The organism is Streptomyces sp. CC228A (genome assembly GCF_021390935.1).
GTDB lineage: Bacteria > Actinomycetota > Actinomycetes > Streptomycetales > Streptomycetaceae > Streptomyces.
On sequence record NZ_JAJPUI010000001.1, the window covers coordinates 398,519 to 513,861 of the forward strand.

A 115,343-nucleotide genomic window follows, 5' to 3' on the forward strand; every position below is an offset into this window, starting at 1 on the left:
CGGCGGACCTGGATCACGTAGAGGATCCCTGCCCACCAGTAGAGACTTGTACCCCATCCGGCGAAGGCCCACCCGAAAATTTCAGCGAGTGACGCGAGCCACGTCTCACCACTGCTGAGGAGGAGCAGCGGGAACGCATACATCAGGTTGAAGGTCGCTGCCTTGCCCAGGAAGTTCACCTGGGGTGGTGGATATCCGTGGCGCCGGAGGATTCCCACCATCACCAGGAGTACCAGGTCGCGGGCCAGCAGCAGGCCGGTGAGCCACAGCGGCAGGACGCCCCGCCAGGTGAGCCCGATGAGCGTGGAAAGGATGTAGAGCCGGTCGGCCGCCGGGTCGAGGAGACGGCCGAGGCTGCTGATCTGGTTCCAGCGGCGGGCGAGTTTGCCGTCGAGGTAGTCGCTGACGCCACTGAGCGCCAGGACCAGCAGCGCCCACCCGTCGCTGTTGGGCCCTCCGAACTCGGGGCGGAGGATGAGCCACAGGAAGAGCGGGACGCCGGCGAGCCGGGCCATGCTCAGGACGTTGGGGATGGTGAGGACCCGGTCCGTTTGGACACGGGTCTCCTGGACCTCCACCCGGGGGCCTCCTGTGGGGAAAGTATCGACGCTGCCCCCTGACCTTACCGTCATGTCCGAGGCGGGCATGCAAGGGGTCCGCCGCAGCCCCTGAGAGCGAGGATACGGCGCCTGAAATGCAGGAAGCCCCGCACCATAAGGTGCGGGGCTCCCCCACAAATTGTTCGGCGGCGTCCTACTCTCCCACAGGGTCCCCCCTGCAGTACCATCGGCGCTGAAAGGCTTAGCTTCCGGGTTCGGAATGTAACCGGGCGTTTCCCTAACGCTATGACCACCGAAACACTATGAAGATAACAACTCAACCGGCAAAGGGAGTTCGTTACTTCAGAACTAACACAGTGGACGCGAGCAACTGAGGACAAGCCCTCGGCCTATTAGTACCGGTCAACTCCACACCTCACGGTGCTTCCATATCCGGCCTATCAACCCAGTCGTCTACTGGGAGCCTTACCCCATCAAGTGGGTGGGAATACTCATCTCGAAGCAGGCTTCCCGCTTAGATGCTTTCAGCGGTTATCCCTCCCGAACGTAGCCAACCAGCCATGCCCTTGGCAGAACAACTGGCACACCAGAGGTTCGTCCGTCCCGGTCCTCTCGTACTAGGGACAGCCCTTCTCAATATTCCTACGCGCACAGCGGATAGGGACCGAACTGTCTCACGACGTTCTAAACCCAGCTCGCGTACCGCTTTAATGGGCGAACAGCCCAACCCTTGGGACCGACTCCAGCCCCAGGATGCGACGAGCCGACATCGAGGTGCCAAACCATCCCGTCGATATGGACTCTTGGGGAAGATCAGCCTGTTATCCCCGGGGTACCTTTTATCCGTTGAGCGACGGCGCTTCCACAAGCCACCGCCGGATCACTAGTCCCGACTTTCGTCCCTGCTCGACCCGTCGGTCTCACAGTCAAGCTCCCTTGTGCACTTACACTCAACACCTGATTGCCAACCAGGCTGAGGGAACCTTTGGGCGCCTCCGTTACCCTTTAGGAGGCAACCGCCCCAGTTAAACTACCCATCAGACACTGTCCCTGATCCGGATCACGGACCCAGGTTAGACATCCAGCACGACCAGAGTGGTATTTCAAGGACGACTCCACCTGAACTGGCGTCCAAGCTTCACAGTCTCCCACCTATCCTACACAAGCCGAACCGAACACCAATATCAAACTGTAGTAAAGGTCCCGGGGTCTTTCCGTCCTGCTGCGCGAAACGAGCATCTTTACTCGTAGTGCAATTTCACCGGGCCTATGGTTGAGACAGTCGAGAAGTCGTTACGCCATTCGTGCAGGTCGGAACTTACCCGACAAGGAATTTCGCTACCTTAGGATGGTTATAGTTACCACCGCCGTTTACTGGCGCTTAAGTTCTCAGCTTCGCCCCACCGAAATGGAGCTAACCGGTCCCCTTAACGTTCCAGCACCGGGCAGGCGTCAGTCCGTATACATCGCCTTACGGCTTCGCACGGACCTGTGTTTTTAGTAAACAGTCGCTTCTCGCTGGTCTCTGCGGCCACACCCAGCTCCGGCAGCACGTGCCATCACCAGACATGGCCCCCCTTCTCCCGAAGTTACGGGGGCATTTTGCCGAGTTCCTTAACCATAGTTCACCCGAACGCCTCGGTATTCTCTACCTGACCACCTGAGTCGGTTTAGGGTACGGGCCGCCATGAAACTCGCTAGAGGCTTTTCTCGACAGCATAGGATCATCCACTTCGCCACAATCGGCTCGGCATCAGGTCTCACCCTTACATGAGGGACGGATTTACCTACCCCTCGGGCTACACCCTTACCCCGGGACAACCACCGCCCGGGCTGGACTACCTTCCTGCGTCACCCCATCACTCACCTACTACCAGTCCGGTTCACCGGCTCCACCACTCCGACCTCGTCCGAAGACTCAGCCGGCGGCTTCACGGGCTTAGCATCGCTGGATTCAGCGTTGGCGCTTCAAAGCGGGTACCGGAATATCAACCGGTTGTCCATCGACTACGCCTGTCGGCCTCGCCTTAGGTCCCGACTTACCCTGGGCAGATCAGCTTGACCCAGGAACCCTTAGTCAATCGGCGCACACGTTTCCCACGTGTGTATCGCTACTCATGCCTGCATTCTCACTCGTGAACCGTCCACAACTACCTTCCGGTGCTGCTTCACCCGGCACACGACGCTCCCCTACCCATCACAGCGGGCGTTGGCCCTCATGCTGCAATGACACGACTTCGGCGGTACGCTTGAGCCCCGCTACATTGTCGGCGCGGAATCACTTGACCAGTGAGCTATTACGCACTCTTTCAAGGGTGGCTGCTTCTAAGCCAACCTCCTGGTTGTCTCTGCGACTCCACATCCTTTCCCACTTAGCGTACGCTTAGGGGCCTTAGTCGATGCTCTGGGCTGTTTCCCTCTCGACCATGGAGCTTATCCCCCACAGTCTCACTGCCGCGCTCTCACTTACCGGCATTCGGAGTTTGGCTAAGGTCAGTAACCCGGTAGGGCCCATCGCCTATCCAGTGCTCTACCTCCGGCAAGAAACACACGACGCTGCACCTAAATGCATTTCGGGGAGAACCAGCTATCACGGAGTTTGATTGGCCTTTCACCCCTAACCACAGGTCATCCCCCAGGTTTTCAACCCTGGTGGGTTCGGTCCTCCACGAAGTCTTACCTCCGCTTCAACCTGCCCATGGCTAGATCACTCCGCTTCGGGTCTTGAGCGTGCTACTCAACCGCCCTATTCGGACTCGCTTTCGCTACGGCTACCCCACACGGGTTAACCTCGCAACACACCGCAAACTCGCAGGCTCATTCTTCAAAAGGCACGCAGTCACGACGCAAGGACAAGTCCCTGCGCGACGCTCCCACGGCTTGTAGGCACACGGTTTCAGGTACTATTTCACTCCGCTCCCGCGGTACTTTTCACCATTCCCTCACGGTACTATCCGCTATCGGTCACCAGGGAATATTTAGGCTTAGCGGGTGGTCCCGCCAGATTCACACGGGATTTCTCGGGCCCCGTGCTACTTGGGTGTCTCTCAAGCAAGCCGCTGATGTTTCAGCTACGGGGGTCTTACCCTCTACGCCGGACCTTTCGCATGTCCTTCGCCTACATCAACGGTTTCTGACTCGCCCTGTTGCCGGCAGACAACAGAAGAGAGATCCCACAACCCCGCATGCGCAACCCCTGCCGGGTATCACACACATACGGTTTGGCCTCATCCAGTTTCGCTCGCCACTACTCCCGGAATCACGGTTGTTTTCTCTTCCTGCGGGTACTGAGATGTTTCACTTCCCCGCGTTCCCTCCACACTGCCTATGTGTTCAGCAGCGGGTGACAGCCCATGACGACTGCCGGGTTTCCCCATTCGGACACCCCCGGATCACAGCTCGGTTGACAGCTCCCCGGGGCCTATCGCGGCCTCCCACGTCCTTCATCGGTTCCTGGTGCCAAGGCATCCACCGTGCGCCCTTAAAAACTTGGCCACAGATGCTCGCGTCCACTGTGCAGTTCTCAAGCAACGACCAGCCACCCATCACCCCGCCACAAAGCAGCGAGTTCACTGGGGCCGGCGCATGAAGGGCAAGCAACGCTCGCACCCTCAGACACCCAACAGCGCGCCCGACCCGGCCACGTCCGAAGATCACACGTTCCACGCCCCTGACGAGGCAGTACTAGCGGTCTTCGACCCATGCACCAGGCCGAATAGTCAACGTTCCACCCATGAGCAACCAGCATCAGACACTCGCTGATGTACTGGCCCCTGACCGGGCAATGCCCGGTGAGAAGTGCTCCTTAGAAAGGAGGTGATCCAGCCGCACCTTCCGGTACGGCTACCTTGTTACGACTTCGTCCCAATCGCCAGTCCCACCTTCGACAGCTCCCTCCCACAAGGGGTTGGGCCACCGGCTTCGGGTGTTACCGACTTTCGTGACGTGACGGGCGGTGTGTACAAGGCCCGGGAACGTATTCACCGCAGCAATGCTGATCTGCGATTACTAGCGACTCCGACTTCATGGGGTCGAGTTGCAGACCCCAATCCGAACTGAGACCGGCTTTTTGAGATTCGCTCCACCTCACGGTATCGCAGCTCTTTGTACCGGCCATTGTAGCACGTGTGCAGCCCAAGACATAAGGGGCATGATGACTTGACGTCGTCCCCACCTTCCTCCGAGTTGACCCCGGCGGTCTCCCGTGAGTCCCCAGCACCACAAGGGCCTGCTGGCAACACGGGACAAGGGTTGCGCTCGTTGCGGGACTTAACCCAACATCTCACGACACGAGCTGACGACAGCCATGCACCACCTGTACACCGACCACAAGGGGCACCTATCTCTAGATGTTTCCGGTGTATGTCAAGCCTTGGTAAGGTTCTTCGCGTTGCGTCGAATTAAGCCACATGCTCCGCCGCTTGTGCGGGCCCCCGTCAATTCCTTTGAGTTTTAGCCTTGCGGCCGTACTCCCCAGGCGGGGAACTTAATGCGTTAGCTGCGGCACGGACGACGTGGAATGTCGCCCACACCTAGTTCCCAACGTTTACGGCGTGGACTACCAGGGTATCTAATCCTGTTCGCTCCCCACGCTTTCGCTCCTCAGCGTCAGTATCGGCCCAGAGATCCGCCTTCGCCACCGGTGTTCCTCCTGATATCTGCGCATTTCACCGCTACACCAGGAATTCCGATCTCCCCTACCGAACTCTAGCCTGCCCGTATCGACTGCAGACCCGGGGTTAAGCCCCGGGCTTTCACAACCGACGTGACAGGCCGCCTACGAGCTCTTTACGCCCAATAATTCCGGACAACGCTTGCGCCCTACGTATTACCGCGGCTGCTGGCACGTAGTTAGCCGGCGCTTCTTCTGCAGGTACCGTCACTTTCGCTTCTTCCCTGCTGAAAGAGGTTTACAACCCGAAGGCCGTCATCCCTCACGCGGCGTCGCTGCATCAGGCTTTCGCCCATTGTGCAATATTCCCCACTGCTGCCTCCCGTAGGAGTCTGGGCCGTGTCTCAGTCCCAGTGTGGCCGGTCGCCCTCTCAGGCCGGCTACCCGTCGTCGCCTTGGTGAGCCGTTACCTCACCAACAAGCTGATAGGCCGCGGGCTCATCCTGCACCGCCGGAGCTTTCCACCACCATCAGATGCCTGAAGTGGTCGTATCCGGTATTAGACCCCGTTTCCAGGGCTTGTCCCAGAGTGCAGGGCAGATTGCCCACGTGTTACTCACCCGTTCGCCACTAATCCCCACCGAAGTGGTTCATCGTTCGACTTGCATGTGTTAAGCACGCCGCCAGCGTTCGTCCTGAGCCAGGATCAAACTCTCCGTGAATGCTTCCCGGTGATCCGGGTCAACACTCGCGTTGAGCGGAACCAGGAGAGGAATAATCTCCCGGTTCACAGCGTCCTCGCTGTGTTTTTCAAAGGAACCTCGTCTCCAAGAGACGGGGTTATCAACATATCTGGCGTTGACTTTTGGCACGCTGTTGAGTTCTCAAGGAACGGACGCTTCCTTCGTACTCACCCTCTCGGGCTTTCCTCCGGGCGCTTCCCTTCGGTGTTTCCAGCTTAGCAGATCCGTTTTCCGTTTCCGCCACCCGCTGGAGGGGGTTGGTTTTCCGGAAGTTCTTCGCTTTCGCGCTTTCCCTTTCCGGCCCGACGACCTTACCAGGGTTTCGGACCCCCTCCGACCACCCCACCGAGGACACGTACACACAGTGGTGTAGACCAGTAGTGGTGTAGACCAGTTAGGATCTCGCCCTGTCAGGCGGTCGCTGCCGGCCCTCCGCTCAGAGTCGCGTCGGGCGCCAGGCAGGGCAACGACACTACCCCGCAGCGGTAGTTGAGGCAAATCGTTCCGGCGAACGCGAGGGCTGCCAATCGGTATCTCTCATGCGGAACCCGGACTTTTCATGACATACGCTCTGAACAGTACGCCGTCCGGGACAGGCAGTGACGGCGCCACACCATCTCCGCCCTCTGGGAGGCCCTCCATGACCACCGTGACGTCGCCGCTCGCCGGACGCGCCATCGGACTCGCCGCCGTTCCCGACCCGGTCTTCTCCGGGGCCATGGTCGGCCCGGGCACCGCCATCGACCCCGTGCGCGAGCGGTCCACCGCGGTGGCCCCCGTCGACGGTGTCGTCGTCTCCCTGCACCCGCACGCCTTCGTCGTCGTCGACAGCCAGGGCCACGGTGTGCTGGTGCACCTGGGCATCGACACCGTCCAGCTCAACGGCGAGGGCTTCGAGCTGCTCGTCGACAAGGGCGACACCGTCGCACGCGGCCAGGAGATCGTGCGCTGGGACCCGGCCGCCGTCGAGGCCGCGGGCAAGTCCCCGATCTGCCCGGTGGTGGCGCTGGAGGCGACGGCGGACGCGCTGTCCGAGCTGCGTGAGGACAGCGACCTCAAGACCGGCGACACGCTCTTCGCCTGGCAGTGACCTCGCACCCCGGCGCCGTCCGAGCGGCGGCGCCGACGGGGTGGTTCATATCGCGGCGGACGGGACAGGGCCGCCGCCCGACGGGAGACGGTGAACGGTGACGATGGAGACAACGCTGCGCGGCGTCGGTGTCAGCCACGGAGTGGCGATCGGCGAGGTACGGCACATGGGCACGGCGGTGCTGGAGCCCCCGGCCAAGCAGATCCCGGCCGAGGAGGCCGAGCGGGAGCAGGGGCGCGCCCGGCAGGCCGTGGAGGCCGTGGCGGCCGACCTGATAGCGCGGGGCAACCTCGCCGGCGGTGAGGCGCAGCACGTGCTGGAGGCCCAGGCCATGATGGCGCAGGACCCCGAGCTGATGGCCGACGTGGAGCGGCGGATCGCGGTGGGGTCGACGGCCGAGCGGGCGGTGTACGACGCGTTCGCGGCGTACCGGGCGCTGCTGGCGGGTGCCGGCGAGTACCTGGCCGGCCGGGTCGCGGACCTGGACGACGTGCGGAACCGGATCGTGGCGCGGCTGCTCGGCGTGCCGATGCCGGGAGTGCCGGACAGCGACGAGCCGTACGTGCTGATCGCGCGTGATCTCGCGCCGGCCGACACGGCGCTGCTCGACCCGTCCCTGGTGCTCGGGTTCGTGACGGAGGAGGGCGGGCCGACCAGTCACAGCGCGATCCTGGCGCGGGCGCTGGGGGTGCCGGCCGTGGTGGCGCTGCCGGGGGCGTGCGAGCTGGCCGAAGGCGTCGTGGTGGCGGTGGACGGCAGCACGGGCGAGGTGCTCGTCGAGCCGAGTGCCGAGAAGCGGGCGGCGATGGAGCAGGCCGCTGCGGAGCGCAGGGCAGCGCTGGCGGCGTCCACCGGTCCCGGCGCCACCTCGGACGGCCACAAGGTGCCGCTGCTGGCGAACGTCGGCGGTCCCGCGGACGTGCCGGCGGCCGTCGAGGCGGGGGCCGAGGGCGTCGGCCTCTTCCGTACCGAGTTCCTGTTCCTGGACGACAGCAAGAAGGCGCCGTCCGAGGAGAAGCAGGTCGAGGCGTACCGGAAGGTGCTGGAGGCGTTCCCGGAGGGCCGGGTCGTCGTGCGGGTGCTGGACGCGGGCGCGGACAAGCCGCTGGACTTCCTGACGCCTGCCGACGAGCCGAACCCTGCGCTGGGTGTGCGGGGTCTGCGGACGCTGCTGGACCACCCGGAGGTGCTGCGGACGCAGCTGAGGGCGCTGTCGAAGGCCGCCGAGGGCCTGCCGGTGTACCTGGAGGTCATGGCGCCGATGGTGGCGGACCGGGCGGACGCGCGGGCGTTCGCCGACGCGTGCCGCGAGGCGGGGCTGCGGGCGAAGTTCGGCGCCATGGTGGAGATCCCGTCCGCCGCGCTGCGGGCGCGCTCGATCCTGCAGGAGGTCGAGTTCCTGTCGCTGGGCACGAACGACCTGGCGCAGTACACGTTCGCCGCGGACCGGCAGGTGGGGGCGGTGTCGCGGCTGCAGGACCCATGGCAGCCGGCGCTGCTCGATCTCGTCGCGCTGGCGGCCGAGGCGGCCCGTGCCGAGGGCAAGAGCTGCGGGGTGTGCGGCGAGGCTGCGTCCGATCCGCTGCTGGCGTGCGTGCTGACGGGTCTGGGGGTGACCTCCCTGTCGATGGGTGCGGCGTCGATTCCGTACGTGCGGGCGGCGCTGGCGACGTACACGCTGGCGCAGTGCGAGCGTGCGGCCGCGGCGGCGCGTGCGGCCGAGTCGGCGGAGGAGGCGCGGCTCGCTGCGCAGGCGGTGCTGTCCGGTGAGTGAGCCGCTGCGGCCGTGACGTGTCCGGTCGCGGTGGGGGGCCTTCCCGTTGTGGGGCGGGAAGGCCCCCCTTTTTGCGCGTGCCGGGGTCAGCCGTGGGCGGGGCGGCCGTCGTCGGGGGCCAGGTCGAAGCCCGGCCGGTAGGTGACGCCCGGTTCGGGCGGGAGGGGTTCTCCGGTGTCGGCGTCGGTGCAGTAGGCGTCGAAGACCTCCGCTTCGGTGAGGGGGACGAGGCGGCCGCGGTCGAGGCGCCAGCCGTGAAGGCGGTCGGGGGATCCGGGGGCCGTGGTGCGCAGGACGAGTCCTCCGGGTGACCGGCGGGCCAGGCCGGCGGCGAGGACGGTGAGGAACTCGGTGGCGTCGGCGGAGTCGAGTGAGGTCGGGGGCGCGGCGCCGCGGGTCGTGTGGAGGGCGGCCAGGAGGTGGTCGTCGCCGGCGGGGAGGCTGCAGACCAGGTGGTGGCGGCCGGGACCGGCGCGGTCGAGCAGGCGGAGGACGGCGCGGGTGGCCTGGTCGTAGGCGGCGCGGCCGATGTCCTGGCCGCACTCGGCGCACGGCCCGGCACCGGCGAGGAGTGCCGTCGCGTAGGCGCGGGTGGCGTGGCGGGCGGCGGTGTCGACCAGCGCGGGGACGAGCTCGTCGAGGGACTGGCCGGTGTAGGTGACGCGGGCGCCGGTGGCGGCGATCTCGGCGGTGTACCGGCTGCGGCTGGCGGACGTGTCGGGGTCGAGGCCCGCCTCGGCGCAGTAGGCGGCGTAGTCCGCGGGGTCGAAGAGGGCGACGGTGGTGTGGCCGCCGCTGGTGGCGAGGGTCCGCAGGAGGCGCTCGGTCTCGCGGAGGTAGGTGGTGTGGTCGTCGAAGGTGAAGGAGCGGTAGCGGCGCATGGCCGCGAAGTCGTGGGCGTCGGCGAGGAGGCCGACGGTGCTGGGCACTTCGCGGCGCAGGGCGCGGCGGAGGGTGGTGCTTCCGGTCCTGGTCGTGTCTGCCATGGGTCCCCCTGGTGATCAGCAGGTGATCGATGCTCACTCAGCGTAACCAGGGGGACTGACAACGGGGCCGGGCGTCAGGCGCCGGTGGTGCGGCGGGTGCGGGCGAGCTCCTCGTAGAAGTGGAGGAGTGAGACGTCGTCGACGGAGCCGGGGTTGACGGCCTTGTCGAGGGCGGTGCCCTGGAGGAGGCGCTTGACGGGGACTTCGAGGCGCTTTCCGGTGAGGGTGTGGGGGATGGCGGGGACCTGGATGACGGTGTCGGGGACGTGGCGGGGGGAGAGCTCGCTGCGGATGGTCCGCCTGATGCGGTCGATCAGCTGCTCGTCGAGGGTGGCGCCCTCGGCGAGGTGGACGAACAGCGGCATCCAGTAGCCGCCGCCGGGTTCCTCCAGGCCGATCACGAGGGATTCCTTGATCTCGGGGAGGCGCTCGACGGCTTCGTAGATGTCGGCGCTGCCCATGCGGACGCCCTGGCGGTTGAGGGTGGAGTCGGAGCGGCCGTGGATGACGACGGAGCCGTGGTCGGTGAGGGTGATCCAGTCGCCGTGGCGCCAGACGCCGGGGTACGTCTCGAAGTAGCTGTCGCGGTAGCGGCTGCCGTCGGGGTCGTTCCAGAAGCCGATCGGCATGGACGGCATGGGGTTGGTGACGACGAGCTCGCCGACCTCGCCGACGAGGGGCTTGCCCTGGGGGTCCCATGCCTGGAGGTCGGTGCCGAGGCAGGCGGCCTGGAGTTCCCCGATGTGGACGGGGAGGGTGGGGACGGCTCCGGCGAAGCAGCTGCACACGTCGGTGCCGCCGCTGACGGAGGCGATCCACAGGTCGTGTCCGGCGTCGGCGAACTCGTCGTGGAGCCAGCGGAAGCCGTCGGGCGGCAGGGGGGAGCCGGTGGTGGCGACGCAGGCGACCCGGGACAGGTCGTGGTCGCGGGCGGGGTGGACGCCGGCTTTGCGGCAGGCCATGACGTAGGCGGCGGAGGTGCCGAAGAGGGTGGCTCCGGTGCGTTCCGCGATGCGCCACTGGGCGCCGGTGTCGGGGTGGCCGGGGCTTCCGTCGTACAGGACGACGGTGGTTCCGGTGAGGAGGCCGGAGACGAGGAAGTTCCACATCATCCAGCCGGTGGAGGTGTACCAGAAGAACCGGTCCTCGGGGCCGAGGTCGCAGTGCAGGCCGATCTGCTTGAAGTGCTCCAGCAGGATGCCGCCCTGGGACTGGACGATGGCCTTGGGCAGGCCGGTGGTGCCGGAGGAGTAGAGGATCCACAGCGGGTGGTCGAAGGGGACCTGCTCGTAGACCGGCGCGGTGTCGCCGGCGGTGAGGTCGGACCATTCCAGGGCGCCGTCGGGGGCCTGGGTGCCGAGGAGCGGGATGTGGACGACGGCGCGGAGGGTGGGCAGGTCGCGGCGGAGTTCGGCCACGGTGTCGCGGCGGTCGTGCTCCTTGCCGCCGTAGCGGTAGCCGTCGACGGTGAACAGGACGACGGGTTCGACCTGCTGGAAGCGGTCGAGGACGCTGCGGGCGCCGAAGTCGGGGGCGCAGGAGGTCCAGACCGCGCCGACGGCGGCGGTGGCGAGCAGGGCGGTGACGGCTTCGGGGATGTTGGGGAGGTAGCCGCTGACCCGGTCGCCGGGGCGTACGCCGAGGGCGCGCAGCTGCGCGGCGAGGGCGCCGACCTGGCGGCGCAGCTCCGTCCAGCTGACGGGGCGGATCTCCTGGGTCTCGTCGACGTGGAGCAGAGCGGGTGCGTCGGGGCGCTGGTCGGCGGCGCGCAGGGCGTGCTCGGCGTAGTTGAGGGAGGCGCCGGGGAACCACTGGGCGCCGGGCATGGCGCGGTCGCCGAGGACGCGTTCGTACGGGGTGCTGAAGCGGACGTCGAACCACTCGGCGACGGCGCGCCAGAAGGCGTCGAGGTGGTCGACGGACCAGCGGTGCAGTGCGGGGTACCCGCCGTCGGCGGGGGCGCCGTGCCGCTCGGCGGCCCAGGCCTGGAAGCGGGTGACCGCGGCGGAGGCGATGCGGTCCTGGTCCGGCTGCCACAGCGGGCCGGACGGGTCGGAGTGCGCGGTCGCTGACGTCGTCGTCATCGGAGGTTGCTCCCTGGCTGTACGCGGATGGCGTGCGTCCCGCGCACGGGCTGGGGTGTGCGCGTGACGCGGCTGACAGGACGATGCCATGTGATCGTTGTTCGCACCAGGGTTCTCCCCCCATGGCCGGGCGGCCGGGCATGGGGCGCCGCCACGGGTGAACGGCTGTTGAACGGCTCCCCCGGGCGGCTTCCGCAGTGGCAGGGTGAGCGGCATGGACGGTCGTGAGCTGGTGCGTTCGGTATGGGTGTTCGGCAGGGTGCGGGGGCTGCGGGCGATGCGCTCGGTGTGGCGGCAGCGGCGTGCCGACGCGGTGGGGCTGCCGCCGCGGGGGCGGGAGCGGGCGCGGGTGCCGGGGCGGGTGGTGGGTGCGGAGCCGGTGCCGGGGGTGGCCTGGTGCGGTTCGAGCGGGCGGAGCTGCGGGTGCGGGTGAGTGGCGGGGGACGGTGTTCTGGGGCTGGGACGGGGCGGGGCCGCTGCCGTCGTACGGGCTGGCGGGTGAGGTGCCCGAGCCGGACGGCCGGGCGGTGCTGGAGCCGGACACGGACGGCGGCTGGCGGGTGGTGGCGGAGCGGGTCACGGTGGGGATCTCGCGGAACGGGGCGGTGGAGGTGTGCACGCCGGGCGGCGTGGTGCTGCGCCGGGAGCTGCCGCCGCGCTGGTGGGAGCCGGAGGGCGGGGGTCCGGCGCGGTGGGTGCAGCGTTCGGAGGTGCCGGCGGACGCGCGGTTCTTCGGGCTCGGGGGGCGGGCTTCGGGGCCGCGGCTGCGGGACGGGACGTACGGGTTGTGGAACACCGACCCGCGGGGGCGGATCGGGCCGGAGACGGACCCGATGTACATCACCATGCCGGTGCAGTGGGTGGTGGCGGACGGCGGGACGCACCTGGCCTTCTACGACAGCACGTGGGACGGGCAGGTGGCGCTGCGGGAGGGCGCCGAGGGCGCGGGCTCGGGGCTGGACCGGCCGGGGGTGAGCGAGGTCCGGATGAGCGGGGGTCCGCTGCGGTGCTGGGTGGTGGTGGGGTCCCCGGCGCGGGTCCTGCACTGCTGGACGCAGTTGACGGGGGCTCCGGCGGTGCCGCCGTCGTGGGCGCTGGGGCCGCAGCACGCGCGGTGGGGGTTCGGCAGCGCCGAGGAGGTGCGCCGGGTGGTGGCGGGGTACGGGGAGCGGGATTTGCCGCTGTCGGTGCTGCACCTGGACATCGACCACTATGACGGGCACCGGGTGTTCACGGTGGACGGGCGGAACTTCCCGGATCTGCCGGGGCTGGCCGCGGAGCTGCGGGGGCGCGGGGTGCGGCTGGTGTCGATCGTGGACCCCGCAGTGAAGGCGGAGCCGGGCGGGGCGGTGTACGAGGCGGGCCGCCGGGTCGGGGAGGGCGGGGCGTACGTGCGGGACGCGCGGGGCCGGGTGGTGCGGGGGGTGGTGTGGCCGGGTGAGTGCGTGTATCCGGACTTCACCGATCCGGCGGTGCGGGAGTGGTGGGGAGGGCTGTACGAGGAGCGGTTGGGGCAGGGCTTCTCCGGTGTGTGGCACGACATGAACGAGCCGGTGTCGTTCGCGCCGTTCGGGGACATGACGCTGCCCCGGTCGGCGCGGCACTCCCTGGAGGGGCGGGGCGGGGACCACCGCGAGGCGCACAACGTGTACGGGCTGTCGATGGCGCGCGCGGGGTACGAGGGCCTGGTGCGGCTGCGGCCCGGCGAGCGGCCGTTCCTGTTCTCCCGGTCCGGGTGGGTGGGCATGCAGCGGTACGGCGGGACGTGGTCGGGTGACGTGGCGACGCAGTGGCCGGGGCTGCGGGCGTCCCTGGCTCTGGTGCTGGGGCTGGGGTTGTGCGGGGTGCCGTACTCGGGGCCTGACGTGGGGGGTTTCGACGGGCACCCGTCGGCGGAGCTGTATCTGCGGTGGTTCCAGCTGGGGGCGTGGCTGCCGTTGTTCCGTACGCATGCGGCGATCGACGCGGGGCGGCGGGAGCCGTGGGAGTTCGGTCCGAAGGTGCTGGAGTACGCGCGGGCGGCGCTGGAGGAGCGGGAGCGGTTGCGGCCGTACTTCGTGACGCTGTCGTGGCTGGCCCGGTCGACGGGTGCGCCGTATGTGCGGCCGCTGTGGTGGAGCGCTCCGGAGGAGCGGGAACTGCGGGACTGCGAGGACGCGTTCCTGCTGGGGGACGCTCTGCTGGTGGCGCCGGTGCTGACGCGGGGTACGGACCGGCGGGCGGTGCGGCTGCCGCGCGGCCGGTGGTACGAGACGGTGACGGGCCGGGTGCACGAGGGGCCGGGGCAGGTGCTGCTGGAGGCGCCGCTGTCGCGGATCCCGGTGCTGGCACGGGCGGGGTCGGTGGTGCCGGTGCGGAGTGAGGACGGCGGCGCGGTGGAGTTGGAGGTGTGGGCGCCGGCCCCGGGCCGGACGGGGGGCGGTGTGGTCGTCCGGGATCCCGGTGACGGGTGGGGGCCGGTGGAGGTGGAGCGGTATGTGACGCGGTGGGTGAAGGGTGAGGTCAGGGTGGAGCGGATGACGGAAGAGGGGGCGGTGGCGGTGGAGGAGGGGGTGCGGGTGCGGGGCGGCTGATCGACTGACCGCCGGGAGGGCGCGGCTGCCGGGCTGCGGTGGCGTGCGGCGGCTCGGGCGCCGGGTGGTGGGGGCCGGGGCGGGGTCCGGGTCCGGTGGTCGCCGTGCTGCCGGTCGTTGAGGCTGCCCCCGTGGCGGGGGGATTGGCGGACCCGGCGCGGCGGCGTGTGCGGGGGCCGGGCGCGGTGGCGTGTGCGGGGGCCGGGCGTGGTGGTGACATGGGCGGGACCCGGGCACGGTGGCGTGTGCGAAGCCGGGCGCGGTGGCGTGTGCGGGGGCCGGGCGCGGTGGCGTGTGCGCCGGGTCTCCTCCGCCGGCAGGAGCCGCCGGAGGGGTACGGCGGTGTCAGCTGCCGGTCGGCGACGGTGCGGGCGCGTAGACACCGGCGAACCACCTGCGGGCCGCTTCCGTGTGCAGCGGGAAGCACAGGGGCGCGGCGCTGCGCAGGAGGTGGTAGCCGGTCGTCTCCGCCGTGGGCCGGGGCTGCGGGAGGTCGGTGGCGGGCCGTTCGGGCAGGAGGCCGAAGAGGAGCAGGTGTCCGCCGGGCGAGCTCAGGGCGTCGGCGAGGCGCACGTCGCGGGCGTCGGCCTCGATGCCGGTCTCCTCGTACAGCTCGCGTGCCACGGCGTGCCGCCAGTCCTCGGCGTGGTCGACGAAACCGCCGGGGAGGGCGGTGCCGCCCCGCTGGGGCTCGATGGTGCGGGTGACGACGACGAGACCGGTGCCGTGCCGGTCCGAGACCGGGAGGAGGGCGACGGCGACGGGCAGCGGGTTGCGGTAGGCGACGGCGCCGCAGGCGGGGCAGGTGCGGGGCCAGTCCGCGGCGGGGTCGGGGTGGGCGGTGCCGCAGTCGACGCAATGGGTGGTCTTCACGGGGGTGACTGTAGTGGCGGGACCGCCGGGGGTAGGGGGTGTGCATGACACGACGTCAGGGTGCCGTCGCGACGGCGGTGCGTGAGGCGGTGGCCGCGCTGGCGGCGGTGCGCGGGGCGGTGGCCGCGCTGGCGGCGGGGGCGGCCCTCGCCGTGGCCTGCGGTGCGGGGGCGCCCGCTGCGCAGGCACGGCCGGAGCGGCGGCGCCGCCGCAGTTCGTGACCCTGCGGTCGGTGGACCCGACGGTCCTCCAGGACATGCGCTACACGACGGAGCACAACTTCGTGGGCCGGCCGGTGGAGGGCTACCGGCAGCCGGTGTGCCTGCTCACACGGCCCGCCGCGGAAGCGCTGGGCCGCGCGCAGGCGGGGCTGCTGCGGCGGGGCTACGCGCTGAAGGTGTACGACTGCTACCGGCCGCAGCGGGCCGTCGACCACTTCGTGCGGTGGGCGGAGGACCTCGCGGACGAGCGGACGAAGGCGGAGTTCTACCCGCGGGTGGAGAAGGCGCGGCTGTTCGCCGACGGGTACATCGCGGCGCGGTCCGGGCACAGCCGGGGCTCGACCGTCGACGTGACGCTGGTGCGGCTGCCGTACGTGCCCGCCCGGCCGTACGCACCGGGTCGACCGGCGGTGGACTGCGCGGCACCGCCAGGGCAGCGGGTCCCGGACGGATCGGTCGACATGGGTACCGCGTTCGACTGCTTCGACCCGCTGTCGCGCACCGACGACCCGCGGATCCAGGGGGAAGCGCGGGCCCACCGGGACCTGCTGCGGGCGGCCCTCTCCGCGCAGGGGTTCGTGAACCTGCCGGAGGAGTGGTGGCACTTCACGTACCGGCCGGAGCCGTTCCCCGACACGTACTTCGACTTCCCGGTGGCCCGCCGGTCGGTGCTGCGGTGACCGGGGCGGCGCGGGCCGGTGAACGGCGCCCCGGGGCGGCGCGGGTCAGGTGACCGGCTCCGCGGCGGGGGGCGCGGTGAAGGTCAGGGCGTGCTGGACGAGGGTGACCAGCACCTCCTTGACCGACGCGCGGTCCCGGGCGTCGCACAGGAGGAGCGGCACGTCCGCGTCGAGGTCCAGCGCCGCCCGCACCGTCTCGGGCGGGTAGCGGTCGGCGCCTTCGAAGCAGTTGACGCCGACGAGGAAGGGGAGGCGGCGGCGCTCGAAGTAGTCGATCGCGGCGAAGGAGTCCCCGAGGCGGCGGGTGTCCGCGAGGACGACCGCGCCCAGCGCCCCCTGCGCGAGCTCGTCCCACAGGAACCAGAACCGGTCCTGGCCGGGGGTTCCGAAGAGGTACAGCACGAGGTCGTCCCGGAGGGTGATCCGGCCGAAGTCCATGGCGACCGTGGTCGTCGACTTGGCCTCGACGCCGTCCAGGTCGTCGACGGGCCGGCTCGCCTCGGTCAGGTGCTCCTCGGTGCGCAGCGGCCGGATCTCGCTCACCGCCCCGACCAGGGTGGTCTTGCCCACCCCGAACCCTCCCGCGACCAGGATCTTCAGGGTCACCGGGTCGACCGGCGGCGGACCCATGCGGCTAGAGCGCCCGAAGGCCATTGATCACCTCACGCAGAATGCTCGCATCCGGCAGTTCCGCCGGAGGTACAGGACGGGTCACGTGGACGAGCTCCTCGTCGAGGAGGTCGCCGACCAGCACCCGGACGACCCCGACGGGCAGGTCCATGTCGGCGGCGAGCTCGGCGATGGAGCGGGGGCAGTCGACGCACCGCTCGACGATCTCCACGTGCTCCGGGGACAGTGCCCGGTCGCGGCCGGGGTCGTCCGCCGCGGGCTCGGGGACGACGACCGCGATCAGGTCGAGGCGGTGCCGGGTGCAGCTGCCGGTGCGGCCGCGGGTCATCGTGTACGGGCGGACCACCGGTCCGGCGTCGTCGTCGAACCAGTGGTGGACGTCACCGCGGTGGCGGCCCGGGCCGAGCTGCCCCGGCTGTCCTCCCGCTGCGTCGTTCACGGCACCCCGCCTCACCCGCCGGCGGGCAGTCCGCCGCGGGGGGCGGTGCCGAGGTGCGCACCGACGCGCTTGACCATGAGCGTCATCTCGTACGCCACGAGGCCGACGTCGGAGTCGGCGTCGGCGAGGACCGCGAGGCAGCTGCCGTCACCGGCGGCGGTCACGAACAGGAAGGCCTCCTCCAGTTCGACGACGGTCTGGCGGACCTGGCCGGCGTCGAAGTGGCGGCCGACGCCCTTGGCGAGGCTGTGGAAGCCGGAGGCGACGGCCGCCATGTGCTCGCTGTCCTCGCGGCTGAGGTCCTTGGAGGCCCCGGTCGGCAGGCCGTCGCTGGAGAGGACCAGGGCCTTGCGGACGGAGCCGACCCGCTCGACGAGTTCGTCGAGGAGCCAGTTCAGCTCGCCGGGTGAGTTGGGTACTGCGGCGTTCGGTGCGGTCATCGACCGTTCCCCTCCGGTGTCGTTCCTGGTGCGTCCTCGCGGCGGGCCCGCTGCCAGCCGCGCTGCATCGCGCTCATGCGGAGGCGTACTTCTTCCGCGTCGCGATCGGTGTCGTGCCCCGTGGCGGGGGTCGGGCGGGCCGGCGCGGCGGGGCGCGGGGCGTCGGCGCGCTCGGCGGGGTCGCGCAGCTGGGGGACCAGGCTCGCCTGGCGGACGCGGCGGGGCAGGCCGCGGAGCGTCAGGGTGGCCTCGCCCGGCTCCGGCTCACTCGTGGCGGGTGCGCCGGGGGCGGGGCCGACGGGCTCGGGACCGGTCCCGGTGGGTGGCGGCTCGGCGGGCGGGTGGGTGTCGCGGGGCGCCGTCCGGGCGCTGTCCCCCTCGGGGGAGGCGGGGCGGTCACCGCGGTCCCGGCGGCCGCGCCGTGTGGGGAGCGGCTTGAGGGCCGGGAGTGGCACGGCAGCCTGGCCCGGGCGCCGGAGCGGCTCCTGCGCCTGCGCCGGCTCGGCGGGCGGCCGGGCCGCGTCGTCCGCGTACGGCTCCGCCGCCGGACGCTGCTCGGCGTGCGCGTGCGGCCCGTGCGCCTGCGGCTGCGGACCGGCGCCCTGCGGGGCCGGGTCGGCATCCGGCAGCCCGGTCCGCGGGATCTGGGGCAGGTCCAGGCGGCGGCCGTGCCGGGCGATGAGCATGGGCTGCTTGCGGCGGCGGGGCAGCGGTACGGGGGCGGCCAGGCGGTCCGCGCCGGCTTCCGCTGCTCCGGGCGCCGCGCCGTCGCCGCTCCGGTGCCGCTCGGACTCCGCCGGGCGCAGGGCGGGGCGCGGCCGGAAGGGACCCGGGGCTCGCCGGCGGCCTGACCGTGGCCGCGGCCTCCGGGGAGGGTGCCGTCCCAGTCGTCTTCCAGCTCGCCGAGCAGGCCGAGGGGCGCACGCGGTTCCACCGGTTCGCCGAGTTCGACGGGGCCGTCCAGGACGGCGGCCTCCAGGGCCTTCCTGCGGTCGGGGCCGTTGCGGCCGGTGTCGTCCCGGCGGTCCTTGCCGGGGCGGTCCTGGGCGGCGCGGTCCAGGCGGAAGCCGGCGCCCTCGGTCGCCGGGGCCTCGGTGAGGAGGGCCGCCGGGATGAACACGACGGCGGTGGTCCCCCCGTACGGCGAGGGCTGCAGCGAGACGCGGACGTTCTGGCGGCGGGCGAGGCGGCTGACGACGAACAGGCCGAGCCGGTCGGTGTCGGACAGCTCGAACTCGGGTGTCTCGGCCAGCCGGAGGTTGGCGTCGAGCAGGTCCTCGGCCGGCATGCCGAGGCCGCGGTCGTGGATCTCCAGGGTGAAGCCGTTCGCCACCCGCTCGCCGACGACCTGCACGGCGGTGTGCGGGGGCGAGAAGACCGTGGCGTTCTCCAGCAGTTCCGCGACGAGGTGCGTGAGGTCGGCGACGGCGGGCCCGCTGACGCCGATGCGCGGCAGGCGGCGCACCTCGATGCGCTCGTAGTCCTCGACCTCGCCGACGGCTGCCCGTACGACGTCCATGAGCTGGACGGGCCTGCGCCACTGGCGTGAGGGCGCGGCGCCGGACAGGATCACCAGGCCCTCGGCGTGGCGGCGCATCCGGGTGGTGAGGTGGTCGAGGCGGAAGAGGTCGGCGAGCTCCTCCGTGTCCTCGGTGCGCCGTTCCATGGCGTCGAGGAGGGTGAGCTGGCGGTGCAGGAGGACCTGGTTGCGGCGGGCGAGGTTGACGAAGACCTCGGAGATGCCGCGGCGCATGTCGGCCTGCTTGACGGCGGCTTCGACGGCGGCGCGCTGGAGGGTGTTGAGGGCCTTGCCGACCTGGCCCATCTCGTCCCTGTCGAACTCCAGGCGCGGGACCTCGGTCTCGACGTCCACGTGTTCACCGGCCGCGAGGCGGCGCATGACGCTGGGCAGCCGCACCCCGGACAGGTCCTGGGCCTCCTTGCGGAGCCTGGTGAGGTCGCGGACCAGGCCGCGGCCGATGCGCACGGACACGACGATCGAGGCCAGGAGGGCGAGGGAGCCGAGGATGCCGGCGGCACCGGCCTGGAGCAGGATGCCGTGCGCGGCGGGTTCGACGCGTTCCCGGTAGCGGGCGCCGGCCTGGGTGTTCTCGGCGGCGAGCCCGCTGAGGACGGCGTTCGCGGCCTGCTCCCAGCGCACGGTGTCGACGACGCGCGCGGGGTCGCCGGTGGGGCCGGCGGTGATGACGGACTCCTCGGCCTCGCGCAGGGGCTGGGTCACGGGTTCGCGCCAGAAGAGCTGGAAGACCTCGCGCTCGGCGGTCGGCAGGATCTCCAGGTTCACCTCGTACAGCTGCTCGCGGCGTGCGACGAGGTCGGAGAGGAGGCGGACCTCCTCCGCGGTGAGGCGGTTGCTGATGAGGGAGGACACCATCAGGGCGTCCTCGCGGGCGACCATCTCGCGGGCGCGGGCGAGGCCGACCAGCGCGCGGGCCTGCTTGTCCATCTCGACGTCGTCGAGCGTGTGGAGGTGGACGAGGAAGGTGTAGCAGGGGTCGATGAGCCGGTTGTAGAACTCCAGCGCCTGGATGCGGCCGACGGCACGGGTGTCGACGGAGCGGCGCAGGGTGTCCAGGCCGTCCAGCGCCTCCATGAGGGAGGCGAGCCGCCCGGCGGCGGCCCCCTCCATGGTGTCGGCGACCCGGGGGTCGCGGGCGTCGGCGCGCAGCGCGTCCAGGGCGCGGTCCGTGGCGGCGCGGTGGCGGCGCAGGGTCTCGTGGGCGTCGGCGGTGCGGGGGTCGGCGAGGTAGACCAGGCTCTGCCGGCGCTCCTGCTGGATGACCCGGACAGTGCCCTCCAGGGGGTGTCCGACCTTTTCGAGGACGTGGCCGACGTCGAGGAGGCGGCCGGCCTCGCGGCTGGTCAGGTAGGTCGCGAAACCCCAGAGGGCGGTGAGGGAGACGAGGGGCACGAGCAGCAGCGCCACGATCTTCCTGCGGATCGACTTCCCGCGAAAGCGCATGGCCTCCCCCAGCTCGCACCCGCCTCCGCCGCTCGTTGGCACGCTCCGGGTGTACACATCAACGCATCAGCAAACTTGCGCGAGCCTACTACTGACGGTCAGGCAACCCGAAGGTGCCTGCGTGTCTTTGTGGGACGGGGAGCAGGGCGTTGTTCTGGGGTTGTCCCGGTATCCGGGGAGTTGGCGGGCAGGGCTGTGGCGGAGACCACCTGGCCGGATCCCGCGGGAGCGGGGACAGCTCGGAGCGCTGGGGCCGGTGTTCCGGGAATCTTCCTGTCCGGTCATACGTCTTCTTGTACGGGGGCAGTGGGATCTGTCGGCGTAAATCAGCTCAAGACGGGCAGCCACTTACTCCTGAGGAGAGTCCGGTGGGGAGTGAGGCGTGATGAACAGGGGGCGGCGTGAGCTGTGGGTCGAGGAGCCGGTGGGGCGGCGCAGGCTGCCCGACCCGGTCCGCTCGGCGGCGGTACGGGCGGTGCTGGTCATCTCCCTGACGCTGATTCAGGCCATGATGGCCTGTCTGCTGGCACTGGCCGGCTCGTGGCTGGCGTTCCCGGTCATGCTGGCCGCGGTGGGCAGCACGGTGGCGGCCACCTGGGCGGCGCTGGACGTGTGGGTGACGCGGCAGGTGTGGAAGCAGCGGTACGGCGTGGTCTCGGAGCCCAGCAGCACGGCGCGGCAGCTCCGCAGGGAGCGCCGCAGGGAGCGGCGTGCCGCGCGTGAGGCGGCGCGGATACGGCCGCGGTCTCCGCAAGGCGGGCATGCGGGGGCCGGTGAGCTGTCCCAGGTGTGAGTGGACTGGGCCCGGCCCGGGTGGGGCGCGTGCCCGCCGGGGCGGGTGCGCCCGCCCGGGCCGGCGCTCCCCGGCGCAACCGGCCGCGGAGCGCCGCGGCCGGTGCCCGGCGGAGGGCCCGCGTCAGGAGGCGGGCTGGGGCGGCGGGTCTGCCGGGGTGCGCCGGAACATGCGGGTCGCGGTGATCTCGCCGTGGATCTGCTCGCCTTCCGGGCGGGGCTGCGGCAGGCCCGGGCGCAGGTGCTCCTCGACGCTGATGTACTTCAGGCCCGCCCGCAGGTCGGCGTCGTTCCGCAGCCGGATGACCAGCGGGAACTCGGCGAGCGCGGTGGTGTCGAAGAGGCCCGTCGTGTAGAGGAGCTGGACGCCCAGCGCATCGGACACGGCGCGCTGGAGTTCCAGCAGGTACGTGGCGTTGGCGCGGCCGATCGGGTTGTCCAGGAACAGGGTGCCGGCGTGGCGGTGCTTGTCGCGGCCGCGGTCGTTGCTGCGGAGCGCGGCCATCGTGCAGTAGAGCGCGATGGCCGCCGTCAGCAGCTGGCCGCCGGAGAACACGTCGCCCATCTGGCCGACCGGCACCCGCTCGGCGCGCAGGACCGCGTCCGGCTTGAGGATCTCCACGGCGACCCCCTTGGGCTGGAGTGCGGCGTGGACGCCCCGCAGCAGCAGCGACATGCCGTCGCGGCGCAGGTCGGAGTTCTTCTTGACGGCGGCGCGGGTGGCCTCGTCGATGACCTCGCCGAGCCGTTCGACGAGCGTGGCCTGGTCGGGCTCCTCGAAGCGGATGCGCAGGAACTCCTGCCCGGACCACTCGCCGAGGCCCTCGGGCAGCCGGGAGAGCCGCTGGGCCGAGCGGAGGGTGGTGAGCGCGGACTCGACCAGGCCGCGCAGCCGGTCGATGATCGAGTCGCGGTTGCGTTCGAGCTGGGCCAGCTCGTCGGTGAGGACGCGCAGGCGCGGCGCGAACGCCTCCGCCCACTTCGCGGCGTGCTCCGGCAAGGCGGCGGCGGGCAGTTCGCGGATCTGCTGCCGCGCCGGGGTGCGGACCTGCTCGTAGCGGGTGGAGTTGGCGTGCCGTACGAGGACGTCGCAGGCGTCCCGTACGGCGGACTCCGCGGCGGACAGGTCGGCGGCGCAGCCGCGCAGGGAGCGGCGGGCCTCCGCGGCGGCCTTGCGGGCGTCGTCGAGGGAGTCGGGGTACGGGGCGGGCTGCTGCTCGTCGTCGTCGGCGTGCTCGCGCAGCAGGTCCCGCAGCAGCGCGGCCAGTTCGTCGAAGCCGCCCGCGGACTCCTCCGCGGTGCGGTGGGAGCGCAGCAGCCGGGTGTGGGCGTCCCGTGCGGCTTCCAGCGCGTCGGTGCGGGCGGCGAGTTCGCCGGTGGCGGTGCGCAGCAGCGTCTGGGCCTGCTCCGCGTCGGCGGGCACCAGGTCCTCCGGCAGCTCGGTGTGCGCGTCGCCGTCGACCGGGGCGAGGCGCTCGGCCTCGCCGCGCAGCCGGCCGAGTTTCTCGCTGGCCTCGGAGGTGCGCGACTCCAGCAGCTGCACCAGGGACTCGGCGCGGGCGGCGGCGGCCTGGCGGGACGGCCCGTCGGCGCCGTCGGGGCTCTCCAGGAGCTGGGCGGCCCGGGTGCGGACCTTGTTGGTGAGCCGGTCGAGCTCGGCGTGCGCGGCGCTCTCGTCGCTCTCCGCGCGGGCCTGCTCGGCGCGCAGGTCGGCGCCGACGCCGACCTTCTCGTACAGCTGGGACGCGGCGCGGTACGCCTCGCGCAGCGCGGGGGGAGGGGCGCGGGACGCCGCCGTCGAGGAGGGCGGTGCCGTCGGGCTTGTCCTCGGGGAGGTCCTCGTGGGCACCGGCGATCTCGGAGCGCTCGGCGCGCAGGGCGCGGGCGGTGCGGTGGGCGTCGTCGGCGGCGCGCTGGGCGGCGCGGCGGTCCTCGTCTGCGGCGCGGGCCCGCTCCAGGCAGGTCTGGGCGGTGGCCTCCGCTTCGGCGGTCTCGTCGGCCAGTTCCCGCAGGCGGACCTGCCAGGTGGCGCGGTCGCGCAGCCGGGAGGCGAGGCCGGCGAGGGCGTCGGCGGCGCGGCGGGCGCGCTGCGCGGCCTCCTGCCGCTCCTCCCGTACGCGGGCGGTCTCGGCGGCGGCCTCGTCGGCCTCGGCCCGTACGGTGCGGGCGTCGGCGAGGGCCGCCGCGGCGGCTTCCGCGGCCTCCCGTGCGGAGGCGGCCCCGGCGGCGAGTTCGCTGAGCATGCCGGGCGGGCAGTCGGCGCGCCACGACCCGATGCGGGCGGCCAGGGAGCGGTCGCCGGCGAGGCGGGCGGCGAGGGCGCGGATCTCCTCGTCGCGGGCGGCGGCGCGGGCGCGCAGGGCCTGCCGTTCCTCGTCGGCGGCGTGCTCGTCGTGCATGGCCGGGTTCGGCGGGATGAGGAACACGTCGCCGCTGTCGTCGGCGGACTGCGGGACGGGGGCGAGGAGGGCGGCGGCGGTGCCGACGGCGACGGCTGAGCGCGGCAGCAGGGCGGCGCCGGACAGCACCTCGCGGGCCCGCGTGTATGAGAGGGGGTCGGTGACGACGACGCCGTCGACGAGTTCGGGGCGCGCGGCGAGGACGGCGGCGTGGTCGGCCGGGTCGACGGACTGGGCGAGGTAGCGCCAGCCGGGGAGCGCGGGGATGCCGTGCTCGCCGAGGAACTCGACGGTGGCGAGCACGTCGGGGCCGGGCGGGAGGAGTCCGCCGTCGCCGAGTGCGCCGAGGATGCGGGCGTCGTCGGCCGCGGCGGTGCGCAGGTCGAAGAGCTTGCGTTCGGCGGCGGTGACGGTCTGGTCGAGGAGGTCGCGCAGTTCGTCGGCGTACTGGTCGAGCTCCTCGGCCGTGAGGGGGCCCTCGGCGGCACGCGGTGCGGGCTGCGGGGCGGGGGCTGCGGGTCCGCCGGGGTCGCCGGTGCTCTGGCGGGGGAACCGGGGGTGCGGGCGGCGGCCGGCAGGCTGAGCAGCTCGGCGAGCCGTTCCCCGGCGGCGATGGCCGCGGCGGCGCGCCGTTCGGCCTGGTAGGCGGCCTGGGCGGCGTCCGCGGCGTCGGCGGCGCGGGCAGCGGCGAGTTCGGCGCGGGACTCGTCCGCGGCGGCCTCCCGGGCGCGGTCCGCGGCGAGGCGGGCGGCCTCCCGGGCGGTGTCCCAGGCCGCGACGGCGGTCCTCTCCGCGTCGCTGGCGGCCAGGGCGGCGCGGGCCGGGTCGGCGTCGGGCGCGGTGTCGTCGAGCCAGCCGCCCGTACGGCCTCGGCGGTCTCCTGTTCGACCTCGGCGAGGCGCTGGCGCAGGTGGCCGGCCTCGCTGCGGGTGCGCTGCGCCTCGGTGGCGGCGGCGGTGGCGTCGCGGTGGGCGGCGTCGGCGGCCTCCTGGAGGGCGGCCGAGCGCTCCTCCTCCTCTTCTGCGTGGCGCTCGCCCTCCTCGGCGGCGGCCTGGAGGGCGCGGACCAGGTCGCCCGCGGCCTTGGCGCGGGCGGCCAGGGCCGGTGCGGCGTCCCGCTCGGCCTCGCGGATGGCGGCGGCCACGCGGGTGGAGCGGTCGGCTGCGGCGCGGTGGCGCAGGACGACCTCGGTGGCCTGCCAGGCGGCGTGCAGGGTGCGGGCGTCGATGAGCTCGCGGCGCAGGGCGGCGGCGTCCTTCTCGGCGGCGGCGAGGGCGAGGGAGGCGTGCCGGTAGGCGAGTTCGGCGGCGATGCGGGAGCTGTGGGCGCGGGCCTGCTCGGCTCCGGTGACGGCGTGGGCGGCGGTGCTGACCTGCTCGGCGAGTTCGGAGGCACGGCCGCGCTCCTGTGCGGCCCTGGCGGCGAGGCGGCGGGCGAGGGTGCGGGTGCGGCGTTCGGCTGCCGCGTGGACGTCGCGGGTGCGGGAGCGGCTCGCGGACGCCTCGACGATCCGGCCGAGGAGGTCGACGGAGCCGGCCGTGAAGTCGCGTTCGGCGGTGAGTTCGGCGCGGCGGCCGAGCTTGCTGCCGAAGCCGCTGACGAGGTCGGCGAGGCCGTCGGTGTCGCGGGTGTCGGTGACGGCGCGCAGCAGCAGGTCGGTGAAGTCGGAGTCCTTCTTGACCGCGAAGAGGCCCGCGGCCTCGCCTTCGTCGGCGTTCATCTCCCGCTGGTAGCGGAAGAGTTCGGGGTCGAGGCCGAGGTCGCCGAGGTGTTCGTTCCAGCGGTCGTGGACCTCCTCCCAGTACACCTCCAGGTGCGGGTACGCCTTGCCCGCCTCGGTGAGGGCGTCGCGGAAGCCCTTCATGGTGCGGCGGCGGCCCTGGGCGCCGGAGGCGCCTTCGGCGGTGGGGCGCACGGCGGTGGCCTCGGCGACGGGCAGGCTGTCGAGGCTGAGGCCGGGGCCCGGGCGGAAGGAGTACCAGGCTTCGGCGAACTTGCGGGGGTCGTTGGAGACTTGGCGGCCGCGCCACTCGCTGACCTTGCCGACGACGACGAGCTCGCCGGTGAGGGTGTGCTGCCACTCCAGGGCGACGTGGCCGCAGTCGTCGGCCAGGAGGAACTTGCGGAGCACGCCGGAGCTGGCGCCGCCGAGGGTGTTGCGGTGGCCGGGCAGCATCACGGAGAAGATCAGCTTCAGGAGGACGGACTTGCCGCCGCCGTTCTCCAGGAACAGCACTCCGGCGGGCGCGGGGCGGCGGGGCGGGCCGACCGGCTCGTCCTCGAAGAACTCCGCCTGGGCGGGGGCGGGGTGGGGCACGGGCGCGCCCACTCCGCGCAGGTCCAGCACGGTGTCGGCATAGCGGGCACCGGCGGGTCCGATGGAGTAGAGGCGGACCCGGGACAGCTCGTACATGGCGGCGGACTCTCGTGGTGGCGTGCGGTGGCGGTGGGGCGGACGGGGGCGGGTGCGGGTGCGGCGGGCTCAGCCGTGGAACGGGAGGCCGGCGTCGGCGACCAGGTCCAGGTCGTCGCCGTCGGGCGGCGGGACGAGCGTGGCGGAGCCGTCCGAGACGGGGACGACGCCCAGGTCGAGGAGTTCGGCCATGGCGGCGTTGCCCGCCATGTCGCGGACCTGGAGCTGGTAGCGGGCGGTGGTGCGGTACGTGCCGCCCGCCTCGTCGCCGGTGCGCTGCAGGAAGCCGGAGTCGGTGAGGAAGGCCATGGCCTTCCCGATGATGCCGGTGGTGGATCCGGCGAGGCGGCGGGCGTCCTTGGTGGCGCCGGTGGCGCTGCGCCGGGTGTAGACGCGCCAGGCGGCTTCGAGGCCGGGGGCGCCGGTGGCGGGGTCGGTGTTCTCACCGGACTGCTCGGCGCGTTCTTCGAGGCGCCGGCAGGCCTGCCGTACGAACGCGTCGACGCCGTGGACGGAGACGCGGCCGATGTACGTGTCGTCGGCGAGGTCCTCGGGGCGCGGGAAGGCCAGGGCGGCGACGGCGAGGTGGGCGAGGCCGTGCAGGAAGCGGTCGGCGGAGTCGGCGGAGGCGCGGCGGGCGTAGTCGCCCATGCGGACGGCGAAGACGGAGTCCTCGTCGGCGGTGACGGCCATGCCGGCGCGCGGGGAGACCTCCAGGACGACGAGCCCGAGGCCGGTGGCGACGGCGTCGGCGAGCCGGGCGAACGCGGGGTCGTCGCGGTAGCGGCGCAGCAGTTCGGCGTACTCGGCGTCGCGGGCGGGCAGCAGCCTGGGCTGGAGCCCGAAGGAGACCAGGCGGGCCGCGTCGGCGGCGTCGGCCGGGGTGACGGCGGCGTGGGCGGTGCCGGGCGCGGCGGGTTCGGGCGCGCGGGTGTCGGCGTCCGGATCGCTCCACGCGTCGGGTTCTGCGTGGTGGTCGCTCACGGCGGGGGCTCCTTGGTGCGGTGCGGTGCGGGTACGGGGTGGGGCTCAGGGGGCGGCGGTGACCGCAGCGGCGCGCGGGCGGTGGCGCCGGGCTCGTGCGGTCCGCCGCGCGGGTATGGCCCGTGCGGGCCGCCCGGGGCGGGGGCCGCGGCCGGTCACGCGGTGTCCGTCCGGGCGGCGGCCATCCCGGCGGCGTCGAGGAGGGCGGTGCCGACGATGAGGTCGGCGCCGCCGAACTCGGGGTCGTCGAGCGGCGTGCCGTCGTCGACGGCGAACAGCAGGCGCTGCTCGCCCTGCCGGTAGGCGGTGCCGACCGGGGGGCTCGCGGCGTGCACCGCGAGGAGGGCCACGAGGTACGGCAGGTCGGGGTCGCGGCGGCGGGCGTCGGCGAGGAGCCCGGAGAGGCGGCGCGGGGCGTCGTGCTCCAGGTCGAGGAGTTCCATGGCCATGGTGAGCTGCGCCTCGCTGAACCGGCTGTCGTCGGGTGTGGCGATCAGGTCCGGCTTGGGCATCTCGGCGCCGAGGTGCTCGCGCTCCTGCGGCGGGGTGAGGAGCAGGTCGACGAGGTCGCCGAGGCGGACGGCCCCGGGGCTGCGCAGTCCCGTGCCGCGGGCGAAGTAGGCGTCGGTGACGCGGACGGCCTGTTCCCTGGGCAGCGGCAGCAGCGGGGCGAGGAGCTGGCCGTGCAGGTCGAGGCCGGTGCGGGCGGCGGGCCGGGCGAAGGCCTGCCGGTCCTGCTCCGCGCGGAACAGCGGTCCGGCCTCCAGGAGGCGGGACTGGAGCTGGGTGTGGCGGCGGATGCAGTCCTTGACGATGTCGACGAGTTCGGCGGCGCGCCGCTTGTGCTCGGGGTCCTCCGCCTCGTCGCGCGCCTTGCGGATGTTGGTGAGGATCGCGTTCTCGTGCCGGTAGCGGTCGGCGACGTGGGCGAGGGCCTCGTCGATCATGTCGGGGACGGCGCTGAGCCAGTCGACGACCCGGACGTTGCGCCGGGTGGCCTCCAGGGTCCTGCGGAGCGTTTCCGCGTACTGCACGGTGCGGTAGCGGGCCTGCTCGGCGGCGAGCTGCGCGTCCGCCAGCCGGCCGCGGCTGATGAGGACCTCCAGCTTGACCTCGGCGGCGATCTGGGCACTGGTGACGTCCGTGTCGAGGGCGCCGACGAGGACGTTCACGGCTTCGTCCGTGGTGCGGAGGTAGACCGCGCCGCCGTAGCCGGGGACCTCCTCGATGAGCTTGAAGTCGTAGTCGCGGCGGACGTAGACGCCGTCGGCGCCGAACGTGCCGTACACGGCGCGGAAGCCGCGGTCGACGCTGCCGACGTTGATCAGGTTCTCCAGCACCCAGCGGGCGACCCGCTCGTGCTCGGCGGCGGGTCGCCGGGGTGCCTGCGCGGCGACGCGGGGCAGCAGCCGGGCGACGATCTGCTCGTGGTCGGCGCCGGTGTCGAAGTCCATGTTGAGCGTGACGAGGTCGATCGCCGCGAGGGCGACCTCCGCCATGGCGTAGACCGAGTACTCCCCCGCCAGGTTCGCCTTGCGGGCGTCCAGGTCGTGCAGCGGAGCGGTGCAGGCGAGGGCGCGCAGGCGGCGCGCCAGCCCTTCGTCGGCGGCCGGGCCCTGCGCGGGCCTCGGCCCCGCGCTGAGCTGGGGCGCAGCGGCTTCCGTCGGTTCCGTCGGGGCAGGCGAAGTCACGGTGGACAGAGTAGGTCCTCGGACTGACAGCGGTCGAAACGGCGGACCTCCGGGGACACTGATCCTTTACGGTGGCGGGCACCGCGCGGTGGTGCGCCGGGCGGCAGGGCCGGTGGCGGGAGCGGAGCGGGAAGGTCTGCGTGGACATGCACACGAACAGGGACGGCGGGTACGGCGTGTTCCGCGGGGGCGCCGGTCCGCGCGGCGGCGGGCAGGCGCCGGGCGGCGAGGGGTACGCGGGCCTGCGCGGGAGCCGGGGCGGGGACCGGAACCGGGGTGCGCGCGGTGAGGCCCGGACCGTGCGCCTCGACGGGGGCGCGGGCGGTGTCGGAGGTGCGGGCCTGCGCGGGGGCCCGGACGTGCCCGCGGGCGGGGCCGGTGACTCGGGCGGCGTGCCGGGATCCGCGCGCCCGGACGCGGGCGCGGGTGGCGGTGGCGGTGGCGACCGCGGCGCGGGCACCCCGCCCGGGGCGGTGCCCCGGCACGGGGACAGGCTCCGGCACGAGGGCACGGACGCGGGCCCGGGCGGGGCGGGCGTGTCGATCGACCTGAACGCCGACCTCGGCGAGGGCTTCGGGCGCTGGCGGCTGACCGACGACGAGGCGCTGCTGTCCGTGGTGACCAGCGCCAACGTGGCGTGCGGCTTCCACGCGGGCGACGCCGTCACCATGCGGCGGGTCTGCTCCCTCGCCGCGGAGCGCGGCGTGCGGATCGGCGCGCAGGTGTCGTACCGGGACCTCGCCGGTTTCGGGCGGCGCGCGATGGACGTGCCGCCGGACGAGCTGGCCGCCGAGGTGGCGTACCAGATCGGCGCGCTGGAGGTCTTCGCGCGGGCGGCCGGCGCCCGCGTCGCGTACGTCAAGCCGCACGGCGCGCTGTACCACCGCGTGGTGCGGGACGAGGAGCAGGCGGCGGCGGTGGTCGAGGGGGTGCTGCTCGCCGGGGCGCGGCTTCCCCTGCTGGGGCTGCCGGGGTCGCTGCTGCACCGGCTGGCCGGGGAGGCGGGGCTGCCGGTCGTCACGGAGGCGTTCGGGGACCGGGCGTACGCCGCGGACGGCACCCTCGTGCCGCGCGGGCGGGACGGGGCCGTGCTGCACGATCCGGCCGAGGTGGTGCGGCGGTCGGTGTCGATGGCGCTGACGGGTACGGTCACGTCGCACTCCGGCCGCCCGGTGGCCGTGCGGGCGCGTTCGCTGTGCCTGCACGGCGACACGCCGGGGTCGGTGGAGCTGGCGCGGCGGGTCCGGGCGGGCCTGGAGGAGGCGGGTGTCCGGGTGGAGCCGTTCGCGTGAGGGTGCTGGAGGTGGGCGAGCGGGCGCTGCTCGTGGAGTTCCCCGACGGTGCGGCGGCCTGGGCGTTCCACGCCGAGGTGCTGCGCCGGAGGGCGGCCGGTTCGCTGCCGCCCGTACGGGACGTGGTGCCCGGGGCGCGGACGGTGCTGCTGGACGGGGTGGACGATCCGCGTGCGCTGGCGGCCCAGGTGGTGCGGTGGACCCCGGAGCCGCTCCACGCGCGCGTGGAGCCGCTGGTCGAGCTGCCGGTGCGGTACGACGGGCCGGACCTGGCGGAGGTCGCCGCACTGTGGGGGGTGGCGCCGGAAGAGGTCGGGCGGATCCACGCGGGGCTGGAGCACCGGGTGGCGTTCTGCGGGTTCGCCCCCGGCTTCGGCTATCTGACGGGCCTGCCGGAGCGGTACCAGGTGCCGCGGCGGGCCACGCCCCGGACTTCCGTGCCTGCCGGGTCGGTGGCCGTGGCCGGCCCGTACACGGGTGTCTACCCGCGGTCGTCACCCGGTGGCTGGCGGCTGATCGGGGCGACCGACGCGGTGCTGTGGGACCCGGGCCGGGATCCCGTGGCGCTGCTGTCGCCGGGGGTGCGGGTGCGGTTCGTGGTGGTGCCGTGAGGGAGGCGACGTGACGGAGCGGGCTTTCACGGTGGTGCGGGGCGGCGCCCTGACCACCGTGCAGGACCAGGGCCGGCCGGGCCACGCCCACCTGGGCGTGCCGCGGTCGGGTGCGCTGGATCCGGGGGCCGCCGCGCTGGTGAACCGCCTGGTGGGCAATCCGGAAGGCGCGGCGGTGCTGGAGACGACGCTCGACGGGTGCGCGGTGCGGCCGCACCGCGCCGTGGCCATGGCGGTCGGCGGCGCGCCGTGCCCGGTCGCGGTCGACGGGCGGCCCGCCGCGTGGGGGCGGCGGTGCGGGTTCCGGCGGGCGCCGTGCTGGACGTGGGGCGGGCCGTGCGCGGCGTGCGGTCGTACGTGGCGTTCGCGGGGGCGTGGCGGTGGAGCCGGTGCTCGGCAGCCGGTCGGCGGACCTGCTGGCGGGGCTGGGCCCCGAGCCGCTGGCGGCGGGGGCGGTCCTGCCCTTGGGCCCGGGTCCGCTGCCGCTCGCGACCGGGTGCGACGCGGTGCCGTGGCCGGGTGTCCCGGGGGAGCTGGTGCTGCGGGTGCGGCTCGGTCCTCGGGACGGATGGTTCACGGAGCGGGCGCTGCGCGTGTTCACCACGGGTGCGTACCGGGTGTCCTCTGCGTCCAACCGGATCGGGCTGCGTACGGAGGGCCCGCCGCTGGAGCGGGCCGTGACGGCGGAGCTGCCGAGTGAGGGCATGGTGCGCGGTGCGGTGCAGGTCCCGCCGGACGGCCGCCCGGTGGTGTTCCTCGCCGACCATCCGACGACCGGGGGGTATCCGGTCGTGGCCGTGGTGCGGGAGGCGGACCTCGCGGCGGCGGCGCAGGCGGCGCCCGGCTCGACGGTGCGGTTCGTGCGGGGGTGAGCGGCTCCGGCGCCGACGCGCTCCGGTCACCCCGGCGACACGGTCGCGGACGGCCTCGGAGCGGAGGCGGCGGGGCCGGCGCCCCGGTGTCCCGTCGTCCCTGCCGTGCTCCCTTGCCCCCGTGCGTGCAGGCGGTGGCCGTGGTGGTCGCCCTTCCGGTGTCGGTTCGGCGTGCCGGAGAGGCGGCCGGATCCGCGGCGGGCTCCGCGGCCCGGCCGAGGCCTGCCGGGTCCGTGCGGGGCACGTCCGCCGGGGGCGGGTACGCGGGGAACGGGTCCGCGGGGACGGGTACACCGGGGGCGGGCACGCGGGGAACGGGTACCCCCGGGGGCGGGTCCAGCGAGCGGGGGTCGCCCGGGTGCAGGCCTGACGAGAGCACGCCCACCGAGTGCGGGCCCGCCGGGTACGGGCCCGCCGAGCGCTGGTCCAGCGAGCACGGGTCGCCCCAGTGCAGGCCCGGCGAGAGCACGCCCGCCGAATGCAGGCCCGCCGAGCGCGGGTGCAGGGAGCACGGGTCGCCCCAGTGCAAGCCCGGCGAGAGCACGCCCACCGAATGCAGGCCGACCAGGTACGAGCCCGCCGAGCGCGGGTCCGCCGGGGGCAGCGCGGCGAGTGCGGCTGCGGCTTCGCGCCGGGCGCGGGCGTCGAGGCGGGCGCCGGTGCCCCGCGCCCAGGCCGCCGTCTCGGCCCCGGCCAGTACGAGCAGCTGCGGCAGCAGGTCGCGGAACCGCCGTGCCACCCAGGCGGTCCCCGCGGTCGCCATCCACCGCAGGGTGTCCGCGCGGGTGGGCGGCGGCTGGTCCGGTACGCAGCCGGGAGCGGGACCGTGCGCCAGCCCCCGGTCGGCCGGCAGCGCGTGGAACCGCGCGGCCACGACGCGGTGGCCGCGCTCCCCGGGGTGGAGCCGGTCGGCGCTCCACAGGCTCCGGTCCTTCACCCACTCGGCGTCCGCGAGGTGCACGTGGACGGTGTCGTGGCGGGCGGACAGGGCGTGCACGACGGTGTTGACGGCGCGCTGGCGCCGGGCCAGGGGGCGGGCCAGCGGGGGTGGCAGCCGGAGCATGCGCCCCGGGTCGGGCAGACAGGCCGTCAGGAGCACCGTGCCGCCGCGGGCCAGTCGGCCCAGAGCACGGTCGAGGTCGGCGGCCACCTGGGCGATGTCGAAGGAGGCCCGCAGGGTGTCGTTGAGCCCCACGACGACGGCGGCCAGATCGGGCCCGTAGGCGAGGGCGCGCGGTACCTGCTCCACGGCCACGTCCCGTACGAGCGCGCCGCTGACCGCGAGGTTGCGGAACTCGGCGGTGCGCGGCGCGTCCTCCGGCGACAGGGCCCCGGCGAGGAGCGCCGCCCAGCCGCGCAGGCCGGCTGCGACGGGGTCGCCGACGCCCGCGGTGAGGGAGTCACCCAGCGCGGCGAACCGCAGGGGGCGGGCGGGATCCGCGGGCCGGGCGGAGGCGCGGTTCTCCCCGGCTCGCCGGACGCCGCCCGCGCCGCCGGCGAGGGGGGCGGGAGGGCGCGGCCTGCGCCGGGGACGGCCGCGGCCGCGGGGTCGGCGAGCAGTCGGGCGGGGACGGCAGGGTCTGCCGGTGGAGGCGAAGCCGGGGGTGCGGGGGCGGCGTCCCCGCGTCGGGGGCGGTCACGGGGCTTCCCCGGTTCTGGGGGCCGGGGCCTGCCCGCCGCTGCCTCCCGCCAGGACCGCAGGCCCCGGGCCGCCCGGCGCGGCCGCGGGCGGCCCGGGGCGTACCGCGCGCCGCCGTCGGGCGGAGCCTGCGGGACGGCGCCGTGAGGGACGCCGTACGCCGCGGCCGGTGCGGTCTCGGGCGGGACGCCGTGCGCAGCACCGTGCACGCCCCCACGTGCCGCGTCATACACGCCACGCTGCGGGCCGTCGTGCGCCGCGTCATACGCGCCACCCTGCGGGCCGTCGTGCGCCGCGTCGTGCGCCGTGAGGAAGGCGGCGACCGCGCGGTCCCACGAGAAGAGCTCCGCCCGGGCCCTGGCCGCGGCGCGGCGCACCCGCTCCGGACGGGACAGTACGGCCTGGACGGCGGCGGCGAACGCCTCCGGCGTGTCGCGGGCGGCGACACCGGCCCCGGCGACGACCTCCGGCAGCGCGGAGGAGGCACTGACGACGACGGGCGTGCCGCAGGCCAGGGCCTCCAGCGCGGACAGTCCGAAGGTCTCGGCCGGCCCCGGTGCCAGGCACACGTCCGCAGCCGCCTGGAGCCCGGCGAGGGTCTGCCGGGCCCGTATGTGCCCGACGAAGTCCACAGGCAGCCGCAGCTCCCGGGCCCTGCGCTCCAGTGAGCGGCGCAGGGGGCCGTCGCCGGCCACGACGAGGGCCGCGCGCACGCCCCGGTGCCGCAGCACCGCCAGGGTGTCCAGGGCCATGCCGGGACGCTTCTCGACCGACAGCCGGGAGCAGAGCAGCAGGAGCACGTCCGCCCCCCGCGCGTAGTGCGCCCGCAGGGCGTCGTCGCGCTGGTCGGGTCGGCGTCGGCGCAGGTCGACGCCGAGCGGTGCCCGCACGACGTTCCGCGCGCCGATCCGGAGGAACTCCCGCTCCGCCCACCGCGTGGTGCACACGATCCTGCTGTACGCCCAGGCGCTGCGCCGGTTGAGCCGGTCCGCGAGGCCGGCCGCGGGGCCCGGCGGCACGCCCCAGGCGCGCAGCACGCCGTCGGCGGTCTCGTGGGACACCATGACGGCCGGGACGCGGGCGCGGCGTGCCCACTCCCCCGTCCAGCGCAGGGTGGTGCGGTCGCAGACCTCAAGGCGGTCGGGGGCCAGTTCCCCGAGCAGCCGGCTCAGCGCCCGGCGTCCGGCGAGGACGCGGTAGCCGCCGGTCCCGGGCAGTTCGGGTCCGGGGAGGGTGATGACCCGGCCCTGCGGGGTGTCCTCGTCCGCGGCCTCGGCGCCGGGGACGACGAGGACGGGCTCGTGGCCCGCTGCCGCGTAGCCCCGGCCGAGCTCGTCGAGGGCGGTGCGCAGCCCGCCGGACGCCGGGGCGACGAAGTTGGCGAGCCGCACGATCCGCAGCCCGCGGGCCCCGCCTGCGGCGGCCGCGCCGCTCCCGCCGAACGCAGGGAACGGCATGACCGGACCGTACGCACGGGTCACGGCGCCCTCGTCGAGCCCGTCCCCCGGGCCGGACACGGCGCCGGGGCCGGACACGGCACCGGCGGCGCCGACCGCACCGCGCGGGTCGGAAGCACCCCGTCCGCCGGCTGCGCCGCGCACGTCGGTGGCCTGGTGACCGCTGCCGGCACGGCGGTGCGTACCGCCCGTCCCCGCGCGCCGCCGCCTCCCGGCCGTCGCCCGCCCCGCGTGCTTCCACGGCACGGGCACCGGCACCGGTCCCGCCGCCCCCCTCACCGGTCCCGCCGCGCCCGCTGCTGCCGTACGCGGCGCTCATGCCGCCACCGCCCGCTGCGCCCGGCTGTCCAGCACCTCCGCGTAGTGGTCGAGCAGCCGGTCGCCGACCGCCTGCCACGTACGCCCCTCCACGGCGGCCCGCCCGGCACCGCCGTAGTCCGTGCGGCGGGCGGGGTCCGCGGCCAGCCCGGCGACGGCCGCGCACAGGGCGTCCGGGTCGTGGGGCGGGACGAGCAGGCCGGTCACGCCATGCCGTACGAGGTCCAGCGGGCCGCCCGCGGCCGGGGCCACCACGGGGAGCCCGCAGGCCATGGCCTCCTGCACGGTCTGGCAGAACGTCTCGTAGGGCCCGGTGTGGGCGAACACGTCGAACGACGCGAAGATCGTGGCCAGTTCGTCCCCCGTACGCCGGCCGAGGAAGACCGCGCCGGGCAGGGCGGTCCGCAGGCCGGGCTCGCTGGGCCCGTCGCCGACGACCACGACGCGTACGCCGGGCAGGCCGCACACTCCTGCCAGCAGTTCCACGTGCTTCTCGGGCGCGAGCCGCCCGACGTACCCCACGAGCAGTTCGCCCCGGGGCGCGAGGGTGCGGCGCAGTGCCTCGTCCCGCCGACCGGGCCGGAAGCGGTCGGTGTCGACGCCGCGCGGCCACAGGTGGACCCGCGGCACGCCGTGGGCGGCGAGGTCTCGGGCGGCCGCGGTGGACGGGGCGAGGGTCCGGTCCGCGGCGGCGTGCACCGCCCGCATGCGCCGCCACGCGGCCGCCTCCCCGCGCCCAGGTAGGCGCGGGCGTAGCCGCCGAGGTCGGTCTGGTAGACGGCGACGGCGGGCAGCCCGAGGCGGCGGCGGCCGCCATGCCCCGCACCCCCAGCACGAAGGGGCGGCGAGGTGGACGAGGTCGGCCCGGTGGGCGGCGATCGCGGCGCCGGCGCGCCTGCTGGGCAGCGCCACCCGGACCTGCGGGTAGCCGGGCAGCGGCAGTGCCGGGACGCGCACGACGGGGCAGGGCGCCGGTTCCGTGTCGCCCGTCTCGGGGCCGGCGGGGGCGATCACGAGGGGCTCGTGGCCGCGGGTGGCGAGGTGCCGGGCGGTCTGGAGGGCGCAGTGGGCCACGCCGTTGACGTCGGGAGGGAAGGACTCGGTGACGATGACGACACGCATAGGGGTGTTGTCGCCGCGCCGGGCGAGGGGCCGCCGACTTGGATCTGTCGCCGCGGGGAACGCGCCATGAGCGTTTGGGCCCGGCCCGGTCCCGGGTGCCGGCCGCGGACGACCCGCTCCTCCCGCCCGGCCTGAACCCCGGACCGCACCGGCGGCGAACCGCCCCAGAACCCGGACCACACCGAGGAACCCGGCCCAAACCAAGGGACCCTGACCACACCGGGCACCCGGACCACACCGAGGGACCCGGGCCACCCCAAGGACCTCTACCACCCCTCGACCGGGCCCGCCCCGTCGACCCGGACCACGCAACCCATCGGGACCTCCAGGCCCCTCAGCCCCCTCAGGCACGGACGCCTCTCAGGCCCCTCAGACCCGAACGCCCCGCCCCGCCCCGCCCTGACCGCTCACGCCTCCCGGCCCCCGAGGCCCCGGCCAACCCCAACCACCCCGACCACCCCGACCACCCGGACCACCCCGACCACCCCAACGCTCCACGGACCGCTGACGCCCCGCGAACTGCTCAGACACCGACAGGGCTCGGACAGGCCCGACAGGGCACGCACAGGCCCCGGGTGCCGCACCGGTAAACGGGAACGCGGGGAGTCACCGGCGGCGCCGCCCCGAACGCGGTGCCGCCGCCGGCCGTCAGCGCGTCGGCGCGTCCGGTCCGATCCTGCTGCGGACCGCGGTCTGCACCTCGTCCTCCTCCGCCGGATCGCTGGCGAGGCGGCGCAGGCGCTCGGCGACGCGGAGGTCTCCCGTCTCGGCGTGCAGCGCGGCGACCTCCCGGGTGGTCTCTTCGCAGTCCCACAGGCATTCGACGGCGAAACCGGTCCGGAAGGAGGGGTCCGTCGCGGCGAGCGCGCGGGCGGTGCGGCCGCGCAGCTCCGAGGAGGCGGTCTCGCGGTAGACGTGGCGCAGCACGGGCGCCGCGCAGGCGATGCCGAGGCGCCCGGCGCCGTCGACGAGCGGGAAGAGGAGGCGGCGTCCGGCCCGTCGCCGCGGACGGCCCTGCGGAGGGCTCCCAGGACGAGAGGGGCGTCCTGGACGCCGCCGCGTGCGGCGAGCACGGCCCCGGCGGAACTGCCGAGGGCGTCGGGGCGGTGCACCCACCCGCGGGCGCGGTCGACGGCGTCTTCCCCGCACATCCGCTCGAAGGCGCTGACGGCGGCGTCGGCGACGAGGGGCGAGGTGCTGCTCGCGGCGGCCTCGATCAGGTCGAGTACGGCCGGGTCGCGCGCCTCGGCGAGGTAGTGGAGGGCGGCGCTGCGGGCGCCGTCGGGGCCGCTGCGGGCGGCCTCCAGGATGAGGGGCCGGTCGTCGGGTCCCGCGACCGCGGTGAGGCAGCGGGCGGCGGGCGCGTGCAGCAGCGCACCGCGCTCCTCCAGGCCCTGCTGGGCCCAGTCGAACACGGCCTGGACGCTCCAGCCGGGACGCGGCCCGGTGGGGCGCATCTGGCGCTGCCAGCGGTCGAAGGAGCCCTGCTCGCCCGCGGCGCGCACCCGGGCGCCGACGGCTTCGCGCGGGTCGTCGGCCCACAGCCGCCACGGCCGGGGCTCGTAGGCGTCGCGCACGGCGGCGGCCAGGGCGGCGTCGCCCTCGGGGTGGCCGGGAACCGCGCCAGGACGGGGTCGGCGAGGCGGCGCAGCGCGGCGTCGTCGTCGCGCAGGGCGAGCTCGTCGAGGGCCCAGGCCCAGTTCGCGCCGGTCGTGACGTAGCGGCGCAGCAGCAGGAGCGCGTCGAGCCGGCCGTACGCGGCGAGGTGGCCGAGGACGGCGAGGGCGAGACCGGTGCGCGACTCCTCGGTGTCGACGTGGTCGTCGGGGCCGAAGAGGTGCTCTTCGACCGCCTCCAGCCCGCCGTGCAGGTCGAGGTAGAGGCGGGCGTAGTAAAGGGAGCGGTTCTCGACCTGCCAGTCGCGGCGGGGGTCGTTGAGGACGCAGTGGTCGAGGGCAGCGAGGGCTTCGGCGCGCGGGGCGGCGAGCGCGTGCAGCGTGCCGTCGCCGCGCCCCCTCTGGAGCAGGCCGAGCAGGGTGCCGCTCGGCGCTATGACTGGTTCGAACATGGGAGATGCCTCACATCAAGCTGTCGACGTGGCCGGGCCGCCGGTTCGCGGGGACGTCCGGGGTGGGGTGGCCGGCTAGGCCGCGCAGCAACATGTGGAGCCGCCCGTCGTCTGCCGCTTGGTGTCAGCCATCGTTCCTGCCTCTGCCTTCTTCCTCGTGAGGCCCCCGGTGGGCCCCGTCGTCGTCATGATGACCCAGCGTTTTCCCCGCCGCGACCACATTTACGGTGCTGTGTGCACCGGGGGGCCATGCCCTGTTCGGGGCCGGTTCACCGCGCCGCGAACAGCTCCAGGAGGTCTGTCTTCCCAAACATGCGGGCGGTATCCACGGCTGACGGAGTGCCGGCTTCCGGATCGGCGCCGCCGGCGAGGAGGGCGCGCACCACGGCGTCCTCGCCCTTGAACACGGCGCCCGCGACGGGGGTCTGGCCGCGGTCGTTGGGGCGGTTCGGGTCGGCGCCGCGGGCCAGCAGGGCGGTGACGGCCTCGGCGTGGCCGTGGTAGGCGGCGAGCATGACGAGCGTGTCGCCCTGCTCGTTGGCGAGGTCGGCCGGGGCTCCCGCGTCGACGTAGGCGGCGAGCGACGCCGCGTCCCCCGAGCGTGCGAGGTCGAAGATCTTCGACGCGAGGGCGACGACCTCGGGGTCCGGTGTCTCTTCACTCATCTGCGGCCACCTTCCTGGCTCGTGTGCTGCTTCCGGGGCTCGCGCGGCGGGCCAGGCCCGAGTCAGCCGAGGTCAGCCGTACGAGTGAACCGACAGGGTACTGCCCGCCGCGGGGGCCGAGGGGCGCCCCGCGGTGTACGCCGGTCAAGTGAAAACACTGACTTTTCACCCTTTTGCACCTTTTGCGGCATAGATGCTTGCGGTGAGCCTGGAATGACTCATGGTGACTGTCCCTTCAACCAGGAGAACCGCTCATGATCCTCTCGATCTCAGGCGTGGTGCTGCTCGCGATCATCGTCTTCCTCTTCTTCAAGAGGGACGGGCTCAAGGCGTCCCACGCCATCGTCTGCGCCCTCTTCGGCTTCTACCTCGCGGGCACCGCCATCGCCCCGAGCATCACGGCGGGCGGCCAGAGCCTCGCCAGCCTGCTGGGCGGCATCAACTTCTGACGCCGGCCCGCAGCACCGGCCCTCCCCTCCCTTCCACGAACCCACCAGGACCCCCAGGAGACGACGTGGCCCGGCGACCACTCCCCCGCATCCTCACCAGCGGCAGCGTTCCGATCGCTCGCGGCCGAGAGATCGTGCGCACGGCGGCCGACAACGCCACGGACGTCCTCCATCCGCTGATCACCATCGGCCGGGGCCTGCGGAAGCTCGCGGCGGCCGGGCGCGCGAAGTGGGCGGACACCCCCAAGGAGCGGCGCGGTCCCACGCTGCTCGTGGCCGCCGCGTGCGTCCTGGCCGTACTGCTCATGCCGTACGGGCCCCTGCTGGCCCTCATGGCGGTGATGGCCGCGGCCGCGTGGAAGGGGCGGGAGCGCCCCGTGGTGAAGACGGGTCCGGACGAGGCCGAGGCGGAACGGCTGAAGGCGCTGTACGAGGCGCTGGTGCCGTACTTCTCGGTGCCCGAGGACCCGAGTCCGCTGTACGCGCACGGCGGTGCGTGGACGGCGGTCTTCAGTGACGTCGCCTTCGACGGCGACGGCCGGCCCACCCGGTTGCAGATCGCGTACCCGGCGTACTTCCCCGACGGCGATCCCGGCTCGCGGGCCCGGATCGAGCAGCTGCTCGCCGCCAAGTCGGGGCGCGACCGCGAGTACCGCTTCGACTGGGACGAGGAGGGCAACCGGCTGGCGGTGCGGGTGCTGCCGGCGCTGCCCGCGTCCATCGTGGCGCAGCGGTTCGTGACGGTGCCCGGTGAGACGGTGCTCGGCTTCACCGACGAGGACGCCGTCCAGCGCACCGTCCCGGTGCGGGACGGCGACGGGTCGCGGGACGCGCCGCCTGTGGTGTGGCGTACGGGGCCGCGCTCGACGGAGCCGCACCTGCTGGCGGTGGGCCAGCCCGGCAGCGGCACCAGCACGCTGCTGCGGTCGGTGGCGCTGCAGGCCCTCCAGCACGCGGGGGACGTGCTGGTGGTGGAGGGCTGCGGTACGGGTGAGTACGCGTGCCTCGCCGGGCGGCACGGGGTCGTGGGCGTCGAGTGCGGGCTGCCGGGGGCGCTGTCGGCCCTGGAGTGGGCGGCCCACGAGACGGAGCGGCGGCTGGCGGCCGCGCACCGGGCCCGCGAGGCGGGCGAGCCGGTGCCGGCGGAGGTGCGGCGCCCGCTGTGGATCCTGCTGGACCGGCCGAGCGCGCTCGGCGACCTGGCGGCGTCCGAAGGCCGGCAGGACCCGCAGGAGCTGCTCGCCGTGCCGCTGCGGCACGGCCGGGCCGCGAACGTCACAGTCGTGTTGGCGGAGCAGTTCGACACGGTCGACGCGCTGAGCGACACGGTCCGCTCGCAGACCAGGGCGCGGGTGGCCCTCGGCCACGCCGCCCCCCACCAGCTCGCGGCCGTGCTGGGCGCACCGCCGCACACCACGCCCCCGCCGTACGTGCCCCCGGGGCGTGGCTACGCCCGGCTCGGCACGGGCCCTGTGCTGCGGCTCCAGGTGCCGGCCACCCCCGACCCCCACGACGACGCCACGGTGGACTCCCACCGCCGTGCGGTCCTCGACCTGCTTCCGGAACGGCACACCGAGGGGCGGCTGCACGTGCTCCCGCCGTCCGACCCCCTGGCCCCGGCTTCCCCGGTCCACGGGTCCCCCACGAGCCCCCGCCTGTGAGGTGCCGCTCCACGCGGCCCCCGCTCCCCAGGCCCCTGCCTACGGAGCTCCCGCGCAGGAAGGCGAGGTGCACCCGGCCCCCGCCGAGGAGATCCCGGCCCACCCGGCATCCGCCCGTGGGGTGCCACTCCACCCGGCCCCCGCCCCCCAGGCGCCGGCCTACGGGGTTCCGGCCGATCACGTGTCGGCCCACGCGCCCGCCGCGGACGAGGTCCCGGCTCACGCGGCCCCCGTGTACGAGGTTCCGGCCACCGCCCATGAACTGCCGGCCTACGCCGCCCCCGCCTACGAGGCCGCGGCCGCCACCCACGGCCTCCCGGTCCACCCGGCTCCCGACCGCGGAGGCCCGGCAACCGCCCACGGCCTGCCGACCCACCCGGCCCCCGCCGACGCGGTCCCCGCCCACCCGGCCCCCGTCCACGCGAGCCCGGCACCCACCGGCCCCGCACCCGCCGATCCCTCGCCCCCGCACCCGTCCCCGTCGGCCCCGCCGAGCCGGCCGGGGGCGCCAGGGCGGCGGTGCCTGCGGAAGCCGTGCCGATGCCGGAGCGCCTCCCGCGCCCTGAACCCGGCGGGCAAGCAGGCACGACGACCGGACCTCAGCGGAGCCGCGTCGGTGAAGCTCGACGGGGTGCCCGGCGGCCACGCGGCGGCAGCCGGTGACAAGCCCGCGCACCCGGACGCCTCATCCCACGCGCCCCCGCGCCGGGCGCACGGCCGCCGCCGCACCCGCACGGGGCCTCCGTACCCGACGGAACCCTCGCCCGGACCGGCGACCGGCCGCCCGGGCGAACACCCCACCCGGACCGGCGTCCGTACCCAGGCGCACGCCCCGCGCCCGACCTGCGGCCGCCCGGCGGCGGCCGCCCCGTACGCGTCAGGCCACGAAGGTGCGGGGCTCATGGGCCACCGCCCCCGCGCCGTTGCCCGCCCGCACCATGTGCGCGGCGGCCGCCAGCCGGGCGGCGGCCTCGTCCGCGACGGGCCCGCTCACGGTGAACGGCAGCCGCACATACCCCTCGAACGCGCCGTCCACGCCGAAGCGCGGACCGGACGGGACGCGCACCCCGGCCCGCTCCCCCGCCTCGGCCAGCCGGGACCCCGACAGTCCGCCCGTGCGCACCCACAGCGTGAGCCCGCCGTGCGGCACCTCGAACTCCCAGTCGGGCAGCTCCCGCCGGACGGCCGTGACCAGGGCGTCCCGGTTCTCCCGGGCCTGCACCCTGCGGAAGGCGACCGCCTCGGACCAGCCGCCGGTGCGCATCAGCCGCGCCACGGCCAACTGCTCCAGCACGGGCGTGCCCAGGTCGGCGTACGCCCGCGCGGCGACCAGGGAACGGATCACGTCGGGCGCGGCCCGCACCCAGCCGATCCGCATGCCGGCCCAAAACGCCTTGCTCGCGGAGCCCACCGTCAGCACGGTGCTGCCCGCCGGGTCGAAGGAGCACACCGGGCGCGGCATCCGCAGGTCCGCCTCCAGGTACAGCTCCGACATGGTCTCGTCGACCACCAGGACCGTGCCCGCCGAGCGGGCGGCCTCCACGAGCGAGCGCCGCTGGTCGTCGTCGGCGAGCGCGCCCGTCGGGTTGTGGAAGTCGGCGACGACGTAGGCGAGCCGCGGCGCCGCGTCCCGGAGCACCTGCCGCCAGCGGGGCAGGTCCCATCCGTCGAGGCCCGGCGCCATGGCGACCGGGACGAGCCGTGCCCCGGCCTCGCGCATGAGCTGGAGGATGTTCGCGTACGAGGGCGACTCGACGGCGATGCGCTCGCCGCGCCCGGCGAAGAGGTGGCAGATGGCGTCGATGGCGCCCATCGCGCCCGTGGTCACCATGATCTGCTCGGGCATCGTCGGGATGCCGCGCTCGGTGTAGCGTTCGGCGATCAACTGCCGCAGCACGGGCAGGCCCGCCGGGTAGTCGCCGTGCGTGTGGGCGTAGGGCGCGAGTTCGTCGAGGGCGCCCCGGAACCCCCGGGTGAGCCAGGGCTCGGGCGCGGGGAGGGCGGCGCAACCGAGGTCGATCATGGAGCCGAGGGCCTCGGGAGGCAGGGGTTCCAGGCCGCGGGCGGGCAGCGGGTTGCCCGCGGGCACGCTGGTCCAGCTGCCCGCGCCGCGCCGTGACTCCAGGAAGCCTTCGCCGCGCAGCGCCTCGTACGCGGCGGCGACCGTGGTCCGGCTGACGGACAGGGCGAGGGCCAGCTCCCGCTCGGCGGGGAGCCGTGCGGCGACCGGGACCCTGCCCTCCAGGACCAGCAGCCGGATCCCGTCGGCGAGGGCCCGGTAGGCCGGGGGCTTGCGCGTCCCGGGGCCGGCGGGCCGCGGCTGCTGGGCGGTGAGCTGCCGGGCCAACTGCGCGGCACCCACTGCTGAAGTCCACTCAGCCATGAAATCAGTCCACCTTCCTCGGATTGGCCATAGCTGCACCCCGATCCCCCGCCACAGAGTGACACAAGCCAGTCCACTACTGCCATTCAGGGGGGCACATCAATGTCCGGCATCGCCACCTCCGTCCGCGGAGGGCGTCTCTCCCGCCGCCTTCTCCAGCTCTACGGAGGGCTCGTGCTGTACGGGGCGAGTTCGGCGCTCCTCGTCCGCAGCGGCCTCGGCCTGGAGCCGTGGAACGTGCTGCACCAGGGCCTGTCGGAGCAGACGGGCCTGTCCATGGGACTGGTGCTGACCCTCGTGGGCGCCGGGGTCCTGCTGCTGTGGATCCCGCTGCGGCAGCGCCCGGGGCTCGGCACGGTCTCGAACGTCCTCGTCATCGGCGCGGCCATGGACGCGACCCTGGCGGCGCTGCCCGACGCCGAGGGCCTGCCGCTGCGGATCGCCGCCATGACCGGCGGCATCGTGCTGAACGGCCTCGCCACCGGCCTCTACATCGCGGCGCGGTTCGGTCCGGGACCGCGCGACGGGCTGATGACCGGGCTGCACCGGGTCTCCGGGCTCTCGATCCGGCTCGTGCGGACCCTCCTGGAGGTCGCGGTGGTCGCGACGGGGTTCGCCCTCGGCGGCTCCCTCGGTGTCGGCACCGTGCTGTACGCGCTGTCGATCGGCCCGCTGGCCCAGTTCTTCCTGCGCCGCTTCGCCGTCCCCGGTGCCGGCGGCGGCAGCACCGTGGTCGCCTCCGGGCCACCCGGGCAGGCCATACTGCGGCGGTGACTCTGCTACCGCATCCGCGTTCGAAGCCGCATCCGTACCTCGACCACCCCTCCCCCATCCCGTTCGCCCACCGGGGCGGGACGGCCGACGGGCTGGAGAACACCGCGGCCGCCTTCCGCCGGGCGGCCGACGCCGGCTACCGCTACTTCGAGACCGACGTCCACACCACGGCCGACGGCCGGCTGGTGGCCTTCCACGACGCGACCCTGGACCGGGTGACCGACGCCCGGGGCCGGATCGCGCGGCTGCCGTGGAGCGTGGTGCGGCAGGCGCGGGTGGCGGGCCGCGAGCCGCTCCCGCTCTTCGAGGAGCTGCTGGAGGAGTTCCCGCAGGCCCGCTGGAACGTGGACCTGAAGGCCGAATCGGCCCTGGCGCCGCTGGTGGGGCTCATCCGCAGGACGAACGCCTGGGACCGGGTGTGCGTGGGTTCCTTCAACGAGGCCCGGGTCGCGCGGGCGCGCCGCCTGGCCGGGGAGCGGCTGGCCACGTCGTACGGGGTGCGGGGCGTGCTGGCGCTGCGGCTGCGCGCCTACGGGATCCCGGCCGCGCTGCGCGCGGGCGCGGTGGCGGCCCAGGTGCCGGAGGTCCAGAGCGGTATACGGGTGGTGGACCGGCGGTTCGTCCGGGAGGCGCACGCGCGGGGCCTGCAGGTGCACGTGTGGACGGTGAACGATCCCGAGCGCATGACCTCTCTCCTGGACCTGGGGGTGGATGGCATCATGACCGATCATCTGGAGACGCTGCGTACGGTGCTCACCGGCCGGGGGGCGTGGCTCTGACACGAGGGGGGCGCGGGTGACCGCCGAGACCACCGACCGGGGGCCGGACGCGTCCGGCCCGCCGGCCGAGGACCGCCGGTACGAGCAACGCGGCTGGTACTTCTACGACTTCGCGTGCTCGGTCTACTCCACGAGCGTGCTGACGGTGTTCCTCGGCCCGTACCTCACGTCGGTCGCGAGGGCCGCGGCCGACGCCGACGGCTTCGTGCACCCCTTCGGCATCCCGGTGCGGGCGGGCTCGCTCTTCGCCTACTCGGTGTCCCTCTCGATCGTCCTCGCGGTGCTGGTGATGCCGCTCGCCGGTGCGGCCGCCGACCGGACCGGGCGCAAGAAGCCGCTGCTGGCCGCGGCCGCCTACGTGGGGGCCGCCGCGACGGCGGGCATGTTCTTCCTGGACGGCGACCGCTATCTGCTGGGCGCCTTCCTGCTGATCACGGCGAACGCCTCGCTGGCCGTGTCGATGGTGCTGTACAACGCGTACCTGCCGCAGATCGCGGAGCCGGACGAGCGCGACGCGGTGTCGTCGCGCGGCTGGGCCTTCGGGTACGCGTCCGGCGCGTTCGTCCTCGTCCTGAACCTGGTCCTGTACGGCGGGCACGAGTCCTTCGGCCTGTCGGAGGGGGACGCGGTGCGGATCTGCCTGGCGTCGGCCGGGGTGTGGTGGGGCGCGTTCACCCTCGTGCCGCTGCGGCGGCTGCGGGACCGCAGGGTGCCGCAGGGCCGAGCGGAGCCGGTCGGGTCCGGGTGGCGGCAGCTGGTGTCGACGCTCAAGGACATGCGGCGCCACCCGCTGACGCTGTCGTTCCTGCTCGCGTACCTCGTCTACAACGACGGCATCCAGACGGTGATCTCCCAGGCGTCGATCTACGGGTCGGAGGAGCTCGGGCTGGAGCAGACGACGCTCATCGTGGCGGTCCTGCTGGTGCAGGTCCTCGCGGTGGCCGGGGCCCTGGGGATGGGGCGGCTGGCACAGGCGTACGGCGCGAAGCGCACGATCCTCGGCTCGCTCGCGGTGTGGACGCTGATCCTGGTGGCCGGGTACTTCCTGCCCGCCGGGGCGCCGGTGTGGTTCTTCCTGCTGGCGTCCGCGATCGGCCTGGTGCTCGGCGGCAGCCAGGCGCTGTCGCGGTCGCTGTTCTCCCACCTGGTGCCGCGCGGCAAGGAGGCGGAGTACTTCTCGGCGTACGAGATGAGCGACCGGGGCCTGAGCTGGCCGGGCCCCTTGGTCTTCGGCCTGGCCTACCAGCTGACCGGGAGCTACCGGGACGCGATCGTCTCCCTGGTGGCGTTCTTCGCGCTGGGCTTCGTACTCCTCGCGCGGGTACCGGTGCGGCGGGCGGTGGCGGCTGCCGGAAATCCCGTACCCTCCCGAATCTGATCAATTCCGGCCGCTGAGTCCGCACAGGCGGGCCTGTTTTAGACGTGGAAGCGAAAGGGCTGTAGTGTACGCGTTTGGCCTGCCAGGAGGACCGTTACTGCGGGGTCACGCGACCAAAACGCTGGGTGACATCTTCTGTCAGATGTGACAAAACGGGCATTGGTGGGTACAAAAAGGGGCGGCACGACGGGCGACGCATTACCCACATCGGGAATCTTTACCGCCGACCGGACGTTGACCGGATGACGACGACAGCGACACCTGTCCTGTGGGCGACAAGCCCGGGAGGCACGATTCATGAGTGAGCGAGCTCTTCGCGGCACGCGCCTCGTGGTGACCAGCTACGAGACCGACCGCGGCATCGATCTGGCCCCGCGCCAGGCGGTGGAGTACGCATGCGAGAAGGGGCATCGGTTCGAGATGCCGTTCTCGGTCGAGGCGGAGATCCCGCCGGAGTGGGAGTGCAAGGTCTGCGGAAGCCAGGCGCTCCTGGTGGACGGGGACGGCCCCGAAGAGAAGAAGGCGAAGCCCGCGCGAACGCACTGGGACATGCTCATGGAGCGGCGCACGCGCGAGGAGCTGGAGGAGGTGCTGGCCGAACGGCTGGCCGTCCTGCGCTCCGGCGCCATGAACATCGCCGTGCACCCGCGCGACAGCAGGAAGTCCGCGTGACCGGGTAGCAGCGGCCACGCCACGACGCCGCGGGGGCGGTACGCAGCACGCGTACCGCCCCCGCGGCGTTTCCGTACGCGCGGGCAACCCGCCGCGGGCAGCCGCCTGACCGACCTTCCCGCGGTCGGCCGCGGGCGGCTCCACACGCTCTTCGGGCACCGGCCCCCGACTACCGGCCCCGCCCGCACCCCCGGCCGCGGGGTCAGCCCGCCCGCCGGACCGGCCCGCCGGCCGCGGGACCTGCGCGCGGCACCGTCCTCGGGCACCGGGCGGCGGGGCCGGGCCGCAGCGGCCCGTCCGGCCAGGGGCTCAGGCGCCCCGCGCCGGGCCGCGGCCCGGTCGCCCCCGCAGACCGGCCGCCCCCGGGCGCGGCGGCGCCGAAGCCGTCAGGGGTTCAGCGGGGTGCGGGGGGACTGGTCCCCCCGGGGAGGCTCGTCGTCGCGGATGACCTCGCCCTGGACGACCTTGCCGTCCGGGCGGTGGATCCGCGCCTGCCGCAGGGCGTCGCCCACCCGGCGGTCCAGCGCCCGTTCCGCGTAGCCGCCGACCGCCCCGCGCACCGCCGGGACCAGCAGCAGCAGACCGACCGCGTCCGAGATGAGGCCCGGCAGCATCAGCAGCACGCCGGCCAGCATCAGGAAGCCGTTGCCGCGGGCCCGCCGGTCGGCCGTCGGCACCGCGCCGTCCACCGGGCGCTGGAGGGTCTCGGACAGTACGGCGAAGGCCCGCCGCCCCGCCCGCTTCACGACGGCGCCGCCGAGCACCGCGGTGCCGAGCAGCAGGGCGAGCACGGTGAGGCCGCCGGCCTCACGGGCCACCAGGATCAGCAGCCAGATCTCCAGCACCAGCCAGGCGGCCACGCCGAGCGGGGCGAACGTGCGGACACGGGAGCGTGTGCGGGTGGAAGGGGTCGGTGCACCGGTCGTCATGCCCCCAGTGTGCCTGGCGCCGCGGCAAGGCCGCGTAAGACGGTCAGGACCGGGGTCTGCGGTGGCCGAGCAGCTGCGCGGCCCGCCCGCCGACGCCCCACGCGGTGACCCGCCAGAGCGCCTCGACCACGATGTCGCGGCTCATCTTGGAGTCGCCGTGCTCGCGCTCCACGAAGGTGATGGGCACCTCGATGACGTGGAAGCCCGCGGCCACCGCCCGCCGCGCCAGGTCCACCTGGAAGCAGTAGCCCTGGGAGGCCACGTCCTCCAGCCCGATGCCCTCCAGGGTCTCCCTGCGGAAGGCGCGGAAGCCGCCCGTGACGTCGCGGATCGGCACGCCCAGCAGCAGCCGCGAGTACGTGGAGCCGCCGCGGGAGAGGAACTCGCGGGACTTCGGCCAGTTCACCACGCGCCCGCCGGGGATCCAGCGGGAGCCGAGCACCAGGTCGGCGCTCTTCAGGGCCGTCAGCAGGCGCGGCAGCTCCTCCGGCTGGTGGGAGCCGTCGGCGTCCATCTCGACGAGGACGCCGTAGCCGTGCTCCATGCCCCAGCGGAAGCCGGCGAGGTACGCGGCGCCGAGGCCCTCCTTGCCCTTCCGGTGCAGGACGTGGACCTGGTCGTCCTCGGCGGCGAGCTCGTCGGCGAGCTTGCCCGTGCCGTCCGGGCTGTTGTCGTCGGCGATGAGGACCTCCGCGTCGGGCACGGCGGCCCGCACCCGCGAGACGATCGGCTTGATGTTCTCCGCCTCGTTGTAGGTCGGGATGATCACCAAGGCTGTACCGAGCGGGCCGTACCGCCTCTGGCCACCGTCGTTCACTACTGCCCCTTACGTCCTGTACGCAGGTCCCCACCATAGCGAGCAGCAGCGGCGCACGATCAGCAGAGGGGCCTTCCGGGGGGGCGGGGGGCCGTTCTGGGGCCCGGTGTCCTTCGGGCCGACCTGGGGCCCGCTGGCTGCGGGTCGTCCGAGAGCCGTTGTCTACTGAACCTCCGGGCCCCACCCGGGTCGCACCCGCCCCGGCCCGTCGCGGGCGGGGGGACCTCCTGCCGGGCGGCCCTCCCCCGCCGCTCGGCGCGGGCGCTGAACCTGGCTCCCAGCGGTGGTGCGCCGGTGCGGCACACCACCCCGCGATCCAGCGGCGCCCGGCGGCTGTGAGCAGGGCCTGCACGTTCGGAGGTCCGTGGTGGACCCGGCCGAACCTACCGGCCGCCGACCGCTCTCTGTCAACACCCGCCCCACCTGCGGCGATTGGAGGAACGCCCAGGTCAGCGACGAAGATCCGCAGGTAAGCGGGGAACCTCCGCGGGAGCGGCCCGTCCGGCGGCCTCCCCCGCCGGACGCCGAAGTCACTCGTTCGGTCGGACGAACACGGTCCGGCCGCCGACCACGGTGCGCAGACACACCGGCAGCGGCGCGTCGGGGCCCAGGTCGGGGAGTCCGGGAGTGCCCGAGCGCGGGTCGGTGGACCAGCGGGCCACCCGGTCGTCGGGGGCCTGCACCACCAGCTCGCCGGTGCGCCAGATCGCGAAGTCGGCGGGTGCCCCGGGCACGAGGACACCGGCGTCGTCGCGGCCGGTGGCCCGCCAGCCGCCCCGGGTGTGGGCGGTGAATGCGGCCCGTACGGACACCCGGTGCTCGGGGGTGCGGTGGAAGGCGGCGGCGCGGACGGTGCCCCAGGGGTCCAGCGGGGTGACGGGGCTGTCCGAGCCGAAGGCGAGCGGCACACCGGCCCGCAGCAGGGCCGCGTACGGGTTCAGGGTGCGGGCCCGCTCGACGCCGAGGCGCTGGGCGTACATGCCGTCGTCGCCGCCCCACGCCGCGTCGAAGGCGGGCTGCACGGAGGCGGTGAGGCCGAGTTCGGCGAACGCGGCGACGGTCTCGGGGGTGAGCATCTCGGCGTGTTCGACGCGGTGCCGGGCGGCGCGGATGCGGTGCAGGCCGACCGTCTCGGCGGCGGCCCGCACGCCGTCCACCACGGTGCCGACCGCGGCGTCGCCGATGGCGTGGAAGCCGGCTTGGAGCCCCGCCCTGGTGCAGGCGGTGACGTGGGCGGCGACGGCGGCGGCGTCGAGGTGCGCGGTCCCGGTGGCACCGGGGGCGTCGGCGTAGGGCTCGTGGAGGCAGGCCGTGTGGGAGCCGAGGGAGCCGTCGACGAAGAGGTCCCCGGCCGCGCCGAGGGCGCCGAGGGCGCGGATCCGCCGCGCGTCCTCCTCCCCGCCACGGGTTCCGCCCAGTAGCCGACCACCCGGGGCGGGCTCCTCGCCCGCGGCGAGCGCGAGCAGGGCGGTGAAGTCGGCCTCGTCGGAGATGTCGGGGCCGGCGCACTCGTGGACGGTGCCGATGCCGAGGGACGCGGCGTGCCGGAGCGCGGCCCGCTGCGCCTCGGTGCGCTGGGCGGGCGTGAGGGAGGCGTGCGCGGCGGCCCGTACGGCGTGGTGGGCGGCGCCGGTGAGGGGCGCGTCGGGGTGGTATCCGGCGAGGTCGGTGACGCCGGGCACGAGGTCGAGGAGGGCGGTGGTGGCGATGGCCGAATGCACGTCGACGCGGGGCAGGTAGAGGGGGCGCCCCCCGGTGGCCTCGTCGAGTTCGGCGCGGGTGGGGGGCCGCCCCTCGGGCCAGCGCGCCGCGTCCCAGCCGTGGCCGAGCAGGACCCGGTCGGCGGTGCGGGCGGACGCGAAGCGCCTTACGAGCGCGAGGGCCTCGACGAGGGTGGCGGCGCCCGACAGGTCGAGACCGGTGAGGGCGAGGCCGGTGGCGGTGGTGTGCACGTGGGCGTCCGTGAAGGCGGGGGTCACCAGGGCGCCTTCGAGGTCGATCACCTCGTCCGCGCCGGAGGCGAAGGCGTCGGCGGCGCCCTCGGACCCGACCCAGGCGACATGTCCCCGCTCGACGACCATCGCGGTGGCGAAGGGGTCGGCGGGGCTGTGGACGTCTCCACCGCGCAGCAGCACGGTCCGGTGTTCACGCTCGGTCATGACGTCAGCGTAGACACCGCCGCGGGCCGCCCGGCCGCCGAGGTCCGCCCCGGGTCAGACGCGCGGCGGCCGGGCCTCGTAGGGCGTGGACAGGACCACCGTCGTCCGGGTGGAGACGCCGGACTGGGAGCGGATCCGGGTGAGGAGGTGCTCCAGTTCGAGCGGGGTGGCGACCCGCACCTTGAGGATGTAGTTCTCGTCGCCGGCCACGCTGTGGCACGCCTCGATCTCCGGGATGTCGGCGAGGCGGTCGGCGATGTCGTCGGGGGCGCTGGGGTCGAAGGGTTTCACCGAGATGAAGGCGGTGAGGGGAAGCCCCACGGCCTCGGGGTCGACGACGGCCGCGTACCCGCGGATGACGCCGCGCTGTTCGAGGCGGCGGACGCGCTGATGCACGGCCGAGGTGGACAGGCCGGTGGCCTTGCCCAGGTCGGTGTAGCTCATGCGCCCGTCCTTGACGAGCAACTCGACGATCTGACGATCCAGCTCCTCCATGCGGTCAACCTATGGCCCCGGGCACCCTTCGGGACAGTCGGCGGCACACCGTACGGGCACCTGCGAGCGGCATGTGACGAACGCCACACATCCATGGTCATCCGGGATCGAGACCGGATGGTTACCTGCCGAGCCCGCGGGGAATTGCTTGCTGTGGTCGCGGCCGCATGCCTGGTCGGCCCACCCGAGGGGGAGATTCTCCATGCAGGAGCCTGTTGATTCGGTCGAGACGGAAGAGCTCGACACCTACGACGCCTTCGACATGGTCCGGGTGGTCTGCCCGGACTGCGCACAGTCGATCGCGCTGCTCGCGGACGAGGACGCCCTCCCCGAGCACGCGCTGTGCCCGACGCCGTGGAACCCGTTCGTCCTGTCGGTCTGCGCCGGTTCAGGCCGGCCCGCCTCCGACGCCTACGCGCCCGACGAGGCGCCGGAGGCGGTGGAGCAGGAGTTCGGCGTGCTGCTGACGCTCCCTCAGGAGCTCGACTGGCGCACCCAGCCGTTCTCGCACGTGGGCGGCCCCGGCTCGCGCCCGATCAAGGTGCCGCAGATGCGCCGGGCCCCCGAGCTGCGCCGGGCCGCCTGAGCCGCGCCCACCGCACGTCGCATCCGCGGGGCCGCAGCGCCCCGCAGATGCCGCTCGTCCCGCGGTACTCGGCCGCGTGCGGCCTCGGCCCCGCCGCCGTCCCACCGGGCCCTGCACCGCCGTGCAGGGCCCTTCTTCCGCCCGCAGCGCCGGGCCTCCTGCCTGGGTCGCAGCCGCCGGGCCGCACGGGCCTGCGCAAGCCGGCACGCCCCCACCGCGTCCTCCCCCGGCCAGGGACCGCGCCCGAGCCCGCCGGCTCCGCTTCCGCCCACAGCGCCGCGTCCCGGCAGGATCCCGCGCCTGAGCCCGCCGGCTCCGCCGGGCGGTAGTTCACGAACTTCCAGCCATGATCGCCTGACCTGCATATACGCCAGAATCAGCCCTCTGACCTGCGGTAATCACTTTCGGTGATTGCCGCAGGTTTTCATGTTTTTCTGGGGTCGTGTGCCCTCGCTGTGCCCTCGCCCCGACTGGTGACGCGGGTCGCTCGGTGTCGGGGCGGCGTAGGGCGGGAACGTTCATCTGAGGCCGGGCGTCGGGTGTGCCCCTGCCTCGCGTCTGTTCCGTTCGCCCCGGGCGCCCGGGCGTCGGGATCTACCATCGGAGTACAGCAGCCTGCAAACGCACTGGGGTGATCGTGAGCAACTGGGCCGACCTTACGAACGGGCAGCGCATCAAGCACCTACGGGGCTCCGATCTGACGCAGCAGGGACTTGCGGAAGCAGCAGGGGTTTCCCTCGCCCTGGTGCAGAAAGCCGAGCAGGACCGCGGCGAGTTGTCGGTTGGTTCGCTCCTCAAATTCGCTCACGCACTGAACACGGACGTATCCGTGATCCTGGGGCAGCAGGCACCGCGCCGGGGCATGGACCAGGGCGACCGCGCCGCCCTGCGACAACTGTCCGACGCCGTACACGAGAGTGCCCTCGGTGAGTGGGAAGGCATCGACGACCCGAGTGCCGTCGAGGACTTGAGCGAGGCCCGCGACCGTGCGTGGGCCGCCTACTGGGCGAGCGACACGGCGAAGGTGAGTAGCTACGCCGCCAAAGTCCTCATGGAAGGACAGGTCAGGTACGCGAGCGCTACCGGTAGCGAGCGCGAGCAGTTGGGCTCGATCCTGGCGAGCACGTACCGGGTGGCCGCGTCCTGCTCGAACGGATTCGGGCAACGCGACCTTGCGTTGAGCGCGCTCACGTCGGCGAAGCACCTAGCGAGGGACGTCGACGACCCCGTGATGACAGCGCTGCTTGAGTCCACGCTGTCATGGATCTACCTGCGCGGCGCCAGGCTGCCGCGGGCCGTCTCCGTGGCCGAGCGGGCGGCGCTGGCGATCGAGCCGTCGTTCAGCAACGGGTCACGCCCCCAGTTGCTCGCGTACGGGCGCCTGATGATCTCTGCGGCCGTGGCAGCGTCGCGGCGCGAGGACGAAAGCGCCGCCGATGACTACATGTCGCAGGCCCACGCTGCGGCAGCAAGGCTCGGACGAGACGAGAAGCTGTACGGAACCAGCTTCGGCCCAACGGCGGCGAAGACCGAGGCAGTTGGAATCCATGTCGCGCTGAAGAACTACGGGCGCGCGCTGAAGCTTGCCAGCCACCCCGATATGAAGAAGCTGCCGAAGTCGATGTCGAAGGTTGCCCGCAACCGATACAAGCTCGACGTTGCCCTCGCGCAGTGCGCGGCCGGCCTTTACGACCAGGCCGGAGATACGCTGATCGAGGTAGCGCTCGATGCTCCGGAGTGGGTCAAGCATCAGGCGTTGCCGGGCGTCATCGGCAAGCGCCTTGCGAAAGTGTCCACGGCGCGTGTGCGGAACATCAGCGAACTCATCGGCATGCCCTTGATCGCGTGAGTCCTACGGAGCGTAGGAGTGCGGGGCCGGTGAGTGTGTCCGGTCGTACGCCTCGTCGCTTCACCGTGGGTGATCGGGTGGGCACGATTGATGCATGGTCAGCGTCGAGAGCGGACAAAGGCAGGGGCGGGCGAAAGCCCGCCGAACCGAAGGCAACCTGAGACGACGACAGGCACTCGCGGACGCGGCGGCGGGCATCAGGCCGGGTGAGGCCGACGTGCCGGCCGAGGCCGCGAAAGTCGAGCGGTTCCGCTGCGTGATCTACCTGTGCGGTGCTCCCAACACGAACATCACGGCACCGCGCCACGAGTGCACGGAGTACGCCGAGGCGTTCGGGTGGGAGATCACGGACGTGATCGAGGAGCGCGCGGGGCTGCTGTCGCCGCATGGGCGTGACGGGCTGGGACGGGCCGTCGATCACATCAAGCGTGGTGAGGCCGGGGCGGTGCTGACGGCATGGCGCTCGATGATCTCTTCCGTCCCGCAGGAGTACGACGAGGTGGCGCGCGAGATCGAGAAGGCCGGAGGGTTCCTGCACGTCAAGGACTGGGCGCACAGCGAGCGCAGGGCCGCGCGGTGATTCGTCGCAGGTTCCGCTACGTCCCGTTCACCATCGAGCAGGACCAGACGGCAGAACCGGAGTACGAGGCCCGGTGCGTGTCCGGTGACGAAACCGAGTGCGGGGCGGAGTCCGGCACGCACAGCGGCCCGGGGCCTGTCGAGGAATGGCAGCGCAGGCACACGCAGGAGACCGGACACCGACGCTATCGCCGGAGCTTCGCCGACTACGCCGTGATGCGGCCCCCGGCAGAACTCGCCGAACTCGCGCAGGCGGACGGGGGCACGGCGTGATGTTCGCCCCAGCCGTTGCGCGCCCGTGGCGTGATGCCTGGCCGCTCGTCGCGCAGACGGACGACGGGAACCACTGGGTGACGGGCGCCTGTTGGCTGTACTGCCGACGCGAGGGCGTACGCGTCCTGTGGGTCGGCTCGGTGACGACCCCGGGCGCAACGGGTGACCTATACGCGTGCGGCCCATGCATCGCGGAGCTTGACCACATAGTGCGTGTCCAGTCGCACGACCGGGACCGAGCCGCGGACCGCGTCGCACAGTCACCCACGCTCACCGTGCCCGCGCACACGCCCCCGCCGCGCCCCTGGCCCGCGGGCGCCACTGGGGGCCGTCACCGACTGCCCCGCCGTTGAAGACTCCGCCCCCTGCTGGGGACGACCCGTTCACAGGTTCTCCCACACCACCCCCCGGCAGGGGGCGGGCACCACCCCCGCCCCGGTTGGATCATCCGCCCGCACCCCTTGGACAGGTCGAGCGCCTGCCGGGGCGGGTCCAGCACGACACCACCGTAGGAAGCGACCAAGGAGGAGACCTTGCAGACGAGACTTGCAAGCAGGGAGACCACCGCGCCGACCCCGTGGGGGCTGCGCCGTATGGCGCCGCTGCGCAACGGTTCCCCCTCGTCGTGGCAGTACGCGGGCCTCGACCCGGCCACGCAGACCGGCCGATGGATCGGCGAGGACGGAGCGATGACGCCGGCCGAACTGGGCAAGCACGGCACGAGCGTGAACACCTACCCGCCCACGCAGGTCAGCAAGGACGGCAAGCAGGACCCCGACTCCGGCCACGACGCGACGCAGGACTAAGGAGGGAGCGTCATGGACGGACGCCCGGTGCTGGTCTGCACAGAGTTGGAGGACGCAACCGCCGATCTGGTCATCGCCAAGTTGAACCGGCGCCGGGTGCCCGTCCTCCGGTTCGACCCGGGGCGCGACTTCCCCGCGCCTGCGATGCTCGCCGCGCGTCTCGGCGCAGGCGGCTGGGAAGGGCGGCTGACAGTCGGGGAGCGCACGGCCGATCTGTCTGCCGTACGTGCCCTGTACCACCGTCGGCCGAGCCCCTACCCGACGAGTAGCAACGAGCAGGCGGCCAGATTCGCCGCCCAGGAGAACCGGCGCGGCCTGGGCGGCGTGTTGGGTGCACTGTCGGGGTGCCTGTACCTGAGCCACCCGCACGCCATCGCACGGGCCGAGTACAAGCCCGCGCAGCTCGACACGGCGACACGAGTGGGACTCACGATCCCGGCCACGCTGATCACCAATGATCCGGTGGAGGCCAAGGCGTTCTGTGCCGCACAGCCGACGATCTACAAGCCCTTGCACGCGGGGGCGTACGAGGTCGAGGGCGAGCCCGCCGGCATCTGGGCCGCCCCGGTCGAGGTAGGGGAGATCGACGGCGGGGTGAGCCACAGCGCCCACCTGTTTCAGGCTCAGGTGCCGAAGGTGGCCGACGTGCGCACGGTGGTCGTCGGCGAGCAGGTGTTCAGCGCCCGCATCACGGCGCCGCCCGGGGTCGTCGACTGGCGAGCCGAGTACCAGAGCCTCGCCTACGAGCCGATCACCTGTCCGGACGGGATACGCAGGGCACTGCTGCGGTTCCTCGCCGACTTCGGCCTGAACTTCGGCGCCTTCGACTTCGCGGTGACCGCGGACGGTGCATGGTGGTTTCTGGAGTGCAACCCCAACGGCCAATGGGCGTGGCTCGAAGACGCGGCCGGACTGCCGATCACACACGCAATCGCAGACCTGTTGGAGAACGGAGCGAGCCAGCATGACTGACCCCCTGCCGTCGGAACACCTCCGGGCCGACCTAGCGCGGCGCCTGGCCAAGTCGGGCGCCCTGCACAGCCCGGAATGGGAAGCGGCCGTCATGGCCGTACCCCGTGAGGCGTTCCTCGCGCGCGGATGGTTCGAGTACGAGGACGGCGGCTGGTACCGCCCGGCGACGGGAAGCGCAGCGGCCGGACTCGCGCGCATCTACGAAGACGACACCCTCGTGACGCAGGTGGCGGGCAGCGTCTTTCCCGACCAGGTCGAGGGACGTATCGCCGCGGCCCCGTCCTCGTCGTCCACCCTGCCGAGTCTCGTCGTGCGGATGCTCGAAGACCTGCGGGCGACCGAGGAAACGCGCGTACTGGAGATCGGCACGGGCACGGGCTACTCAACCGCGCTCCTGTGCCATGTCGTCGGCGAAGACAACGTGACCACGGTCGAGGTGGACGCGGAAGTGTCCGCGCGCGCCGGAATGGCCCTCGCGGGCGCCGGGTACTGGCCTACGCGCGTGGTCGGCGACGGCCTCGCGGGCTACAAGGAGGGCAGCCCGTATGACCGGGTGATCGCCACGTGCAGCGTGCGCACCGTGCCCGGCGACTGGCTCGCACAGACCCGGCCCGGTGGTGAGGTCCTGGTCACGGTCGGCGGATGGATGCACGCATCCGAACTCGTCCGGCTGACGGTCGCCGACGACGGCACGGCCAGCGGCCCGGTCCTCGGCGGACAGGTCTCGTTCATGCTGGCCCGCCCCCACCTTCCGCCCCCGCTGGGCATCCTGCCGAACCTCAGCGAGGGCGACGCAGCGCCCGCGGAGCTGGGCGCGGATGTGCTCGACGACTGGACCGCCCGGTTCGTCGCACAGTTTGCCGCACCGCGCGCACAGCGGCTCACACTGGAACGCGACGGCCGGACGGAACACGTTGTGATCGACGTGGACGCCGAGACGTGGGCGGTCGTCTTCCTGGACGGCGGACGGTGGATGGTCCGGCAGGGCGGCGCGGCGCGTCTGTGGGACGAGATCACCGAGCGTGTCACGCACTGGCAGGCGGACGGGCGCCCGTCGGCCGACCGCATGCGGCTGCACGTCGGCCCCGACGGGCAACGCCTCACCTGGGCGTAACCGCGGGCTGACAGCCTCCATGCCGCCCCGCCCGTCCGTCGTTCCCCCGTGGCGGACGGGCGGGGCTTCCTTACGCGCTCGGGGCGGACTCTTCCGGCGCCTGCTCGGGCTTCTGGTCAGCCACGTACGTACCGCGCCCCGACACCGCGTACACGAGTCCTTCCTCGGTGAGTACGGCGATGGCGCGGCGGACGGTCGGGCGGGATAGGCCGTACGCGTCGGCGAGGGCGTTCTCGCTGGGCATGGCGCGGTTGGGTTTCCAGTCGCCGCGCTTGACCCGTGCGCGCAAGATCCCCGCGAGCTGCTGAAACGGCGCCTCTGGCGCGTCGCGCTCTACCTGGTCATCCGGCCCGTACTTCATGGGCCGAAGGTATCCGGCCGACGGCACCCTGGCACTCCCTGACAGGCTCATGCAGCACCTTACAGGCTTTTACAGGTGGGTCTAAGGTCGGCCCACAAGAAAGCCCCGGCAACGACGGGCAAGGTCGTCACCGGGGCGGAGCCGATCAGCTGTAAGGAGCTGACGAACGTGGCCGACCTTATCGCGCGCGCCCTCGCGTGCCTGTGCTCGCTGCTGTTCCCCGCTCGCGGGCAGCACCGCGCCACCCCCGCCCCGCGCCGGAACCGACGGCGCCCGCCCCGACGGCGCAGCCCTGGCGAACGTTGCCGGAACACAAGAGCCCGTACGCCCGCGAGGTGGCCGAACGGCGCCCCTTCGTGGACACGATCAGTCCCGTACGCCCGTACGTGCTCGCGGAGCCTCGCAAGCGGCCGGACAGTCCGGAGCGGCGGGCGCAGGCGGAACGGCGCTGGGCACTGGAAATGGCGGAACGCGGTATCGACGTGGGGCCGACCGTGATTCGCGGCGTGCACGTTGGGGCCGGTACCCGCACGGTCCGGGTGGCGGTGGGAGCGTGAGCGCCGCTGTCTGCTGCCGCTGCGAGCGGCTGACCCTCGCCCCCGTCGCAGTGCGCTACGTCGAACGGGCAAGCGGCCCCGGGTGGACGCTGAACGCCTGCCCCGACTGCGCGCCCCTGCTCGCCCCCGGTCCCCTGCCCGTGGAGATCGCCCCGCCACGGCGCGGCTGAATCTGTGCCGACTCACTGCCCCGCCCGGATCGTTCCGGGCGGGGCTTCGTCGTCCCCGGGGCGCGGCGGTGCGTGCTGCCGGTCGCCTATGCGGCGGACATCGGGGCGGCCCGCTGGTCGGCGAGGCGGGCGGCGACGGCGGAGCGCAGGGCGTCGCCCGCGTCGGCGGTGCCGTCGACTTCGCGGCGGAGTCCGGCGAGGGTTTCGCGTAGGCCGGGTTCGAGGGCGTCGAGGTTGAGGCGGGCGCGCAGTGCGGCGCCCTGCTCGGCGGGCAGGCGGTCGGCGAGGGCGCGCTCGACCGTGTGCACGACGCGCGCCGGGTCGGGCTCGGTGAACTCGGCGGCGGCCATGCCCTGTGGCTTGGTCTGCTGGGCGGCGAGGTAGGTCGGCAGTTCTGCGCGAACTGGCGGACTATTGCCATCGGCGGTGACCCGGCGCACGCCTTCGCGTTGGCCAGGTATGAGCACGCCGTACGCGCCCTCCACCGCATACCAGGCGCCTTCGCCCCGCTCGACGAGCGGCCGTCTCCGGGCCGGCCCGGCGGTCGCGGCGCCGTCGGCGGACACGGGGCGAGAAGAATCGCTTCCGCGCCACCCCGACCCGCCGATCTACCGGGAGTTGCTGCGGCACTGGTCGAGCTGCGGCCGGACCGTGCCGGGCCGTCGCGACCAGGAGTGGAGCCTGCTCACTGCGGCGCCGGCCTGGCTGTCGCGCCCGGTGGACGTCAGGCCCGGCTCTCCGGGCCGAGCAGGTGGCGACCGATGACCACGCGCTGGATCTGGTTGGTGCCCTCGACGATCTGGAGCACCTTCGCCTCGCGCATGTAGCGCTCGACGGGGAAGTCGGCCGTGTAGCCGTACCCGCCGAGGACCTGGACGGCGTCGGTGGTGACCTTCATGGCCGCGTCCGTGCAGAACAGCTTGGCCATCGCGGCCTGCCGCGCGTACGGCTGCCCGGCGTCCCGCAGCCGGGCGGCGGTCAGGTACAGGGCGCGCCCGGCCTCGATCTGGGTGGCCATGTCGGCGAGCATGAAGCGCAGCCCCTGGAAGTCGCCGATGGGACGCCCGAACTGCCGGCGGTCCAGGGCGTAGGCGGTCGCCGCGTCGAGCGCGGCCTGGGCGACGCCGACGGCGCAGGCGGCGATGCCGAGGCGGCCGCCGTCCAGGGCGGACAGCGCGATGGAGAAGCCCTGCCCCTCCTCGCCGATGCGGCGGGAGTCGGGGACGCGGACGCCGTCGAAGTGCAGCTGGGCGGTGGGCGAGCCCTTCATGCCCATCTTCTTCTCCGGCGCCGCGGCCGTCAGCCCCTCGGCGTCCCCGGGCACCAGGAAGGCGGTGACGCCGCGGGGGCCCTCGGCGCCGGTGCGGGCCATGACCGTGTAGAAGTCGGCGATCCCGCCGTGGGTGATCCACGCCTTGGTGCCGGTGATGACCCAGTCGCCGCCGTCGCGGACGGCCTTCGTGCGCAGGGACGCGGCGTCCGAGCCGGACGCGGGCTCGGACAGGCAGTACCCGCCGAGCAGGCCGCCGCCCAGCATCGCCGGCAGGTGCTCGGCCTGCTGGTCCTTCGTGCCGTAGCCGGCCAGGGCGTGGCAGGCGAGGCTGTGCACGCTGACGCCGAGGCCGACGGTGAGGCGGGCGGCGGCGAGCTCCTCCAGGACCTGGAGGTAGACCTCGTAGGGCTGGTCGCCGCCGCCGTGGGCGGAGTCGTACGGCAGGCCGAGCAGGCCCGCGTCGGAGAGCAGCGAGAAGGTCTCGCGGGGGAAGCGGCCCGCGTCCTCCTCCTCGGCGGCCTTGGGCGCGACCTCCCCCTGGACGATGTCGCGGACCAGGGCGATCAGGTCCCTGGCCTCCTCGGTGGGCAGCTGGCGTTCCACCGGCTGCGGGGCGCGGTCGGGCATAGCGGCGCTCTCCTCCCTTGTCGGGCGCTGCGGCGGGCCCGCCCGAGGGTTGAGGCGGCGCCGCCGTGTCTCACTACAGCGCCGATGCTGCCTGTCCGGATCACGGAAAGCGGCAGATCAGCGGCTGTGGCGGCATGAGTATGCCCGATCGGGTGGCGTACGTCGATAACGATCGTTCACCTCGCCCGGACCGGCGGTGGCGGCAGGGGCGTCAGAGCAGTCCGAGCCGGGTGACGAGGACCGCCACGGCCACGACGAGGACCCAGCCGAGCACCCGCTCGACCAGCTCCGGGCCGTCGTCGCGGGGACCGCCGGTGCGGGCGCGGGGGGTGGAGAGGGAGGCGGCGGCTGCGGTCATGGGTCTCTCGCTCTGCTGTTCCTGAGGCGTACGGGTGCGGCTGGTGTCCCCCCGGAACACCTTGCCAGCAGGCGGGCGCCGCGCGGGAGAGACGTTGCTCACGCCCGGCGCCCGTGCCGTGTGCCGTGTGCCGTCAGCGGACCCCGACCGACGCGAGGGCGCGGAGCTGGGCGGCCGTGGCGTCGTCGGGCCAGTACAGGTAGCAGACGCCGCCGGTGCCGGACACCACGGCGCCCGCGGCGTTGCGGCGCCTGGTCCGCAGCCAGACGTTCTCGAACTCGCGGCGCGGGTAGACGCGGCGGACCCGGGCGTTGTCCGGGGCGGCCGGGTCGTTCGCGACGACGTCGCCGTCCGCCGTGAAGCCGGTCACGGTCATCAGGTGGCCGGCGGTGCCGTAGCCGGCGCCGGGCAGCTCGTGCGCGAGGAACGACTGCGACGTGATGACCGGGATGCCCGCCTCGACCAGAGCTTCCGCGTCGGCGAGGGAGCCGAGCCGGGTGACGACCCCGTTGAGGCCCTCGTACGTCGCGGCGTACGCGGCGTTGAAGGGCCAGTTGCCGCAGCCCGCGTACTGGTGGTCGTAGGTGGCGCGGGCGGCGTGGCAGACCTGGGGGTCGGTGTACTCCGGCCGCACCCATGCCAGTTGGGCGGCCGTGGGGCGGCGGCCCCAGTACTCGACGACCATCTGCGAGGAGGTGGGGCTGCACCACGCCTCTCCCCCGTTGTCGTACTCCGGGTACCGCCCGGCGTGCACGTTCTGCGAGTAGCGCGGCACCGGCAGCTCGCGGACGGCGCGCGCCGGGGCCGGGGGCACAGTGAAGCGGTCCGGGAGGGCGGACGCCAGGGCGCCGAGCCGCCGCACGGTCGGGGTGCGGCCGGTGCCGGGCGCCCGGTGGAGGGTGAGCCGCAGCCGGTACGACTCCGCCCGCGGTCCGCCCGCCGGGTCCTTGACGGCCAGGGTGTCGGTCCACACGCTGCTGCGGCCGTCGCCCTGCCCGTCGACGGAGGTGCGCCGGATGTCGGCGTCGCCGGCCGCCCAGCGGCCCATCACGTACCACGGCGAGTCGGTGCCGTCCGGGTAGCGGCAGCAGAGCTCGACGGTGATCCAGGTGCCGGCGGGGGTGTCGGCGTTCCAGGAGACGACGACCTCGGTGGCCGGCCGGGCCGGGGTGTGCCGGGGCGAGGTCCAGGTGGCGTACTCCCAGTCGGCGGTGCGCCCGGTGTGCGGGTCGGTGTACGGGGCCGTGCCGGCCGGGGCGTCGAGCACCAGACCGGGGCGGCAGCCTGCGGTGGCCGTCCGCACGCCGCGGCCGCTGCCGGAGGCCCAGTCTGCGGCGGAGGTCCAGAAGCGGTTGTCGAGGGGCGCCGCGGGGGCGGCCCCGGGGGGGCGCGGGCCCCCGCCCCGGGGAAGGGGCGGCGCCCCGCGGGGACGCGGGCAGGCCGGCTGCGCCGGCGGCGGCGAGGGCGGCTGCCGCGAGGACGCTGCGGCGGGAGGCGGGACGGGGAGTCGGACGGGTCATACGGAACCCCCGGGGGTGGCGGGCGGCTGCGGACGGCGGGCGGCTGCGGCGGGACGCGCCGCGCGGTGCCGCCCCGGCCACTGTCGCCTCGCGCCCGGGCCGGGGCCCGCAGCCACGCCGGACGGGCCGCCGGGGCGGGCTCGGTAGGGTGGCGGCATGACCCGGCCCGTACATCTGAGCGACCTTCGCACGCGGGCGGAGGAGCTGCGCGCGCTGGCCCCGTCCTGCGGGCCCGTGCGGCTGGTCGCGGTGGACGGGCACGCGGGGTCGGGAAGTCCACGTTCGCCGCGCGGCTCGCCGAGGCGCTCGGCGGGGCGCCGGTCCTCCACCTCGACGACCTCGCGAGCCACGAGGCGCTGTTCGGCTGGACCGGGCGGCTGCGCACGGAGGTACTCGATCCGCTGAGCCGGGGCGAGGCGGCGGCGTATCACCCGTACGACTGGATCTCGCGCCGCTTCGGACCGCCCAGGCTGCTGGCGCCCGCGCCGGTCGTCCTGGTGGAGGGGGTGGGCGCCGGCCGCCGCGCCCTGCGCCCGCGGCTGGCCCGGCTGCTGTGGATGGACCGGGGGCCCGAGGAGTCCTGGCGGCGCGGCCGACGGCGGGACGGGCCCGCGCAGGCCGCGTTCTGGGACGGATGGACAGTGGCGGAGACCCGCCATTTCGCCCACGACCCCTCCCTCCCCTACGCCGACGCCCTGGTACGGGAGTGCCAGGAGGGATACACGTGGCTGCCGAGGCGCCCTGCCGCCGCCGATCCGGAGCCGCACCCTCACGGACCGTGACGCCTCCGGGGCACCCGACCGAACAGTCGGAATCCGGCCGCGCAGACTGCCTCAACTTCACTTGACCGGGGGGCCGGACAGGTCTTACGTTCTCAATGTGCGGCTTTTCGGAGCCGCCGCAGACGCGAAGCCCCCGGTTGTTCCCCCGTGATCGGGGGCTTCGTTCTGCCCTCACCCTCCCCCGCGGGTACGCGTGAGCCCCCTTGCGCTCACCCTGTGTCACCATCGCTCCTGCGCCCGCGGACGCCCCCTGAGCGCTCGGTGCGCCCTTCGTCGCACACTCGCTGCGCAGGTACGATGCACCCCGGTGCGGTCAAGACCCGTCCATGTGAAGGGCGATGGGGGAAGCTTCCGGCGGGCGTCCGCCCGGCGGCAACGGGGACACGGTTTTGTGGGGGACCCGATGGACTTCGGCACGCAGGGCACACAGGCCCCGGCCGACCTCGCCTGGATGCGCGGCGTCGACGCCTACACCATGGGGGCGTATCCGCAGGCCGAGGACGAGTTCCGTACGGCCGTGCGGATCGATCCCGGCATGGCCGACGCCTGGCTGGGGCTGCACGCCCTGCGGGTCGACACCACCACGGCGCTGCTGCGGATGTACCACCACCGGGACCGCTTCGGCGAGCAGCGCGCCCGGCACCGGCGGACCCTCAACTCCTGGTACTGGCTCGGCTGGTGGGTGCAGCCGGTGCTGGAGAGCCCGCGCGACCTCCTGCTCGCGCACGCCTCGCACTGGCTGGACGGCCGCCACGTCCCCGAGCTGGACCGGGCCCTCGCCGAGCTGCCGCCCGTCGACACGGACCCGCAGGTCCGGTTCCTGCACGCCTGCCGGGCGTACCTGGTCAAGGACTGGGAGCAGCTCGTGCGGCACACCGAGCCGCTCGTGGACGACGCGCTGCTGGGCATCGAGGCGGGGCTGTTCGGCGGTATGGCCCGGGTCCGGCTGGAGATGTACGGGCAGGCGGAGCCGCTGCTGTCGGCGGCGCTGATGCGCTGCCGCAGCGAGCAGCCGCAGCGCAAGGAGCTGCGCTACTGGCTGGCGCGGGCGCACGAGGGCACCGGGCGCACGGCGGCGGCGCTGCCGCTGTACCGGGCGGTGCACCGGGTCGACCCGGCGTTCATGGACACGGCGGCGCGGCTGGCGGCCATCGCGGAGTACGACGGCTTCGACGGGTCCCCCGAGGAGATGGGCGACCTGGCCGCGGTGTCCCTCGCGAACGCGGGGGCGGACGCGGCCGGCGCGGACCTGCTGGACGGCGGCGCCGACGGGCAGGACGGCCCCGGGCCCGCCGGGGAGGCCGTGTCCCCGGGAGGCTCGGGGGCGGCGGCCGGGCCGGGCGGGCCCGGTGGCCCGCCCGTACCGCCCGCCTCGGGCCCGCCGGGCGCCGTGCGGGACAAGGACGGCGGCGCCGGGGCGGGGCGCGTGGTGCCGCCGCCGTTCCCGGCGAGCGCCACGGATCCGGCGCTGCTCGCGCAGGCGCTGTCCGAGCTGGAGCGCATGGTGGGCCTCGAACCGGTCAAGCGCCAGGTGAAGGCGTTGTCGGCGCAGTTGGAGATGGCGCGGCTGCGCGCCGACCAGGGTCTGCCGGTGCAGCCGCCGAAACGTCACTTTGTCTTCTCCGGTCCCTCCGGCACCGGGAAGACCACGGTCGCGCGGATCCTCGGGCGGGTGTTCTACGCCCTGGGGCTGCTGGGCGGCGACCATCTGGTCGAGGCGCAACGGGCCGATCTGGTGGGCGAGTTCCTCGGGCAGACCGCGGTCAAGGCGAACGAGCTGATCGACTCCGCACTGGGCGGGGTGCTCTTCGTCGACGAGGCGTACGCCCTGTCCAACTCCGGCTACAGCAAGGGCGACGCGTACGGGGACGAGGCGCTCCAGGTCCTGCTGAAGCGGGCCGAGGACAACCGCGACCACCTCGTGGTGATCCTCGCCGGGTACCCGGAGGGCATGGACCGGCTGCTGGCGGCCAACCCGGGCCTGTCGTCCCGATTCACCACGCGGGTGGACTTCCCGTCGTACCGGCCGCTGGAGCTCACCGCGATCGGCAGGGTGCTGGCGGCCGCCAACGGCGACGTGTGGGACGAGGAGGCGCTCGACGAACTGCGGTCGATCAGCGGGCACGTAGTGGACCAGGGCTGGATCGACGAGCTGGGCAACGGCCGGTTCCTGCGGACGCTGTACGAGAAGTCCTGCGCGTACCGGGACCTGCGCCTCTCCGGCTACGCGGGCACGCCGACGCGGGAGGACCTCGCGACGCTGCGGCTCCCCGACCTGATGCAGGCGTACGGCGAGGTCCTGTCGGGGCGCGGTCCCAGCACCCGCCGCTCCCCGGGGCCGGGCGCCCAGGAGCCGCCGCCGCCCGCGTACTGACCGTCCGGGGGCGCTCCGCGCCGTGCGGGAGCCGCGCGCCCTCCCCGGACGGCGCGGCCCGGCTGCCGTCGCGTGCGGGCCCCGATCCGCCTGCCGACCGGCCTTCCGGCCCGGCCGCCTCAGTCCGCCCCGCCCTGCCGGGGTCCGCCGTCCCGGGGGTCCTCGCCGCGCCTCCGCAGGACCGCGCGCGCCCGGTCGCCGGCCTCGGGGTCGTCGTGTGCCCCGTGCAGCACCGCCGAGGGGATGCCCGCGTCGTCCAGGCGGTCCAGGAGGCCCGGGCTGTCGGCGGGAACGGCGGCGAGCAGCTCGCGCCAGCCGGGGTCGCCGCCGTGGGAGGCGGCCCAGCGGGCGAGTTCCGTGACGGCGGCGGTCGGCGGCCAGGGCTCCACCGCTGCCACCAGGGTCCGGGCGTCCCAGGCGAGCACCTCCTCCCGGTCGGGGGCGGCGACATGGCCCGTGTGCAGGACGTGACGCATCACAGCGGCCCCCAAAGGGGTGAGTCCGAAGGCGTCCCCGGTGCGGAAGACGCAGCCGGTGCGGGCGAGCCGGTCGACGGTGAAGGCCAGCGCACGGGCGTGCCGGTCCACTTCGGCGCGTTCCTCTTCGCTCACCGCGGGCGCGTGGAGCAGCTCGGCGAGCGCGCCGGCGGACGGGGTGGCGTACGGGCCGGGAGGCGCGGGCGGCACCGGCACGGGGCTGTACTCCAGTTCCTGGGACATCGGCCAGCCGGCCGCGTCGGCCGCCCTGCGGGCCACGGAGTCGGGGGTGCAGCCCCGGTCGTAGCAGGCGTAGAGCACGTGCACCGCGTCGATGAACTCGTCCGGCGCCGGGGCGCCCTCGGCGGACGCGCTGTGCTCCGCGGCCAGGGCGAGGATGTCGGCGGCGAGTTCGACGACCTCCTCGGGGGTGCCCGAGGCCCACACCGGTTCGGCGTGGCCCGGGAAGCCGCACCGCTCCGCGAGCGGCCGGAGCTCGTCGTCGTCCGCGGCGCCCGTGGCGAGGGCGGCGGGCAGCGGCGCGGCGTGCAGCAGGCCGAGCAGCTCGCCGGGCTCGGGCAGGGCGGGCGGCGGGGGCAGGGGCACGCCGGAGTCGCCGGTGTAGTCGAGGTGCTGGTCGAGCAAACCGTCCGCGAGGGCCAGGTGCGGCACCGTCTCGGGGCCGGGCGCGAGCCGGGCGTACGGGCCGGCCAGGGCGGCGGTGAGCCCCGCGGCGGTCCAGCGGTCGAGCAGCGCGTCGGCGACGCGGTCCAGCTCCTCGGCGAGGGCCTGCTCCGGGTCCCCTGAGGACAGCGCGTCCCGGGTGGCGGGCGGTAGCAGGGGGCCGGACGGGGAGGGGTCCTCGACATCGCGCGCGAAGGCGGCGAGGAGGCGCTCGGTCAGCGCGGTCCGGACCTCGAAGGTCCGCCGGGCGAGGTCGGTGCGCTGGAGCGGCGGCGGCGGAAAAGGCCGGGAGGCGTGCGGCAGCGCGTCCAGGGCGGCCAGCCGTTCCCGTACGGCGCCGGGGTCTGCGGTGTCCACCCCGTCGGCCCGCAGCAGGGACGCGTACCAGCGGTGCCAGGTCAGCGCCCACGGGTCCGCGCATGCCTGGCGCACGTCGGGGAGCAGGGCCGTCGCGGCGGCGAGGAGCCGGTCGCGGCGCTTGCCGTTCAGGCGGCCCGCGGCGCGCACCCGGTCGGCGAGCGCGGCGACCACGGCGGGGACCGCGTCGAGCTCCGCGGGGGCGAGGTCGGCGAAGGCGGGCAGGTCGTCCCGGAGCACCTCGGTGACCAGCGGGGGTGTCGGCTCGGGCAGCCCGCTCCTGCGGTCCGCACCGCGCAGCGCGAGCAGGGTGAGGAGCGCGTCCGCGGTGCGCGGGGGCAGGTCCGCGCCCTGCTCCTGTCGCGCCCAGGAAAGGAGGTCCTCAAGTCCGACGTCGAGTGCAGCGCTTCGGTTCACCGGGGGAGCCTATGAGCGGGCGGTCCCGATGGCGCGGCACGTCCGGGGGTCATGCTCCGATCGGGTGAAGCCGGGCCGTCCGATGGCGGCGGCCCGGGCGGGGCTCCTTACGGGCGGTCCACGCGGGGGCGCGGGGGCGCGGGCGCGGCGCCGCGCGCAACCGGGCCTGGCGGCCACCGGACCTCCTGCAGGACCGCGAAGACACAACGGTCCGCCGGCCGGGGCGCCGGCGGACCGAGGGGGTGCGGCCTGGGGCTGAGGTCGCGGTCGACGAGGCTGCGCGCCCTCCGTGAAAGCGATGGCGTGGTCAACGCCTACTGGCGAAAGCTGCGCGGCGCCGTCCCCACGGTCCTGCCCTCCGCCGGTGCCGGGCAGTGCCCGGCGGTCCGGTGCGTGCCCGGCGGTCCGGTCGCTACGTGCCGGGGCCGGTCAGTGCCCGTCGGTGCCGGTGCCCCGGGATTCGGCCAGGGCGCGCAGGGCCTGGGCGTCGCGGATGGCCTGTGCCTTCCCGATGCCGGGCTGGATGCCGAGCGCGGGCAGGCTGGTGCCGTCGCTGAGGTCGAGGAACACCCAGGGGTCGCCGACCCGCAGGTTGACGCGCAGGATCTCCGCCCAGGAGAGGCGGCGGGTCCGGGTCAGGTTGACGACGGTGACGCCGTCCTCGTCCGCGACGACCTTGGGTCGGCTGAGCAGGATGAGCACGCCGTAGAAGAGCGCGGCGGTGAACACGAAACTGACCCGCTCCGCCGAGCTCAACCGTTCCAGCGTCAGGGCGACGATCGTGATGACGGCGAACATGACCGCCCCTACGGCCAGCAGGACGGCGCGGGTGCGCCGCGGCCGGAAGGTGACGGGGAGGGCGGGCGGTACGGGGGCTGCGTCAGACATGGGCCATGGGGCTTTCCGGCTCAGAGGCGGCAGGCGTGGATCGCCGTCGTGAGGATGGCGCGGGCTCCCAGCGCGTACAGGTCGTCCATGATGCGCTGGGCGTCCTTGGCGGGGACCATCGCCCGGACGGCGACCCAGCCCTCGTTGTGGAGGGGGGAGATGGTCGGCGACTCCAGGCCGGGGGTCAGGGCGACGGCCTGCTCCAGGTGCTCCGCACGGCAGTCGTAGTCCATCATCACGTAGCTGCGGGCCACCAGCACGCCCTGGAGGCGGCGCAGGAAGCGCTCCACCTCGGGGTCCTGGGCGGGGGCGCCGGTGCGGCGGACCACCACGGCCTCGGAGGTGAGGATCGGCTCGCCGACCACCTCCAGGCCGGCGTTGCGCAGCGAGGTGCCGGTCTCGACGACGTCCGCGATGACCTGGGCGACACCGAGCTGGATGGCGGTCTCGACGGCGCCGTCGAGGTGGACGACGGAGGCGTCGATGCCGTGGTCGGCGAGGTGCTTGGCGACGATGCCCTCGTACGAGGTGGCGATGGTCATGCCGGAGAAGTCGGCGGGGCCGCTCGCGGTGCCGGGCCGGGTGGCGTAGCGGAACGTCGACCGGGCGAAGCCGAGCTCCAGGATCTCCTCGGCGTTGGCGCCGGAGTCCAGCAGCAGGTCGCGGCCGGTGATGCCGATGTCGAGCTTGCCGGAGGCGACGTAGATGGCGATGTCCCGGGGGCGGAGGTAGAAGAACTCGACCTCGTTGCCCGGGTCGACCAGCACGAGCTCCTTGGACTCCTTGCGCTGCTTGTAGCCGGCCTCATGGAGCATCGCCGACGCAGGTCCGGAGAGAGAACCCTTGTTGGGGACGGCGATGCGCAGCATGGGGCGGGCTTCCTTTGCTCGGAGTGCGGCGGTGGGTGCGGGTGGTGCGGTGCGGCGGACGGGACGGCTCAGAGGTGGGCGTAGACGTCGTCGAGGGTGATCCCGCGCGCGACCATCATCACCTGGACGTGGTACAGCAGCTGGGAGATCTCCTCGGCGGCGGCTTCCTTGCCTTCGTACTCGGCGGCCATCCACACTTCGGCGGCCTCCTCGACGACCTTCTTGCCGATGGCGTGCACCCCCTTGTCCACCAGTTCGGCGGTGCGGGAGGTGGCGGGGTCGCCGGTCCTGGCCTTGAGCTCCAGCTCTGCGAAGAGCTCTTCGAAGGTTTTGTTCGCCATGATGGTCCTAAGCCTACGGGGTGTGCGGAGCGGAACGTGCAGCGCGTCCGGCCGGTGGGACGGGCCGCCCTGGGTCCCGGGCCCCGCGCGCGGGGTCCGCGGGCCCGGCAAGGGGACCCGCGGGCGCAGGGCCCGGTCCGGACCTGCGGGCTCCTTGGCGAGGCGGTGCCTGCGGGCGCCCTGGCCAGGCAGGGCCTGCGGGTTCCGAGGAGGGGCGGGCCCGGGTCCGCCCGGGCTGAAGCCCGGACGCGCAGGATCCGCCCCTACGGGGCCCTGTCGCCACCGGGTCCCGTCGCGACCGGTGTCTGCCCGCTTCCGGGGTGCGTGGTCACCGGGGCCCGCCGGCCTTGCGGCGCCCGCCCGCCGTCCGGGCCGTCAGCGCCAGGGTTCGCTGACCGTGCGCAGCGTCAGGGCGGTGGCGACGGCGGCGGTCACCGCTTCGTGGCCCTTGTCCTCGTTCGAGCCCTCGATGCCGGCGCGGTCGAGGGCCTGCTCCTCGGTGTCGCAGGTCAGGACGCCGAAGCCGACGGGGACGCCGGTGTCGACGGAGACCTGGACGAGGCCCTGGGTGACGCCCTGGCACACGTAGTCGAAGTGCGGGGTGCCGCCGCGGATGACGACGCCGAGGGCGACGACCGCGTCGTAGCCGCGGCCGGCGAGGACCTTGGCGACCACGGGCAGCTCGAAGCTGCCGGGCACGCGCAGGACGGTGGGCTCGTCGATGCCGAGCTCGTGCAGGGCGCGCAGGGCGCCGCCGACCAGGCCGTCCATGACCTTCTCGTGCCACTGGGCCGCGATGACGGCGACGCGGAGGTCGCCGGCGTTCTTCACGGTCACTTCGGGTGCGCCCTTGCCGCTCACGTTGCTCCTCGGTGCTGTACGGGTGGGTGGGTGGGATGGTTCGGGGTCACTGGGCCGCGCAGGTGGGCACGCCGGCCGGCTCGTCGAGCCAGGGCAGGTCGTGTCCCATGCGGTCCCGCTTGGTGCGCAGGTAGCGCACGTTGTGCTCGCCGGCCTGGACGGGCATGGGCTCTCGGCCGGTCACGGCGATGCCGTGGCGGGTGAGCGCGTCCGTCTTGTCCGGGTTGTTGGTGAGCAGCCGGACGCTGCGGACCCCCAGGTCGGTGAGCATCCGCGCGCCGGCGGCGTAGTCGCGGGCGTCGGCGGGCAGGCCCAGCTCCAGGTTGGCGTCGAGGGTGTCGCGGCCCTGCTCCTGGAGTTCGTACGCGCGGAGCTTGGGCAGCAGGCCGATGCCGCGGCCCTCGTGGCCGCGCAGGTAGACGACGACGCCGCGGCCGGCCTGGGTGATCCGGTCCATGGCGGCGCGCAGCTGCGGCCCGCAGTCGCAGCGCAGGGAGTGGAAGACGTCGCCGGTGAGGCACTCGGAGTGGACGCGGACCAGCACGTCGTCGCCGTCGCCGAGGTCGCCGTGGACGAGGGCGACGTGCTCGACGCCGTCGGCGGTGGAGCGGTAGCCGTAGGCGGTGAAGGCGCCGTGCGCGGTGGGGAGGGTGACCTCGGCCTCGCGGCGTACGACGGCGGTCTCGGCGGCCCGGTCGGCGGGGGCCTCGGGGCCGGCGTCGGCGATGCCGGCGGGGGCGGTCGGGTCCGTGTCGGCGGGGAGGGCGGCCGGGGCCTCGGTGGCCCGGCGGTGGGCGATGAGGTCCTCGATGGAGACGATCGTCAGCCCGTGCTTGCGGGCGAACGGGACGAGCTCGGGCAGCCGCAGCATGACGCCGTCCTCGCCCGCGATCTCGACGATGGCGCCGGCGGGGCGCAGTCCGGCGAGGCGGGCGAGGTCGACGGCGGCCTCGGTGTGGCCGGGGCGGACGAGGACGCCGCCGCTGCGGGCCCGCAGCGGAAAGATGTGGCCGGGGCGGACGAAGTCGGACGGCTGGGCGGTGCCGTCGGCGAGGAGCCGGAGGGTGGCCGCGCGGTCGGCGGCGGAGATCCCGGTGGTGACGCCGTGGGCGGGGCCCGCGTCGACGGAGACGGTGAAGGCGGTCTTCATCGACTCGGTGTTGTCGTCGACCATCTGCGGCAGTTCGAGGCGGTCGAGCTCGTCGCCCTCCATGGGGGCGCAGATGAGGCCGCGGCACTCGCTCATCATGAACGCCACGATCTCGGGGGTGATCTTCTCGGCGGCGATGACGAGGTCGCCCTCGTTCTCGCGGTCCTCGTCGTCGACGACCACCACGGGCCGGCCGGCGGCGATGTCGCGGACGGCCTGCTCGACGGAGTCGAGGGTGAGGTCCTCGGCGTCCCAGTCGGGGAGCGCGGCGAGCTGGGGTGCGGTGGTCATGCGGGGGCTCCTTCCAGGGCGGGCTGCCGGGAGCGCAGCCACCAGTCGCGCATGCCCCACAGGACGAGCGCGCCGTAGAGGACGTAGACGAATCCGGAGAAGGCGAGGCCGCTGCTGAAGGCGAGGGGGACGCCGACCACGTCGACGAGGAGCCACGCGAACCAGAACTCGACAAGGCCGCGGGCCTGGGCGACCATCGCGACGAGGGTGCCGACGAAGATGTAGGCGTCGGCCCACGGGCTCCAGGAGAGCGACGGGTAGAGGGTGAAGAGCCCCCCGACGGCGAGGGTGCCGAGGGCGGCGCCGCCGGCGAGCAGCGCGCGCTCCTTCCCGGTGGCGAACCGGACGGCGAGGGAGCCGTCCTGGGCCTGCTGCTTGCCGAGGGTCCACTGGCGCCAGCCCCAGGCGGCGACGGCGATGACCAGGAGCTGCTTGCCGACGCCGCCGCTGAGCTGGGCCGAGGCGTAGGCCGCGACGAGGACGAGGCCGGAGAGCAGCTGGGCGGGCCAGGTCCAGATCGAGCGGCGCCAGCCGAGGGCGAGGGCGGCGAGGCCGATCACGTTGCCGATCATGTCGGACCACTTGATGGCCTGCCCGAAGGCGGTGAAGGCGACGGAGTTGAGGGTGTTCACCGGGTGTCTCCCGGTGCGCGGTCGCCGAGGAGGCGCTCGACGTACTTGGCGATGACGTCGACCTCCAGGTTCACCGGGTCGCCGGGCTGCTTGGTGCCGAGGGTGGTGAGGGCGAGGGTGGTGGGGATGAGGCTGATGGTGAAGTGGTCGGGTCCGGCCTCGACGACGGTGAGGCTGACCCCGTCGACGGTGATCGAGCCCTTCTCGACGACGTAGCGGGAGAGTTCCGCCGGGAGGGAGATCTTGACGATCTCCCAGTTCTCGGAGGGGGTGCGGGCGAGGATGGTGCCGGTGCCGTCGACGTGGCCCTGGACGATGTGCCCGCCGAAGCGGCCGTCGGCGACCATGGGCCGCTCCAGGTTGACGCGGGAGCCGACGGCGAGGGCGCCGAGGCCGGAGCGCTTGAGGGTCTCGGCCATCACGTCGGCGGTGAACTCGTCGCCCTCGTGGTCGACCACGGTGAGGCAGACGCCGTTGACGGCGATGGAGTCGCCGTGCTTGGCGCCCTGGGTGACGACGGGGCCGCGCAGGCGGAAGCGGGAGGAGTCGCCGAGGTCCTCGACGGCGGTGACCTCACCCAGTTCTTCGACGATTCCGGTGAACACTCAGCGCTCCTTGGGGGTGGCGGCGGGAGGGGCGGGGACGGCCGTGACGCGCAGGTCGGGGCCGATGCGGACGGTCTCGGTGACGTGCAGCCGCAGCGCGTCGGCGATGGTGGTGACGCCGGCGTCGCCGAGGGCGGCGGGGCCGGCGCCGAGGAGCGCGGGCGCGAGGTAGCCGACGACCTCGTCGACGGCTCCGGCGGCGGCGAAGGCCCCGGCGAGGGTGGCGCCGCCTTCGAGGAGGACGGACCGTACCTCGCGCTCGTGGAGGGCGGCGAGGAGGGCCGGGACGTGCAGGCCGCGTCCGCTCGCCGCTCTCGGGAGCCGTACGACGTCGACCCCGGCGAGGTGGTCGGTGGCGGCGTCCTCGGCGACGGCGATCAGGGTGGGTGCGGCGTCGTCCAGGACGCGGGCGCCGGGCCGGACGGCGGTGGCCTCGGTGTCGACGACGACGCGCAGGGGCTGGACCGCGCCTTCGATGCCGCGTACGGCGAGGTGCGGGTCGTCGGTGCGGGCGGTGCCCGAGCCGACGAGGACGGCGTCGGACTCGGCGCGCAACCGGTGGACGTCCGCGCGGGCCGCGGCCGAGGTGATCCAGCGGCTGGTGCCGTCGGCGGCGGCGGTGCGGCCGTCGAGGGTGGCGGCGTACTTCCAGCGGACCCGGGGCCGGTGCAGGCGCACGGCGGTGAGCCAGGCGGCGTTGCCCGCCTCCGCCTCGTCGGCGAGGAGGCCGCCCTCGACCTGCACCCCGGCGGCCCGCAGGGTGTCGGCGCCGCCGCGGGCCTGCGGGTTCGGGTCGGCGACGGCGTACACCACGCGGGTGACGCCGGCCTCGACGAGCGCTTGGGCGCAGGGGCCGGTGCGGCCGGTGTGGTTGCAGGGTTCGAGCGTGACGTACGCGGTGCCGCCGCGGGCCAGGACGCCGCCCGGCGCAGGGCGTTCACCTCGGCGTGCGGGCCGCCGGCGCGTTCGTGGTACCCGGCGCCGACCTCGTGTCCCGAGGCGTCCAGGACGACGCAGCCGACGACGGGGTTGGGGCGCGTGGAGCCGAGTCCGCGGGCGGCGAGCGCGATGGCTCGGCGCATGGCGTTCACGTCGGCTTCTGTGGCCACCGGGTCCTCCTGCCTCCTCGGGCACGGACTCCGGGGCCTGCCGTCGGTGGCGACGGCAGAGAGCGGGAACGGCGCCGCCGGCAGGGTGCGCCGACACCGCGTCGCACCGGTCTCCGGGGTGCCCGGTGACCGGCAGACGGCCGGTGAGGCCCCTGGGGGCTCCGCCCGCCGCGCACTGCCTCCCATCCGGACTTTCACCGTCGGTCCAGGAGTTTCACCTGGTCAACCGGCCACTGGATGCGGCCGGGTCGCGGACTGTAACCGCCGGTTCGGAATTACACCGACCCCGGAGTGCGCTGCTGCTGATACAGGCCCCAGTGTGCCATGGCGCCACGCCGGGCACGCGGGTGATCCACTGTGGGGTGACTCACAGCGCGCCAGGGGAATGAGCGCCGGCCCGGCGCCGCACCGGTGGCTCCGCCGGGGAGGCCGCCGCCCCGGCTCCCCGCGAGCGGTCCGGCTCTGCGGCGAACGGGCGGGCCGGCTTCGTCCACGGGAACGGGTTCCGCCACAACATCCGTGAAACCGCGCCGGCCGGGCCCGTGCCCGCCCCTGGACGCCGCTGGTCTACTGGTCTGCTGGTCTGCTGGTCTGCTGGTCTGTCAGGGGCGTCGGTCTCGGATACCGGGGTCGGTTCGACTCCACGGGAGTCGGGCCGGAACCCGTTCTCATGGGCGGGGCCACGGTCACGCGGTCACCACCGTCGTGGTCACGTCGACAGGGATCGAGAGCGAGTTGGCGACATAGCAGGCGCGGTGGGCTTGTTCGGCCAGCTCCCGGACCTCGGCCTCGTCGGTCCCGGCGGCCACGGTGACGGTGACGGCCAGGCGGATCGCCCCGAGGCGGGCGGGCGCGGCCGTCAGGTCGAGGTGGCTGGCCGCGTGGTCGTCGTAGGACAGCACGCTGATGCCGCTGCGGGCGGCGGCGCCCAGGAAGGACAGCATCTGGCAGGAGGAGGCGGCGATGACGACAAGCTGTTCCGGGTTGAGCCGCTCAGGGCTGCCCCGGAACGCCGGGTCAGCACTCAGCGCCACTTCCGCGGCGGCGGGTGGCGCGGTGGCGACGTGGTCGCGGGAGTAGGAGCGGATCCCGGCTGCGGTGGAACCGTCCCAGTGCAGGTGGGCGGCGTAGGCATGGGCAGTCATGGACGGGACGGTAGGCCCGGGACGTTTCGGCGGTCACCGAAGCATCGGCGCCCTACCCTCGTGGCCATGAGCAGGGACCGGGACTTCACCACGCTGGGCAGAGCGCTGTCCGCTCCGGCACGTTCGGTGTTCTTGAACCTGCTGATGGACGGCACCGTGCGTCCCGCGGGCGAGCTGGCCCGGGCGGCGGGGGTGAGTGCCTCGACGGCCTCGGAGCACCTGGGGGTGCTGGTCGACTCGGGCGTGGTGGTCTGCCGGCCCCGCGGGCGGCGCCGCTACTACGCGCTGGCCGGCGCGGAGGTCGCCACCGCGCTGGAGGCGCTGGGGGCGCTCGCGGACGCGGCTCCGGTCACGGGGTACCGGCGCAGCCGCCAGGCCGAGCACCTGGCAGAGGCCCGGTTCTGCTACGACCACCTCGCCGGCCGCCTGGGCGTGGCGCTGGCGGACGCCTGGGTGCGCGCCGGGTGGCTCTCCGGCCGTGACACGTTCGCTCCCACCGATGCCGGTGTGGCCGGACTGGGGGAGATCGGAGTGGACGTCGACGGCGCTCTGCAGGCCCGGCGTGCCACGACACGGGCGTGCCCGGACTGGACCGAACGGCGGCCGCACCTGGCCGGCGCGCTCGGCGCCGCGGTGGGGAAGCGGTTCCTGGACGCTGGGTGGGTGACGCGGCGCCCGTCCGGGCGCGGTCTGGACGTCACCGAAGCCGGCCACGCGGTCGTGCGGGGAGTCTGGGGCATCGACTTCTCCGATGCGACCCGATCGAGCGGCTGAGCGGGCTTCGCCGAGGAGGCGCCGGCACCGGGTGGCCCAGCCTGCTCCGAGGAGCCCGTGCCCCGCGTGGGTGCGGAACGGCCGTCCCGCACCGACCGCCGCCGAGTCCGGGACACGATCGACCCGGCCGGTCGGCGTGGGGGCGTGAGCGGCGAACGGTGTGAGCGGCGTGGAGGGCGTGAGCGGCGAACGGCATGGGCGGCGTGGACGGCGTGAGCGGCGAACGGCATGGGCGAGCCTGGACCGCGCCGAGGTCCCGCCTTCGGCGGCCCCGCCGCCCCGGGCCTGCACCCCTGCCGGCTCGGACCCGCGGGGGCCCTGCCGGCTGCGGGTCCGCCTCGGACGGCCCCCGGCCCGCACGCTCATCCGCCCGCCGGCCCGGGCGGACGCCGGTGACCCGATCGACCCCCGTCGCGACCGTGGACCCCGCGCAGGCAGGGCGACGCGGTCCCCGACGTCCCGGGTGACCGCGGCAGCGCTCCGCGGAGCGCGGGCCGCCGGCAGGGACCGCCTCCGGGCGCCGACCCGTTCCCGCCACGCGCGCAGCCGGCGGAAGGCGCGCCCGGCGCCCCGGCAGGGCCGCGCGTCACGAGCAGTGCACCCGCCCGCTCCCAGAGCCCGCCACCGTGTAGTGCCCCGGAGCGGTCTCGTGCGGCGTCCAGTAGATGACCTTGAAGTCGCCCGATCGGATCCCGGTCTGCCGCTCCTTCGCCGTGGTGGCCCACTGCCAGGCCCAGTGGGTGAAGCCCCAGGAGTCCTTCCACGTGGCCATGCCGTGGTAGTAGCCGTTCTCCAAGCCGGGGTCGGCGTGGCGGTGGTAGAGGCCGTACCAGTCGCGGGTGTGCTCCCACGTGCCCTCGTACCCGAAGGCGACATAGCCGCCGTCGCACCTGACATAGGGGTAGGCGTAGTACTCGTCGGCGTGTGCGGGGGCGGACGGGCTTCCGGCGGATGTCCCCGCAGGGGGCGCGGCCGCTGCGACGGGCGCCTGTGTGGCGCCGAGCAGGGCGAGGACCGCGAGGGTGACACCGAGGGCCTTGCGCATGCGTGTTCCTTTCGAGTGCCGGCGCCGCCTGCCTTTCCGTGCAGGCGCGTGGACGCCACCCGGTTGGTGCCCCGGCCCCGTTCAAGCATGTGGGCATGGCGATTCCCCGCCAGACAGTCCCCGCGACACCGGGCGGCCGGGCGACCGGTCCGGCATCCGCGATCACGGCCGCAGCGAACAAACTCCCCTATTGGTCCAGACCTATTGACGCTTTGGTCTAGTCCTCTTAATGTCGGCGTCATCTCTCCGCGGAGCCGGCCCACGGTGTGCGCACATCCGGGCCGGGCACGACCAACCCCCTGCCAGAAGCCGCACGTTGTGTGAAGCCCGACTCCCCAGGAGGAGCCGACCGTGCTGTCAACCCCCCGTGCGAGAGCCTCGCTGCTCGCATCCGGCGCAGCCGTCGCCGGACTGCTGCTGACCTCGCTCTCCGGTGGCGTCTCGCACGCCGCCGACCACGAGTCCTGCCGCCCCGACGGCCTGTACACGACGCCCGGCGTCGACGTCCCGTACTGCTCGGTCTACGACGCCGAGGGCCGCGAGAAGATGGGCGCCGACCACCAGCGGCGCGTCATCGGCTACTTCACCGGCTGGCGGACCGGCAAGGACGGCACCCCCGCCTACCTCGCCAAGGACATCCCGTGGGACAAGATCACCCACATCAACTACGCCTTCGCCCACGTCGGCGGTGACAACAGGATCTCCGTCGGCTCCGACGGCCCGAACAACGCCGCCACCGGGATGACCTGGCCCGGCGTGCCCGGTGCCGAGATGGACCCGGCACTGCCCTACAAGGGCCACTTCAACCTGCTGAACAAGTTCAAGAAGCAGCACCCCGACGTCAAGACGCTGATCTCGGTCGGCGGCTGGGCGGAGACCGGCGGCTACTTCGACGACAGCGGCAAGCGCGTCGCGTCCGGCGGCTTCTACACGATGGCCACCAACGCCGACGGCTCGGTCAACCAGGCCGGCATCGACACGTTCTCGGACTCGGCGGTCGACTTCATCCGGAAGTACGGCTTCAACGGCGTCGACATCGACTACGAGTACTCGACCACGATGAAGGACGCCGGCAACCCGCTGGACTGGCACATCTCCAACCCGCGCCGCGCCGGCCTGGTGCAGGGCTACTCCGCGCTGATGAAGACCCTGCGCGAGAAGCTCGACCGCGCGGGCGCCGCCGACGGCCGCCACTACATGCTGACCGTGGCCGCCCCGTCGTCCGGCTACCTGCTGCGCGGCATGGAGACGTACCAGCAGCAGAAGTACCTCGACTACGTCAACATCATGTCGTACGACCTGCACGGCGCCTGGAACGAGTACGTGGGGCCGAACGCCTCGCTCTTCGACGACGGCAAGGACGCCGAACTGGCCGCCGCCGGCGTCTACGGCGCCCAGCAGTACGGCGGCATCGGCTACCTCAACACCGACTGGGCCTACCACTACTTCCGCGGCTCGATGCCGGCCGGCCGCATCAACATCGGCCTGCCCTACTACACGCGCGGCTTCAAGAACGTGCAGGGCGGCACCGACGGACTGTGGGGCAAGGCCGCCACGACGGACTGCCCGGCGGGCTCCGGCCTGACCAAGTGCGGTGACGGCGCCGTCGGCATCGACAACCTCTGGCACGACAAGGACGACAACGGCAAGGAGTCCCCCGCGGGCTCCAACCCGATGTGGCACGCCAAGAACCTGGAGAAGGGCGTCGTCGGCGACTACCTCACCAGCTACGGCTTCCCCGCGGACACCCGGCTGACCGGCACCTACGACCGCAAGTACAGCTCCACGCTGGTCGCCCCGTGGCTGTGGAACGCCGAGAAGAAGGTCTTCCTGTCCACCGAGGACGAGCAGTCCGTCGCCGCCAAGGCCGACTACGTGGTGGACCGCGGCATCGGCGGCACGATGGTCTGGGAGCTGGCGGGCGACTACCAGTGGAACGCCGCCAAGGGCCAGTACGAGCCCGGCTCCACGCTCACCGGCCTGATGTACGACAAGTTCAAGTCCGCGGCGCCGTACGGAGCGACGGTCTCGAACAAGGCCCTGCCGACGAAGGCCGTCGACATCGACGTCCGGTTCGGCGAGTTCAAACTCGGCGACTCCAACTACCCGATCACGCCGAAGCTGAAGATCACCAACAACACGAAGACGGCACTGCCGGGCGGCACCGAGTTCCAGTTCGACTACGCGACCTCGGCCCCCGCCAACGCCTCCGACCAGTCCGGCTTCGGCGCCAAGGTGATCAGCAGCGACCACACGGGCAACAACATCGGCGGCCTGAAGGGCGACTTCCACCGCGTCTCGCTGAAGCTGCCGGCCTGGCAGTCGCTGGCCCCGGGCGCCTCGGTGGACCTGTCCTTCAACTACTACCTGCCGTTCTCCACGCCGTCGAACTGGACGGTGCAGATCGACGGCACCACCTACGCCCTCGCGGGCGGCCTGGCGCGCGGCACGACCGTGGTCGAGCCGGGCACCGGCACGGACCCGTCGCCGAGCCCGGACCCGACCAACCCGTCGCCCACCCCCACCCCGACCCCCGGTGTCTGCACCGAGCCGGCCTGGGACCGGGCGGCCGCCTACACCGGCGGCACGGAGGTCTCGCACAGCGGCCGCACGTGGAAGGCGAAGTGGTGGACGCAGGGCGAGGAGCCCGGCACGACCGGCGAGTGGGGCGTCTGGCAGGACCTCGGCACCTGCGGATGACGCGCGCGGACCACACCTGACGCCCGTCAGCTGACGGAGCGTCGAGAACGGGACCCGGTGGCGGCGAACGGCCCTTGCCCGCCACCGGGTCTCCCCTGTCCGCGCCCGCCTCCCCGGCGGGCGCGTTCCCGACGCGGCGCCGTGCCCGAGCGCGGCGCCGATCCTGAGCGCGGCGCGGGGCCTGAGCGCGGTGCCTGAGCGCGGCGCGAGGCCGAGCGCGGCGCGGTACCTGAGCGCGGTGCCGGGCGGGGTGTCCTCCGGCGGCACCTGGGCGCGGCCGCCCCCGGGACGGATGGCACGCTGGTGCCGTGACCGGTGCGACTGAGACGACCGACGAGTTCGAGAGCCACCGCCCCCGCATGTTCGGGCTGGCCTACCGCATGCTGGGCCAGGCCGAGGAGGCCGAGGACGTCGTGCAGGACGCGTTCCTGCGGTGGAGCGGCGCCGACCGGGCCGCCGTCGAGCGGCCCGGGGCGTGGCTGGCCAAGGTGGTCACGAACCTGTGCCTGAACCGGCTCACCTCCGCGCGCGCCCGGCGCGAGCAGTACCCGGGCCCGTGGCTGCCGGAGCCCGTGGCCACCGGCGACGGCACGCTCGGCCCGCTGGAGTCGGCCGAGCAGCGGGACACGGTGTCGACCGCGCTGCTGATGCTGCTGGAGCGGCTGACGCCGACGGAGCGGGCGGTGTACGTGCTGCGGGAGGCCTTCGCGTACAGCCACCGTGAGATCGCCGGGGTGCTGGACGTCAGCGAGGCCAACAGCCGCCAGCTGTACCGCAGGGCGGCCGCGCGGGTCGCCGAGCAGGAGACCCGGCGGACGGGCGCGGCGGACGAGCAGCGGCTGCGGGAGCTCGTGGAGGCCTTCGTCGCGGCGGCCCGCGAGGGCGACATGGCGGGCCTGGAGAAGCTGCTGGCCGCGGACGTGACCTTCTGGAGCGACGGCGGCGGCGTCGTCACGGCGGCCCGGCGGCCGATCGAGGGCCGGGACAAGGTGCTGCGCTTCCTCTTGGGGACGCCGATGCAGGCCATGGCGGTGCTGCGGCTCACGGTCGCGGAGCTCAACGGCGTACCGGCACTGGTGGCCTGGGCGGGCGACACGGTGGCCGCGGCGGCGGTGCTCGACGTGCGGGACGGGGCGGTCACCGCCGTGCGCTCGGTGCTCAACCCGGAGAAACTGACGTACCTGGGGCGCCAGCTGTCACATCCGGGGGCACCCGCCGGTTCATAGCGGCAGGGGGGCGCCCACCGGGGGCGCCCGGACAGGAGAGGGGCGCGGGCCATGGGCACGATCCTGGTGACCGGCGGCACGGGCACACTGGGGCGCCACGTCGCGGAGCTGCTGCGGACGGACGGCCGCGAGGTGCGGGTGCTGAGCCGCCGCTCGTCGCCGTACGCGGTGGACCTGCGGAACGGCAAGGGCCTCGACGCGGCGCTGGCGGGCGTGGACACGGTCGTGCACTGCGCGAGTTCGCCGCGCGGCGGCGACGACACGGCGGCACGGCACCTGATCGACGGCGCGCGGCGGGCCGGCGTGGGCCACGTCGCCTACATCTCGATCGTCGGCGTGGACCGGGTGCCGCTCGGCTACTACCGGACGAAGCTGGCCGTGGAGCGGCTGCTGGAGGGCTCCGGGCTGGGGTGGACGGTGCTGCGGACGACCCAGTTCCACGACCTGGTGCTGAAGGTGCTGGAGGCGTGCGCGAAACCTCCGGTGATGGCCGTTCCCGCAGGCGTCCCGGACCAGCCGATCGAGGTGACGGAGGTCGCCGCCCGGCTGGCCGAGCTCGCCGCGGGCCCACCGGCGGGCCGCGTGCCCGACATGGCCGGCCCTCAGGTGCGCCGCCTGGAGGACCTGGCCCGGTCCTACCTGCGGGCGGCCGGACGGCGCCGCCCCGTGCTGCCCGTTCCGCTGGCGGGCCGCACCTACCGCGCGTTCCGCGCCGGCGGCCATCTGGCGCCGGACCGGGCGGTGGGCCGCACGACCTTCGAGGACTTCCTGGCCCGGCACGTGCGCCCGGGCACGCGGTAGGCGCGGCGGCGGAGCGGCGGCGGGGCTGCCGCGCTGGGGCGCGCCCGCGCGCCCGAGCACCCGCGCCCGCCCACCCGGCAGCAGCCGACCCGGCCGGGAGGCGCCGCACGTGGTGCCGGAGAAAGCCGGAGGAAGCCCGCACCGGGGACGCGCGAAGGCAGGCGCGGGGAAGCGCGAGCCTCGAAGCGGCGGCTCGTGGAAGCGGGGATCTTCCGGGGGCCGGTGTGCACGGGCAGACGGGGCGCGCCGATGGGCGGCCCGGCGGGGCGGGACCGCGGGCACACGCGAGCGGGCACGCCCGTCACGTCCCCGCACCGGCGGCGGAGCGCCGAAGAGGTCGTCCTGGGCGGCGTCGCGGGCGGTGAGGAGGGCGCCGCGGAGTACCGCTCCCCCACCGAGGCAGCCGGCCCGCACCTCCGTACGGAGCGGGGACAGCGACGCCAGCCGGGCCTCGACCCGCGCGGCCAGCTCGGGCCCTCCCGCGTGGCCGGTCTCGCCGCCGAGCACGACGCAGCCGGGGTCGAGTACGGCGCTGACGGCGGCCGCGCCGAGCGCGATGCGCTCGGCCAGGGCGTCCAGGAAGCCGCCCGCCGGACGGCGCAGCGCGGCGCGGACCAGGGCCGCGCCCACCGGTTCGCCCTCCCCGCCCTGGGCGGCGGGGGCGTCGGCTTCGAGGCCGTACCCGCTCGCGAGGGTGCAGATCGCCGCGGACCCGGCGAGGGCGTGGAAACCGCCGGCGCAGTCCGACGCCGACGGCAGGCCGCCCGTGCCGGGCACTGGGAGGAAGCCGATCTCCCCCGCGCCGCCGGACGCGCCGCGGCGCAGGGAGCCGTCCAGGACGACGGCCGCGCCGACACCGTGCCCGAGCCACAGCAGCACGAACGTGTCACGGTCCCGGGCCGCGCCCTCGCGGGCCTCCGCGACCGCGGCGAGGTTCGTCTCGTTCTCGACCAGCACGGGCGCCGCAGCCGCTCGCGCAGGACGGCCACCAGGCGGCGGTGCCAGGCGGGCAGGCCCGCGGAGTCGCGCAGGACGCCGGCGGCGTCGATCAGGCCGGGCGCGCCGACGCCGACGGTGTGCAGCCGCGTCGCGCCCGCCGCGGCCACGGCTCCCTCCAGCAGCGCGGCGGCCCGCTCCACGGCCGGGGCCGTGTCCAGGTCCCCGCCGATGGGCGCGGACGCCTCGGCGAGCGTGGCGCCCAGCAGGTCCGTGACGGCGACCGACACGCTGCGCAGCCGTACGTCGAGGGCGGCGAGGTGGGCGCGGCCGGCGACGATCCCGTACACGCGGGCGTTCGGGCCGCGCCGCTCGGCGCCGGTCTCGCCGACGACCTCCACCAGTCCGGCGCGCCGGAGTCGTTCGAGGAGGTCGGCGACGGTGGGGCGGGACAGCCCCGTGAGCTGCTTCAACCGGCCCGCGGTCAACGGCCCTTCCTCCTGGAGCAGTCGCAGGGCGAGCCGGTCGTTGATGGCCCGGGCGGTGCTGGGGGAGGCGGGGGCGGTGGGCATGCGGCCGATCCTTTCAGATCTATCTTTCAGGAAGCCTTCCTGTTAACTTACTCGACGTACGTCGGGGACGATGGGCGGGGAGGGTCCTGTGCCGTTCGGCAAGGAGCGGGTGAGGCGGGCGCGGTTCGCGGTGGCCGCGGTGTTCTGCGTGCACGGCGCCGTGACGGGCAGTTTCGCGACGCGCATCCCGTGGATCCAGGAGCACGCGGGCGTGAGCGCCGGGCAGCTGGGGCTGGCGCTGGCGTTCCCGGCGCTCGGGGCGTCCCTGGCGATGCCGCTGGCCGCGGCGGTCAGCCACCGCTTCGGTGCCCGGTCGGCCCTGCGCGGCCTGCTCGCCCTGTGGACCCTGTCGCTCGCCCTGCCGTCCCTCGCGCCCGGATTGTGGACCCTGTGCGCCGCGCTCCTGGTCTACGGCGCGACCGCGGGCATGTCGGACGTGGCGATGAACGCCCTGGGCGTGGAGGTCGAGAACCGGCTCGGCCGGTCCATCATGTCCGGGCTGCACGGCATGTGGAGCGTGGGCGCCCTGATCGGCTCGGCCGCCGGCACGCTGGCCGCGCACCTGGGCGGTGACGCGCGGCTGCACCACCTGCTGGCCGCGGTGGTACTCACCGCCCTGGGCCTGGCGGCCTGCCAGGGCGTACTGGACGTGCGCAGCGCCCCGGACGAGGAACCGCCGCCGCGGTTCACGCTGCCGCCGCGGTCCGCCCTGGTGATCGGGGCGGTCGGCTTCTGCGGGGTGTTCGCGGAGGGCGCGAGCCTGGACTGGTCGGCGGTCTACCTGAAGGAGCAGCTCGGCACGTCTGCCGGGCTCGCGGCGGCCTCCACGACGGCGTTCGCGCTGACGATGGCGGTGGCGCGACTGGTGGGCGACCGGGTCGTGGACCGGTTCGGCGCGGTGCGGACGGTACGGGTCGGCGGCGTGGCGGCCACGGCGGGCGGGGTGCTCGTGGTGACGGCGCCCCACCCCGCGACCGCACTGGCGGGGTTCGGCCTGCTGGGCCTCGGGGTGGCCGTGGTCGTCCCGCTCGCCTTCGCGGCGGCGGCCCGCAGCGGCCCGAACCCGAGCCAGGCCATCGCCGGCGTCGCCACCATCACGTACACGTCCGGGCTGATCGCCCCGTCGCTGATCGGCGGGCTCGCCGACCTGACGTCCCTGGTCGTGTCCTTCGGCGTCGTCACGCTGCTGTGCGCCGGACTGGTGGCGGGTGCGGGGGTGCTCGGCACCGGGAACCGGCCCGCCCGCCTCACCCGCCAGGCCGCGGCGGGCGGGCGAGGCGACCGCAGGAAGAGCTGAGCCGCAGCCCTGAGCCTGAAGGCTGGAGCCGGAAGCCGGAAGCTGCATGCCGGAAGCCGGGAACCGGGAGCCGCGGGGCGGTGGGGGCGCGCCGAGGTATCCGGGGACAGCGGTAGTGGTCCGTTCCTGTCACGGATCAGATGACACCTCGATCCCGGGCGGCCGCGATCGGTCGGATGCGGTCCGGTCAGTGGCCCCTCTTCACCGCCCGCACCCGGACCGAGTCGATCGGGACCGCGACCAGTCCGGCTCGCCCCGCGCTCGCTCACGTACGCCGAGGCTGCGCCGCGGCGAACGGATGGCGATCGCGTTGACGTGGTCGCCTCGTCGCCGCCCTCGCGATTTGAAGCCGCTTCGACCCCCGACGCCTTCATCGCTCGTCTCCCAGCCGCTCCGCGCACGGTGGCCGGCGAGGAGCGCTCGCGCTGGTCACTCCGTGGGGCGAAGCAACCGATCGCCTCGCGTCGCCGCCAGTGCCACCGCGAGCGACACGGCTACCAGCGCCAGGAGTTCGCTGCCGTTGAGCAGGGGGTCCGCCACGGACGGGAGGCTGGTCCAGATGAACGCCGTCCACTGCGCCTCGTTGGTCAGGTGAAGCCAACCCGCCAGCCACGCATGCGGCAGGAACGGTACGAGGCCCCAGACGGTGGCGAGAGGTGCGAGGGCGATCACCGGACCCACGCTGCCCAGGACCGTGCCCACGACGCTCCGCGTGAGCACCGCGGCCAGCAAGGCCAGCGCCACGAAAAGCATCTGTGCCAGTAGTGCGCGCAGGAGGGTGCCGACCGCCGCGCCCCACGAGGGACTGAACGCCGTGGCGTCGGGCCCGGCCCAGGCGTGCAACGCCCTACCGGAAACGAGCAGCACCAGCCACAGGATGAGGATGAACCCCAGTCCCAGGCCCAGACTGCAAGCCGCCTTCCGTGCCAGTAGGGCGCGTCTGCGCGGTTGTGTCAGCAGCAGACTCGCCCATGTCCCCGCCTCGTACTCGGCGCCGAACAACGCTGCCACGACGCCCGCCACCAACACGAGCCCGGCCCCCGTCCCGCCATGCAGACCGGCGGCCATCAGGGCACCTTCCGGCGTGGACACCCAGAGCGCGGGGTGCTCCCCGTCCATGGTTCGCAGCGCCTCGCGGTAGCCCAGGGTCGTGGCGACCACCGACATTCCGATGGCGGTCAAACATGCGACCAGAGCCGCCGGATGGACGGCCTTGCGCAGATCTCCGACCGTTCTCCAGACGAAGGCCGTCATGCGGTTGCGCTCCGGTGCTGGGCGGCCCGTACGCCGAGCGCGAGTCCGGTCCCGAGCAGTGCGAGCGTGGGCAGGCAGCGCACCACCAAGGGGATGTCGCTGCCCGACGCGGGTCCCCATACGACGTTCCAAACAGCGAACGCCGCCTGGAAGTCCATCGTGTCGGCCAGGACGCCGCCTGGCAGCCAGGCCCATACGTCCTTCGTTCCTGCGCCGAGGGCGAGTACGCCGATAGCCGCGCCGCCCCAGAAAAGGGTGCCCATACGGCTCCGGACGCAGGCGGACAGCGTGACCGCGCCGACACTGGCGAGACCGGTGACGAGTACGGCGCCCCCCACCAGTAGCGCCACGCGGAAAAGATCGTCACCGGGGGCCGGATAGAAGTCCGATAGATTGTGCTGTTGCCGGCCGATCGCCAGGTTGAATGCCAGCACGATCAGGCCGGCCGTGAGCATCTGGAGCACGACGACGAGCCATACGACCATACTCTTGACCAGTATGTGCCGCCCCATACGAGGTTCGGCGAGCAACAGGTTCCGGGAGGTGTTGCTGTCGAACTCCGAGCCCATCAGCAGTCCGGCGAGAGCCAGAATCACCACGAACCCGGGAAACGAGGCGAACGCCTCGGCGGCCCATCCGGCGGAACCCGGGATCGTCTGCCCCAGCGCCGCTCGTTCTGCGGTGTATTCCGAGGTCGTGAACAATTCCTCGGCCGCTTCGATGTTACCGGCGAGCATCCTGCTGCAGTAGTCCCGCCCCAGCGCGGGGTTGAGTTCCATGCAATCCGCGAATCCATGGTCCTGGTGACGCGAAAGATTTGACTCGGCGGCCGCGAACTGCTCACTCCCGAATCCCTGTGCCCATATAGCCGTCGTCACGCAACCCGTCGCCATGACGGCGAAGAGAAGCAGAGTCAGGGGTCGAAGGAGTACCTTCCCGGCTTCTGCCCGCAACTGGTAGCGCATCACCAGGTCCCCCGTCGGCCACTGATCTCGAAGAACCATTCTTCAAGCGACGCCGAACCACCGCCGACCGCCCCCGTCAGGCCTATCTCGTCCAGCGTCCCGTCAGCGACGACCACTCCGCGGTTCATGACCACGACCCGATCGCACAGCCGCTGGACCTCATCCAACTGGTGGCTCGAAACGAGCACGGCTGTACCGCGGTCACGCTCCTCGCGGATCAGCTCCCTGACCATGACAACCGCATGGGGGTCCAGCGCGTTGGTCGGCTCGTCAAGGACCAGAACGTCCGGATCGCGCATGAGTGCCGCCGCCAGGGCCAGCCTCTGCCGCATTCCCTGCGAGTACGCCCTGATCCGCTTCCGGCGCTCGTTCTCCAAACCCACACGCCGAAGAGCCTTCGACGCGGCTCCCCGGTCCGGCAACCCCGACGAATACAGCAAACTTCGCAGTTGCGCCGGTCCGGTCATCCACCGGTAGAAGGCGGGGGTGTCCAGTGCCGCGCCGAGCCGCCTGGCTGTCGGCAACGCCAGCGGAGGCCGATGCCCGAGGATCTCCACAGAGCCGCTGGTGGGCCTCACCAGCCCACAGAGCATGCGCATCAACGTGGTCTTCCCGGCCCCGTTCGCGCCGAGCAGCCCTACCACTTCTCCGCGCCGCAGCTCCAGACTGACACCGGACACAACGGCCCGCCCGTCGTATTCCTTCGTGACGGAACGGCAGGCCAGTGCCGCCTGCCGCTCGCTTTCACGCCCGAGCAAGGTCACGCGCGATAATCCTTATCGGGAGTAATAGGTACGGCCCGTGAGGTCCACTGGGCACTGGGCGTTCGGCGTGCTCAGGCATCCCCCTGGGGTTTCGCTGAGGTCCCAGTGATACTGACGATTCGCCCCGGTCCCCCACAGCACCCGCTGATCAGTCCGGGAACACTCCAGCCTTGCGGTCTGAACGGTGACGTCCGGATAGATACCGGGCTCCTCCCTACGCAATCGATAGGTCACGTAGCCACCGCGCGCACCTCCGCTCCTCGTACAAAAGGTCTGATCCATGGTGCTCCCTCCTTCCGAGTACCAGGATTGAGAGACGCTGCCCACCGAGAACTTGTGCGCACTCCAATCGAACGAATATGTCACCGCAGATGCCGACCCAGCCCCTGCCGCAATCAGAACACTAGCCGTCACGCCGCCCAGCGCGGCCCGCGCAAGCTTCTCGCGCATGCCCCCCCTTGCCGAATCTCCACAATATCCACTGCTGAGAGCAAGGTGATCACACCATTTCTCGAACGAGCAAGCGACCACCGCAAGGCCTCGCGCTTTTCAGACAGATTATGGCTGGATTCATCCTGAAACTTCGTTCGCAGGCCGCGGTGCACTAGCGAAGCAGCGCCACCGTCCCCGCGCGAAGCCGAGATTGCCGGCCAGGGCCGCAGGACGGCTCCAGAAGCACCATCGGCCGGCCGTTCACCGCGGCGTCGCGGCGGACCGCGACGGCCTCCCGGTACCGGCGCAGATGCCGCCGACCGCACCGAGCCGGAAGGCCCGCGCCCGTTTCACGCGCCCGGCACGCGTGCCACCGGCATCACGGGGCAGACACACCCGGGCCCTGCCGCCGGGCGACTTGTCCGGCGGCAGGGCCCGGGAGCACTCACTGCCAGGCCGCACCGCCGCGGTAGACCCGGTGATCGGAGATGCGCCGCTCGCCGCCGTAGAGGCTGTCGCCTTCGACGGCCCTGAAGTCGGCGGCGCTGAGGAAGATGTAGTCGATTTTCTTCAGCGCCGGAGGACTCGCCGCGGAGCTGAAGGTGATCTCCCCGCTGCGGCCCCGGACGGCCCCCGCGGGCCAGGAGGCGGAGTAGGCCGTGTCCGACTCGTCGGCCTCCTGGAAGATTCCTTCGCCACCGCTGTGGCTGTAGAACTTGTCCATGACGGGGTCCAGGGGCTCCGCGTTGAAGTCCCCCATCAGCACCACCGGTTTCGTGGCGTGCCACCCGGCGGCCAGGGAAGCCAGGTTCGTCGCCTGCAACGCCCGCTGCTCCGCGGAGGCGGCGGTGAGATGCACGGAACACGCCTTCACGGGGCGCGAGCCGAGGGCGGTGTCGGCGCAGAGCAGGAGGTTGGGATGCGTCGCGGTGCCGAGGTTGTGAATTTCCCGGGGAGCGGCGATGGGCTGCTTGGAGAAGATCGCCATGCCGAAGCCGTTGCCCACGGAGTCGTCGTGGTCGTCACACTGCCCGCCGGTGCCGCTGCTGGCGTACGTCGCGTGGTACCCCCGGGCGACCAGGGCCGCGCGGATGCCGCGGTACTGGCTGTAGCAGGCCTCGTTCAGGGTGACGATGTCCGGGTTGTAGTTGCCGACCGATTCGACGATCTGGGCCGCCCGCACGGAGACTTCCCCGCGGGAATCCGTACCGGGCAGGTAGTTGTGCGGCGCGTCGGGCTTCCAGCAGACGTTGCCGCACATGTTGAGGTGCCAGAACCTCAGTTCCGTGCTGGCCTCGGCCTCGGGGCTGTTGACCCCCAGCTGGGCTGTGAGTGCCAGCGCGCCGAAGGCGGCGACGAGATAGCGGAGACGGCGTCTTGTTCGTGTCATCGTGGTCATCCCTCCGAAGCATGCGGTCCCGACATTCTCTGCCCTACGGCGAAGTCGCCACTGCCGTTCGGAAGTCGAACCCATGGAGATTGGGGGAAACGACCCGCCGTCGGACAGGCGGCCCGCGCCGCGTGCCGCGAACGCCGGGGGTACCGCTGGCCCGGGTGTCCTGCCGGACGGCCGGAACGGCCGCGGAGCCGGAACGGCCGCGGAGCCGGAACGGCCGCGGAGCCGGCCGGGGTGTTCATCGAACACCTCGACCGGCTCCGCGGGTCCGCAGGAAGGGCCGCCGGGGGCGGGACCGCCGGGCTCAGTCCTCCGGCAGTTCCACCGGCGCGATCTCGTCGAAGAGGTCGCCCGGGCCGGGGTTGGACGGGTCGGTCGCGCCGCCCAGCTGGTGCATGACGCCCCACACCGCGTTCAGCGCGGTCTGCACGGCGCCCTCGGCCCAGCCCGCCGTCCACGAGATGTCGTCGCCGGCGAGGAAGATGCCGCGCTTGTCCTCGGGCAGCCGGTCCTGCATGAAGTGGGTGTACAGGCGGCGCTGGTAACGGTAGTGACCCGGCAGGTTCGCCTTGAACGCGCCCATGAAGTAAGGCTCGTTCTCCCAGGACACGGTCACCGGGTTCCCGATGATGTGCTTCCGGATGTCGACCTTCGGGTAGATCTCGCCGAGGGACTTCAGCATGACCTCCATCCGCTCGTTCGCGGACAGCGGCAGCCACTTCAGGCTGTCGTCGCACCACGTGTACGAGAGGCAGATGACGGCCGGCTTGTCGGGCCCGTTGTCGAGCAGGTACGTGCCGCGGGTCATGCGGTCCGTCAGCGTCATCGACATGACGTCCCGCCCGGTGTCCTCGTCCTTGTCCAGCCAGAACGGCCGGTCGACCGGGACGAAGAGCTTGCTCGACTCCATGTAGTGGGTGCGCTCGATCGCGGTCCAGTGGTCGATCGGGAAGAGCGAGTCATCGCAGTCGATCTTGGACAGCAGCATCCAGGACTGGGCGGTGAAGATCACCGCCTCGTACGTGCGGATGTCGCCGTTCGCGTCGGTGACCGTGACGCGGTTGCCGGCCGTGCGGTGCAGCCGGGTCACGGCGGGCTTCGGCTCGCCGCCGTGCAGGGACTTCAGCGAGGTGCCGAGCGGCCAGTGGACGATCTTCTCCGGCTCGCGCTCCCACAGCCGCAGCGGGAGCTGCTGGCTGCCGCCGACGATGCCGCGGTGGTGGTCGTCGGCCTCGGTGTAGACGACGCGGAGGATCTCCAGGATGGAGTTCGGGAAGTCGGTGTCCCAGCCGCCGGTGCCGAAGCCGACCTGCCCGAAGATCTCGCGGTGCCGGAAGGACTTGAACGCCTCAGACTCGCAGAGGAAGCCGTAGAACGTCTGGTTGTCGAGCTTCTCGACGAGCTTCGCCCAGATCTCGCGGATCTTCGGCACGTCCCGCTCGCGCAGGGCGCGGTTCATGTCGGAGAAGTCCGCGCCCTCCTCCAGGCAGGCGTTCCAGGCGGTTGCGACGTCGCGGTAGACCTGCGGCAGGTCGTCGACGGTCTCCGCGTAGTGGGTCTCGCCCTTCAGGTCGATCACCGTGGAGGGGGTGGACTCGGCCAGCGGGTTCGGGAAGGGCTTGGTCTCCAGGCCCACCAGGTCGATGTAGTACTGGAGCGCGGTGGAGGAGGGCGGGAACCGCATGGCGCCGAGCTCGCAGTTCAGCTCCGCCGCGTCACCCGCGGCGTCGCAGCCCTCGAAGCCGACGGTCCGCAGCCGGCCGCCGAGCTGGTCGGCCTCGTACACGACCGGCTTCAGGCCCATCTTCATCAGCTCGTACGCGGCGACGATGCCGGACAGCCCGCCGCCGATGACGGCGACCTCGGTGCCGTGCTCGGTCGCGGGTATCTGGCCGAGGCCGGCGGGGTGGGCGAGGAAGTCGTCGTACGCGTAGGGGAAGTCCGGCCCGAACATGGTGATCGGCGGCTGCTGCGCGTCGGCGTGCTGGACGGCGTTGGGCACCGTGGACGTCATGGGGTACGGACTCCTTGCGCGGATGAAGAACGGGGGGTGCTGAGCGGTCAGGCTCAGGAGAGGGACGTGTACAGGGCGGGGCGGCGGTCGCGGAGGTAGGGGTTGGCCTCGCGCGAGGCCCGCAGCAGCTCCGGGTCGACGTCGCCGACGACCAGCTCCTCGCCGTGGCCCGCGCGGGCCCGGGCGGTGCCGTCGGGACCCGCGAGCGCGGACAGGCCGACGAACTCGAAGCCGCCCTCCGGTCCGGTGCGGTTGGCGTACGCGATGTAGAGCTGGTTCTCGAAGGCGCGCACCGGCACCACGGACCGGGCGACGACCTGCGCGGGGTGCATGAGGGCGGTGGGGACCAGCAGCAGGTCCGTGCCGGCGAGCGCGTGGGCGCGGACGTTCTCCGGGAACTCCACGTCGTAGCAGATCATCAGGCCGATCCGGAGGCCGCCGAGCTCGGCCTGGACGACGGGCCGGTCGCCGGGGGTGAACCAGGCGAGCTCGAAGTCGCCGTAGAGGTGCGTCTTGCGGTAGGAGGCCAGACGGGTGCCGTCGGGGCCGATGAGCTGGGCCGCGTTGTACACGGTGTCCCCGTCCCGCTCGGGGTAGCCGTAGGCCACGGCGACCCCGTGCCGCTCGGCGATGTCCGCGACCGCGTCGGCTGCCTCGCCGTCGGCGGGCTCGGCGAGGCGGTGGACGTCGGCGTCGATGGCGTAGCCGGTCAGGAACATCTCGGGGGCGACCAGCAGCCCGGCACCGTTGGCGGCCGCGCGGGCGGCGGCCTCGTCGAGGGCCTTGAGGTTGGCGGCCACGTCACCGAGCTGTCCTGAGCTCTGGAGCAGGGCGGTGCGCAGCGGCGGCATGGGCAGGACCTCGTCAGTGCGGAAGGGGACGGGGGAGATGCCAAAAAGGTACGGTTCGCCGTTCATTCCGGACAAGGCGTGACCGTTGCGGACCGACCATCGATCCGTTGCGGGGATCCGCACCCGGCCGGTGATTCGTTGCGCCGCCGCTGGTCGGGGCGGCGGAAGGAGGGTCCGGCACCCCGACGGCGACCCCCGCGGGGGCTGCCGGGAGGCGGCGCTGAACGGCTCCGGGGAGGCGGCCGCCACCGCGCGGCGGGGTGCGAAACGACGGCGTACGACCGTACGGGGCTCCCTACGCGGACGGGGTACGACCGACCGTGCCGGGACACATGACCGGGACGGAGTACGGGCCGGGCGGCAGGCGCGGGACGCGAACGGCGCGGCGGGAGCCGCAGGGGTTGGGGGGACGGGCTGGGCGGCAGGCGCCGCGGGACTTCGAGGACACGGCCCGGACAGCAGGCGACGGGCCCGGCGGGACTTCAGGGGGACACGGGGCCCGTCGGCAATTGCGGCGGGTCGGCCCTCTCCGGGGGTACGGCCCGCGCGACCGGCGCGGCGGGAGCCGCAGGGCTTCCGGGGCACGGCCCCGCCAGCGGGCGGCGGGCGCAGCAGGGCCCCGCGGGCGGGCCGGGCCGCGCAGTCCCGGGCCCGCGGCCGGCGGCGGGGCTTCCGCCACCGGCCGTACGCGACGGGCTATGCGGGCGAGCCGGAGGAGAACCGCCGCAGCAGCGGCGACAGCACCAGCACCGACTTCGTGCGCTCGACGAAGGGCTCTCCCGCGATGCGCTCCAGCACGCGCTCGAAGTGGCGCATGTCGGAGGCGAAGACCTGGACGATCGCGTCCGCCTCTCCCGTCACGGTGGACGCGGACGCGATCTCCGGGTAGCGCTCGAGACCGCGCTGGATGGTCTCGGGCGAGGTGTTGCTCCGTGCGTAGATCTCGATGAACCCCTCGGTCTCCCAGCCGAGCGCCGCCGGGTCCACCCGTACGGTGAAGCCGGTGATGGCGCCCTCGGTCCGGAGCCGGTCCACGCGCCGCTTGACCGCGGGCGCGGACAGTCCGACGAGTGAGCCGATGTCGGCGTAGGAGCGTCGGGCGTCCTCCGCGAGGGCGTGGACGATGCGTTCGTCGAGGTCGTTCAGTCGCACGGGCGGTGGGTCACTTCTCTGCAGGGGTGGCCAGTCTGGAGCGGCGCATGCCGTACAGGAAGTAGAACACGAGGCCCACTGCCATCCAGAGACCGAAGGCGATCCACGTCGCCATGCCGAGCTCCGTCATGTTGAAGACGCAGAAGCCGAAGCCGAGCACCGGGAACAGCCAGCCGAACGGCACCTTGAAGGTCCGCTCCATGTCGGGGCGGGTGTAGCGGAGCACGATGACCGCGATGTTGACCAGGCCGAAGGCGAAGAGGGTACCGATGCTGGTGGCGTCGATGAGGTGGCCCAGCGGGATGAGGCCGGCCAGGACGGCGCAGAACACGGACACGATGATCGTGCCGAGGCGCGGCGTGCCGGTCTTCGCGTCGACCTTGCCGAACGCCTTGGGGACGAGGCCGTCGCGGGACATCGCGAACAGGATACGGGTCTGGCCGTAGAGCACGGCGAGGACGACGCTCGCGATGGAGATGACGGCGCCGGCGGCGAGCAGCGTGCCGAAGAACGTCTGGCCGCTCACGTCGTTCATGATCGCCGCGAGGGATGCCTCGGAGCCCTCGAACTTCGTCCAGTTCCAGGCACCGACGGCGACACCGGCGACCAGCACGTACAGCACCGTCACGATGAGCAGCGACAGCATGATGGCGCGCGGCAGGTCGCGCTTGGGGTTCTTCGCCTCCTCGCCGGCCGTGGAGGCGGCGTCGAAGCCGATGTACGAGAAGAAGAGCATCGCGCCGGCGCCGGTGACGCCCGCCATGCCGAGCGGCATGAAGTCGGCGTAGTTGCCGGACTTGAAGCCCATGAAGCCGACGGCGCAGAACAGGGCCAGCGCGCCGATCTTGACAACGACCATGATCGTGTTGATGCGGGCGGACTCGCGGGCGCCACCGAGCAGGAACACCATGGCCAGCAGGACCACGAGCACCGCGGGAACGTCGATGATGCCGCCGTCGGTGGGCGCCGAGGAGAACACCTCGGGGATGGTGACGCCGATGGTGCCGTTGAGCAGCTCGTTGAGGTAGTCACCCCAGCCGACGGCCACGGCGGCGACCGACACGCCGTACTCCAGGATCAGGCACCAGCCGCAGACCCACGCGACGAGTTCGCCCATCGTTGCGTATGCGTACGAGTACGAGGAGCCGGAGACGGGGATCGAGCCGGCCAGCTCGGCGTACGACAGGGCCGAGAAGAGCGCCGTGAGGCCGGCGATGACGAAGGAGATCGTCACGGCAGGTCCCGCGACGGGGACGGCCTCGCCGAGGACGACGAAGATGCCGGTGCCGAGGGTGGCACCGATGCTGATCATCGTGAGCTGCCACATGGTCAGCGAGCGGCGGAGGGAACCGCCCTCACCCTGGCCGCCCTCGTTGACCAGCGCTTCCACCGGCTTGCGTCGCCCGAGAGCGGCGAGCGGGGAGGCCGCGGGGGGCTTGGGGGCGGATGGCTCGGTGGCCGGTGGGGCTGCGCCGTGGTCGAGCACTGCGTGGCTCCTTCATCGCTGCGGGGGTCGGGACAACGGCGACCGACGGCGGTGCGGGCAGCGGGGAACAGCCCACGGAAGAGCCCAGGGGAAGGGGGGACCGCCGAGCAGGCGGTCACCGCCACTCCAGGTACGAGCCCAGAGCCTAAGCCCCGGAGCATCGCAGTCGTAATGCATCGTTGTTGCGTATCAGCGGATGATCATTGCACACTTCGGGCGCAGACGGGAAAACATTGCGCGCTGCCGCACGAAACCGCACATTGGGGTGCTGAGCGGCGAAATCGTCGCCCCCCGGCGAGCGGCGGTGAAACAGCCGCCGCGTGCCGCACGGGCACCGGTAGCGGCGCCCCTCAGGCGGCCGCGTCACGGCCCCGCGTCCCCGTCCCCGCCCCACGGCCCCACGGCCCCCGGACGGGCCGGCCACGCGGCCTCTGCCACCGCCACGCGGCGGCAGGCTCCCCGGCAGCCGCGGCGGACTCGCGGGCGGCCTCAGCCGGGCTCGCGGGCAGCCAAGGCACCGCGAGGGCGGCCGGATGCGGTGCGCCCAGGCCCCACCCAGACGGGGCCCGCGGGATCGCTGCGTCCAGGCCCCAAGCAGCCGGGGCCGCCCGCAGCGATCCAGGCACGGCCGGCCCCCAGGCCCCAGACATCCGGGCATCCGGGCATCCGGGCCCCCGGGCACCAGACATCCAGCCCCCAGGCCCCCGGGCGCACAGCAGCAAGGAGCCGCCCCCGTCACGTGCACGGGGGCGGCTCCTGGGGTGGGGCTGCGGCGGGGTGCCGCGCGGTCAGCTCCAGCTGGCGTGCAGCGGCTTGCCCTCGGCGTAGCCCGCGGCGCTCTGGACACCGACGATGGCCTTCTCGGCGAACTCCTCCAGCGACCCGGCGCCGGCGTAGGTGCAGGAGGAGCGGACGCCCGCGATGATCGAGTCGATGAGGTCCTCGACACCCGGACGCGTCGGGTCCAGGTACATCCGGGAGGTGGAGATGCCCTCCTCGAACAGGCCCTTGCGGGCGCGGTCGTAGGCCGACTCCTCGCTGGTGCGGTTGCGCACGGCACGCGCGGACGCCATGCCGAAGGACTCCTTGTACAGGCGGCCGTCGGCGTCCTGCTGGAGGTCGCCGGGCGACTCGTACGTGCCGGCGAACCAGGAGCCGATCATCACGTTGGACGCGCCGGCGGCGAGGGCCATGGCCACGTCGCGGGGGTGGCGGACGCCGCCGTCGGCCCACACGTGCTTGCCGTGCTTCTTCGCCTCGGCGGCGCACTCCAGGACCGCGGAGAACTGGGGGCGGCCCACACCGGTCATCATGCGGGTGGTGCACATGGCGCCCGGGCCGACACCGACCTTGATGATGTCGGCGCCCGCCTCGATGAGGTCGCGGACGCCCTCGGCGGAGACGATGTTGCCCGCGACGATCGGCACCTGCGGGTCGAGGCCGCGCACGACCCTGATCGCGTTGATCATCGACTCCTGGTGGCCGTGCGCGGTGTCGATGACGAGCGCGTCCGCGCCCGCGTCCAGCAGCTGCTTGGCCTTGCCCGCAACGTCGCCGTTGATGCCGACGGCGGCGGCGATGCGCAGCCGGCCCCGGTCGTCGACGGCCGGGCTGTAGAGGGTGGCGCGCAGGGCGCCCTTGCGGGTCAGGATGCCCGCGAGGCGGCCGTCCGCGTCGACCGCCGGGGCGTAGCGGCGGTTGTGGTGGTCGAGGGTGTTGAAGGCCTCGCGCGGGTCGATGTCGGCATCCAGGAGCAGCAGGTCCTTGGACATGACCTCGGAGAGCTGGGTGAAGCGGTCCACGCCGGTGAGGTCGGCGTCGGTGACGACGCCGACGGGCCTCTGCTCGCCGTCGACGACGACGCCGGCGTTGTGCGCGCGCTTGGGGAGCAGCGACAGGGCGTCCGCGACGGTCTGGTGGGGCTCCAGCACGATCGGCGTGTCGAGGACGTGGTGACGGCTCTTGACCCAGGTGATGACGTCGGTGACGACGTCGATCGGGATGTCCTGGGGGATGACGACGAGGCCGCCTCGGCGGGCGACGGTCTCGGCCATCCGGCGGCCCGCGATGGCGGTCATGTTGGCGACGACCAGCGGGATGGTGGTGCCGGTGCCGTCGGGGCTGGCCAGGTCCACGCCCTGCCGGGAGCCGACGGCCGAGCGGCTCGGCACCATGAACACATCGTCGTACGTGAGGTCGTACGGCGGCTTCAGGTCATTGAGGAAACGCACGTGCTGAACATCCCAGTCGTTCGGAGGCGGCCCCCGGGCGTCTCAGCCAGGGGGAAAAGCACGTACTTCATTGTCCCATGCCGACGGGCGTTCGAACCCCGGACGGAACCTCCAGGTCACAGCGGGTGACCTGGTACGTTCCTCCAAGCCCACCGAGCGGGGGCCGTAGGAGGCTCAGGCCTTGTCCGGGTCGAAGCGCTCCAGGGCGGGCCGGGGGCCGGGCTGCGACTCGGTGAGCAGGTGGTCGGCGGCGACGGTGTCCGTGACGACGCTGGTGACGAGCCCGGAGCGCAGGACGGCGCCGATGGCCGCGGCCTTGCGGCGACCGCCCGCGATGGCGACGACCTCGGGGATGCGGCGCAGCCGGTCGGCCTCGACGGTGATGCACCGCTCGCCCAGGTCGCGTCCGACGCGGCGGCCCGACGCGTCGAACAGGTGGGCGGACATCTCGGCGGCGACACCGAGGGAGGCGTAGTGGGCGCGCTCCTCGTCGGAGAGCATGTCGTGGACGGTGGAGATGCCGGGCTCCCAGGAGCCGATGGACACCGCGGCGACCGTCACCTTGTCGAAGTACTCGAAGGCGCGGGCGATGCCGGTCTGCTCCCGCAGCGCGGCGGCGGTGGCCGGGTCGGGCAGCAGCATGGGCGCGTAGATGGGGTGCGCCTCGCCTCCGGAGACCTGGGCGGCGCGGCGGACGGCCTCCACGGAGCCGCGCTCGGCGGTGCCCGCGTCGTACACGCCGGTCAGCTGGACGACGGTGCAGGGCGGCAGCCGGTCGAGTGCGGCGGCCATGTGGATGGTGGACCGGCCCCAGGCCAGGCCGAGGACGTCGCCTTCGGCCACCAGCTCGCCGAGCAGGTCGGCCGCGACCTCCCCGAGGTTCTCGGGGTCGGGCGACTCGTCCTCGCCCTCGGCGGGCGACTCGACGACGACGGCGTGGCGCAGGCCGTAGCGGGCGCGCAGCGCGTCGGAACGCTCCGCGTCCAGTTCCGCGGGAACCCGGATCTCGATGCGTACGAGGTCCCGCTCCAGGGCGGTCTCCAGGACCCGGGCCACCTTGAAGCGGCTGACGCCGAACTCCTCGGCGATCTGGATCTTGGACTTGCCCTCCAGGTAGAAGCGCCGGGCCATGGCCGCCGCCTGCACCAGCTCCGCGGGTCCCATCCGCAGGGCTGGACGTCCCGCCGACATTGCAGACACCGCGTTCTCCTCACTGCTGTTCACACTCCGGATCGCCCATACTCGCAGATCCGACGGCCGTTGATCAGTCCTGTTGGTTTGCGTTCATCTGCCGGTGACCAACCGGTGGCCCGGCGTGTTCAGTGGCCGCAGGCCCAGGCCGCTCCGGCAATGGTCCGGCGGGCCTGCTCCCGCAGCTCGCGCACGGCGGCGCCGGGGTCGTCGGCACCGTACACGGCGGATCCCGCGACGAAGACGTCCGCGCCCGCCTCGGCGCACCGTTCGATGGTCGAGGCGGAGACACCGCCGTCCACCTGGAGCCACAGTTCGAGGCCGTGCTTGGCGATCAGCTCACGGGTGCGGCGGATCTTGGGCAGCATGATGTCGAGGAACGCCTGCCCGCCGAAGCCGGGTTCAACCGTCATGATCAGCACCATGTCCAGCTCGGGGAGCAGGTCCTCGAAGGGTTCGATGGGGGTGGCCGGCTTGAGGGCCATGGAGGCGCGGGCGCCCTTGGCCCGGATCTCGCGCGCGAGCCGTACGGGGGCGGCCGCGGCCTCCACGTGGAAGGTGACGGAGCCGGCGCCCGCCTCCACGTACTGGGGGGCCCAGCGGTCCGGGTCCTCGATCATGAGGTGGCAGTCCAGCGGGGTGTCCGTCGCCCTGCTGAGCGACTCGACGACCGGCACGCCGAGGGTCAGGTTGGGCACGAAGTGGTTGTCCATGACGTCGACGTGGAGCCAGTCGGCCCCCGCGACGGCACCGGCCTCCTCGGCGAGCCGGGCGAAGTCGGCGGACAGGATGCTGGGATTGATCTGGGCCATGAGCCAAGCCTGCCATGTCCGGCGGCGCCTGATGGACCCGATCCCGTACGCGGACGGGACCAGGCCGGGACGGACCTCCGCTTTCCCGGCATTTCGCCGAGCGGTGCCCCGCCGGTCCCCTCCCCGCCTCGTCCTTCCGGGGCGTCCTGCACGGGTACGGCCCCCGGTCCGCCGGGCGGCCCGTCGTGGCGGCTCCCGGCCGTCGCGGCGAGGTGTGCCGCTGCGGTGGCGCCGGGCGGCACGCCCCGCCTTTCGGCGTCCGCCGCGCCCCCGCCCGCTTCCGCGCCGCCCGGTCGTGTCACGCCGTACGGCGCAGCAGCGCCAGGTACATCGCGTCCGTGCCGTGCCGATGCGGCCACAGCTGCACGTCGGGGCCGTCACCGAGGTCGGGGACGCCAGGCAGCAGGGGGCGGGCGTCGATCCACTCGGCCTGCAGCCCCTGCGCCGTCCCCCGGCCCTTCAGGACGTCGTCCACGACCGCGCGGGTCTCCGCCAGGTGCGGCGAGCAGGTCGCGTATCCGACGACCCCGCCGACCCGCGCCGCCCGCAGCGCCTCGGTGAGCAGGGAGCGCTGGAGCGGGGCGAACCCCTCCAGATCCTCGGGGCGCCGCCGCCACCGGGCCTCGGGGCGGCGGCGCAGGGCGCCGAGGCCCGAGCACGGCACGTCCACCAGGACCCGGTCGAAGGAACCGGGCCGCCACGGCGGGCGCGTGCCGTCGGCGGCGATCACCTGGTACGGGCCGGGGTTGCCGGCCAGGGCCCGCTCGACGAGCCCGGCGCGGTGGGGCTGCTTCTCGGAGGCGAGCAGGGCGGCGCCGCGCTCCGCGGCGAGCGCGCCCAGGAGGGCCGCCTTGCCGCCGGGTCCGGCGCACCCGTCCAGCCAGCGCGTGTCGGGGCCGTCCAGCGGCGCACCGGCCAGGGCGATGGCCACGAGCTGGCTGCCCTCGTCCTGGACGCCCGCCCGTCCTTCCCGCACGGCGTCGAGCGCGCCGGGCTCCCCGCCCTCGGCGAGCCGCACGGCGTACGGCGACCAGCGCCCCGGCAGCGCGGCGTCCCCGCCCAGCACGCCCACGAGCTCCTCGGTCGTGGACCGGCCGGGCCGGGCGACCAGGGTGACCTCGGGCCGCTCGTTGTCGGCGGCGAGCAGGTCCTCGATGCCGGCGCGGCCGCCGCCCAGCGCGTCCCACAGGGCGGAGACCACCCACCGCGGGTGGGAGTGCACGACGGCGAGGTGGTCCTCGGGGTCCTCGTCGTACGGCGGGGCGACCCGCTCCAGCCAGCCGTCCAGGTCGTCCTGCGCGATCCTGCGGAGCACGGCGTTGACGAACTTGGCGCGCCCGTCGCCCAGCACCACCCGGGCCAGCTCGACGGTCGCCGAGACGGCGGCGTGCGTGGGGATGCGCGTCCCCAGCAGTTGGTGCGCGCCGAGGGACAGCACGTCCAGGACCGGCGGGTCCACCTCGCGCAGCGGCCGGTCGACGCAGGCGGCGATGACCGCGTCGTACGTCCCCTGGCGGCGCAGCGTCCCGTACACCAGCTCGGTCGCGAGCGCGGCGTCCCGCGCCTCGAAACCGTCCTGCTCCCGCGCCTTGCGCAGCAGCGGGGGCAGGACGAGGTTGGCGTAGGCGTCGCGCTCGTCCACGGCGCGCAGCGCCTCGAAGGCGAGGACCCGCACGGGGTCCTTCTTGGGGCGCCGGTACGGCTTGGAGGGACGGCGACGGGCGGCCTGCTCGCTCAAAAGGTGCTCCGCGATTCGTTTCGGTAGAACCGTTCCAGCGTAATCCCGGCGGTGCACCCGCCGAGCGGCCGGGCCTGAGGGCCCGCGCCGCAGGGTCCGGGAGGCCCTGCGGTACGCGGCGCCTCGGGGCGGCGGGAGGTGGGCGCGACGCCCCGCGAAGGCACCGAGCGCATCGCCCGGGCGCATCAGCCGGACGGGCTCGCCCGTGCCCGAGGCATCGTCCCCGGCCACACCGTGCCCAGCCGCACCGTGCCCGGCCGCACCCTGCCCGGCCACACCGTGCCCGAGGCGTCGTCTCCGGCCACACCGTGCCCAGCCGCACCCTGCCCGGCCACACCGTGCCCGGCCACACCGTGCCCGAGGCGTGGTGCCCGGCCGCACCGTGACTGAAGCACAGCGCCGGCCGTCCGGCGGCTCCGCCGAAGGCCCGTGGACCCGAGGCCCGGCGCCCCCACGCGGTCCGGACGCGCCGCGGGCCGTCCGGCCCTGCCACGTGCGCCCGCGCCGCGGGGTCCTCCGGGGTGGCCGCCCCTGTCGCGGGGCGGCGGCGCGGCGTCAGGCGCCCAGCCGCTCCCCGCCGCGATGCGCACCCCGCGCGCCCAGTCGGCGCCGTTCATCGGCTTCTTGCCCTGGGCCTGGACCCAGAGCAGCTCCACCGCGTGGGAGCCCGTCCCGACGTGCACGGCCTTCTTGCCGGCGGCGATCTCGCCGGGCGCCAGGTCGTCTCGGTCGGGCACCGGACGCACCTGGACCAGCTTGAGGCGCTCGCCGCGGAACGACGTCCACGCGCCGGGCGCGGGCGTGCAGCCGCGCACGACCCGGTCGACCCGCAGCGCGGGAGCCGCCCAGTCCACGCGGGCGTCCTCCACCGTGATCTTCGGGGCGAGGGTGACGCCCTCCTCCGGCTGCGGGACCGCCTTGAGGGTGCCGTCCTCGATCCCGTCCATCGTGGCGGCGAGCAGCCCGGCGCCCGCGAAGGCCAGCCGCGTCAGGAGGTCGCCGCTGGTGTCGGTGGGGCGGACCTCCTCGGTGATCACCCCGTAGACGGGGCCCGAGTCCAGCCCTTCCTCGATGAGGAAGGTGGAGGCCCCGGTGACCTCGTCGCCGGCCATGAGCGCGTGCTGCACGGGCGCGGCACCGCGCCACGCGGGCAGCAGCGAGAAGTGCAGGTTGACCCAGCCCCGGGCGGGGATGTCCAGGGCCGCCTTGGGCAGCAGCGCCCCGTACGCGACGACCGGGCAGCAGTCAGGTGCGATCTCCCGGAGGCGGGCGAGGAACGCCTCGTCGCGGGGCCTGGCCGGCTTGAGCACCTCGATCCCGGCCTCCTCGGCCCGCTCGGCCACCGGGCTGGCGACCAGTCGGCGGCCGCGCCCGGCCGGCGCGTCGGGCCGGGTGACGACGGCGGCGACCTCGTGGCGGTCCGAGGCGATCAGGGCGTCCAGGGCGGGCACGGCGACCTCGGGGGTGCCTGCGAAGACGAGCTTCAAAGGGGGTTACCTCACTTGTGGCCACGGCAGGGCGGGCGGTTGGGCAGCACACCAGTCTAGGGGTGCGGGTGCACCGGGGGGCGTACGTATATCCGTGCGCCCTGCGCATATGCGGATACGCCCCGGGTGCGTGACCCTGGGACGGGTGGCGCGTTGTCAAGAGAGATTGACCGAATCGGGCCGCCCTCGGATGCGGCCCGCCCCTTTTCAACGCCGGTTCGAGAGGCTTGTCAATGGCCGACCACGCAACCCATGACGCCCAAGCCCGGGCAAGCCTGCACCTGTTGGTGCGGGACATCGAGCGGGTCCGCCGGCAGGTGGACGCCCTGCGCACGCTCACCGCGCAGTTGGGCAACGTCTACCGCCCGCGTCGCTCCGGCCCGTCGACGGGCTTCGTCGTCTACGGCAGGGCCCCCGCTCCCACCGTGCGGCTCGCGCAGGAGCTGCGGGACAGTGTCGAGACCCTGGTGACCGCCGCGGTGGACTTCGACCGCTCGCTGGGCTTCTCGTGGGACGCGGTGGGCTCGGCTCTGGGCGTCACCAAGCAGGCGGTGCACCGCCGGTACGGCTCGCGCCGGGCGGCGGCCCAGCAGGCGGCGGCCGCCGCGGACCACGGGGCGGAGCCCGGCGGCACGCGGCCGATGCCGGTGGCGTCGGTTCCGGCGGCGCGTTCGATGCCGCCCCAGCCGACGGCGGGGGCCTCGGCGGCGCTGCGCGACAAGCCCCTGCGGGACGAGGTCCGCCCCGGGGTCCTTCCCGGACCGCGGGGCAGCTGACCCGCCCGCCGGTCCGCCCCCGGGCGGCAGGGAGTCCGGTGCGGCCGCGGTCGGCACGGGCCAAGCCGCCCGCGGCCGCGCAGAGACCCCCGCTTCCCGTACGGGGCCGGTCACGGCCCACCCGCTGCCCGTGGCCGCGCAGCCCCCGCAGGCCCTGCCCCCTCGACACAGCCCCAGGCGGCCTGTACCGCCGGTCCCGGCGGACCGGCGGTACAGGTGCGTGCGGCGTCCCCCGGGGTGAGGAGGCGCACCCCCACCGGGCCTGTCAGGCCTCCGGCGGGCTCAGCCGATGTCCAGCGGGTCGATGCGCACCCGCACCGGCCCGCCCTGCTCGCTGCGGCGGGCGGCCAGCCGGGCCGCCTGAGCCTCCTTGAGAGCGGCCGCCAGGGCCTGTCCGCTGCCCGGCGGGACCCGTATCAGCGCGCGCTCCCAGCGCTCCCCGGCGGCAGGGCGCCCGGTCGGCGCGGCCCGCCCGCCGTCTCGATCCGCAGGGGCACCGGCCCCAGCACCTCGGCGTCCGCGGGCAGGTCGACTCCCGCCAGGAAGCCCGCGACGGACTCGGGCGCCCCCACCACGGACGCCATGCGCGAGACCGGTGGAAAGCCCAGCTCGGCCCGCTCCGCCAGCTCCCGCTGGGCGTGCCCCACCGGATCCCACCGCACGAGCGCCTGCACCGGCCGCAGGGTCGGCTCCGTGACCACCACGACCGTGCCGCCCTCGCTCTGCCCCCGCACGAGCGACGCCGCGTCCATCCAGCGCCGCAGCGCGTCCTCCGCGGCCCGCAGGTCGGGGCGGCCCAGCAGGGCCCAGCCGTCCAGCAGCAGGGCGGCCGCGTACCCGCCGTCGGCGACGGGCTCGGCGCCGGGGGTGCACACCACCAGGGCGGGCCGGTCCGGCACGGACTCCAGGATGTGGTCGCGCCCCGACGTCCGTACCGGTACCGCGGGGAAGGCCCGGCCCAGCTCCTCCGCGGTGCGGCGGGCGCCCACCACGGTGGCCCGCAGCCGGGCGGACCCGCAGGCGGCGCAGCGCCAGTCGGACTCGTCCCGCCCGCACCACGTGCACCGCAGCGCCCGCTGCTCCGGCGCTTCCAGGGGTCCTGCGCAGTGCGTGCACCGGGCGGGCTCGCGGCACCGCTCGCACGCCAGCCGCGGTACGTAGCCGCGCCGCGGCACCTGTACGAGGACCGGGCCCGACTTCAGTCCCTCCCGCACCGTCTGCCAGGCCAGCGTCGGCAGGCGGGCGGCGCGTGCGGCCTCGTCCCGCGCCAGTTCGGCGTCGCCCACGGTCCGGACGAGCGGAGCGGCGGCCCGTACCTGCTCTCGGGGGCGAGCAGGGGCCTGGCCCAGCCGCTCTCGACGAGCTGCGCCGCCTCCACGGTCGTGGTGACCCCGCCGCCAGGAAGGCGCACCGGTCGTGCGCGGCGCGCAGCAGCAGCACGTCGCGGGCGTGCGGCTGCGGGGCGTGCGGTTCGCTGTGGGCGGTGTCCCCGTCGTCCCAGACCGCGACCAGCCCCAGGTCACGCACCGGCGCGAACATGGCCGCGCGGGTGCCGACCGCCGCGTGGACGGCGCCTCGGCGGACGGCGAGCCACTGCCCGTAGCGCTTCTCCGGTCCGGCTTCGGCGGTGAGCAGCGCGTGCCGCCCCTCCCCCAGCAACGCGGTCAGCGCCGCGTCCACACGGGCGGCGGCCCGTCCGTCGGGGACGACGACCAGGGCCCCGCGCCCGGAGGCGAGGGTCGCGGCGACGGCGCGGGCGATCTCGTCCGCCCAGGAGGGGCCGGGCAGCGCGTTCCAGACGGCGCGGGGCGCATCCCCGCGGGCGAGGGCCTCCAGGAAGGCCGGTCCGTACGCGTACCGCTCCCACGGGCCGGGGGCGGGTGCGGGCGGCGGCGGCAGCGGCCGGGGGGACGGCTTGGCCTCGGCGCGGGCGCTGCGCGGCGGCACGGCGAGCTGGAGCACGTCGGCGAGGCTCCCGGCGTACCGGTCGGCCACCGCGCGGGCGAGCCCCAGCGAGCTCGGGGCCGAGGACGGGCTCGGGTGACACGACGTCGGCGAGCGCGGCGAGGGGCCCGTGGTAGTCGCTGTCCGCGCGCCGCTCGACGAGGAACCCGTCGATGAGCCGCCCGCCCTCACGGCGCCCGCCGCGGACCCGGCCCGCACCGGCCCCGAACCTGACGCGCACCCGCACCCCGGGCTGCGCGGCGGCGTCGAGCTCGGCGGGCACGGCGTAGTCGAAGAACTGGTCGAGGTGCAGGACGCCCTTGTTGACCACGACCCGGGCGACCGGCAGCTCCGGAGCCAGGGCCGCGCCGCGCCAGGTCCGCGGCTTGGCCTTCGGCGCCTTGGCCTTCCGCACGGTCTCCCGGATGAGCGCGAGCTGCTCGGGCGGCCGCCCTTCCGGCTGCTGCCCTTCCTGCTCCCCGTCCGTCCTGCTCACAGCCCCATGCCTACCAGACCGCACTGACAAACACCCCGCCCCAAGCCGAGGTCGGCGGGGGCGGCGCGCGCCTCCCCCTGCACCCGGGGCCCGTGCACGCCTCCCCTGAACGCCGGAGCCCCGGCGCCGTACGGGACGGTGCCGGGGCTTCGGGGGTGCGTGGCCTACAGCCCGGCCGCCTGGCGGAGGGCGTCGACGCGGTCGGTGCGCTCCCAGGTGAAGTCGGGCAGCTCGCGGCCGAAGTGGCCGTAGGCCGCGGTCTGGGCGTAGATCGGGCGCAGCAGGTCGAGGTCGCGGATGATCGCGGCCGGGCGCAGGTCGAAGACCTGGGAGATGGCCTGCTCGATCTTCTCGGCCTCGATCTTGGCCGTGCCGAAGGTCTCGACGAAGAGGCCGACGGGCTCGGCCTTGCCGATGGCGTAGGCGACCTGGACCTCGCAGCGGGAGGCGAGGCCGGCGGCGACGACGTTCTTGGCGACCCAGCGCATGGCGTAGGCGGCCGAGCGGTCGACCTTGGACGGGTCCTTGCCGGAGAAGGCACCGCCGCCGTGGCGGGACATGCCGCCGTACGTGTCGATGATGATCTTGCGGCCGGTGAGGCCGGCGTCGCCCATCGGACCGCCGATCTCGAAGCGCCCGGTCGGGTTGACCAGCAGGCGGTAGCCCTCGGTGTCGAGCTTGATGCCGTCGTCCAGGAGCTGCTTGAGGACGTGCTCGACGACGAACTCGCGGATGTCGGGCGCGAGCAGCGAGTCCAGGTCGATGTCCGAGGCGTGCTGCGAGGACACCACGACCGTGTCGAGGCGCACCGCCTTGTCGCCGTCGTACTCGATGGTGACCTGCGTCTTGCCGTCCGGGCGCAGGTAGGGGATCGTGCCGTTCTTGCGGACCTCGGTCAGCCGCTTCGACAGGCGGTGCGCGACGTGGATCGGCAGCGGCATCAGCTCCGGCGTCTCGTCCGACGCATAGCCGAACATCAGGCCCTGATCGCCCGCGCCCTGCCGGTCCAGCTCGTCCTCGTCGCCCTCGACCCGGTTCTCGTACGCGGTGTCCACACCCTGCGCGATGTCCGGGGACTGCGAGCCGATCGAGACGGACACACCGCAGGACGCGCCGTCGAAGCCCTTCTTCGAGGAGTCGTAACCGATCTCCAGGATCTTCTCGCGCACCAGCGTGGGAATGTCCGCCCACGCCTTGGTGGTGACCTCGCCGGCCACATGCACCAGGCCGGTGGTGATCAGCGTCTCCACGGCGACACGGGAGGTCGGGTCCTCCCGGAGCAGCGCGTCGAGGATCGTGTCGCTGATCTGGTCAGCGATCTTGTCGGGGTGACCTTCGGTCACGGACTCCGAAGTGAAGAGGCGACGGGACACAACGCTCCCTGGGTTTGCAGCGGCTGCTGGCTGATCATTGACGGACCGGCAGGGGGCTGCGCCCCGCGTCGTTCCGTGAACAGTTTATCGGTCGGGCCCGGCCATTGGACCAGGTGTCTCGCACGTCGGGCGGTTGCCGGGCGGATGTTCGGCCATATCGCAGGGCCCTGCGGCCGATGATCCCCCGGCGCGAAAGGGGTGAACGCCCGGATCCGGGCGCTGGAGGCGCGCTGTGCGCACCGGGTGAGAGATACGTCCCATTCGGCGGCACCCCGGCCCCGCGGGCGGGCCGCGACCCGCGCGCGAGCGGACCGCGAGCCGGAGCCCGGCCGGCCCGAGCGACCCCCGCGCCTGGGCCTGCCCTCGGCGGCCCGGGCCAGTCTCCCCGTACGGCACGGGGCAGGGCGCCGCCGCCACGCCCGGCACAGGCGCAGGCGCGCCCCGGCGCCCGGCGGCACCCCGTACGGCAGGGGCGGGCAGCTCCGTACGGGCAGGGGGCAGACCGTCCCGTACGCCATGGGGCCGGGCGCGGCGCCCCGTGGGGCCGGCCGCGCGCCGGGCCGCCGCCGCACGACCCGCCGCCCCGCGAGCCGAGCCGGGCCCGCAGCGAACCGGGTCAGCCGACGGGCCGGCCGCCAAGCGGGGCGGCGACCCGGACGCGGGGGCTCGGAGGCTCCTGGCGCTCCTGGCGCTCCCGGGCCACCGGGCCACCGGGCCACCGGGCCACCGGGTCACCGGGTCACCGGGTCACCGGGTCACCGGGTCACCGGGTCACCGGGTCACCGGGTCACCGGGTCACCGGGTCACCGGGTCACCGGGCCACCGGGCGAGTGTCACGCTGCGGCGACCGCCACCGTCCTGCGCAGCAGAGGTGCGGCGCGGCGCTCAGCCGAGGCGGGAGGCCACAAGGTCCCACACGGTGTCGGCGAGGGCTTCCTTCGGTCCGTACGGGACGGGGGTCTCCGTGCCGTCCGCGCCCAGCACCACGGCCTCGTTCTCCTCCGAGCCGAAGGTCTTGCGCTCGCCGACCTCGTTGACGACGAGCAGGTCGCAGCCCTTGCGGCGGAGCTTGGCGCGGCCGTTGGCCAGCACGTCGTCGGTCTCCGCGGCGAAGCCGACGACCACCTGGTCCGGGCGGGCCCGGTCCGCGGAGATCTCGGCGAGGATGTCGGGGTTGCGCACCAGGGCGACCGGGGCGGGCTCCTGGCCCTCCTTCTTCTTGATCTTGCCCTCGGCGTACGCGGCGGGGCGGAAGTCCGCGACGGCCGCGGCCATGACCACCGCGTCGGCGTCCGCCGCCGCCTTCAGGACCGCCTCGCGGAGCTGGACGGCCGTGCCGACGTGCACGACGTCGACGCCCGCCGGGTCGGCGATGCCGGTGTTGGCCTCGACGAGGGTGACGCGGGCGCCGCGGGCCGCCGCCGTGCGGGCCAGGGCGTAGCCCTGCTTGCCGGAGGAGCGGTTGCCCAGGTAGCGGACCGGGTCCAGGGGCTCGCGGGTGCCGCCCGCGGTCACCACGACATGGCGGCCGGCGAGGTCGGGCCCCGCGGTGCCGCGGGCCAGGACGCGGCGGCAGACCTCGAAGATCTCGGCGGGGTCGGGCAGCCGCCCCTTGCCCGTGTCGACGCCGGTGAGGCGGCCGACGGCCGGCTCGATGACCAGTGCGCCGCGGCGGCGCAGCACCGCCACGTTGTCCTGCGTGGCCGGGTGCTCCCACATCTCGGTGTGCATGGCCGGGGCGAAGACCACCGGGCAGCGGGCGGTGAGCAGCGTGTTGGTGAGGAGGTCGTCGGCGAGGCCGTGCGCGGCCTTGGCGAGCATGTCGGCGGTGGCGGGGGCGACGACGACGAGGTCGGCGTGCTGACCGATCCGGACGTGCGGGACCTCGTGCACCGCGTCCCAGACCTCGGTGGAGACCGGGTTGCCGGACAGCGCCGACCAGGTGGGGGCGCCCACGAACTTCAGGGCCGACGCGGTGGGCACGACCCGTACGTCGTGGCCCGACTCGGTCAGCCGGCGCAGCAGCTCGCAGGCCTTGTACGCGGCGATGCCCCCGCTGACTCCGAGGACGACCCTGGGCTTGGACTGGGACTCGGGCACTGGACTTGCGCCTCCCGCTCTGACGGAAACGACTGGTAGACACGCCTCAGGCCCGGCGGACACCCCGCCGGGCCTGTGATGATGCTGGGGAGCGCTTACTGCGCCGGGCCCTCGACGGCCTCGGAGGTCAGCAGCCCCGCGTTGATCTCCCGCAGGGCGATCGACAGCGGCTTCTCGTGGACGTGGGTGTCCACCAGCGGGCCGACGTACTCCAGCAGGCCCTCACCGAGCTGCGAGTAGTACGCGTTGATCTGACGCGCACGCTTGGCCGCGTAGATCACGAGGCTGTACTTGGAGTCCGTGGCCTCAAGCAGCTCGTCGATCGGCGGGTTGATGATGCCCTCGGGCGCGGTGATGGAAGAGGACACGCTCTACCTTCCGAAAAAGTGGACAGAAGAAATCAGACAACGTCCATCAAGGCTAGCAGCTCACGCGCCACGTCCTCGACGGAGGTGTTGACCAGCGTCACGTCGAACTCCGACTCGGCCGCCAGCTCGATCTTGGCGGTTTCCAGGCGTCGCTCGATGACCTCGGGGGACTCGGTGCCGCGTCCGGTGAGCCTGCGGACCAGCTCGTCCCAGCTCGGCGGGGCCAGGAAGACGAGCTGCGCGTCCGGCATGGAGTCGCGCACCAGGCGCGCTCCCTGGAGGTCGATCTCCAGCAGGACGGGCTCGCCGCGCTCCAGGCGCTCCTGCACGGCGCCGCGGGGCGTGCCGTAGCGGTTGCCGGCGAACTCGGCCCACTCCAGCAGCTCGCCGTTGGCGACGAGCTTGTCGAACTCGTCGTCCGTGACGAAGTAGTACTGGACGCCGTCCTGCTCGCCCGGGCGGGGCTTGCGGGTGGTGGCCGACACGGAGAGCCAGACGTCCGGGTGGACCTTGCGCATATGGGCGACGACCGTGCTCTTGCCGACGCCGGAGGGGCCGGAGAGCACGGTCAGCCGCGGACGGGCGTCCGGGGGCTCGGGGGTGGTCCCCCGGGATGTTGCTGCCATGGGGCGATTATTCCAGCTTCCCGGAGCGCCCCGGACGCCAGGTGTCGGCCGTCAGGCGCCGGAGCCGCCGAACTCCCGCTCCAGGGACGCGATCTGGTTGGAGCCGAGGCCGCGCACACGGCGGCTCTCGGAGATGCCGAGCCGCTCCATGATCTGCTTGGCGCGGACCTTGCCCACGCCCGGCAGGGACTCCAGGAGGGCGGAGACCTTCATCTTGCCGATGACCTCGTTCTCCTGGCCCTGCTTGATGACCTCGTGGAGGGAGGCGCCGGAGTGCTTGAGTCGATTCTTGACCTCGGCCCGCTCCCGGCGAGCCGCGGCGGCCTTTTCGAGCGCGGCTGCGCGCTGTTCAGGGGTAAGGGGCGGAAGAGCCACGCCTACGTCACCTCGGATGTCGAACTGTCGGATACGGACCGGTGAGGAACCTATGCGGCCCACACCAAGGGAGCAACGAGCAACGCAGGGACCGTCGCGAACGCTGACTCTCGTCGGAGACTAGCGGCCATGGCCGCCGGAGTCAGCGAGAACGAAGGAAAAGTCCTGGTCAGGATCGAGCTTGCCAGACAAACGGGACATAGCGCACCCGTTTGGGTGGGGATTGCGTCAACACCCGTCACCGCCCGTTCCGGCGGCGTCACAGCAGGCCAGGAGCGGGGCCCCGTAGCGGCGCACCGGCGGGCACGTGAAGTGCGTCACATCCGGGGCCGGGGTCCCGCTCCCGTGAGGGCTCAGGCCGAGGCGACCGCGGCGCGGACCTCGTCCGCGTAGCGCTGCGCCGCGTCGCGCAGGGACGCCGGGTCCGGGCCGCGGCCGAGCACCGCCCTGCTCACGTTGGGGACGACGTTGCGCACGGCGGCGCCGAACACCGCGGGCAGGTCGGCGGGGGTGGCGCCCTGCGCGCCGATGCCCGGGGCGAGCAGCGGCCCGTTGACGTCCAGCTCGAAGGAGGACAGGTCGCCGAGAGTGGCGCCGACGACCGCGCCGAAGGACCCCATGGGGGCCTCCCCCGCGTTCTCGGCGGCCAGGTGGGCCAGCATCGTGGCGGCGACCGTGCGCCCGTCGGCGCGCACCGCGCGCTGGACCTCGGCGCCCTCCGGGTTGGACGTCAGGGCCAGGACGAAGAGTCCGGCGCCGCTCTCCCGCGCCAGGTCCACGGCCGGGGCCAGCGACCCGTAGCCGAGGTACGGCGAGACGGTCAGCGCGTCCGAGAACAGCGGCGAGTCCTCGCGCAGGTACGTCTCCGCGTAGGCGGCCATGGTGGAGCCGATGTCGCCGCGCTTGGCGTCCATGACGACGAGCGCGCCCGCCTCGCGCAGCTCGGTGACCGCCTGCTCCAGGACCGCGACGCCCCGGGAGCCGAAGCGCTCGAAGAACGCGCTCTGCGGCTTGAAGACGGCCACGGTACCGGCCAGCGCCTCCACGACCGTGCGGGTGAAGGCCGTCAGGCCCCGCACGTCGTCGGTGAGGCCCCAGGCGGACAGCAGGGACGCGTGCGGGTCGATGCCGACGCAGAGCGGACCGCGCTCGTCCATGGCGCGGCGCAGGCGGGCGCCGAAGGGTTCGGGGCGGCTCATGCGGCGGCCTTCCGGGTGTCGGCGCCGACGGCTTCGGCGAGGGTGGCGTACGGGGAGTCCTGGAGGCGCGCGGCGAGTCCGCGGTGGATCGCGCGGGCGTAGCCGGGGCCCTCGTAGACGAAGGCGCTGTAGCCCTGGACGAGCGTGGCGCCGGCCAGGATGCGCTGCCAGGCGTCGTCGGCGTTCTCGATGCCGCCCACGCCGACCAGCACCAGCCGGTCCCCGACGCGGGTGTAAAGGCGGCGCAGCACTTCCAGCGAGCGGGCCTTCAGCGGCGCTCCGGACAGGCCGCCGGTCTCGCCGACGACAGCCGGGTCGGACAGCAGGCCGAGCCCCTCGCGGGCGATCGTGGTGTTCGTGGCGATGATGCCGTCCAGGCCGAGTTCCACGGCCAGGTCGGCGACCGCGTCGATGTCGTCGTCGGCGAGGTCGGGGGCGATCTTCACCAGCAGCGGGACGCGCCGCCCGGTGACCGCGCGGTCGGCGGCCTCGCGGACCGCGGTCAGCAGCGGGCGCAGGTGCTCCACCGCCTGGAGGTTGCGCAGCCCGGGGGTGTTGGGCGACGACACGTTCACCACGAGGTAGTCCGCGTGCGGGGCGAGCCGCTCCGTCGACTTCACGTAGTCGCCGGCGGCCTCGGCCTCCGGCACGATCTTGGTCTTGCCGATGTTGACGCCGAGGACGGTGCGGAACACCGGGCGGCGCCCCTCCAGGCGCCGGGCCACGGCGGCCGAGCCCTCGTTGTTGAAGCCCATGCGGTTGATGAGGGCCCGGTCCGGTACGAGGCGGAAGAGGCGCTTCTTGGGGTTGCCGGGCTGCGGCTCGCCGGTGACCGTGCCGATCTCGACGTGGTCGAAGCCCAGCATGGCCAGTCCGTCGACGGCGACGGCGTTCTTGTCGAAGCCCGCGGCGAGCCCGAAGGGGCTGTGGAAGCGCAGGCCCAGGGCCTCCGTCCGCAGCTCCTTGCGGCGCGGGGCGAACCAGGCCGCGACGAAGGTGCGCAGGACGGGGACGCGGGCGGTGAGGCGGATCCAGCGGACGGCCGCGTGGTGGGCCCGCTCGGGGTCCATCCACCGGAAGACGAGCCGGAAGAACAGTGCGTACATCGAAGTGGTGTCCTCATGAGGAGGGGGACACCGGGTTCCGGTGTCCCCCTCGGGTCGGGCTGCTAGTCGCGGGCCGCGTTCAGGTGTTCCGCGTGCTCCTGCAGGGAGCGGACTCCGACGCCCTCGTGGCTGAGGGCGTCGATGCCCTGGACGGCCGCGGCGAGTGCCTGGACCGTGGTGAGGCAGGGGACGCCGCGGGACACGGCGGCGGTGCGGATCTCGTAGCCGTCGAGGCGGCCGCCCGTGCCGTACGGGGTGTTGACGATGAGGTCCACCTCGCCCGCGTGGATGAGCTGGACGATGGTCTTCTCGCCGTTCGGGCCCTCGCCCTCGGACTGCTTGCGCACGATGGTCGCGTTGATGCCGTTGCGCTTGAGGACCTCCGCCGTGCCGGAGGTGGCGAGCAGCTCGAAGCCGTGGGCGGCGAGCTCGCGCGCCGGCAGGATCATCGAGCGCTTGTCGCGGTTGGCGACGGAGATGAACGCGCGGCCCTTGGTGGGCAGCGGCCCGTAGGCGCCGGCCTGCGACTTCGCGTACGCGGTGCCGAAGACGGCGTCGATGCCCATGACCTCGCCGGTGGAGCGCATCTCCGGGCCGAGGACGGTGTCGACGCCGCGGCCGTGGATGTCGCGGAACCGCGACCACGGCATGACGGCCTCCTTGACGGAGATCGGCGCGTCCATCGGCAGCTCGCCGCCGTCGCCGTTCCTCGGCAGCAGGCCCTCCTCGCGCAGCTCCGCGATGGTCGCGCCCAGCGAGATGCGGGCGGCGGCCTTCGCGAGCGGCACGGCGGTGGCCTTGGAGGTGAAGGGCACCGTGCGGGAGGCGCGCGGGTTGGCCTCCAGGACGTACAGGATGTCCCCGGCCATGGCGAACTGGATGTTGATCAGGCCGCGCACGCCGACGCCCTTGGCGATGGCCTCGGTGGAGGCGCGCAGCCGCTTGATGTCGAAGCCGCCGAGGGTGATCGGGGGCAGGGCGCAGGCCGAGTCGCCGGAGTGGATGCCGGCTTCCTCGATGTGCTCCATGACACCGCCGAGGTACAGCTCGTGCCCGTCGTAGAGGGCGTCGACGTCGATCTCGATGGCGTCGTCGAGGAACCGGTCGACGAGGACGGGGCGGGTCGGGGAGATCTCGGTGGACTCGGCGATGTACGCCTCCAGCCGGGCCTCCTCGTACACGATCTCCATGCCGCGGCCGCCGAGCACGTACGACGGGCGGACGAGGACCGGGTAGCCGATCTCGTCGGCGATGGCCTTGGCCTCGGCGAAGGTGGTGGCCGTGCCGTGCTTGGGGGCCGGCAGTCCGGCCTCCTTCAGGACGCGGCCGAAGGCGCCGCGGTCCTCGGCGGCGTGGATGGCCTCCGGGGAGGTGCCGACGATCGGCACGCCGTTGTCCTTCAGCGCCTGCGCGAGGCCCAGCGGGGTCTGGCCGCCGAGCTGGACGACGACGCCGGCGACGGGGCCGGCCTGCTGCTCGGCGTGGACGATCTCCAGGACGTCCTCCAGGGTGAGCGGCTCGAAGTAGAGCCGGTCGGAGGTGTCGTAGTCGGTGGAGACGGTCTCGGGGTTGCAGTTGACCATCACGGTCTCGTACCCGGCGTCGGCCAGCGCGAAGGAGGCGTGGACGCAGGAGTAGTCGAACTCGATGCCCTGCCCGATGCGGTTCGGGCCGGAGCCGAGGATGATCACGGCGGGCTTGTCGCGCGGTGCCACCTCGGTCTCCTCGTCGTACGAGGAGTAGAAGTACGGCGTCTTCGCGGCGAACTCGGCGGCGCAGGTGTCGACCGTCTTGTAGACGGGGCGGACGCCGAGGGCCTGGCGGACCTCGCGCACGACGTCCTCGCGCAGGCCGCGGATCTCCGCGATCTGCTGGTCGGAGAAGCCGTGGCGCTTGGCGTCGGCGAGCAGCTCGGGGCCGAGCTTGTCGACGGCGGCGATCTCGTCGGCGAGCTCCTTGATGAGGAAGAGCTGGTCGACGAACCACGGGTCGATCTTCGTGGCGTCGAAGACCTCCTCCGGGGTGGCGCCGGCGCGGATGGCCTGCATGACCGTGTTGATCCGGCCGTCGGTGGGCCGGACGGCCTCGCGCAGCAGCTCGGCCTTGTCGCCCGGCTCGCCGGTGAAGGCGAACTGGCTGCCCTTCTTCTCCAGGGAGCGCAGCGCCTTCTGGAGGGCCTCGGTGAAGTTGCGGCCGATGGCCATCGCCTCGCCGACCGACTTCATGGTGGTGGTGAGGGTGGAGTCCGCGGACGGGAACTTCTCGAAGGCGAAGCGGGGCACCTTGACCACGACGTAGTCGAGCGTGGGCTCGAAGGACGCCG

Annotated in this window: 79 protein-coding genes, 3 rRNA genes, 12 pseudogenes and 1 riboswitch (2 of these 95 running past the window's edge); of the genes and pseudogenes, 31 read left to right on the forward strand and 63 right to left on the reverse strand. The window is 73.6% G+C overall.

Features of this window, described 5'->3' with window-relative positions; genetic code table 11:
• From L6E17_RS01800 to L6E17_RS01815, 4 genes are all read right to left on the reverse strand, one after another.
• On the reverse strand, positions 1-578 hold the 5' portion of the coding sequence (locus L6E17_RS01800) for a CDP-alcohol phosphatidyltransferase family protein (RefSeq protein WP_236239025.1). 31 nt of this gene lie to the left of the window's left edge; the window shows 578 of its 609 coding nt (coding positions 1-578); it begins with the start codon at positions 576-578; its stop codon lies off the left edge, out of view.
• A 162-nt stretch (positions 579-740) separates the two neighbouring features.
• Positions 741-857 (reverse strand): 5S ribosomal RNA (gene rrf / locus L6E17_RS01805).
• Between the two features lie 75 nt (positions 858-932).
• Positions 933-4,055 (reverse strand): 23S ribosomal RNA (locus L6E17_RS01810).
• Positions 4,056-4,369: 314 nt separating this feature from the next.
• Positions 4,370-5,894 (reverse strand): 16S ribosomal RNA (locus L6E17_RS01815).
• The 16S, 23S and 5S rRNA genes sit together here, the layout of an rRNA operon.
• Positions 5,895-6,555: 661 nt before the next feature.
• Between L6E17_RS01815 and L6E17_RS01820 the strand changes: the two genes are divergently transcribed.
• Together L6E17_RS01820 and ptsP are read left to right on the forward strand one after the other, a co-directional pair.
• Positions 6,556-7,005 (forward strand): PTS glucose transporter subunit IIA, encoded by a 450-nt coding sequence (locus L6E17_RS01820; protein WP_236239026.1) that lies wholly within the window; start codon positions 6,556-6,558, stop codon positions 7,003-7,005.
• A 103-nt stretch (positions 7,006-7,108) separates the two neighbouring features.
• Positions 7,109-8,779, forward strand: a complete 1,671-nt coding sequence (ptsP, locus tag L6E17_RS01825) for a phosphoenolpyruvate--protein phosphotransferase (protein WP_236239604.1) — start codon at positions 7,109-7,111, stop codon at positions 8,777-8,779.
• Positions 8,780-8,865: 86 nt separating this feature from the next.
• Here ptsP and L6E17_RS01830 read toward each other — a convergent pair whose 3' ends face one another.
• A complete protein-coding gene (locus tag L6E17_RS01830; RefSeq protein ID WP_236239027.1) occupies positions 8,866-9,765 on the reverse strand; it encodes a hypothetical protein in 900 nt (299 codons plus the stop codon).
• A gap of 74 nt (positions 9,766-9,839) precedes the next feature.
• Positions 9,840-11,849: an acetoacetate--CoA ligase gene (locus L6E17_RS01835; RefSeq protein ID WP_236239028.1), complete on the reverse strand. Its 2,010-nt coding sequence runs from the start codon at positions 11,847-11,849 to the stop codon at positions 9,840-9,842.
• 214 nt (positions 11,850-12,063) lie between these two features.
• Here L6E17_RS01835 and L6E17_RS01840 point away from each other — a divergent pair.
• Positions 12,064-14,422 (forward strand): annotated as a pseudogene (locus tag L6E17_RS01840) (TIM-barrel domain-containing protein).
• Positions 14,423-14,767: 345 nt separating this feature from the next.
• On the opposite strand, the gene L6E17_RS01845 reads toward L6E17_RS01840, so the two are convergent.
• Complete coding sequence (locus L6E17_RS01845) at positions 14,768-15,295, reverse strand: NUDIX domain-containing protein (RefSeq protein WP_236239029.1); 528 nt, start codon at positions 15,293-15,295, stop codon at positions 14,768-14,770.
• 44 nt (positions 15,296-15,339) lie between these two features.
• On the opposite strand from L6E17_RS01845, the gene L6E17_RS31330 reads away from it, so the two are divergent.
• Together L6E17_RS31330 and L6E17_RS01850 are read left to right on the forward strand one after the other, a co-directional pair.
• Positions 15,340-15,516: a hypothetical protein gene (locus tag L6E17_RS31330; protein ID WP_374108975.1), complete on the forward strand. Its 177-nt coding sequence runs from the start codon at positions 15,340-15,342 to the stop codon at positions 15,514-15,516.
• Between the two features lie 11 nt (positions 15,517-15,527).
• Positions 15,528-16,196 (forward strand): M15 family metallopeptidase, encoded by a 669-nt coding sequence (locus L6E17_RS01850; RefSeq protein WP_374108976.1) that lies wholly within the window; start codon positions 15,528-15,530, stop codon positions 16,194-16,196.
• A 45-nt stretch (positions 16,197-16,241) separates the two neighbouring features.
• On the opposite strand, the gene L6E17_RS01855 is transcribed toward L6E17_RS01850, so the two are convergent.
• From L6E17_RS01855 to L6E17_RS01870, 4 genes are all read right to left on the reverse strand, one after another.
• Positions 16,242-16,850, reverse strand: coding sequence for an ATP/GTP-binding protein (locus L6E17_RS01855; RefSeq protein ID WP_236239030.1), 609 nt, complete (start codon positions 16,848-16,850; stop codon positions 16,242-16,244).
• A complete protein-coding gene (locus L6E17_RS01860; protein ID WP_236239031.1) occupies positions 16,831-17,265 on the reverse strand; it encodes a DUF742 domain-containing protein in 435 nt (144 codons plus the stop codon). Before L6E17_RS01860 ends, L6E17_RS01855 begins: the two co-directional genes overlap by 20 nt.
• Before the next feature lie 11 nt (positions 17,266-17,276).
• Positions 17,277-17,705: a roadblock/LC7 domain-containing protein gene (locus L6E17_RS01865; RefSeq protein WP_236239605.1), complete on the reverse strand. Its 429-nt coding sequence runs from the start codon at positions 17,703-17,705 to the stop codon at positions 17,277-17,279.
• Positions 17,706-17,943: 238 nt separating this feature from the next.
• Positions 17,944-20,730 (reverse strand): nitrate- and nitrite sensing domain-containing protein, encoded by a 2,787-nt coding sequence (locus L6E17_RS01870; protein ID WP_308315808.1) that lies wholly within the window; start codon positions 20,728-20,730, stop codon positions 17,944-17,946.
• Between the two features lie 343 nt (positions 20,731-21,073).
• On the opposite strand from L6E17_RS01870, the gene L6E17_RS01875 reads away from it, so the two are divergent.
• Positions 21,074-21,481, forward strand: coding sequence for a hypothetical protein (locus L6E17_RS01875; protein WP_236239032.1), 408 nt, complete (start codon positions 21,074-21,076; stop codon positions 21,479-21,481).
• 123 nt (positions 21,482-21,604) lie between these two features.
• On the opposite strand, the pseudogene L6E17_RS01880 reads toward L6E17_RS01875, so the two are convergent.
• From L6E17_RS01880 to L6E17_RS01890, 3 genes and pseudogenes are all read right to left on the reverse strand, one after another.
• Positions 21,605-26,292 (reverse strand): annotated as a pseudogene (locus L6E17_RS01880) (hypothetical protein).
• A gap of 69 nt (positions 26,293-26,361) precedes the next feature.
• A complete protein-coding gene (locus tag L6E17_RS01885; RefSeq protein WP_236239033.1) occupies positions 26,362-27,276 on the reverse strand; it encodes a hypothetical protein in 915 nt (304 codons plus the stop codon).
• Positions 27,277-27,431: 155 nt separating this feature from the next.
• Positions 27,432-28,967 carry a hypothetical protein gene (locus L6E17_RS01890; RefSeq protein ID WP_236239034.1) on the reverse strand — a complete coding sequence of 512 codons (1,536 nt, stop codon included), beginning with the start codon at positions 28,965-28,967 and terminating at the stop codon, positions 27,432-27,434.
• A gap of 536 nt (positions 28,968-29,503) precedes the next feature.
• Here L6E17_RS01890 and L6E17_RS01895 point away from each other — a divergent pair.
• The 3 genes and pseudogenes from L6E17_RS01895 (at position 29,504) to L6E17_RS01905 (ending at position 31,742) form a co-directional block, all read left to right on the forward strand.
• Entirely contained in the window at positions 29,504-30,259 is a 756-nt protein-coding gene (locus L6E17_RS01895) for a LamB/YcsF family protein (RefSeq protein ID WP_236239606.1), read from the forward strand.
• Complete coding sequence (locus L6E17_RS01900) at positions 30,256-30,870, forward strand: allophanate hydrolase subunit 1 (protein WP_236239035.1); 615 nt, start codon at positions 30,256-30,258, stop codon at positions 30,868-30,870. Before L6E17_RS01895 ends, L6E17_RS01900 begins: the two co-directional genes overlap by 4 nt.
• A gap of 10 nt (positions 30,871-30,880) precedes the next feature.
• Positions 30,881-31,742, forward strand: a pseudogene (locus L6E17_RS01905) (biotin-dependent carboxyltransferase family protein).
• Positions 31,743-32,664: 922 nt separating this feature from the next.
• On the opposite strand, the pseudogene L6E17_RS30820 reads toward L6E17_RS01905, so the two are convergent.
• The 5 genes and pseudogenes from L6E17_RS30820 to L6E17_RS01930 all read right to left on the reverse strand — a co-directional run.
• Positions 32,665-33,165 (reverse strand): annotated as a pseudogene (locus L6E17_RS30820) (SGNH/GDSL hydrolase family protein); the annotation flags it as partial.
• Positions 33,166-33,674: 509 nt separating this feature from the next.
• Positions 33,675-34,838, reverse strand: a pseudogene (locus L6E17_RS01915) (glycosyltransferase); the annotation flags it as partial.
• Between the two features lie 315 nt (positions 34,839-35,153).
• Complete coding sequence (locus tag L6E17_RS01920) at positions 35,154-36,278, reverse strand: glycosyltransferase family 1 protein (protein ID WP_236239036.1); 1,125 nt, start codon at positions 36,276-36,278, stop codon at positions 35,154-35,156.
• Positions 36,279-36,926: 648 nt separating this feature from the next.
• Positions 36,927-38,346, reverse strand: a pseudogene (locus tag L6E17_RS01925) (HEAT repeat domain-containing protein).
• Positions 38,347-38,615: 269 nt separating this feature from the next.
• On the reverse strand, positions 38,616-39,011 hold the full coding sequence (locus L6E17_RS01930) for an ankyrin repeat domain-containing protein (RefSeq protein ID WP_236239037.1): 396 nt from the start codon (positions 39,009-39,011) through the stop codon (positions 38,616-38,618).
• A gap of 254 nt (positions 39,012-39,265) precedes the next feature.
• On the opposite strand from L6E17_RS01930, the gene L6E17_RS01935 reads away from it, so the two are divergent.
• Both L6E17_RS01935 and L6E17_RS01940 read left to right on the forward strand, forming a co-directional pair.
• Positions 39,266-39,460 (forward strand): hypothetical protein, encoded by a 195-nt coding sequence (locus L6E17_RS01935; RefSeq protein ID WP_236239038.1) that lies wholly within the window; start codon positions 39,266-39,268, stop codon positions 39,458-39,460.
• A 65-nt stretch (positions 39,461-39,525) separates the two neighbouring features.
• On the forward strand, positions 39,526-41,121 hold the full coding sequence (locus tag L6E17_RS01940) for a hypothetical protein (protein ID WP_236239039.1): 1,596 nt from the start codon (positions 39,526-39,528) through the stop codon (positions 41,119-41,121).
• An 877-nt stretch (positions 41,122-41,998) separates the two neighbouring features.
• On the opposite strand, the gene L6E17_RS01945 is transcribed toward L6E17_RS01940, so the two are convergent.
• A complete protein-coding gene (locus L6E17_RS01945; protein ID WP_236239040.1) occupies positions 41,999-43,504 on the reverse strand; it encodes a PLP-dependent aminotransferase family protein in 1,506 nt (501 codons plus the stop codon).
• A gap of 102 nt (positions 43,505-43,606) precedes the next feature.
• On the opposite strand from L6E17_RS01945, the gene L6E17_RS01950 reads away from it, so the two are divergent.
• From L6E17_RS01950 to L6E17_RS01965, 4 genes are all read left to right on the forward strand, one after another.
• Positions 43,607-44,278, forward strand: coding sequence for a YitT family protein (locus L6E17_RS01950; protein ID WP_236239041.1), 672 nt, complete (start codon positions 43,607-43,609; stop codon positions 44,276-44,278).
• The gene (locus tag L6E17_RS01955; RefSeq protein ID WP_236239042.1) at positions 44,275-45,057 is read left to right on the forward strand and encodes a glycerophosphodiester phosphodiesterase family protein; all 783 of its coding nucleotides are present in this window, start codon (positions 44,275-44,277) and stop codon (positions 45,055-45,057) included. Before L6E17_RS01950 ends, L6E17_RS01955 begins: the two co-directional genes overlap by 4 nt.
• A 16-nt stretch (positions 45,058-45,073) precedes the next feature.
• Entirely contained in the window at positions 45,074-46,435 is a 1,362-nt protein-coding gene (locus L6E17_RS01960; RefSeq protein ID WP_236239043.1) for an MFS transporter, read from the forward strand.
• Between the two features lie 297 nt (positions 46,436-46,732).
• Positions 46,733-47,107 (forward strand): RNA polymerase-binding protein RbpA, encoded by a 375-nt coding sequence (locus L6E17_RS01965; protein WP_010468770.1) that lies wholly within the window; start codon positions 46,733-46,735, stop codon positions 47,105-47,107.
• Positions 47,108-47,493: 386 nt separating this feature from the next.
• On the opposite strand, the gene fxsA is transcribed toward L6E17_RS01965, so the two are convergent.
• From fxsA to L6E17_RS01985, 4 genes are all read right to left on the reverse strand, one after another.
• A complete protein-coding gene (gene fxsA / locus L6E17_RS01970) occupies positions 47,494-48,036 on the reverse strand; it encodes an FxsA family membrane protein (protein ID WP_236239044.1) in 543 nt (180 codons plus the stop codon).
• Between the two features lie 43 nt (positions 48,037-48,079).
• Positions 48,080-48,853 carry a polyprenol monophosphomannose synthase gene (locus tag L6E17_RS01975; RefSeq protein ID WP_236239045.1) on the reverse strand — a complete coding sequence of 258 codons (774 nt, stop codon included), beginning with the start codon at positions 48,851-48,853 and terminating at the stop codon, positions 48,080-48,082.
• A gap of 530 nt (positions 48,854-49,383) precedes the next feature.
• A complete protein-coding gene (locus L6E17_RS01980; protein ID WP_236239046.1) occupies positions 49,384-51,012 on the reverse strand; it encodes an amidohydrolase in 1,629 nt (542 codons plus the stop codon).
• 54 nt (positions 51,013-51,066) lie between these two features.
• Complete coding sequence (locus tag L6E17_RS01985; RefSeq protein ID WP_236239047.1) at positions 51,067-51,507, reverse strand: Lrp/AsnC family transcriptional regulator; 441 nt, start codon at positions 51,505-51,507, stop codon at positions 51,067-51,069.
• Positions 51,508-51,709: 202 nt separating this feature from the next.
• On the opposite strand from L6E17_RS01985, the gene L6E17_RS01990 reads away from it, so the two are divergent.
• The 7 genes from L6E17_RS01990 to tgmC all read left to right on the forward strand — a co-directional run bounded on the left by L6E17_RS01990 (position 51,710) and on the right by tgmC (position 57,686).
• The gene (locus L6E17_RS01990; protein WP_236239048.1) at positions 51,710-52,093 is read left to right on the forward strand and encodes a hypothetical protein; all 384 of its coding nucleotides are present in this window, start codon (positions 51,710-51,712) and stop codon (positions 52,091-52,093) included.
• 637 nt (positions 52,094-52,730) lie between these two features.
• The gene (locus L6E17_RS01995) at positions 52,731-53,942 is read left to right on the forward strand and encodes a helix-turn-helix domain-containing protein (RefSeq protein WP_236239607.1); all 1,212 of its coding nucleotides are present in this window, start codon (positions 52,731-52,733) and stop codon (positions 53,940-53,942) included.
• Positions 53,943-54,036: 94 nt separating this feature from the next.
• Entirely contained in the window at positions 54,037-54,522 is a 486-nt protein-coding gene (locus tag L6E17_RS02000; protein ID WP_236239049.1) for a recombinase family protein, read from the forward strand.
• The gene (locus tag L6E17_RS02005) at positions 54,519-54,794 is read left to right on the forward strand and encodes a hypothetical protein (RefSeq protein WP_236239050.1); all 276 of its coding nucleotides are present in this window, start codon (positions 54,519-54,521) and stop codon (positions 54,792-54,794) included. Before L6E17_RS02000 ends, L6E17_RS02005 begins: the two co-directional genes overlap by 4 nt.
• 533 nt (positions 54,795-55,327) lie before the next feature.
• Positions 55,328-55,600, forward strand: coding sequence for a putative ATP-grasp-modified RiPP (gene tgmA / locus L6E17_RS02010; protein ID WP_236239051.1), 273 nt, complete (start codon positions 55,328-55,330; stop codon positions 55,598-55,600).
• Positions 55,601-55,612: 12 nt separating this feature from the next.
• Positions 55,613-56,572 carry an ATP-grasp ribosomal peptide maturase gene (gene tgmB / locus L6E17_RS02015; RefSeq protein ID WP_236239052.1) on the forward strand — a complete coding sequence of 320 codons (960 nt, stop codon included), beginning with the start codon at positions 55,613-55,615 and terminating at the stop codon, positions 56,570-56,572.
• The gene (gene tgmC, locus L6E17_RS02020; RefSeq protein ID WP_236239053.1) at positions 56,565-57,686 is read left to right on the forward strand and encodes an ATP-grasp peptide maturase system methyltransferase; all 1,122 of its coding nucleotides are present in this window, start codon (positions 56,565-56,567) and stop codon (positions 57,684-57,686) included. Before tgmB ends, tgmC begins: the two co-directional genes overlap by 8 nt.
• 70 nt (positions 57,687-57,756) lie before the next feature.
• Here the strand turns inward: tgmC and L6E17_RS02025 are convergent, their stop codons facing one another.
• A complete protein-coding gene (locus tag L6E17_RS02025; protein WP_236239054.1) occupies positions 57,757-58,047 on the reverse strand; it encodes a GntR family transcriptional regulator in 291 nt (96 codons plus the stop codon).
• 553 nt (positions 58,048-58,600) lie between these two features.
• On the opposite strand from L6E17_RS02025, the gene L6E17_RS02030 reads away from it, so the two are divergent.
• Positions 58,601-58,774, forward strand: a complete 174-nt coding sequence (locus tag L6E17_RS02030) for a hypothetical protein (protein ID WP_236239055.1) — start codon at positions 58,601-58,603, stop codon at positions 58,772-58,774.
• An 86-nt stretch (positions 58,775-58,860) separates the two neighbouring features.
• Here the strand turns inward: L6E17_RS02030 and L6E17_RS02035 are convergent, their stop codons facing one another.
• The 4 genes and pseudogenes from L6E17_RS02035 to L6E17_RS02050 all read right to left on the reverse strand — a co-directional run bounded on the left by L6E17_RS02035 (position 58,861) and on the right by L6E17_RS02050 (position 62,552).
• Positions 58,861-59,340, reverse strand: coding sequence for a hypothetical protein (locus L6E17_RS02035; protein ID WP_236239056.1), 480 nt, complete (start codon positions 59,338-59,340; stop codon positions 58,861-58,863).
• Positions 59,341-59,498: 158 nt separating this feature from the next.
• Positions 59,499-60,674: an acyl-CoA dehydrogenase family protein gene (locus tag L6E17_RS02040; protein ID WP_236239057.1), complete on the reverse strand. Its 1,176-nt coding sequence runs from the start codon at positions 60,672-60,674 to the stop codon at positions 59,499-59,501.
• 211 nt (positions 60,675-60,885) lie between these two features.
• Positions 60,886-61,032 carry an SCO1431 family membrane protein gene (locus L6E17_RS02045; RefSeq protein WP_236239058.1) on the reverse strand — a complete coding sequence of 49 codons (147 nt, stop codon included), beginning with the start codon at positions 61,030-61,032 and terminating at the stop codon, positions 60,886-60,888.
• A 133-nt stretch (positions 61,033-61,165) separates the two neighbouring features.
• Positions 61,166-62,552: pseudogene (locus L6E17_RS02050) on the reverse strand (peptidase C39 family protein).
• 156 nt (positions 62,553-62,708) lie between these two features.
• On the opposite strand from L6E17_RS02050, the pseudogene L6E17_RS02055 reads away from it, so the two are divergent.
• Together L6E17_RS02055 and L6E17_RS02060 are read left to right on the forward strand one after the other, a co-directional pair.
• Positions 62,709-63,334, forward strand: a pseudogene (locus L6E17_RS02055) (uridine kinase).
• A 403-nt stretch (positions 63,335-63,737) separates the two neighbouring features.
• The gene (locus L6E17_RS02060) at positions 63,738-65,708 is read left to right on the forward strand and encodes an AAA family ATPase (RefSeq protein WP_236239059.1); all 1,971 of its coding nucleotides are present in this window, start codon (positions 63,738-63,740) and stop codon (positions 65,706-65,708) included.
• A gap of 119 nt (positions 65,709-65,827) precedes the next feature.
• On the opposite strand, the gene L6E17_RS02065 is transcribed toward L6E17_RS02060, so the two are convergent.
• The 10 genes and pseudogenes from L6E17_RS02065 to L6E17_RS02110 all read right to left on the reverse strand — a co-directional run bounded on the left by L6E17_RS02065 (position 65,828) and on the right by L6E17_RS02110 (position 75,533).
• Entirely contained in the window at positions 65,828-67,642 is a 1,815-nt protein-coding gene (locus tag L6E17_RS02065; RefSeq protein ID WP_236239060.1) for a hypothetical protein, read from the reverse strand.
• Positions 67,643-68,071: 429 nt separating this feature from the next.
• Positions 68,072-68,530, reverse strand: coding sequence for a PH domain-containing protein (locus tag L6E17_RS02070; protein ID WP_236239061.1), 459 nt, complete (start codon positions 68,528-68,530; stop codon positions 68,072-68,074).
• A gap of 20 nt (positions 68,531-68,550) precedes the next feature.
• A complete protein-coding gene (hisG, locus tag L6E17_RS02075; RefSeq protein ID WP_236239062.1) occupies positions 68,551-69,399 on the reverse strand; it encodes an ATP phosphoribosyltransferase in 849 nt (282 codons plus the stop codon).
• A 68-nt stretch (positions 69,400-69,467) separates the two neighbouring features.
• Positions 69,468-69,740 carry a phosphoribosyl-ATP diphosphatase gene (locus tag L6E17_RS02080; RefSeq protein ID WP_071283635.1) on the reverse strand — a complete coding sequence of 91 codons (273 nt, stop codon included), beginning with the start codon at positions 69,738-69,740 and terminating at the stop codon, positions 69,468-69,470.
• A gap of 375 nt (positions 69,741-70,115) precedes the next feature.
• Positions 70,116-70,601: a 6,7-dimethyl-8-ribityllumazine synthase gene (ribH, locus tag L6E17_RS02085; protein WP_071283632.1), complete on the reverse strand. Its 486-nt coding sequence runs from the start codon at positions 70,599-70,601 to the stop codon at positions 70,116-70,118.
• A 46-nt stretch (positions 70,602-70,647) separates the two neighbouring features.
• Positions 70,648-72,042, reverse strand: coding sequence for a 3,4-dihydroxy-2-butanone-4-phosphate synthase (gene ribB / locus L6E17_RS02090; RefSeq protein WP_236239063.1), 1,395 nt, complete (start codon positions 72,040-72,042; stop codon positions 70,648-70,650).
• Positions 72,039-72,614 (reverse strand): nicotinamide mononucleotide transporter family protein, encoded by a 576-nt coding sequence (locus tag L6E17_RS02095; RefSeq protein ID WP_236239609.1) that lies wholly within the window; start codon positions 72,612-72,614, stop codon positions 72,039-72,041. Before L6E17_RS02095 ends, ribB begins: the two co-directional genes overlap by 4 nt.
• A gap of 56 nt (positions 72,615-72,670) precedes the next feature.
• Positions 72,671-73,279, reverse strand: a complete 609-nt coding sequence (locus L6E17_RS02100) for a riboflavin synthase (protein WP_236239064.1) — start codon at positions 73,277-73,279, stop codon at positions 72,671-72,673.
• Positions 73,280-74,388, reverse strand: a pseudogene (ribD, locus tag L6E17_RS02105) (bifunctional diaminohydroxyphosphoribosylaminopyrimidine deaminase/5-amino-6-(5-phosphoribosylamino)uracil reductase RibD). It lies immediately after the preceding gene.
• A 168-nt stretch (positions 74,389-74,556) separates the two neighbouring features.
• Positions 74,557-74,687, reverse strand: a riboswitch (FMN riboswitch).
• Positions 74,688-75,074: 387 nt separating this feature from the next.
• The gene (locus L6E17_RS02110) at positions 75,075-75,533 is read right to left on the reverse strand and encodes an OsmC family protein (protein ID WP_236239065.1); all 459 of its coding nucleotides are present in this window, start codon (positions 75,531-75,533) and stop codon (positions 75,075-75,077) included.
• 66 nt (positions 75,534-75,599) lie between these two features.
• On the opposite strand from L6E17_RS02110, the gene L6E17_RS02115 reads away from it, so the two are divergent.
• Positions 75,600-76,307, forward strand: a complete 708-nt coding sequence (locus tag L6E17_RS02115; protein ID WP_236239066.1) for a helix-turn-helix transcriptional regulator — start codon at positions 75,600-75,602, stop codon at positions 76,305-76,307.
• Between the two features lie 586 nt (positions 76,308-76,893).
• Here L6E17_RS02115 and L6E17_RS02120 read toward each other — a convergent pair.
• The gene (locus tag L6E17_RS02120) at positions 76,894-77,352 is read right to left on the reverse strand and encodes a hypothetical protein (RefSeq protein ID WP_236239067.1); all 459 of its coding nucleotides are present in this window, start codon (positions 77,350-77,352) and stop codon (positions 76,894-76,896) included.
• Positions 77,353-77,706: 354 nt separating this feature from the next.
• On the opposite strand from L6E17_RS02120, the gene L6E17_RS02125 reads away from it, so the two are divergent.
• The 3 genes from L6E17_RS02125 (at position 77,707) to L6E17_RS02135 (ending at position 82,079) form a co-directional block, all read left to right on the forward strand.
• The gene (locus L6E17_RS02125) at positions 77,707-80,052 is read left to right on the forward strand and encodes a chitinase C-terminal domain-containing protein (RefSeq protein WP_268984769.1); all 2,346 of its coding nucleotides are present in this window, start codon (positions 77,707-77,709) and stop codon (positions 80,050-80,052) included.
• A 308-nt stretch (positions 80,053-80,360) separates the two neighbouring features.
• The gene (locus L6E17_RS02130; RefSeq protein WP_308315809.1) at positions 80,361-81,278 is read left to right on the forward strand and encodes an RNA polymerase sigma-70 factor; all 918 of its coding nucleotides are present in this window, start codon (positions 80,361-80,363) and stop codon (positions 81,276-81,278) included.
• 51 nt (positions 81,279-81,329) lie between these two features.
• Positions 81,330-82,079, forward strand: a complete 750-nt coding sequence (locus L6E17_RS02135; protein ID WP_236239611.1) for an SDR family oxidoreductase — start codon at positions 81,330-81,332, stop codon at positions 82,077-82,079.
• Between the two features lie 327 nt (positions 82,080-82,406).
• Here L6E17_RS02135 and L6E17_RS02140 read toward each other — a convergent pair.
• A pseudogene (locus L6E17_RS02140) lies at positions 82,407-83,587 on the reverse strand (ROK family protein); the annotation flags it as partial.
• An 88-nt stretch (positions 83,588-83,675) separates the two neighbouring features.
• On the opposite strand from L6E17_RS02140, the gene L6E17_RS02145 reads away from it, so the two are divergent.
• Positions 83,676-84,884 carry an MFS transporter gene (locus L6E17_RS02145; RefSeq protein WP_236239069.1) on the forward strand — a complete coding sequence of 403 codons (1,209 nt, stop codon included), beginning with the start codon at positions 83,676-83,678 and terminating at the stop codon, positions 84,882-84,884.
• A 429-nt stretch (positions 84,885-85,313) separates the two neighbouring features.
• Here L6E17_RS02145 and L6E17_RS02155 read toward each other — a convergent pair whose 3' ends face one another.
• From L6E17_RS02155 to fmt, 13 genes and pseudogenes are all read right to left on the reverse strand, one after another.
• A complete protein-coding gene (locus tag L6E17_RS02155; RefSeq protein WP_236239070.1) occupies positions 85,314-86,138 on the reverse strand; it encodes a hypothetical protein in 825 nt (274 codons plus the stop codon).
• On the reverse strand, positions 86,135-86,917 hold the full coding sequence (locus L6E17_RS02160) for a hypothetical protein (protein WP_236239071.1): 783 nt from the start codon (positions 86,915-86,917) through the stop codon (positions 86,135-86,137). The genes L6E17_RS02155 and L6E17_RS02160 overlap by 4 nt, the downstream gene beginning before the upstream one ends.
• A 185-nt stretch (positions 86,918-87,102) precedes the next feature.
• The gene (locus L6E17_RS02165; RefSeq protein WP_236239072.1) at positions 87,103-87,867 is read right to left on the reverse strand and encodes an ABC transporter ATP-binding protein; all 765 of its coding nucleotides are present in this window, start codon (positions 87,865-87,867) and stop codon (positions 87,103-87,105) included.
• Positions 87,868-88,744: 877 nt separating this feature from the next.
• Entirely contained in the window at positions 88,745-89,689 is a 945-nt protein-coding gene (locus L6E17_RS02170; RefSeq protein ID WP_236239073.1) for an endonuclease/exonuclease/phosphatase family protein, read from the reverse strand.
• Between the two features lie 310 nt (positions 89,690-89,999).
• Entirely contained in the window at positions 90,000-91,709 is a 1,710-nt protein-coding gene (locus L6E17_RS02175) for an NAD(P)/FAD-dependent oxidoreductase (RefSeq protein ID WP_236239074.1), read from the reverse strand.
• A gap of 53 nt (positions 91,710-91,762) precedes the next feature.
• Positions 91,763-92,560, reverse strand: coding sequence for a carbon-nitrogen hydrolase family protein (locus L6E17_RS02180; RefSeq protein ID WP_236239612.1), 798 nt, complete (start codon positions 92,558-92,560; stop codon positions 91,763-91,765).
• A gap of 696 nt (positions 92,561-93,256) precedes the next feature.
• Positions 93,257-93,712: an Lrp/AsnC family transcriptional regulator gene (locus L6E17_RS02185; protein ID WP_236239075.1), complete on the reverse strand. Its 456-nt coding sequence runs from the start codon at positions 93,710-93,712 to the stop codon at positions 93,257-93,259.
• A gap of 10 nt (positions 93,713-93,722) precedes the next feature.
• Entirely contained in the window at positions 93,723-95,198 is a 1,476-nt protein-coding gene (locus tag L6E17_RS02190; protein ID WP_236239076.1) for an amino acid permease, read from the reverse strand.
• Between the two features lie 788 nt (positions 95,199-95,986).
• Entirely contained in the window at positions 95,987-97,429 is a 1,443-nt protein-coding gene (locus tag L6E17_RS02195) for a GuaB1 family IMP dehydrogenase-related protein (protein ID WP_236239077.1), read from the reverse strand.
• A 174-nt stretch (positions 97,430-97,603) separates the two neighbouring features.
• The gene (locus tag L6E17_RS02200; RefSeq protein ID WP_236239078.1) at positions 97,604-98,653 is read right to left on the reverse strand and encodes a sugar-binding transcriptional regulator; all 1,050 of its coding nucleotides are present in this window, start codon (positions 98,651-98,653) and stop codon (positions 97,604-97,606) included.
• A gap of 95 nt (positions 98,654-98,748) precedes the next feature.
• Positions 98,749-99,432, reverse strand: a complete 684-nt coding sequence (gene rpe, locus L6E17_RS02205; RefSeq protein WP_236239079.1) for a ribulose-phosphate 3-epimerase — start codon at positions 99,430-99,432, stop codon at positions 98,749-98,751.
• Between the two features lie 298 nt (positions 99,433-99,730).
• Positions 99,731-101,170 carry an RsmB/NOP family class I SAM-dependent RNA methyltransferase gene (locus L6E17_RS02210; RefSeq protein ID WP_236239080.1) on the reverse strand — a complete coding sequence of 480 codons (1,440 nt, stop codon included), beginning with the start codon at positions 101,168-101,170 and terminating at the stop codon, positions 99,731-99,733.
• A gap of 572 nt (positions 101,171-101,742) precedes the next feature.
• Positions 101,743-102,657 (reverse strand): annotated as a pseudogene (gene fmt, locus L6E17_RS02215) (methionyl-tRNA formyltransferase); the annotation flags it as partial.
• 233 nt (positions 102,658-102,890) lie between these two features.
• Between fmt and L6E17_RS02220 the strand changes: the two are divergent.
• Positions 102,891-103,433: a hypothetical protein gene (locus L6E17_RS02220; protein WP_236239081.1), complete on the forward strand. Its 543-nt coding sequence runs from the start codon at positions 102,891-102,893 to the stop codon at positions 103,431-103,433.
• A 282-nt stretch (positions 103,434-103,715) separates the two neighbouring features.
• Here L6E17_RS02220 and L6E17_RS02225 read toward each other — a convergent pair.
• The 9 genes and pseudogenes from L6E17_RS02225 to carB form a co-directional block, all read right to left on the reverse strand.
• Positions 103,716-105,873: pseudogene (locus L6E17_RS02225) on the reverse strand (primosomal protein N').
• 164 nt (positions 105,874-106,037) lie between these two features.
• Positions 106,038-107,246 carry a methionine adenosyltransferase gene (gene metK, locus L6E17_RS02230; RefSeq protein ID WP_236239082.1) on the reverse strand — a complete coding sequence of 403 codons (1,209 nt, stop codon included), beginning with the start codon at positions 107,244-107,246 and terminating at the stop codon, positions 106,038-106,040.
• Between the two features lie 885 nt (positions 107,247-108,131).
• Complete coding sequence (gene coaBC, locus L6E17_RS02235; RefSeq protein WP_236239083.1) at positions 108,132-109,346, reverse strand: bifunctional phosphopantothenoylcysteine decarboxylase/phosphopantothenate--cysteine ligase CoaBC; 1,215 nt, start codon at positions 109,344-109,346, stop codon at positions 108,132-108,134.
• Between the two features lie 95 nt (positions 109,347-109,441).
• On the reverse strand, positions 109,442-109,714 hold the full coding sequence (gene rpoZ / locus L6E17_RS02240; protein ID WP_003982715.1) for a DNA-directed RNA polymerase subunit omega: 273 nt from the start codon (positions 109,712-109,714) through the stop codon (positions 109,442-109,444).
• Positions 109,715-109,746: 32 nt separating this feature from the next.
• A complete protein-coding gene (gene gmk / locus L6E17_RS02245; RefSeq protein ID WP_236239084.1) occupies positions 109,747-110,340 on the reverse strand; it encodes a guanylate kinase in 594 nt (197 codons plus the stop codon).
• Positions 110,341-110,391: 51 nt separating this feature from the next.
• Positions 110,392-110,715 carry an integration host factor gene (locus L6E17_RS02250; RefSeq protein WP_071266668.1) on the reverse strand — a complete coding sequence of 108 codons (324 nt, stop codon included), beginning with the start codon at positions 110,713-110,715 and terminating at the stop codon, positions 110,392-110,394.
• A 353-nt stretch (positions 110,716-111,068) separates the two neighbouring features.
• Entirely contained in the window at positions 111,069-111,914 is an 846-nt protein-coding gene (pyrF, locus tag L6E17_RS02255; RefSeq protein WP_236239085.1) for an orotidine-5'-phosphate decarboxylase, read from the reverse strand.
• A complete protein-coding gene (locus L6E17_RS02260) occupies positions 111,911-113,020 on the reverse strand; it encodes a quinone-dependent dihydroorotate dehydrogenase (RefSeq protein WP_236239086.1) in 1,110 nt (369 codons plus the stop codon). The genes pyrF and L6E17_RS02260 overlap by 4 nt, the downstream gene beginning before the upstream one ends.
• A 62-nt stretch (positions 113,021-113,082) precedes the next feature.
• On the reverse strand, positions 113,083-115,343 hold the 3' portion of the coding sequence (gene carB / locus L6E17_RS02265) for a carbamoyl-phosphate synthase large subunit (RefSeq protein WP_236239087.1). It continues 1,048 nt past the right edge of the window; only the last 2,261 of its 3,309 coding nucleotides appear in the window; its start codon lies off the right edge, out of view; it ends in the stop codon at positions 113,083-113,085.

Excerpts from the sequence above, each read along its gene's own strand:
- L6E17_RS01820 (WP_236239026.1), top strand. The coding sequence starts at position 6,556 with ATGACCACCGTGACGTCGCCGCTCGCCGGACGCGCCATCGGACTCGCC.
- ptsP (WP_236239604.1), top strand. The coding sequence starts at position 7,109 with ATGGAGACAACGCTGCGCGGCGTCGGTGTCAGCCACGGAGTGGCGATC.
- L6E17_RS01830 (WP_236239027.1), bottom strand. The coding sequence starts at position 9,765 with ATGGCAGACACGACCAGGACCGGAAGCACCACCCTCCGCCGCGCCCTG.
- L6E17_RS01835 (WP_236239028.1), bottom strand. The coding sequence starts at position 11,849 with ATGACGACGACGTCAGCGACCGCGCACTCCGACCCGTCCGGCCCGCTG.
- L6E17_RS31330 (WP_374108975.1), top strand. The coding sequence starts at position 15,340 with ATGACACGACGTCAGGGTGCCGTCGCGACGGCGGTGCGTGAGGCGGTG.
- L6E17_RS01855 (WP_236239030.1), bottom strand. The coding sequence starts at position 16,850 with ATGGCCTTCGGGCGCTCTAGCCGCATGGGTCCGCCGCCGGTCGACCCG.
- L6E17_RS01865 (WP_236239605.1), bottom strand. The coding sequence starts at position 17,705 with ATGACCGCACCGAACGCCGCAGTACCCAACTCACCCGGCGAGCTGAAC.
- L6E17_RS01875 (WP_236239032.1), top strand. The coding sequence starts at position 21,074 with ATGAACAGGGGGCGGCGTGAGCTGTGGGTCGAGGAGCCGGTGGGGCGG.
- L6E17_RS01920 (WP_236239036.1), bottom strand. The coding sequence starts at position 36,278 with ATGCGTGTCGTCATCGTCACCGAGTCCTTCCCTCCCGACGTCAACGGC.
- L6E17_RS01930 (WP_236239037.1), bottom strand. The coding sequence starts at position 39,011 with ATGAGTGAAGAGACACCGGACCCCGAGGTCGTCGCCCTCGCGTCGAAG.
- L6E17_RS01935 (WP_236239038.1), top strand. The coding sequence starts at position 39,266 with ATGATCCTCTCGATCTCAGGCGTGGTGCTGCTCGCGATCATCGTCTTC.
- L6E17_RS01945 (WP_236239040.1), bottom strand. The coding sequence starts at position 43,504 with ATGGCTGAGTGGACTTCAGCAGTGGGTGCCGCGCAGTTGGCCCGGCAG.
- L6E17_RS01950 (WP_236239041.1), top strand. The coding sequence starts at position 43,607 with ATGTCCGGCATCGCCACCTCCGTCCGCGGAGGGCGTCTCTCCCGCCGC.
- L6E17_RS01965 (WP_010468770.1), top strand. The coding sequence starts at position 46,733 with ATGAGTGAGCGAGCTCTTCGCGGCACGCGCCTCGTGGTGACCAGCTAC.
- fxsA (WP_236239044.1), bottom strand. The coding sequence starts at position 48,036 with ATGACGACCGGTGCACCGACCCCTTCCACCCGCACACGCTCCCGTGTC.
- L6E17_RS01980 (WP_236239046.1), bottom strand. The coding sequence starts at position 51,012 with ATGACCGAGCGTGAACACCGGACCGTGCTGCTGCGCGGTGGAGACGTC.
- L6E17_RS01985 (WP_236239047.1), bottom strand. The coding sequence starts at position 51,507 with ATGGAGGAGCTGGATCGTCAGATCGTCGAGTTGCTCGTCAAGGACGGG.
- L6E17_RS01990 (WP_236239048.1), top strand. The coding sequence starts at position 51,710 with ATGCAGGAGCCTGTTGATTCGGTCGAGACGGAAGAGCTCGACACCTAC.
- L6E17_RS02000 (WP_236239049.1), top strand. The coding sequence starts at position 54,037 with ATGGTCAGCGTCGAGAGCGGACAAAGGCAGGGGCGGGCGAAAGCCCGC.
- tgmB (WP_236239052.1), top strand. The coding sequence starts at position 55,613 with ATGGACGGACGCCCGGTGCTGGTCTGCACAGAGTTGGAGGACGCAACC.
- tgmC (WP_236239053.1), top strand. The coding sequence starts at position 56,565 with ATGACTGACCCCCTGCCGTCGGAACACCTCCGGGCCGACCTAGCGCGG.
- L6E17_RS02025 (WP_236239054.1), bottom strand. The coding sequence starts at position 58,047 with ATGAAGTACGGGCCGGATGACCAGGTAGAGCGCGACGCGCCAGAGGCG.
- L6E17_RS02040 (WP_236239057.1), bottom strand. The coding sequence starts at position 60,674 with ATGCCCGACCGCGCCCCGCAGCCGGTGGAACGCCAGCTGCCCACCGAG.
- L6E17_RS02045 (WP_236239058.1), bottom strand. The coding sequence starts at position 61,032 with ATGACCGCAGCCGCCGCCTCCCTCTCCACCCCCCGCGCCCGCACCGGC.
- L6E17_RS02060 (WP_236239059.1), top strand. The coding sequence starts at position 63,738 with ATGGACTTCGGCACGCAGGGCACACAGGCCCCGGCCGACCTCGCCTGG.
- L6E17_RS02070 (WP_236239061.1), bottom strand. The coding sequence starts at position 68,530 with ATGTCTGACGCAGCCCCCGTACCGCCCGCCCTCCCCGTCACCTTCCGG.
- hisG (WP_236239062.1), bottom strand. The coding sequence starts at position 69,399 with ATGCTGCGCATCGCCGTCCCCAACAAGGGTTCTCTCTCCGGACCTGCG.
- L6E17_RS02080 (WP_071283635.1), bottom strand. The coding sequence starts at position 69,740 with ATGGCGAACAAAACCTTCGAAGAGCTCTTCGCAGAGCTGGAGCTCAAG.
- ribB (WP_236239063.1), bottom strand. The coding sequence starts at position 72,042 with ATGACCACCGCACCCCAGCTCGCCGCGCTCCCCGACTGGGACGCCGAG.
- L6E17_RS02095 (WP_236239609.1), bottom strand. The coding sequence starts at position 72,614 with ATGATCGGCAACGTGATCGGCCTCGCCGCCCTCGCCCTCGGCTGGCGC.
- L6E17_RS02110 (WP_236239065.1), bottom strand. The coding sequence starts at position 75,533 with ATGACTGCCCATGCCTACGCCGCCCACCTGCACTGGGACGGTTCCACC.
- L6E17_RS02115 (WP_236239066.1), top strand. The coding sequence starts at position 75,600 with ATGAGCAGGGACCGGGACTTCACCACGCTGGGCAGAGCGCTGTCCGCT.
- L6E17_RS02120 (WP_236239067.1), bottom strand. The coding sequence starts at position 77,352 with ATGCGCAAGGCCCTCGGTGTCACCCTCGCGGTCCTCGCCCTGCTCGGC.
- L6E17_RS02135 (WP_236239611.1), top strand. The coding sequence starts at position 81,330 with ATGGGCACGATCCTGGTGACCGGCGGCACGGGCACACTGGGGCGCCAC.
- L6E17_RS02155 (WP_236239070.1), bottom strand. The coding sequence starts at position 86,138 with ATGACGGCCTTCGTCTGGAGAACGGTCGGAGATCTGCGCAAGGCCGTC.
- L6E17_RS02160 (WP_236239071.1), bottom strand. The coding sequence starts at position 86,917 with ATGGAACTCAACCCCGCGCTGGGGCGGGACTACTGCAGCAGGATGCTC.
- L6E17_RS02170 (WP_236239073.1), bottom strand. The coding sequence starts at position 89,689 with ATGACACGAACAAGACGCCGTCTCCGCTATCTCGTCGCCGCCTTCGGC.
- L6E17_RS02175 (WP_236239074.1), bottom strand. The coding sequence starts at position 91,709 with ATGACGTCCACGGTGCCCAACGCCGTCCAGCACGCCGACGCGCAGCAG.
- L6E17_RS02180 (WP_236239612.1), bottom strand. The coding sequence starts at position 92,560 with ATGCCGCCGCTGCGCACCGCCCTGCTCCAGAGCTCAGGACAGCTCGGT.
- rpe (WP_236239079.1), bottom strand. The coding sequence starts at position 99,432 with ATGGCCCAGATCAATCCCAGCATCCTGTCCGCCGACTTCGCCCGGCTC.
- L6E17_RS02220 (WP_236239081.1), top strand. The coding sequence starts at position 102,891 with ATGGCCGACCACGCAACCCATGACGCCCAAGCCCGGGCAAGCCTGCAC.
- gmk (WP_236239084.1), bottom strand. The coding sequence starts at position 110,340 with ATGGCAGCAACATCCCGGGGGACCACCCCCGAGCCCCCGGACGCCCGT.
- pyrF (WP_236239085.1), bottom strand. The coding sequence starts at position 111,914 with ATGAGCCGCCCCGAACCCTTCGGCGCCCGCCTGCGCCGCGCCATGGAC.
- L6E17_RS02260 (WP_236239086.1), bottom strand. The coding sequence starts at position 113,020 with ATGTACGCACTGTTCTTCCGGCTCGTCTTCCGGTGGATGGACCCCGAG.